Origin of the sequence: Streptomyces sp. NBC_00247, assembly GCF_036188265.1 — a bacterium.
In the GTDB taxonomy this organism is placed as follows: Bacteria; Actinomycetota; Actinomycetes; order Streptomycetales; family Streptomycetaceae; genus Streptomyces.
This window is the reverse complement of the sequence record NZ_CP108093.1, coordinates 1,149,536-1,264,878: the sequence shown is the minus strand read 5'-3', so window position 1 is coordinate 1,264,878 and position 115,343 is coordinate 1,149,536. Positions and strand designations below refer to the sequence as shown.

Below are 115,343 nucleotides of genomic sequence, written 5' to 3'. Positions count from 1 at the left end.
TCGACCTTGTCCCACGGCGGATTCCCCAGCACGCAGCTGAAGCCGCCCGCCCACCCCGTCACCGGGTCGACCCCTTCCGTCGCCGGGTCCTCCGGGACGTTGAAGACCTCCGGGAACTCCAGGTGCCAGTGGAAGAACCGGTACTCCTGGCTCAGTCGCACGATTTCGAGGTGCGTCTCTTCCAGGGCGCCGGCGCCCTCGCCCTCCTGGGTCTGGAGCGACTTGAAGACGCCCTGGGTGACCGGCACCGGGGCCGTGTCCGTCTTCTCCCACATGAACGCGGCGCACCAGGCGTCGGCGATCTGGAGGGCGTTGATGTAGGCGGGGGACTGTTCCCACCGGTGGTAGCGGTCGGCGAGCGCCCGGACCTGGCCGAGCTTGTCCGTGGGTGAGGTGTCCACGAGGGTCCGCAGTTCGGAGGCGAACGCCGCGTTGGTCACGCTCATCATGGAGGCGGCCTCGGCGTCGAGGGTGAAGACGCCCTCGTTCTGTTCCTTGTTCTCCCGCTGCCACCTGCGGGCGACCGCGGGGTCGTCGCCCTCCACCGGCTTGAACGCCGCGTCGGGGATTCCGCCCCGCAGCAGTGACGGTGTGGCGCCGATGAGCCCGTTGCCCAGCTTGACGTGCGCGTCGAGGAAGCCCAGCGCCTTGCCCGGCTCCAGGGCTTCCAACCACAAGGAGACCTTGGCCAGTTCCACGGCCATCGGGTTGAGGTCGACCCCGTACACGCACCTCGCCACGACCTCGTGCAGGGCGTGCCGCACGCTCTCCGGCGTCGGCTCCGGTGTGCTGTGGCGGACAGCAGCCACCCGCTTGGCGATGCGGCGGGCCGCGGCGACCAGGAAGTGGCCCGAGCCGCAGGCCGGATCGCAGACGGTGATCGACAGCAGCTCGGCGATCACGGTCTCCGCCGCTGCCGCGCCCGTCTGCCGGGCCTCGGCGGCCCGTCGTTCGCCGCGCTCCTGGGCTTTGTCGATCACCGGGTCGAGCGTGGAGTCGAGGAGGACGTCGACGAGGGAGCTCGGGGTGTAGTACGAGCCGGTCTTCTTACGCTCGTTGCCCGCTCTCACGACCAGCTCGAAGGAGAGGGTCCGGACGCTGTACTTCGGGACGAGCGCGAGCAGCGACTCGTAGATCGCGCCCAGTTCCTCGGCGTCCAGCGTGCGGTAGTCGACCTTCCGCCACCGATTGGCCTCCGTGTCCTTGACGACGGAGAGATGCCGTATGGCGGCGAGCAGGTGCTCGTTGGAGAGGCTCATCCCGCGCAGCGGCTTGTCCGCGTCCCTCTCGTCGAAGAGGCCGCCGAGACCCGGCAGACCCAGCTCGCTCCGTCCCCCCTCGTCGCCGAGGGCGTCGAGGACCAGGGAAAGGGCCTGGTACCGGTCCGTGTGGGAGGTGCCGTGGCGGCGGCGCGCGTGTTCACGCAGCCGGGAGGTGGAGAAGTACGCCGCGTACCGCTGCCGGGCCTCCGGGGTCGCCTCCGGCGGGTGCAGGGCGTCACGGTCCTCGGCGACGAAGACGAAGAGGAGACGGTAGACGAGCCGCAGCAGGGCCGCGTGGTAGGCATCGGCCTTGATCCCGTCCCTCAGGGCGGTGTTGGCCGGGTGCTTCAGGAAGCCCGTGCCGAGCTCCTTGAGGGCCAGGCGCACGCCCTCGCTGATGTCGTCCAGGAAGCGGGCCCCGAGACGGATCGCGGCATCCCGCCACACCTCCAGCCAGCAGTTCCACTGGGTCGGGGCGCCGTCCGGGGAGTTGAACCGGGAGGCGTGCAGCAGCCGGTACAACAGCACGAACTCGCTGAACAGCTCGCCGTCGAAGATCGCCTCCAGGTCGAACTCGACGTACGACGTGGTGGCGAGGGCGTTGGAGTCGCGCAGCAGCCGGACTCTGCGACCGTTCGTCAGCAGAGCCCAGATGTGCGGTTCCGTGCGGTTCAGCGTCTCCTGGAGGAGCGACTGCGGCGCCGGGACGCCGGCGGTGCGGCGGGTGTCGAACTTGGTGTCCCAGGCGGTGATGTGTACCAGCGTGTTGTCGCGCCGGTGGCTGATCAGAAACGTCTTGCTGTCGTCGGAGGCGACGATGCCGGCCGCCCCGACCGGGCTCAGGTGACCGAACCCCAGCGCCTCGAACAAGGGCTCCACCCAGTTGGCACGGGCGTAACCGGTGCTGTCCGGGCGTACCGACGCCTCGGGTTCGGCGGGAAGCTTCTCACGCAGCTCGCGCCAGAGCGATTTGAGGTTGTCCCAGTGGCGCTCGGCCTCGTCGCGCACGGACCGGGAGCCGGCGATGCGGTAGTCGGCGGGGGCGAATCCTCTGAGGTCCTTGGACGACTTGCCCTCGGAGATGCGGACCAGCATGTCGGCCGGCAGCAGCGCACCGACCGTGTGGACGCCGGTGAACACCTGGTTGCGGCTCGTGGCGGACATCAGGCGGACACTCCGTCGGAAGCGGCCGCGGCAGCGGCGGGAGACGCGGGCAGGTACACGTAGGTGCCGAGGATGTCGGCGGGCTTCTGGACCGTCACCGTCAGACCACGGACGATCTCGCCCGACGCGGCGCGCACCCGGCGGTGCGAGGCGTCGAGTTCGGCGGCGAGTTCGTCGCCGTGGGCGGAGACGTGGTCGATCACCTCGGGGAGCTGATCGAGGAGGCGAGCCATGGTGCGCTCACCGAAGTGCGCGTCGGTGTTCTCCGTGGCAGAGGCATCGAGGAGCTCGATGGCTTCTTGCTGCCGCAGCCATACGGCCTTCTTCGAGGAGCCCTGGAAGGCGAGCAGCCGGGAGTCCTCGGCGATGAGCTGCTTCTCGCCGCTGCGGGAGGGCAGCGTGAGGTGAAAGCGGTAGCGGACGAGGAGGAGCGTCGTCCGCGTGGTCACCGCGTCGGTGGTGACCACGCCGCAACGGCGGGCCGGCCGGGCTCCGTCGGCCTCCGGGTCCAATGCGGTGTTCAGGACGTGCGCCGCCAGGGCGCCGACCACCGGATCGGTACGGACCAGGGCCGCTTCGCCGCGTGCCACGGCCGGATCGTCGCGGAAGGGGATGGGCCGGTCCTTCTCGACCGTGTCCGCTCCGACGAGCGGCGCGAGCGCGTCCCGGAGCCCGGCGGGCGCCCCGCCCACCTGCGCGGTGAAGCCGTCGCCACTGTCGCGGAGGACCGCGTTCAACGCCTGGAGGGAGTGGCGTACGAAGGTACGGATCTCGCCCACGTCGCCCAGGGCGTCCCGGATCGCGACGACCTCGCGGGCCACCTCCTCCGGGTGGATGGAGCGCTGGGCGAACCGCGAGCGGGACGCCCGTTCCCGCTCGGCAGCCGAGTTCCAGTCGCTCTCCAGTCGTTCCGTGCTCACCTTGAACGCGTCCGCGCCGAACAGTGCGTCCTGGTCTTCCCGGCCCCGCATCAGGAGCCATTCGACGATCGCGTCGGTGACGCCCGTCGACATCTCGTCCGGGACGGAGACGGAGATGCCCAGGTCCTTCTTGATCTGGCGGTGCTTCTTGATCAGCACCTCCAGGACCTTGCCGTCGATGCCGTTGTCGGCGCCGTACAGGGTGACGACGCGGACCTCGTCGCGCCGCTGGCCGTAGCGGTCCACCCGGCCTTCGCGCTGATCGTGGCGGGTCGGGTTCCAGGCGAGGTCGTAGTGGACGACGGCGTCGAAGTGGTGCTGGAGGTTGACGCCCTCGGAGAGGCAGTCGGTGGCGATCAGGACCCGGCGGGCCGCGGGGTCGTCGCCCGCCCGCTCGGCGAGCTTCTCGATCCGCTCGATGCGCTGCTGGGGCGAGAGCGTGCCCGTGACGGCCTCGATGGTGGCCTTGACGCCGCCCTTCTCCTGGAGCTTCTCGGCCACGTACTCGGCCGTCGGGATGTAGCGGCAGAAGACGATGGGGTGGTAGCCGTCGGCGAGCAGCGCCTTGAGGTGCTTGATCAACGCCTTGAGCTTGAGATCATGTTCCGGCCCCTCCAACTCGGCTGCCCGGCGGGCGAGATCCGCCAGGCGCGCGCCGGCCTCGTCGGTCTCCGCGCCGGGGGCCACGTCCATGCCCTCCAGGCTGCCGTTGTCCACGGCGTCGCTGTTGACGGAGGAACCGAGCCGGTCGGCCTCCTCGGCGGACGCCGCCACGGCGGTGGCCGAGCGCGTGCTCAGGGTCTGCGACGCCGCACGGGGCGAGGACACCAGGGAACGCAGCAGGGCGATCGCCGACCACCAGGCGATGCGGGCCTCCCGCTTGCCCTGGGTACCCGCCGCCTCGACGCGGTCGCTCGCGTAGGCGATGGCGTCGTCCAACAGGGCCCGGTAGGCGGGGGACAGCTTGTACGTCTCGTCCTTGAAGTAGCGGTCCGAAGGGAAGGCGGTCCGCTCGGCGAGGCTGTCGTCGGCGAGCCCGTCCTCCTTGGTGAGGTACTGGCGTACGTCGGCCCGCTTGCGTGCCACGAAGTGCGGAGCGAGCAGCTTGCGGCCCGCCTCCGACTCCAGGTTCACCGCGGCCAGCTCGGGCTTCACCAGACCGAGGAGGTTGCGGAACGCGGACTGCTTACCGCTGTGCGGCGTCGCGGTCACCAGAACCAGGTGGCGGGTCTCGTCCTCGGCGATCCGGCGCAGCAGTTCGTAGCGGAGCTGGTTCTGCGTTCCCGCCGAGGTGTCGTCGGCGGCCACGCAGGTGTGGGCCTCGTCCACGATCACCAGGTCCGGGCAGTGGCGGACGAAGTCGTCGCGGTGGCGCGGGGACTTGATGAAGTCGGTCGAGACGATCACGTTCGGGTGCCGGTCGAAGAGCGACTGGCCCATGTCCAGGTCGCGTTCGAGGCGCGAGACGGTGGAGGACAGGACGAGTTCCGCGTCGATGCCGAACTTGGACCGCAGCTCCTGCTGCCACTGCTCGGCGAGCGCGGGGGAGCAGAGCACCGCCAGCCCCGTGGCCTCGCCCTGGGCGAGGAGTTCGCTCGCGATCAGACCCGCCTCGACCGTCTTGCCGATACCGACGTCGTCCGAGATCAGCATCCGGACCGTCTTGTGCCGCAGCGCCATCAGCAGTGGCACCAGCTGGTAGGCCCGGGGCTCCACCGCGATGCCGGCGAGCGAGCGGAACGGGCCCGCCCCGGAGCGGAAGCCGATGCGCAGCGCGGTACGCAGAAGTCCCGCCGCGCGCTGGTCGCCGAGGTCGTCGGCCTCGGGCGCCGCGAACTCGGCTCCCTTGACCTCCTCGAACGCCGGGAACACCGCGGCGATGTCGTCGTCGGAACCGCCCAGCGGCCGCAGCACCAGCAGATCGGGCTCGCTCTCGGGGAGCACCACCCATTCGCGGCCGCGGGCCGTCACCAGGGATCCCGCCGTGTACGTGAGTGTCATGTGGATCGTCAAGTCCTCGGATGAAAGGTCAGTGGGCGGACGGGGTGCCGAAGTAGCGGGCGTGCGGGGCGACGACCTCGTCCCAGTCCGCGTCGTGCGGGAAGCGGACGAAGTCCCAGCGGGCGTCCAGGAGCCGCTCCTCGGCGTCCTCGTCGCGCAGTGCGGTCATTTCCGTCCCGGGGCTGTCCACGAAGACCGCGAGATTCACCCCCGGGAGCCGGTACACGTAGTCCGCGAGGACGTTGGCCTCGGTGATCAGGGTTTCCTTCTCGTCCGGAAGGCGGAGTCCGCGGGCGCCCAGCCACGTCACCAGATTGTCCTGAGCGATGGCCTCCGCCACCGAGGTCTCCGCCGCGGTCGGCTCCTGCGGCGTCCGGCCGAGGAGCCGGCGGAGCTGCTCGGTGCGCGACTCGCCCCGTCCTTCCTTCGTCGACTCCGCCGACGCCAGACGGACCAGGGCCTCCCGGACCGTGTGCCGGTTGATCAGGGAGTGGTTGAGCTGGTTGCCGTACGTCAACAGGCATTCGTAGCAGCCGAGGGCACACGGCCGGTCCTCGTGCGGGCCGCCCAGATCTCGGCCGTCCCCGCTGAAGTGGCAGATGGCCAGGGCCTGCCGGGCCGCCTTCGCCAGGGCGCCCTTCTCGGCCTGGAGACGGCGCAACACGCCCGCGCCGCCCTCTGCGGCCTCCGTGAACAGGATGCGGCGCCGAGGACCGTCGTCCGGGGGCAGCAGCTCGCTGTTGAGCTCCGAGTCCTCCAGCTCGAACGCCGCCTCGATGCCCCGCTCCAGCGCGTACATGAGAGAGAGCGCGACCGGCTCGGGCAGGGCCTCTTCGAGCGTCACGACGAGGATGTTGCGACGGTCCTCGACGTACGGGATGACGCGCTTCTTGCGGCGTCGCTCGTTGCCGTCCGCGTCGATCACCGGCAGCTCGCTGGAATCGCCGGACGCGTCCGCCGCGTCGCGGTCGTTCATCCAGCGGCCGTCGGCGAGATCGAGCCAGTAGCCCGGCGGCTCGTCGCTCTTGGCGCGGACACGGCCCGTGTTGGTGATCCGGACCGTCGCGGAATCCCCGTAGGCGAGCGTGGCGATCGGAGCTCCCGACGCGTCGGTCACCGACGCGTCGAGCCGGCCCTTGCGGGCACCGCGGTCGTGGAAGCGGTACGAGGTCTCCAGCCGGTAGCCGGCGCGACGCCGTTCCTCCTCGTCGGAGGAGATCCTCTCGCGGCGGGTGGTGTACACGGTGTGCAGTTGGAGCAGGCCGTACGTACCCGCGCCGAGGAGCTCGTCGCACATCTGGCAGCGGTCGGCGCGCAGTTCCGGGTCGTGGTGGTAGCCGCAGTGCGCGCACCGGCGGGCCTCGCTGGTGGCCAGGTCGCCCGAGGAGTCCGGCGGGAGCTGGATGCGCGTCACCTGGTAGCGGGCGCCCTCGTGGTAGATCAGGGCTCCCGGCCCGAACTCGCGGATGGCGAGGAAGCGGGGGCGCTGGAGGTAATCGCCGTCGCCGCGCCGACGGCCGACGGTCGGGATGTACGCGGCGAGGGGCAGCCGTGGGAAGCTGTACCCGGGCAGGAACCCCTCGGACGCCAGGTAGCGGTACGGGTTGAAGTCGGAGAGGACCGACTTGCTGTCGGCACTCTCGTTCATCAGCAGGTTGAGCTGGGTCTCGGCCTCCCGGCGCCGGCCATTGGCCCAGATGCGCTCCTTCTCGGTCAGGCTGTAGTCGAGACGGCGCCTGTTCTGGATGTACTGGTCGTCGAGCGCTGCCGTGAAGAGCTTGCGCCAGCGGTCGAACGCCTCGTCGAAACGGTCGGCCACCGTCCGCACCCGGTCCTGGATCCACTCGTCGTACCACCAGGTCGTCTCCGCGAAGTCCCGCAGCAGCGGTCCGAGGACACGCTGCGCGGAGTCGACTGTCCGCCGCCTGGCGGACTCGTCGAGAGAGGCGGCGAGGATCTCGGGGTGGAGCCCCAGGGCAGGTGCGGGACGCTCGTTGGAGTCCGCATAGGACACGTCGAGCACCTGGGGGATGGCGCGGCCCAGCTTCAGACCGGCCTCCGCGATCCAGATCCCCTGCAGGTGCGACAGGACCAGGTCCTCGTTGGCGAGATCCAGGCGTGGCGGTGCGACCGTGCCCGCCACCATCCGCTCCGAGCGGCGGAAGTAGTACTGGTCATGACTGTTGCCGGTCGCGCAGTACGTGGTGACCAGGGCGGGCTGCCCGCTGCGGCCCGCACGGCCGGAGCGCTGCGCGTAGTTCGCCGGGGTGGGCGGCACGTTGCGCATCATCACCGCGTTGAGGGACGAGATGTCGACGCCCAGCTCCATCGTCGGTGAGCAGTACAGCAGCTTCAGCTCCGCCTTGCGGAACGCCTCCTCGCGCTCCTCCCGCTCCTGCGGCGACACCTGCGCCGTGTGCTCGCGCGCGAACAGGCCGGACAGGGAACCGGCCGCGTCCTTGTAGAGATCGCGGAAGAAGGTGTTGACGCGTGGACCGTCACCGCTCTGGTACGTCCGCGTCAGAGGGTCGTGCGTGCCCGTCTCGCCCTTGCCCGCCCGCCAGATCAGGGACTGTGCCGCGACCCGGTAGCCGGTCGGGACGGGCGCGTTCGTACGGCGGTAGCGGCCCGCCCGCTCGGGTGCGTCCGCGGATTCGTTGACGAGGCCCGCCGCGGTCAGCACCTTGAGCAGGTCCTCGATGACCAACTGGAGATCGCCGGTGTCGAGCGTCCTGAACGAAGAATCCGCCCGCGCGAGGTATTTGCCGAACTTGCCGCGCGCGGACAGGAAGAGCGCCGAGCGGTCCATGCCCGGACGGGAGGGGTGCGGGTACGCGGTCCCGACCTTGGGCCGGTCGGAGGCGGAGAGGACCCACGGGTCGACCAGACGTTCCTCGCTCGCCCGCTGCAGCGCCTCGAAATCCTCACGGAAGTACGACACGTCGATCGCGAGCGAGCGGCGCATTTCGTTGAGCAGCGCCTTCACGATCTCGGCGCGCAGCGCGGGATCGGCGTTGCGCAGCGACTCGTGGGCGTCGGCCCACCGTTCGTCCTTGGCGGCCACCCAGTCCAGGTCCTCGTAATCGATCTCCAAGAGCCCGGTCTGCTCAAGATTGGGCATGGTGATGCGCCAGCCGCGTTCCAGATCCAGGTAGAGACGGAAGGCGATCACGTCGCGCAGGGTCTTGGCGGCGTTGCGGGCGAGTGACGGTGCCAGGTCGTCCCTGCCCGTGTAGTCGACCGGGTCGAGTCCGAGCGCACTGCCCACGAGGGACGCGAGGTCCTCGTGGTGGATGCCGTCCTCGCCGGAGTCGAGCGCCGCGCGGTGGAGTGCGCCGCGCAACTGCGTGATCTGCACGAAGTCGTTGAAATGTCCGGCCTGGAGCGAGGCGTCCTGCCGGTTGTCGACGAAGGTGAGGAGCTTGCGTGCCTCCTTGTCGAGGGCGTCCTCGGGAACCGATTTCAGCGAGCGGACCACCGATGCCGAGATCAGCGACGTCGCCGAGGAACGGCCTTCCTGGTCCAGGGTCGCCAGCTTCGCGAAGTCCTTGCCCCGGGTCTGCTCGTACGCCACTCCGCAGTGCAGGCAGAAGAGGAACGGCGACGCGATGAACGCGGCACGCAGCTCGCCCTGTCCCTCCTGCCCCCGCGGGTCGACGGTGACGGCCCGCGGTACCCGGTCGCGGTACGACTTCTTGACGACCTCCTGGCCCCGGTCGTCCAGTTCGAGCCAGGACTCGGGCAGTCGGCGGTCGTCCACCGCGTACTGGACGCCGGTGGGCCAGGGGCGGTCGTGGTCGACGTACAGATAGCCGTCACCCTGCCGGCCGCCGGTCGCGGAGGTGTCCCGCCGCGCTTCGTAGCGGACCTCCCCGTCCTTCTCGGTGCGCCAGACGGTGAGGTACTCCTGGCCGCACTCCCGGCAGAACGCCAGCGGCATCAGCAACTTGCCGCCACTGTTCGGCTGTTCCAGCTGGTAGGAGCGGGTGAGGTGACGGGAGAGCTTGTTCTCCAGGGTGACGTACACGGTGTCGCCCTTGGAGAGGAACTGGTGCAGCCGGAACGCGAACAGTGGCCGCTCGGTCACCGGATGCCGTGCCTCGGAGCCTGCCTCCAGGGTGGAGCGGATCGCCTCCACGCACCTTTCGGCGTCGAGCCCGGACGCCTCCGCGAGCTCCTGCGCGGCCTCCTCGATCCTCGCGGGCTGCCGACGGACCAGCCGACCTCCGTCCACGGCCAGGCCGAAACGGGTCTCGATCCAGCGTGCCAGCGGGTCGCGTACCAGGTCGCCGTAGGCACGAGGCGCCGCCGGCGCGCGCAGCCGCTCGGCCGTCACGGATTCCGGTGCCTCGTCGGTGGCCCGGATCAGCGTCTCGACGATCACGTTGCGCGGGTAGACGGGCGTGCCGAAGAGTGTGGTGGCGGTGTCGGCCACGACCCTGCGCTGATCGTCGACGCTGCCCTCGGTGGACATGGTGGCCGACGTGCCGACGCACTGGAGGCCTTCGGCCTGGCACGCTTCCCGGACCCGGCGGATCAGCAGGGCGACATCGGCGCCCTGTCGGCCACGGTAGGTGTGCAGTTCGTCGAAGACGAGGAAGTCCAGGCCGCGGGCCATGCTGATGAGGCTGGCGCGGTCGGCCGGCCGGGTCAGCATCAGTTCCAGCATGACGTAGTTGGTGAGGAGGATGTCCGGCGGATCGTCCCGGATCTCCTTGCGGCGGGCGTCGTCCTCCTGCCCGGTGTAGCGGGCGAAGGTGACCGGCTCGTGGCCGCTGCCGTAGCCGTCCCGGAGATACTTCTCCAGCTCCTTCAACTGGCTGTTGGCGAGCGCGTTCATCGGGTACACGACGATCGCCCGTACCCGCTTGCCGGACCGGGGCCCGGCGGCCTCCCGCTCCCGCAGCACTCGGTCGACGATCGGGACGATGTAGGAGAGGGACTTGCCGGAACCGGTGCCGGTGGTCAGGACGTACGAGTCGCCGGAGGCGGCGGCGTCGATCGCCTCGCGCTGATGCTGGTGCAGGGTCAACGGGCGTCCGTCGCACACGCTGCCGTCGGGCGTTTTTCGGGACTGGAAGATCTGGGCGCACTCGCGGTGCAGCACGCCTTGGCCTGCCAGCTCGACCACCGTGCCCCCGCTCGCGAAGAAGGGGTTGAGGGACAGCCAGGGATTCGGCCACTGGGACTTGGCGTCGAGGTCCTTCTCCACGAAGGCCGCGATGCGGTCGTCCCGGATGACGGTGCCGCCCTCGGTGAAGGAGCGGTAGTCCTTGATGAGGGAGCGGTGCAGGCCGAAGACGTCCATGCCGGAGCCCGTGCCGGTGATTGCGCGGGGCCGCATTCCGACCGCCGCCAGTGGCGGGGCGACTGCTGCTGGGGTGGCGGGACGGAGCGCGCGGACTGGATCGAGGGCGCTCCAGTGGGGGAGCGCGGAGGTCTCGTCGGCGGGATCCGTGCCGTCTGCGGCGCGGGCCTCGGCGAGCAGGGGCAGCAGTGCGTCGCGGACGGCGAACGCGTCGGCTGGCCGCTCGGCGGGGTCCTTCGCCAACAACCGGTTCACGAGGCGTACGAGCCCGGCGGGGGTGGCGGGTCGTGCGAGCCGGACGGACGTAGGCACCTCCTCCACGTGCTTGCGCGCCAGCTCGTACGCCGAGCCGCTGGTGAACGGGGGCACGCCCGCCAGCATTTCGTAGAGCACGCAGCCGAGCGCGTAGAGGTCCGCGGCCTGGGTCACCTGGCGCGCTTCGAACTGCTCAGGGGCCATGTAGCGGGCGGTGCCGACGCTGACGCCGGTACTGGTGAGACGGGTCTCCTCCGGGTCGTCGGCGATCCGGCCCATGCCGAAGTCGAGGACCTTCACCGTGCCGCCCGTGACCAGCATGGTGTTCGCCGGCTTCAGATCGCGGTGGACGACGCCCGCCGTGTGCGCGGCGGCGAGGCCGGCGGCGATCTGTACGCCGATCGCCACCGTCCAGGCGATCGGAAGCTGCCGCTCCTCCGCGATCAGGTCGCGGAGGGTCTCGCCGTCCAGGTACTCCATGACGAGGTAGGGGCGTCCGCCGTCGGACTCGTCGACACCACCGTCTATGAGCCGCGTGAGATTGGGGTGGTCGAGGCGACGCATGATTCGGACCTCGCGGGCGAACCGCTGGACCGCCTTGCTCTCGGGACCCGTGTCGATCAGGCCGCCGGAGCGACGCCGGAGCATGGTCTTCACGGCAACGGTGCGTGCGGGATCGCCCTCGGGCCGGTGCAGGTCCTCGGCGCGGTGTACCTCTCCCATGTTTCCCGCCCCGATGGCCCCGTTCGTACGGAACCTGCCTCCGATCAGCCGCTCGGTCACTGCCGCCCCTCTCCTTCGCGCCGTGCTCCCACTTTCATGGTCGCAGAGGCGGGCATACTCCCGGGACGCGTCTCCGCCTGTCGGGACTGCACACGTCGGGCGACCTCGATGCGGAGAGTCGATGTGTTTACTCAGTTAATCACTAAGTGCGGGGGTGAGGAGGTGCTTCCCGTGCTCGGGCCGCTTTCAGCGGGACGGCCGTGGACGAAGTGGTTCCCACTGTGCCTTCGGCAGGGGAAACGATGATCGCGTGGGGGGGGGCATGCCGTCGCGATGACCATCCGACAGTGCGTGCTTACCCTCCGCTTCGAGGTGGCCGTACTGATCGCGGAACGATTGGAATGGGTCTTGCGGTCTGGCTGCGCTGCGGATATGCGGATCAGGCGGCGCTTTCTCGTCGGTCAGGGCGAGGATCCGCGACGCCACCGCGGCTCGCCGAGGCCACCCCCGGGCCCACCTGCGTGGCGCCGGCCTCGGGCGCCCTCGGCTACCGCGGCTCTGGACAGCGACGTGCGCGAGCCCGCGATCCTCACGGGCTTCGCCCGCCACTCGCGCCCGCAAATCACCCCCACCAGGAGGACGCCAACCGGATCCTTACCAGCGGCGGCGCAGCAGCACGCACGGCAGGATCCGTCGTCTCGGCGAGTAGGTCATGGCACCTTCCGGTGTTGGCACCTCCTCGCACTCGGCTGCGGCATGAGCCGGAGCGCGGGCATCGTCGAGGCCGTTGCTACCCTCCACCACGCGCGCTGCTACGGTCGGGCGCCATGAGCTGGCTTCCCGATGACTTCGTCCACCCCGTCCTGGTACCGCTGCCGGGCGGTGGCCATCACCTGCGGCCGATCCGGGAGGCGGACACCCCGCTCGACTATCCGGCTGTGATGGGTTCGCGCGAGCGGCTGTGGACCATCTTCGGCCCGGCGTGGGGCTGGCCCGCGGCCACCATGACCTACGAGGCCGACCAGGCAGACCTGTTGCGGCACGAGAGGGAGATCGCCGCGCACCAGTCCTTCAACTACGCGCTGTTCGACGCGGCGGAGACAGCTCTGCTCGGCTGTGTCTACATCGACCCGCCGGAGAGGGCCGGTGCGGACGGAGAGATCTCCTGGTGGGTGGTGGACGAGCTGGTGGACGGCAAGGTCGAGCAGGCCCTCGACGCGCTGGTGCCGCAGTGGATCGCCGCCGACTGGCCGTTCGAGCAGCCGCGCTTCCTCGGCCGCGAGATCTCCTGGTCGGACTGGCTCGCCCTGCCGGAGCATCCCGACGCGTAGGTGGTTGTTGCCCGTACCGATGTCGAAGGCTGTCGATCGAACGCGGGTCTCGATCGGTTGACCGCGGCTGTTTCAGCACGTGAAGGCAGGGGCTCCAGGCAGCTCGGGGGGTGCGATCCCATTCCGACTGGTTCCCGGAGGCCCTGTTGCCCTCGTAGTCCTCGTTGTGCGTGCCCGAGCATGTAGACCTCAACTCGGCTGCCGTGTCGTGCGGTTGCCCTGCGCGCGTGTACGGAGACGCACCCGGTCATCCGGACCGGGTGCGCCGGTGTCCGTCGGACACGACGGACGCGAAGGCGGGCGGCTGTCCGGTCGTTGCTGCCGGTGCCGGCTTCGTTCCAGGGTCGGGGTGTACGGCCCGAGCCGTACTGATCAGGTCGACTCGCGCACCACGAGTGCGTTCGGCATGATCACCGGCGTCGCGGGGCCGCCGTCGATCAGGCCGAGGAGCAGGTGGACGGCGGCGGTGGCCTGGTCGGCCATCGGGCTGCGTACCGAGGTCAAGGCGGGGCTGGTGTAGGCCGCGGCTTCTATGTCGTCGAAGCCGATGACCGCCACGTCGTCGGGGACACGTCGGCCCGCTCGGTGAAGGGTGCGCAGCGCGCCGATCGCCATCAGGTCGTTGGCCGCGAACACCGCGTCGAGGTCGGGGTCGTCCTCCAGGAGTTGCCGCATGGCTTCGGCGCCGGAGGTTCTGGTGAAGTCGCCCAGTGCCACGATGGAGCGCCTGCCGGTGTCACGCAGGGTCCGGCGGTAGCCGTCGAGACGTTCGCGCGCTTCGTACAGTTCGAGCGGCCCGGTGATGGTGGCGATCCGGCGTCGTCCGCGCTCCAGGAGGTGACGCACGGCCAGTGCCGCTCCGCCGGCGTTGTCCAGCGCCACGTACGGCACGTCCTGGGCGGAGGTGCGGTTGAAGGACACGACCGGCAGGCCCTGCCGCGCCAGTGCGGCCGGCAGCGGATCCGTGCCGTGCAGGGCGACCAGGAGCACACCGTCCACGTGGCCGCCGGCGATGTACTGCACGACCCTGGTCCGGCTCTGGTCCGACTCCGCGAGCATGAGCACGAGCCGTTTGCCCGCTTTCTCGAGCTCTCTGCTGACGGCCCGCACCACGGCGGAGAAGAGGGGGTCGTCGGAGACGACTCCCTGCGGCGGGTCGGAGACCACGACGGCGACGGTGTCCGTGCGGCGGGTGACGAGATTGCGTGCCGCCCCGTTGGGCACGTAGCCCAGTTCGCGGACAGCGCGCATGACGACGTCCCGGATCTGCGGGGCGACCGTCGTCTCGCCGTTGATGACGCGGGAGACGCTCGATTTGGACACGCCCGCCCGGGCGGCGACCACTTCGAGAGTGGGGCGTCTCATGCGGGTCCGTCCCCCGTGCCGCCGCCCGGGGCCCTGCGCGGGGCGGGTTTTCTCATCGGGCGACCTCCGGCTCTGCGTCATGGCGATGTGAGCAGCGTATCCGCAGGCCGGAGTGGCGAGGGCGGGGTACGGGTGCGTTCCATTTGCCGCCCTCCCGTTGTCCGACCGTATGGGGAACGGTTCCTGAGGGACCGTTCCCTCAGCTCCTTCCACGCGTGAGGAGGCTGTTTTTTCGAGGTGAGAGAGGTATTGACAGCCTTGTCATGCACATCCATCCTCCCTTCCAGGGAGCGCTCCCCGAAGCCCTTCCTCTCCCTCACCCCGCACTTGAGGAGTCGCCTTGCACACCCTGCTCCGTCGCTTCGCCTTACTTCTGGCCCTCGTGGCCTCGACTCTCGCCCTCACCGCTCTCCCCGCCCCGTCCGCCCAGGCGGCGGAGGTTCTGCTCTCACAGGGGAAGCCCACCACCGCTTCCAGCACCGAGGCCCCCTTCGTCGCTCAGAGCGCCGTCGACGGCGACCCCGGGACGCGCTGGTCCAGCGGCTTCGCGGACCCGCAGTGGATCCAGATCGACCTCGGGGCCAGTGCCGGGATCAGCCGGGTCGTCCTCAACTGGGAGGCCGCCTACGGCAAGGCGTTCAGGATCGAGGTCTCCAGCGACGCGGTGAGTTGGACCGTGGTCCACCAGTCGGCGACGGGCACGGGCGGCGTCCAGAACCTCGCCGTATCGGGCACCGGCCGCTATGTGCGCATGTACGGGACGCAGCGCGCCACGCAGTACGGCTACTCGCTGTGGGAGTTCCAGGTCTACGGGACCGCAGGCACGGGCAATCCCGGCGACGCGGGCCGACTCCTCTCCTACGGCAGGCCGGGCGCCGCTTCTTCCTCCCAGGGCGACTCGAACTGCTGGGAGTGCACGCCGGCCAGGGCCTTCGACCGGGACCCGGCCTCCCGCTGGGCCACGAGCCCCGCTACCGGATGGACCGATCCCGGCTGGATCTCCGTCGATCTCGGCGCGACGGCACAGATCGACAAGGTGGTCCTGCAATGGGATCCCGCCTACGCCAAGTCCTTCCAGATCCAGGTCTCGTCGAACGGAGCCGACTGGACGCCGATCTACTCGACGACGTCCGGCACGGGCTTCAAGCAGACGCTCGCCGTATCGGGCACCGGCCGTTACGTGCGGATGTACGGGACGCAGCGCGCCACCCCCTACGGCTACTCGCTGTGGGAGTTCCAGGTGTACGGCACGGGCGGCGCTCCGATACCGGCTCCGCCGCTGCCGAGCGACCCCGCGAACCCGCCGCGGCTCGTGTGGAGCGACGAATTCGACGGCGTGGCGGGTGTCAAGCCCGACTCGTCGAAGTGGAGGGCCGATCCGGGCGTCGGGCCCAACAACGAGCTGGAGTACTACACCGATCACCGCAACGCCGCACTGGACGGAGCGGGGCACCTGGTGATGGAGGCGCGGAAGGAGACAACCGCCGGGTCGTCGTGCCCGGCCGACCCGCTGAGCGGCAGTACCACCTGTCAGTACACCTCGGCACGGATGAACACCGGCGCGACCTTCCAGTTCACCTACGGGCGCGTCGAGGCGCGCATCAAGGTTCCCAAGGGCAACGGTCTGTGGCCCGCGTTCTGGATGATGGGCGCCGACTTCCTGACAGGCCGGCCGTGGCCGTACAACGGCGAGGTCGACATCATGGAGATCCTCGGCAAGGACGTGAAGACGGCGTACTCGACCGTCCACGCGCCCGCGTACAACGGCGGAGGCGGCATCGGCGCACCGTACACCCTGCCCGGGAACGCCGACTTCTCCGACGACTACCACACCTGGGTCGCCGACTGGAACAGCCGAGGCATCACCTACAGCCTCGACGGCCGGATCGTCTTCACCCTCGACAAGGACCAGGTGGAGCAGACACGTGGTCCGTGGATCTTCGACCACCCGCACTACATGATCCTCAACCTGGCGGTCGGAGGCGACTGGCCGGGGCCGACGGACGCCGGCACGCCGTTCCCCTCCAAGATGCTCGTCGACTACGTGCGCGTCTACCAGTAGTCCCGGTGCCTCAAGCACTCCCGTGTGCACCATGATCACGGGCCGCTCCGCCCGATGCGCGGGGCGGCCCGGGTCACCTAGGGCGTGTGTCGAAAGTGGCGCCGTCCGCCCGGAGGGCGGGTCCGGCGGCGTCCGGTGCGTGCGACCGCAAGGCGGAGGGGCGCCCCGATACTGGACGTATCGGGGCGACCCCGACAACGCGGCGAGCGTGCGTGCCGGGCGTCGCCGGACAGGCGGGACTTTCGACACACGGCCTCGATCGCGCCGGGACACGGCCGCCGTCCGGCTCTCCCTCTCTCCGCGTCACCGTGCTCCGGCACGAAGCAGGTCTTCACCCTCGGTCTTCACCCCCCAGCCCGTGAGGAAGTGACATGCGCAGATTTCCCGTTCCTCTGTACACCCTGTCGGTGAGCGCTCTGGTGGTCGTGCTGGCCGCCGCGTTGAGTCTGACCGTCTCGGCCCCTCAGGCGCAGGCCGCGACGGTCACGGTCCAGGCCGAGTCCTACGCGGCCCAGTCCGGCGTCGCCCTGGAGACGACCGCGGACACCGGCGGCGGGCAGAACGCCGCGTACCTCGCCGACGGCGACTGGATGCGCTTTGACAACGTCGACCTCGGCGGAGCCGGTCGGCTGACGGTCTCGGCCCGGGCCGCTTCCGCCGTCGGCTCGGGCACGGTGGAGCTGCGTACCGCGGCCCTGACCGGGCCGCTGCTCGCCGTCATACCGGTTTCCCCGACCGGAGGTTGGCAGAACTGGTCGACCCTGACCACCGACGTCACCTCTCATCCCACCGGTGCGCAGACGGTGTTCGCCGTGCTGCGCGGCACGACACCCGGCGACTTCGTCAACATCAACTGGTTCTCCTTCGCCGCTGAGGGAGACAGCGCGGCGGCCGGATGGGTCCCCGTCGACCAGGCCAAGTGGAACGCGCAGCTGGCGCAGTTCCGCGCGATGACACCGGCCGCGGTGCCCGCGACCACGGTCCGGGTGCCGGAGTTCAACGCCACCTGCACCTACAGTCACTCCAAGCCGGACGACCCCATCGTTCTGCCGGGACTGCCCGGTGCCTCCCACATGCACAGCTTCTTCGGCAACAAGAGCACCGACGCGTTCTCCACGTCCGAGTCGCTGCAGGCCAGCACGCCGACCAGCTGCACCCCTGCCGTCGACCTCTCGGCGTACTGGATCCCCACCCTTTACGAGGGCGACAAGGCTGTCGAACCGGAGGGCATGATCGTCTACTACGGTTCCCGCCTGACCGACCCCGCGGCGACCGTTCCCTTCCCGCAGGGGTTCCGCATGATCGCGGGCAGCGCCAAGACGCAGACACCCACCCCGGCGGGATCACCCGGACAGTTCTGGTGTGCCGGTCAGGGCGGTGAGACCGGGCGCAGCACCGACGGCAACTGGCCGGTGTGCGCGCCCACGGCCCATCTCACCCACCAACTGGTCTTCCCCGACTGCTGGGACGGCAAGAACCTCGACAGCCCCGACCACAAGTCGCACGTGGCGTTCACCTACGACGGCAAGTGCAGCGGTGCCTACCCCGTCGCCATCCCCAACCTCTCCTTCGTCACCAGTTACCCGACCAGCGGCAGCGCCGGCGGCTTCCGCCTCGCGTCGGGCATGGCGTCGTCCATCCACGGCGACTTCTTCAACGCCTGGGACAACGCCGCTCTCGGACACCGGGTGAAGGACTGCATCAACCAGAAGGCCAAGTGCAACTCCGCCGGCACGTTCTGACCCAGTGGTCCGCATGCGTCGTGGCGTTGGCGCTGCCGGCTGTCGGCTGCACCGAGCAGCCGACAGCCGGAGCGTCGGCACAGGCCTTCAACGCCACCGACAGCGCGTGGATCCTCCTGATGATCCCGATGTCCGAGCGGGCGCGGCTCCTGACCGATCTTGCGCCCTCCCGCACGGCGGACCCGGCCCTGGCAGCCCTGGCTGCGGACACCGGATCGACGCTCCGTGCGGACCTGCGCCGCTTGCGCGCGGTCCTGCGGCTCTCGGGCGTCCCCGACACCCGTCCCCACGAGGGGCACGACATGCCGGGCATGGTCAGCCTCGACATCCTTCGTCAGGCAGCCGACGCGAACGGCCAGGCGTTCGACCGGATGCTCACTGACGCGCTGGGCGCCCACTTCACGCAGTCCGGGGTGCTCTGTGCCGGCGAGCGAGCCCGAGGCCGGGCGGACCGGGCGAAGGACCTGGCGGCGGCCATCGCCAAGAACACGGCCGCAGCGGCCTCCCGGCTGGACGAACTGAGCGCGGCGCGGGCACGGTCGTGACGGCACGGCCGGGGAGGGCGCGCGACCGCGGACGCCCTCGGCGGCGGGGGACCCGGGGCCGTGAACACGGCCGGGGTTCCCCGCCCGCCGGAAGACGTCCCGTCAGTCCGCCGCGACCAAGTGGGCCGTACCGATCCGGGACAGCCTCCGGATCGGTACGGCCAGAGCCACCACCACCAGGGCGGTCGCCGCGAGCGTGGCCGGCAGCGCGGCCCCGGCGACCGTGCACAGTTGCCCGTGCACAGATGCCCGTGCGGCACGCCCCGGCCGAGCGTCAGCACCCCGGCCGGACCGGCCGCCGCGCCCGGCAGGCCGCCCAGCAGCGCCAGTCCGATGCCCTCGTGGAGAGTCAGCTTCGCCGGCTCCCGGCCGGTCCAGCCGGTCGCCCGCAGCACTGGGAGACCAGCCGCACGTTCGCCTCTTCTCGGGTACGACGAAGGCGGACTGGAGCATGCCCTTCGCGGTACGAGTCGGAGGCCGGGTGGCCGCCCGGCGGACCGGGGCCGGGTCCCCGCCGATGGCGGGCCGGCGCCGATCCGCTACGGGCCGGTGTCGCTGCTCGCGCGGTGGAGCGTGGTGGCGCCCGCCTCGGACGTGGAGGACCGCAGCAGGACGCCCGGGTTGCCTTCGCGCAGCTCGTAATCGTACGTGCCCCGCGGAGCAGGGCACTTCGGGGCGCTGGCTGACGGTTGTGCGCCGGTGGTTTCCAACGTCCCTTCCTGGTAGGCGAGAAGGGCGGCCTCCCAGCGGCAAGTAGCGTTGGCCGACGTCAGTTCACCAGTCACCGTGACCTCCCCGAGTCTTCCCTCGCCGAGGGTGATCCGCAGGCCCTCGCCGTCCTCCCAGACTCCGCGCATCGCGGCGGGCACGTGCACGGCTCCCGGATCGACGCGTTGCACATCGGTGTAACTGCTCTTGGTCTCCACCCAGCTCATGGAGTCGTCGGTCCCGCCTTCCAGACGCATGCTGCTGGGCACTCCACAGGCGTGCGCCGGGCCAGAGCCGACCGCCTGCATCGAGAACTCGGAGACCACCAGTTGCCTTTCGCTTCTGGACGTGGCGAAGGCGGTACCCCGGCAGATGACGTCACCCGTGGCCGCCACCACATCGATCCTGCTCGCGGAGGTGATACGCCGGGGTATGTCGAGTCGCACCACGAGCAGGGGACTGTCCTCGCCGTGCCCCGTCGTCCACGCTCCTGAGAAGTCGGTGCCCGGCCCGGTCGCGTCGACGGTGCGCTTCTGGGGAGATGCCGGACCGTTCCACAGGCCGTACGCGCCGGCTGCCGCTGCCAGAACGCCGACGGTCAGGGCGGCGGCCACGATTCGTCCGCGCGGGTGTTTCGGCGCGGGTGCCTCGGGGGTGTCCGTCCGCGCCGTGTCATCGGCGCGCGGCGAGAGGGCGGGCGGGGTGAAGGGGCGCGGTGTGGCCGGTCCCGGGTCGATGTCCCAGTTCGCGGACGGCTCGGACGGCTCGGACGTATGAACGGTGAGTACCGCCAGGCCGTGCCCCGCCCTCTTCTCCGCGCCGCCCTTCTCGCGTACGGCCTCGGAGGGGACCGGCTCCGCGGCGAACCGGTGCACCCGGGCCAGCAGGGACGGCGGCAGCCACGCGCCCTCGGGGGCGGTCCGTGTCCGCTCGGCGATCTCCTCCGTGGTCGGCCGTTCCGCCGGATCCTTGGCCAGGCAGTCCCTTACCAGGTCGGCCACCGATTCCGGGATGCCGGTCAGGTCCGGCTCCTCGTACGCGATGCGGAAGAGCAGGGCGTGGATCCCGGACTCCCCGTCGCCGAACGGTGTCCGTCCGGTTGCCGCGAAGGCGAGGACGGAGCCCAGGGAGAACACGTCGCCTGCCCTGGTGACGTCCTGGCCGCGCACCTGTTCGGGTGCCATGTACCGAGGGGAACCGGGACCGGTCCCGGTCGAGGAGAGCGTGTCCGCGTCGGTGCCCTCCAGGGCACGGGCAATCCCGAAGTCGATGACTCTGGGACCCGCTGCGGTGAGCAGCACGTTGGACGGCTTGAGATCGCGGTGGACGATTCCCGCACGGTGGATGGCGTCGAGGGCCAGCGCCATCCGGTGAGCGAGTACGTGGGCGGACGCCGAGGGCAGCGGTCCGAAGCCGCTGTCCACGACGGACTGCAGGGTGGGTCCGGGTATGTAGGCGGTGGCGATCCACGGTGGCGTCCCGTCCGTGTTCGCGTCGAGGACCGTCGCCGTCCATACGTCTCCGACGCGCCGGGCCGCGCGCACCTCACGGGCGAACCTGGCGCGGAAAGTGGGGTGTTCGGCGATCTCCGCTCTGATCGTCTTGACCGCGACCAGGCGTGCACCGGTTTCGTCGCGGTGTCTCGCCAGGTAGACCCTGCCCATCCCTCCCGCGCCGAGCCTGCCCAGCAGCCAGTAGGGGCCCAGGTGCGGCGGGTCCTCGTCAGTCAGTGGTCGCATGGCCAGGAATCCTCGCACGCCGCGTCCGTGTTCTGCGCCGAACTCCTCGCCAGCACGCACGTTTTGGACGAGGGTGCACCCGTGGCCACCCTGTGCCTCCGGTGTCCGCGCTGCAACCGGCATCGGCCGAATCCGTCAAGTCCATCGCCCGGCACGCCTACTGACGACGAGCCGACGCACCGTCAGGCGCCACGCCACGGCACGGCACGGCACGCACGGCACGGCGCGGCACGGCACGGCGCGGAGGGGAGACGACATGGCACTGGTCGTGTGTCGCTCTGGAGCCCGCCGCCGAGGGCGAACCGAAGTCCCCGTCCGTGTCGGCACGCCTTGCCTGGGGAGGCCCCCTCCCGCAGGCTGCGCCCACCCCGGCCTGGACGGCGGCGGTCCCCTCGTCAGGGTCCCGCGTGCACCTGGCACGCCCACAGGCTGGGCGTCCGGGGATAGGTGTCGCGCAGGGCGCGTACGGCGTGGTGCAGGGCCTCGGCCGTGCGGGCGACGTCGAGGATGCCGTCGCCCCTGTTCAGGGTGGAGTACACGCTGAGCGCGACGTCCGCGCCGATTGCGTCGTCGACGTGCCACAACGAGCCGACGACGTGGGGGAAGCCGGCGATCTGGAAAGCGCTGACGATGTGGACGGCCTCGTCGGCGAGTTCGGGGCTGGACCGCAGGGTGTCGCACGCCGACAGGTAGGCGAGCCGGACCGCCGGCAGCCGCAGTCGGGCCAGGTCCCGGACGGTCAGTGGGCGTTCGTCGTGGTCGTGCAGGACGAGCCGGCTGTCGGAGGCGTGTTCCAGGTCGCCCGAGGCGTGGCAGGCGAAGTGCGCGTAGGCGTGGTCGTGCAGCGCCGAGACGACCGCGGAGTGGGTGGCGGAGTCGTCGCGAAGCAGGGTGGCCCTGGGGATCAGGCGGGTCAGGTGTTCGGCCTCGCGGAGGGCGCCGGGGAGCGGGGCCTGCCCGGGGGCCCGCGCGACGCTGACGACGAGGGTCCCGGTGCCCGCCGGGCGGGTGGTGCGCAGACGGGCGTGGTGCAGGGCCCGCAAGGTCGGCGTGTACGAGGAGACCACCCGGTCCAGCGCCCCGGGAGCGGCGTCCGGGGGCGCCGCCGCGTGCAGCGGCAGAGTGCCGAGGAGACCCCCCGGCGACCACCACACCCGGGTGGCATCGGGGAGCCGGTCGAGGACCGGGCCGGTGACCGCCCGCCACAGCCAGGCGAGAGTGTCGCGGACGTCCTGCTGCGCGCGCCGCGACTGCTTCCGCGAGGTCCCGGGTCGGTCGATCCGGACCAGCGCGTTCTCGAAGGTGCGCCGGCGTTCGGCCGTCGTACGCGGGTCGAGGCCGGGGAGCGGCACGGCCTCGATGGTGTGCTCGGTGACGACCAGGGCGTCACTGCCGTACGGGGAGACGTTGACCAGGACCACCGGGCCCGCGGCGGCCGTGGTGCGCAGCTCGCCCTCGTCCCGGTCCCGCACCGGCCGTAGCAGCCCCAGCTCGGGGTGCTCGGCGCGGATCGTGGTGGTGAGATCCTGCCACGCGGTAGCCACATGCTGCCGCTCGTCGGCCGGGGCGTCGGCGGGACCGGACGGTTCCTCCGGCAGGAACCCGTCGCCGCCGGTCGCCCTGTCGAGGGCCGCCCGCAGTTCCTCGAAGCGGTCGGCGAGGTCCGGGGCGGACTTCCGGAGCAGGGTCAGATCGCTGTCGGCGTCGAAGGTGTGGGAGAGCATGACGCCCCTCGCCTGCTCGAGCAACCCGACCGCGAGTCCGGGCCGACCACAGCGCACCGCGCAGGCGGCGGCAGCGGAGCCCAGTCCTACGGTTCGACTCAGCAGGAACTCCTGGTCGTCGCGGACGAGATGGCGGGGTGCGACGGAGTGCAGCAGGTCGACCGCCACGACGTAGCCCTCCAGAGCGCCGGCCCAGTCACCCAGCTCCGCGCGTACCTCGCCCCAGGCTTGCGCGGCGCCCAGGCGTGGGGCAGGTGGGCACTGCTGCTCCAGAGCCGCCTCCCGGAAGTACTCGGCGGCTTCGGCCAGTGCACCGGGTCGGGGGCGCCGCCGGGGGCCCGTGAGACGCAGGGCGTTGCCCAGATTCGTCAGGCGCCGGGTACGCGTGGGGTGGCCGGGGGCAGTCGCGTCGAGGGCCCGGCGCAAGAGCGCGACCACCTCCGTCCTGGCCCTCGGCGACACAAGGGTGAGCGGGTTCAGAAGCCGGGCGTTCGCGGCCACCGTGAGGGCGCCTGCCAGGTGGGGGGAGCCCGGGGAGAATGCGGCGACCACGGCGTCCGCCAACTCGCGCGCCTCGCGCGCCTCGCGCGCCTCGGCCGCTTCGTCCCGCCGCCCGCCGTGCGAGATGCGGTGCAGCAGGGCCACGGCGAGGTTGAGGCGGCGCCGGGGCAGCATCGGGTCGCCCTCCGGTGTGAGAGCGAGCCCTTGTCTCAGGAGCCGTAGCGCCTCGTCGAGCCTGTCGGCCGGCCCGGGGAGCCGTTCGAAGCCCGACACGAGACCGAGTCCGAGCGAGCTCAACATGCTCGCCCGGTGTGCGACGTTCGTGCCGGGGAGTGCGGCGGCACGGCGCCGGCACTCCTGGACCTCCAAAAGGTCGGCGCCGTCCTCGGTCAATTGGTGTCGCAGGCTCAATGCGCCACTGAGGTTGAGCAGCCGCGGCCCCAGCGACCCGTTACCTTCGTGGGTGAGTGCCACCGACTCGCGGTGCGCTGTCACGGCCTCGTTCAACTCGGCCGGGTCTCCCGAGCGTTGATGACGGGCGATCAGCACCAGACCGAGATCGTCGAGCGCCGTGGGGCGGTCCGGGTGACCCGTCGGCATGAGGGCCTCGGCCAGCCGCAACCGGCGCGATGCCTCGTCCAGATCGGCGCTGTTCGTCCTCGGGTCACGCAGGTAGCGGTTGTAGAGGGCCATCGCGGGTGAGAGGAGCGGTACTCGTGGACCCTCCGGTCCCTCCGCCGAGGACGGGGAGCGGTCGATGAGGCCGAGCGCCGCGTCCAGATCCGCGTGGGAGCCGGTCGCGACGGACCGGGCGCGCAGGGCGTTGCTCAACGAGTCGCGCAGGGCTCCGGTCAACTCGGGACTCTCCGTCGCCCGCAGTGCCCCGGCGAACAAGGTGATCGCCTCGTCCAGATCCTCCGCACGACCGACGTGCTGTGCCCGGAGAATGAGTGCCGTGCCCAGATCGTAGTCCGCTTCGGCGGGTTGCCCCGGACGGGCGCCGACCGCCCGGCGGCACAACGCCACCGCCTCATCGCACTCCTCGGGCGTCGCGCCCTCCACACGGAGCATCAGGATCAGCCCCTTCGCCAGGGCGCCGAGACAGCTGGACAGACGCGAGCTGCCGGGCGGAAGTTGGGCCAGCACGTCCCGCGCGATGCCCACCGACTCGTGCAGGTCCTCAGGATCGTAAGAGTCCGTGTAGCGGTCCAGGAGCCGGCGGCCCAAGCCGTCGAGGGTGAGGAGCCGTTCGGGGGAGTCGGCGGGGATTCTTCCGAGGGCACTGTGGAGGAACCGGACCGGATCACCGTCCGCCAGATCTCCGAACGGCCAGGTCGCCCCCGCGACGCTGACCGCGTCGGCCGCCGCTCCGAGCCGGCCCGGGAACGCGGGGTCGTACTCCGGTGTCGCGAGGACGGCGAGGCTGCCGAGACCGATGGCGGTGGCAGCCCGGATCTCGGGCGAGGGGAGAGCCGCCGTCAGCAGGGCGGCCAACTCGTGCAGATCGCGGACTCCTTCGGAGGCTTCCGGCGGGGGACGGTGGTGCCGTCCCTCTGCCGCGATCCCGTACGCCATGGCCGAGGCCGTCCACTCGTCGGGGCCGTCGGCGTTCTCCGGGTCGGGATGGACGGCCGGATCGGTGGAGGCGTAGTTGGCCGCCAACTCGGGCGGCACCAAGCCTGGATCGCGTACCCACACCGGGAAGAGGAGGGTGCCGGCCATGCACCCGTGTACGACGCCGAGGTCCCCGGGTTCGGTGAACGCCCGGGCGGCACAGAGCCAACCGGCCGCGTGCCGGGCCTCCATGTCGGTCCTCGTGTCGCAGGTCCGCAGCAGACCCCGCAACTCGGCATCCGCGGCGGGGCCGAACACCGCATCCGTGTCCGTCCGCCCGTCCGCGGCCAGCTCCACGCGCGTGCGAACGGCCTGGAGGAACCAGTCCCGGTCGTATCTCACCTGTCGCTCCTCCGGCGCTCGCCGCGGGAAGTCGCCCGTCTTCGTCGTTCGATTCGTTCGTATCGCCACCGCTGTCCGGGCAGTCGGCAACGCGGCCCCAACTCCGCACCCATCATGCACACTTGTCCCATGACCGGATCTGCCGACCTCCCTGAAGCCGGCCGGTGGGCCGCAGCGGCGCTGTGCGTACTGCTCGGCTCGCCCGGTGACCTGGCGCAGCCGGGCGTCCGGGAACCGGCCGAGCGGGCACGGGACCTGCTGCGATCGGGAGCGGACGCCGGTGTGGGCACGGAGGCAGGCTCGGGACCGGACGGCCGTGCGGGCTCCGGCGCCGACGAACTCGCCGCTTGTTACGCCGCCCTGAACACGGCCCTGCGCCGGGCGGGAGACGCCAGGGGCCTGGTCGCCGGGGGCCGGAGCGCGAGGATCTCGGGCATCGCTCGTGACGTCAAGGTCGCCGTGTGCCCCGGGCCGGCCCACTGTTCCCGGGTCGAACGGGCGCGAGACCTCCTCCCGGCTCCGGCCTGCGCCGTCAACGGCACCCGCATGAGCAGGCGCCGCCTGGGTCCCGGCCAGTGACCCCGTCGGCATGAACCCTCTCCTCGCCACACTGGGTGGCAAACTCGCCGAGCGCTGGCTCAACATGCTGGTTCTCCCCGGTGCTCTCTTCCTCGCCACCGCAGCCGTCGGCACCACCCTGGGCCACCGCCGCTGGCACGACATCGAGCGGCTGCGCACCTCACTGGACGATCTCGCGACCCGCCCCGCCCTCGACCGCGCCGGTACCGCCGCGCTTCTGGTCGCCCTCCTCCTGCTGGCCGCGAGCGCGGCGTCACTTGCCGCGCAGTTCCTCGCCGGCGCGATCGAGCGGTACTGGCTCCGGTTCGGGCGTGACCCGCTGTCCCGTGCCCTGACCGCCCGCCGTGCCCGCACATGGCGCGAGCTGGACACGCGGTACGAGGAGGCGCACGGCGACATCTCGGTGACCGAGGGCCGGCCGTGGGCTCCGCCGGAGGTGCTGGCGCGCATCGAGAACCTCGCCGAGGCCCGCGACCGGGTCGCGCTCCACGCGCCCGCCCGCCCCACCTGGTACGGCGACCGTGTCGGGGCTGCCAGGGAACGCGTCCACACCGCCTACGGCGTGGATCTCGCCGCGGTCTGGCCACGGCTGTGGCTGATCCTTCCCGAGCAGGCTCTACGCCAGATCCACTCCGCCCGCGACTCCTTCGCGGCCGCCGCCCGCATCGGCGCCTGGGCCGTGGGCTACGCCCTGCTCGCCTGTTGGTGGTGGCCGGCCGCCCTGGTGGCCGTCTGCTGCGCGGCCGTCGCCCGCTCCCGGGCTCACGACGCCCTGGACCTGTTCGCCGAGCTCATCGAGGCCGCCGTCGACGTTCACGGCCGGGAGCTGGCCGAACGCGTCGGCCTGACCGGGACGGGCTCGGTGGCGCTGTCCGACGAGGTGGGGGAGCGGATGTCGGAGCTGTTCCGCAAGGGTGGGTGACCGGGGCCGTCCGAGCAAGGGCGGAACCTTCGGCGTATCGGCCCCGGCGGCTCTCCCGGCAGTGGCGGCCGGTGGACGGGACCGGCTCGACGCCGGCGGTCATCGGCAGCCCCGGTACCCGTCGGGAGAAGCGGTTCACCGGCGTCCGAGGTGCGTGAGCCGCTCGGTGGCCCCGTCCTCCGGGTCGATGAACCGCTCGTCCGGCCGCCGGGAGAGCCGGTACCCAGCGCTGGAGGTACGTGCCGACCCCGGGCTCGGTGAAACGGACTCCGTACCGCATGAAGACCAGCGGGCCTGTGTGCGTGCGTGCGTGCGTGCCTGCGTGCCTGCGTCCCTGCGTCCCTGGGGAACGGCATGGCGGGTGGTGGCCACCCCTCCCTGTGTGCGCAGGGTGGGGGACGGCAGGTTGGGTAACCATCGAGGACCCCGGACCCCGGACCCCGGACCCCGGCACACCGATCCGCCCGCACACCACCGCGAGGAGACCCCATGACCGTGTCCGACCGCTACCGCACCGCCTGGGAAGGCTTCTGGGAGGAGAGTTCCGGCGAACAGGGAGAGCCCTTCTGGGACGCGGATCCCGCCCTGACGGCCCGGCGCGACCTCGAACACCTCACCCCGTACGCCGATCCCTCCCTGCCGGTCGCCGACCTCGGATGCGGCAACGGCACCCAGACCCGCTTCCTCGCCACCCGCTTCACCCCCGCGGTCGGCGTCGACCTCTCCGCCGCTGCCGTCGCCCACGCGCGCCGGACCGATGCGGGCGGAGCCGCGACGTACGAGCAGCTCAACCTCGCCGACCCGAAGGAGACCGCCGCGCTGCACGAGCGCCTCGGCGACGCCAACGTCTACATGCGGGCCGTCCTGCACCAGAGCGACCCCGAGGACCGCCCCGCGGTGGCCGCCTCCGTCGCCCAGTTGGTCGGCGCGCGGGGCAGGGCCCTGGTCCTGGAGCCGACCGGCCAGGCCAAGGAGGTGATCGCCGCCGTCGCCGCTCGGCCCGGTGGCCCTTCGCTCAAACTGCGCCGTGTCAAGGAACACGACCTGCGCCCCGGCGAAGTCGCCGAGGGTGAAGTCGCCGCCCTGCTGCGGGCGGCGGGGCTCACTGTCCTGGGCGCAGGCACCACCGCCCTCGCCATGAGCGAGACCCGCTCCGACGGCTCCACGGTGGAACTCCCCGCCCGCTGGTTCGTCGCCGGCCGCCCCTGATCCGGAATCCGTGCGGCGGACCCTCGGACGTGCCGAGACCGAGTTGACGGGCGGGTGGGGGCGGCGCGGGGGGTGCGGTCGCGACCGCACCCCCACCGACGAGAACCGTTCGACCGAGCGTGCCGGCGCTCTCGTTCGGCCGGCCGGCGTCGGGGTCCGTGGTCACGTCACCGGTCCTGGGAGAGTGCGAGGAGTTCGGCGAAGGTGCCGCCGGCGTGGACGAGGTCTTCGTAGCGGCCCTGTTCGGTGATGCGGCCCTCCTCCATGACGATGATGTGGTCGGCGATCTTCGTGTTCTCCAGGCGGTGGGTGACCACGATGGTGATGCGGTCGGCTGCGATGGCCTTGATCCGCTCGAAGATCTGGTGCTCGCCGCGCGGGTCCATCTGGGAGGTGGGCTCGTCCAGGATCAGCAGTCCGGGTTGGCGGTACAGGGCCCTGGCGCAGGCCACGCGCTGCCACTGGCCGCCGGAGAGTTCGGAGCCGCCGAAGACCTCGCGGGAGAGCAGGGTGTCCAGTCCGGCGGGGAGGCCGTCGACCGCCTCACGCAGGCCGGCCGCGTCGATGGCGGACCAGACGGGGGCGTCGTCGGGGGTGCGGGGCTGGCCGAGGGTGACGTTCTCGCGGACGGGCATCGGCCACTGGGCGAAGATCTGCGGCACCAGACCGGTCTGCGCCCACACCGTTGCCGGGTCCACCTGGGCCAGGTCGGCGCCGTTCCAGGTGACCCGGCCCTTGTCCGGCAGGTAGATGCCGGTGAGGAGGCGGGTGAGCGTGGACTTTCCGGAGCCGTTCGTTCCGACGATCGCGAGGATCTGGCCGCGTTCCAGGGTGAGGGAGACACCGTCGACGGCGGGCCTGTCCTTGCCGGGGTACTGGTAGACGACTTCTTCCAGTTCGATGCGCTCGGTCGCCCCGCCGTGCCTGCCGGAGCCGCGCTCGGGCGTACGGGCCGCCGCGTCGTCGAGGAAGGTCTGCATGTCGCCCAGGTAGAGGCTGGTGTGGAAGACGGCCGCGCCGTTGGAAACGACCTGGGAGAGCGCGGCGAGCGCGGTCTGTACAGCGATGACGGCCGTGGCGGCGACCGCGAGTTCGATCCGCCCCGTGACCGCCAGCCACGCGAGGACGCTCCAGGCCGCGAGGAGGAAGGTGCCGCCGACTGCGGCGGAGGCCAGGGCGATGCGCAGGGTCTGCGGGGCGGCGGCCAGGGTGCGGCGGTCGCAGCGGTCGGACAGGGCCCGGAACCAGTGGACGAGGTAGTCGGCCATCGAGTTGGCGCGGACCTCGTCCCCGTACTTCGAGGTGGTGGCCCACCAGCGCATCATGCCGCGGACGTTGCGGTCGGCGATGTTGGCGTAGTGGATCTCGTAGTCGACCCGGGCGGTGAGGACCGCCCCCACACCGGCCGGAAGCACGGCGAGCAGGAGCAGCGGAAGCATCACCGGATTCAGCGCCGACAACACGCTGCCCGCCGTGACCATGCGGATCAGCGCGGACAGGAACCGCTGGGCGTCGGTGACCATCACCTGGGTACGCATCACCCCCATCTCGGCCGCCTCGTACCGGTCCGAGAACCCCTCCTCCGCGTACGCGGACGCTTCGACCCGGCACACCGCCTCGACCAGCGCGGTGTCCGTCTCCGTGGTCAGCCGCGGGGTGATCCTCCGTGCCGCGTACGTGGCCACGGCCGCCGCACCCCGGCCCAGCGCGGCCGCGAGCGCGACCACCACCAGGGCGGGGACGGCTCCGTGCAGCCTGTCGCCCGCCGAGCCCTCGCCCAGGACGGGCCGCATGGCGCGGGCGGTGGCCGTCAGCAGCACGGCCGCCGAGACGCCCGTGATCACCTGGCAGCCGACCAGCAGTTGTACGGCCAAGCGGTCGGTCCGCCAGGACAGCCGGGCGATCCGGCCCAGGACGGACGGGATCTGCGCGCACATCCGCCGGAAGGAGACCTCGGCGAGGGGATTGACGGAGTACTGCCCGCTGTACGTGATCTCCGCAGGTGGCGGCGGGGGAGGGGGAGAGGTGGCCTGCTGCTCGTTGGCGGTGGTCGAGGTCAACGTGGTTCCCCTTGACGGTCGTCCGGCACGGTCGAGGGGATCAACGACCTGGCGGGGATATCGAACACACGTGTTTCGGTCGGCCCCGGAAGCCCGGGATGGAGCGGGCGGCGGAGTGTGCGCGATGCATCGACCCGGTGCTCGCAACAGGTGTGCGGAGCGTGAGGGTTGGCCGAATCGCCGAGGGTCCCGCCGGGCACGGCGGGAGGGGGCATCGGCAGAGTGGGGGCGTGCGTACGGGCGCCACGGCGTGCGTACGGGCCACGGCGTGCGTACGGGCGCCACGGCGTTTCGACGGCGCGTTGCGGGGTGTGGAGTACGAACAGTTCTTCTGATCTCCGGATGTTGTCCCGGGGCCGGACGTCGCAGGCGCCGGTGCATGCCGGCGCCTGCACCGATGGAGTGGTCAGGGGAACCGCGCGGCGCGGCTCCGGGAGCGGCTCACGCGGCGGGGAGGGAGTGGACGCTGACCGCGTAGCCGCAGCCCGGCTCGTAGGGGTCGCCGCTCCAGGTGGCGTAGCGCTGCCGCAGGACCAGGCCCGCTCGGGCGCACCAGTCGTCGAACTCCGAAAGGGTCAACGGCGCCTCCGACAGGGGGAGATGTGCCGGGTCCAGGCCCATGCCGGTGACCAGCAGGCCGCCGGGGCGCAGCGCGGCAGCCAGCTGCCGGACGACGGCCGGCTCGGTGCCGGGGGCCAGCAGGGGGATGACGTTTCCGGCGGCCAGCGCCAGGTCGAAGCCCGGCTCCAGGCCGAGGGCGTCCAGACGGGCCAGGTCGCCGAGGAGCCACTTCTGCGTGGGGGCCTCGCGCCGGGCGACGGCGAGCATCGAGGAGTCGACGTCCACGCCGGTGCAGTGATGGCCCAGCTCGGCCAGCCGGATCGCGATCCGTCCGGTGCCGCACCCCGCGTCGAGGACGCGGGCGCCCGGCGTCAACAGCGCGGCGCAGAAGGTGGCCTCGCCGTGGACGTCGTGGCCGCTCTCGGCGAGCCGCGCGAAGCGCCGGGCGTACTCCTCGCCGGCTTGTCCGCCGGTCAGTTCCGCCCAGCGGTCGTCCTGCCCAGTCATGTTCGGTGCGCCTTCCGGTCGGCTCGTCCCGCAGCGGTGAGGCGGGTGTCCAACTGGCATTTTCGCAGGTCGGCTCCTGGGAGCAGGTCGTGTGCCCCCGGATGCGCGGGGCGCCTGCCGACCGAGGACTACTGACGGAACGGGTGTCGGAGAACGTCGCGGGACAGTCCTTGAGCTCGGTGGCCATGAGCCCGGAGAGGTTCGCGAGCGGCAGCGTTCTTCCGGGACGTCCGTGAAAGCGGGGTGGTCCGGAGCACGGACCGGGTCCGGGCCCGGCTCCACCGTGTGGTTCTGGACGAACTCGGTGGCCGTGGCGAGCTGGACTGGTCGCGGACGGCGATCGACTCCGTCAACGTTCGGGCGGCGCCACACGGAGGGCTTCTGACGCACCGAATCCGACCGATCGCGGCGGCCTGTTCCGCCCTGCGACGCCCGGCCGCCCGCACCCGGGCCGTGATGGCTGCTCCATGCCGGGGTAGACGGCGTTGACCAGCCCGATCTACAGGACGGAGCGGCCGGAACGTGGCCATTACTACCACTGGTGCGGTGTACGGGTGCCTGGGCTTGGGGGCGCTCCTCGCGGCGGTGCTCCCCCGTCTGCTGTCGCGGCGGCCGGTCTCCCCGCCCATGGTGTTCCTCGCGTCCGGGCTCCTTGTGTACGCGCTGCCGCTGTCCCTCCCCCTGCCGCGGGTGGACCCGACGGAACATCGGGAGTGGGCGGAGCACCTCACCGAACTCTGCGTCATCGCCTCCCTGATGGGTGCCGGCCTCGCCATAAACCGTCCGTTCGGACGGAGCTCCTGGCGCACCACCTGGCGTCTCCTCGGCGTGGCGATGCCACTCGCCATCGCTGCCACCGCGTTGGTGGCCTGGTGGCTGCTGGGCTGGCCGCCGTACGTCGCGCTCCTGCTCGCGGCGGCGCTGGCGCCCACGGACCCGGTGCTCGCCTCCGAGGTGCGGGTGGGTGAGCCGTCGGACCACGAGTACGACGAGGACGAGGTGCGCTTCGCGCTGACGAGTGAGGCCGGCCTCAACGACGGGCTGGCCTTCCCGTTCGTCCTGGGCGCCCTCGCGCTCGCCGCGGCGGGCGGCGGCCTGTCGACCGGCTGGATCGTGCACTGGGCGTGGAGCGACGTACTTCTCCGGCTCGCGGTCGGGGTGGCCGTGGGAGTGGGAACGGGCCTGCTGTTGGGCCGTGTCCTCTTCCACGCCGCTGCCAGACCGCTGAGGCTCGCGGAGCACGGCGAGGGCTTCGTCGCGCTGGCGGTGACACTCACCTCCTACGGCATCGCCGAATCACTGCACGGATACGGGTTCCTGGCCGTTTTCGCGGCGGCCTGCACCCTGCGCAGCCGGGAACGGGGCCATGAGTACCATCGGGTGCTGCACGAGTTCATGGAGCAGATGGAGCGGCTGCTGATGGCGGTACTCCTCTTCGCGACGGGCGCTTTCATCGCGACGGGCGCCCTCGCCCATCTCACCTGGCAGGGTGCGGCGACGGGTTTGCTGCTGCACTTGCTGATACGGCCGCTGACCTCCTGGGCGGCCCTGCTGCGGGGCCCGGGTTCGCGGAAGGAACGGCTGGTCACCTCGTTCCTCGGCATCCGCGGCATCGGCTCGTTCTTCTATCTCGCCTACGCCTGCGGTCGGGGGGATTTCGGCGCCTGGGAGGACGAGTTGTGGGCGGTCGTGGTCTTCACCGTGCTCGTCTCCGTCGTACTCCACGGCGCTGCGGCCACTCCGATCACCGCCCACCTGGACCGGAAAGGCGGCGAGGGAAACCGGGTGTGAGTAGTTGAGGTACAGAAAGTGCCGGTGAGATTGATCTTGCTCGGCCAGCACACCGGCCCGTGGTGCTGCTGGGCTTCGGCGATACCCGCTGGGCGGGTCTTCCCAGGTGGCTACGGTCCAGGCCGTGCCGGTGGAGTTTCTGACTGATGAGCAGGCCGAGGCGTACAAGAGGGGCCTGACCTGGCTCAATGCAGTCAATGACCAGGTCGCGGGGATTGGCGCGATGGTCGTACGCGGCACCCCGCGCGACAGCCTCTACACGCTGGACACGCTGCTGAACCTCGACGGCGGGGTGAAGCCGGAGATGGTCGCGACCGACAACGCCTCGTACTCCGACATGGCCTTCGGCCTGTACAAGATGCTCGGCTTCCGCTTCGCCCCGCGCTTCCGCGATCTCTCGGACCAGAGGTTCTGGCGGGCCGACCTGCCCGACGGTGAGGCACCGGCCGCCGGGTACGGGCCGCTGGAGGCCATCGCCTGCAACAAGGTGAACCTCAAACGGATCGCCACGCACTGGCCGGACACGCTCCGGGTCGCCGGGTCGCTCATCACGAACCAGGTCCGTGCCTATGACCTGCTGCGGATGTTCGGCCGCGAGGGCCACCCGACCCCGCTCGGCGCCGCGTTCGCCGAGTACGGGCGGATCGACAAGACCATGCACCTGCTCGCGCTGGTCGACCCGGTCGACGACACCTACCGCCGACTGATGAACCGGCAGCTGACCGTGCAGAGTCCCGCCACCGCCTGGCCCGCGCGATCTGCCACGGCGGCCGGGGCCAGATCCGCCAGGCATACCGCGAGGGCCAGGAGGACCAGCTCGCCGCCCTCGGCCTGGTCCTCAACGCCGTCGTCGTGTGGAGCACCCGCTACCTCGACGCCGCCGTCGCCCAGCTCCGCGCCGAGGGCTACGACATCAAGGACGAGGACGTCGCCCGCCTCTCCCCGCTCAAGGACCGGCACATCAACTTCCTGGGCCGCTACCTGTTCAACATCAAGGCCAGCGGACCCGGTCAGGGACTGCGCCCCTTCCGTGACCCCGACCCCGACCCCGACGCCGACGACGGGGACGGGGACGAGGACTGACGGCCGGTGTTGCTCAGTCTGTGTTCTGTCGAAACCCGTCAGGGCTGAATGTTCTCCAGGTCCTTGAGGAGGCTGGGGTGCGTCGGCTGCCACCCGAGGGCGTTGCGGGTGCGGGTGCTGGATGCAGGCTGGTCCATGGCGAAGATCGGGCCGAATGGGCCGAAGGTCTCCTCCGACACCGCCTCGACCGGCAGGCCCAGCCGTCGGCCGACGACCGTAGCGATGTCCCGCACCGCGTCGCCCTCGTCGGCCACGGCGTGCCAGGCTGTCCCGGCCGGTGCCGATTCGAGGGCCAGACGGAACAGGACCGCTGCGTCGAGCGCGTGCACGGCAGGCCAGCGCTGGGTGCCGTCGCCCGGGTAGCCGGCCACTCCGGTGCGGCGCGCTTGATCGGTCAACAGGCCGGCGAATCCGCCCTTGCCCTCGTTGTGGACCGTGCGCGGCATGCGGACAGCCGTGCTGCGCACACCACTCGAGGCCAGATCCAGCAGCGTATTGACCGAACGGCCCCGACCGCCAACCGGTCCGTCGGTCGGCAGCGGATCGGCCTCGGTGGAGGCGCGACCCGGCACCCAGGGCGTACCCGAGACCGCGACGATCGGGCGGTCGCTTCCGATGAGTTCCTGCCCTAGCGCGGCGAGAGCAGCGCTCTCCTCGGTGATGGCCTGCGCGATCGCATCCGGACTGCTGTAGTCGCGTCCGAACGCCAGACTGATCACGCCGTCGGACTGCGCAGCGCCGGACCGCAGGACGTCGACGTCCGCCAGATCTCCTCGCAGCACCTTGGCGCCGGCGCTCTCAAGGGTCTGCGCGGAGCCGTCCGAGCGAGCCAGTGCGAGAACGGTGTGGCCGTTGCTGAGCAGTTCGGCGACGACGGCGGAGCCGATGGTGCCGGTACCGCCGGTGATGAAGACGTGCATGAGCTCTCCCTGAAAGTGATGGGACCGTTGTCCCATCACTGACCCTACACGGTGACGGGACAGGTGTCCCATCACCTATTCTGGTCTCATGAGTAGATGGCAACCAGGGGCGGCCCAGCGACTCGTCGTTGCGGCCGTCGACCTGTTCACCGAGCAGGGGTACGACGCAACCACAGTGACGCAGATCGCCGAGCGCGCCGGCGTCACCAAGAGCACCTTCTTCCGGCACTTCTCCGACAAGCGAGAGCTACTGGTCGCCGGCCAGGAGACGCTCAGCAGGCTGCTCGCCGACGGCATCACCGAGGCGCCTGCGAGCGCCAGCCCGCTCCAGGCGGTGGCAGCCGGTCTCGAGCGCGCATCGAGCGCCATGGGGCCGACCAACCGCGAACTCGGCCCCCGCCTCAAAGCAGCTGTGGCAGCCAGCACCGAACTTCAGGAGCGTGACGCCCTCAAGAGCGTCGGTCTCGCGGCCGCCATGACAGCCGCGCTCATCGCACGAGGTGTCCCCGAGTCGACTGCGCACCTCGCGGGCGAGCTGGGAGTCCTCGCGTTCAAGCGGGGCTACGCCCAGTGGTCCGAAAGCGATCGCGATGACACAGAAGGGCTCGCGCCTCATGTACTGGCAGCCCTGGAGGACCTGCGCGCGGCAACTGCGTCGCTGGGCTGATCAATGCCACCCGACTGTTCGCCGACCGGGCCCTGTCGGCGCCGTGAGTGCTGCGCCCTCTGTCGCGTCACATGGCTTGAGCCAGGAAGAAGCACCCCGGCCCCTCGATATCTGATCTTCAGGTGGCCATGGCGCCGCCGCGCTGACCACTGCCTGAGGACGGGATTGACCTTTCAAAAAACCTTCGTTTCCTGAAGATCCCTCCCAGAGGTCCACTCGGACCCCTGGGGCCTTCAAAAAACCCTTCAAAAACCTGGGTCGTTCAAGAACTCCGTATCGCCGTTTTCTGACGTGATCCGTGGCCATGACGGCCACTCAGGAGCCGGCGGACGGCGCGGACGTGCTCGTCGCCGAGCGTCTCGTGCGCACCGAGATCAAAATCGGCTACGCCCGAGTGTCAACCGGTGCCGGAAGATCTTCGCGGACAAGAGATCCGGCAAGGACGCGCTCCGGCCCGAGCTGAAGGCGTGCCACGCGTTCCTCGACGCGGGCGACACGCTCGTCGTCCCCTCGCTCGATCGCTACGGCCGCAGCCCCCATGACCTCATCAACATGGTCGCCGAGCCACGCGTGCGCGGAATCGGCTTCACCTCGCTGCACGAGAACCTGGACACCACCACCCCCGGTGGCCGACTCGTCTTCCACGTCTTCGCTGCGCTCGCCGAGTTCATTCGCGAGCTCATCGTCATCGGCACCAAGGAGGGCCTGGCCGCCGCCCGCGCCCGTGGCCGAGTCGGCGGACGCCCCAGCGTCGCCACCGAAGAGATCATCCGCGCCGCCCGCGACCTGCTGCCCGACCCCGGCCGCTCGATCATCTCAATCGCCAAGCTCCTCGGGGTCTCCCCGGGCACGCTCTACAACCACATCCCGGACCTGTGCGAGCTCCGCGCCAGCACCCTGCCCCGCCAGCTCGAAGCGCCCGCGCGGTGCGAGCGGGGTGCCCCCGCAAGGCTCGTGTGGGAACCGAGGCTCTCCCACCGGAGATCACCAACGGGACGGCCCATAAGGTCGGCACCATGGACACTACGGGTGCGGATCGGCGTCGGACGGCTGAGCGGGTACGCGACACCTTGGCGCGGCTCGTCGCCGAGCGGGACGTATGGGTGTCGACGGCTCACCCCGAACACGGTCCGCACCAATTGCCTTTGTGGTTCCTGTGGGACGGGCGAGCCGTCTGGATGTGCACCGGCGCGGATTCCGTGACCGCGCGCAACCTCCGTACGGAGCCGCGCGTGCGTCTGTCGCTGCCGGACACCTTCGACGTGGTGCTCCTCCAGGGCGAGGCGGAGTGCTTTCCCGAGCAGGAGGTGCCCGGAGAGGCGGCGGATGCCTTCGCCGACAAGTTCGGGTGGGACCCGCGCACGGAGGAGGGGGCCTACCTGTACGTACGCGTGGTCCCGAGCACCGTACGCGCCTGGCGGGGCGTGCCGGAGCTGCGCGGGCGAGTCGTCATGCGCGACGGGGAGTGGGTTGCGGGGGCGTAGCCGACCGTCCCGACTCGCGGCGGGCGTGCGGGTCAGTTCTGGGCGGCGTACGAGGTGAAGTCACGCCAGGCGGCGGGGGAGAGGGTGAGTTCGGGGCTCAGCGCGTCCTTGGAGTCCCGGACGTGGATCGCGTGCGGCCCCTGAGCCACTTCGACGCAGTCGTCACCCTGCGAGCCGCTGTAACTGCTCTTGATCCAGGTCAGTTCGGACGGGCTCATAGCGTTCCTCGCAATCGCTTCAACAGGCGCAGGGAGTCCGCAGGGGGCAGAGCCTGTGACCGCAGTTTCGCATACCGCTGCTGTAGCAGGCTGATCTCCTTCGGACTGGCGATCAGTCTTCCGTTCTGCTGCCCTTCGGAGTAGGCGAACCACCGGTTGTCCGGAGTCTCGGCCAGTCGCATCGGCCCGTCCAGTCCCGCGTGTGACGGCTGACGCAGCGGCATCAGCTGAAACTCCACGTTCCAGTTCCGCTCGATCAACTCCAGCAAACCGTCGAACTGTTCGCGCGTCACGGCCTCCCCGCCGGTCCATCGCTCCAACACCGCCTGTTCCACGATGAAACTGAAGGCCGTAGGCGGCTTCCGGGTCACCGCCAGCAGTTCCTGCCGGGCGATCCGTGCCGCGATCCGCTCCTCCAACTCGTTTACATCGGGAAGCGGCGGCACGTCCATCGACACCGCTCGCGCGTACGCCTCCGTCTGCAACAGGCCCGGCAGCACCCGGCACTCGTATGTGTACAGGCTGATCGCCGTCATCTCTACACGCGCCCATTGCCGGAACCAACTGGCCAGCCCCGCCTGCCGCGACAGGTGCGGCGCGGCTTTGCGCAGTGCCCCGGTCCCTCCGAGTACCGGCTCCGCGCGTTCCACGAAGTCGCGGTCCGGCATCCGGCGCCCCTGTTCGATCGAGGCGACCGTGTGTTTGGAGAAGCCGACCTTGTCGGCGAACTCCTCGCGGGAGAGGCCGGCGTGCTCGCGCAGGGCCTGGAGGAACGCGCCGAACGTCCGCAGGCTGTCCGACACTCCTGGCTCGGCGCCCGCTCCCGATCCTCCGCCCGGGCTTCCCGATCCTCCTGCGTTCAATTCTCCCGACGTCGGTTCCGCAGCGCCGCCGTCCATGCTGTCGTAGCCCACCGATGGCCACCTTTCGCGCGTACCCGCCCCGCCGTGCCGCACCCACGCGCCGCGTCACCACCGAGTGTGCGCGTGTGACCTCACAGCGTACGGGTGGTGAGGGTGATGCGTGGTGGCGTTCGTGCGAAGCAGGCGCGGGGGAGAGTGCGGCCCGCCGCGTTCCGGGCTCGGAGCTTGGGTCTTGGGTCTCGTGGTCCGAGCTTCGGGGTTCGAGCTTCGGTGTCAGGTCTCTCACTCGTTCGAGGGATCGCTGAAGACGCGCTGCCCGACGCTTGAGCTTCGGGATTCGGGGGTCGGGATGCGAGGTCCGGGATTCGAGCGGTGTTGTTCATCCGGGAGGTAGGTAGGGGGGTTTGAGGAAACCTCCCTACCTCCCTCCCACCCGTCGCGATCGGCAAGTATGACTTATGGTGAGCAAGTTGCGGCGGAGAGTCACGCATGCTTACGGTGCCCCCAACGAATCGACCCCGACGCGGTGTTAGAGCACCAGGTCGGGGTCTCACCAAAGATCGCACCCAAAAGAAAGACGATCTCGTGGCTACCCAGCACTTTAGCTCCGCCCTGCCCGCCCTTGCAGCTTCGCGCCCGTACCGCAGGGCGCACACCGGCTACGGCAAGCAGTCCGTCTCCGGCCAAGTCGCACCCGGAACCGGGGATTTCGCGTCCCTGCCGGAGCGTGAGCGGTACGTCGCCGCCTATGTCGATCACTTGCCCGAGGGCGCCTCGATGGACATCAAGTCGCTGGCCAAGGACCTGCCCCTGTACGGCCAGATGGCCATCGGTACCGCTCTGCGCGCGTTGGGTGTGGCCGGGCATCTGCGGCGCGTACGCAGGCGGGTGGGGGGAGACGGCCCGTGCCGGTGGGTGACGCTCACCTTCTGGTCCCGCACCGCGCGGGACAACGAGTGGTGGACCTCCAGGCTCGAAGCGGAGGCCAGCGCCGCACCGGAGCAGCCCCTCGCGGACCCTGCCGAACCGCGTTCCGAACCGCGTCCCGTGCCAGTGGTTCCCCGGCAGCGCACTGCGGAGGGAGCCCCTGAACGGCCCGCGCTCCCGGACCAACCTCAGCCGGCCGATGCGCCTTCGGAAGCTGGCACCCCGGCCGAATCCGCTTCTCCGGCCGCCGATGCTCCTCCGGCTGTCGCGGGCCCCTCTCCCGCCTACATGGCCCTGGCCGAACTGGGGCGCCGAGACCCTCGCTTGACGCTCTCGGCTGCGGACTGCGAGGTGCTGGAGCCGCTCGCCGCCGCCTGGTTCGCGCGGGGCGTCAGCGCCGGGTACCTGACGTCGGCGCTCACCGCCGGGCTTCCCGAACAGGTCGGCTCACCCGTCGGGCTGGTGCGCCGCCGCCTCACCGACAAGATGCCGCCCCGTCTGTCCCCGACCCCCACCCCGCCACCGGTCCCGGCGCCGGGCACCCCCGCCGCTCCGGTACGCGGGCTCCTGGTCGAGTGCACCGACTGCGGGCGCCCCGCCCGCGCCGAAGCACTCCCGGACGGCCTCTGCGCCCCCTGCCGCACCGCCCACCAGGCACCGCAACCCGCCGACCCGGACGCCGCCCCGGCGTCGGCCCCGGCCCAGGCCGAACGCGACGTCCCGGCCCTCGTCGCCGGACTCCGCAACCTGATGCGCACCCCCTGAACGCGGCCCGGCGCCCGCACCCGGCCGACGCGGCACCACCCGGTGAGTCAGTGGTCGGCGAAGTTCCAGAACATGCCCACCTCGGTGTCCGTGACGACGACGAGGCCGTAGTCCTCCGTGTAGGCGGTCAGCGGGCTGTACCCCCAGTCCGGCGTCGTGAAGTCGAGCCTGCCGGGTATGCGTTCGGGGCCGGGCCTGGTGACGTTGGTGTGGTACGAGGCCCCGTCCCCGTAGCGCGCGAGGACCGTCCCCACCATCGCCCGTAGCTCCTCCTCGCTCTCCGTGAAACGGCGCAGGCTGGACAGACGGCAGCTGTCGTCCGTGAGGGCGAGGAGCAGGTTCTCCGCGCTGATCCGGTCGATCTCGTACAGCCGCGCCGCGACGTACTCCGGCGGATGGGCGAGGAAGGGGTACATGGGAGACGCCTGGCGCTCCGGGGCCCGGGCCTCGTCGTCGAGACCGGCCCAGCCACGGGGGTCCGGCACCCGTGCCATCAGCGCGAGGACGTCGAGGATCCAGTCGGGGTGTCGGCGCGGCCCCGTGGCGTCATACGGAAACGAGTCCTCGTAGAGGTGGCGTACCGCCGTTTCCCAGGACTTCTGGTCGACGGGTGTGCGGTCGACGGACATGGGTTCGTGGCCCTCCCGGTGCGGCGGCGTCGCGTCCCGATCAGTCGCGTACCGATCATCCGTGGCGAGCGTACGCTGGTCCTGCGTACGAGCGTCGCCGCTGGTGAGGGGTGCGACGCGCCACCATCGTGGGTGCATGACACCTTCGTCCGCATCCCCCTCCGCGACCGGTCGAGCGCTTCCTCCGGTGGACGGGTTCGTCCAGCGCTTCAGTTCCACCCCGCGCGGCGCACGCCTCGCGCGCAGGCTCGTGCTGCACCAACTCGCCGCCTGGGGAGTGTCGTACGGCAGCGCGGATTCCGACACCGCCGCCCAGATCGTCGCCGAACTCGCCGCCAACGCCGTCACGCACGGCCGGGTCCCCGGCCGCGACTTCGAGGTCACCGCCGAGATCCTCGACGGCACCCTGCACCTCGCGGTCTCCGACGCCCGGGGAGAGCTCCGGCCACCGGCACCGGGGGCACCGCGCCCCGCGACGCCGCCCCTGGCGGAGAGCGGCCGGGGGATGCTCCTGGTGGAGTCGCTCGCCGACCGGTGGGACGTCCTCGACCGCCCGCACGTCGGCAAGACCGTAGTGGCCGAACTGGACCTGCGGCCCCATCGGGCCCAACGGCCCGAACCGCCCCTGCGGGAGCGACGGCCCGCGCGGGCCTGAGCCGCCTTCCGCTGCGCTCGCCCACTCGTGGCCGGGCCCCTGAGGACCGTGTGGCAGGGGTCCGCCCCACGCCTGGCCTGAAGTGGTCGTAGACAGCCGATACCGTCCTGCGCGCGTCCTCGCGTGGCTACCATCGAGGCCCGAACTCGCACTGCGGTAGGGGGACCACCCGTGCTCGACACCAATGCCCTGCTCGGCCAGATCGTGCCGGCCTCGGAAGCCGCGGTCGTCGCCTACGGCTTGGGCGTTCTCGACAGGACCCGGAGCGAGGCCGCCGACGCGACCGTACGGCTGGGGCAACGTCTCATCAACAGGCTCCTGAGGCGTGAGCCGGAGGCGGACGCGGAAGCCGATCCCGTACGTACCGCCGTCGTACGCCTCGCGGAGACGGGCACGGATTCGGACATGCGCGCCCTGCGCCTCGCGGAGTTGAGGATCGCGCTGCGTGCGGCGCTGACGGATTCCCGCTCATTGGCCGAGGACCTCTCCGCCATGCTTTCGGAACCCACGTCCTCCTCGGTGGTGCACGCCGAGGGCGAGCGCTCCGTCGCCGTGGGCGGGAACGTCTCCGGTTACGTCTCGACCGGCGACCTGACGGCGGACGCGCCCCGACGGTGAGCGAGAACCCCCTCGCGAGTTCGGCCGGAGAGCGTTCGGTTGCCGTGGGAGGCGACGCCCACGGGACGATCGTCACCGGCGACATCGTGACGATCGTCCATGGTGCCAGTGGGCCGCGCCGCCGGAGCCGCCACCCGGTCACTCTCGACGAAACCCTCAAGATCCTCGCGCACAGGGTCCGTGCCGACCTGGAGCAGGACCAGGTGCAGCAGAGGCTGCGGAGCAGGGTCCCGTTGCCGGTCCGTTGCCGAGCGGCTCCGGAAGAGGTGACCGGCAAGGGTGAGGGCGTCCGGGGGACGTCGGCGGCAGTGGCGAACGATTGTGAGCGGGACCCGGCAGGGCCGCTGAAAGAAGTGGCTGCTGTCTACCTGCGGAACAGGCGCAGCCAACTGCTGGTGCTGGGCCGGGCAGGTTCGGGAAAGTCGGTCCTGATCCGTCGCTTCGCGCACGCCAGGCTGGAGGACCCCGAGTGGATCGGCAAGGGGCCGCTGCCGGTGATCTTCAGTGTGGGATCGTGGGACCCCGGTCTCCTGTCCCTGCCCGACTGGTTGATCGACCGCCTGGAGCGGGACCACCCCTTTCTGGCAAGGCTGGGTCCCTTCGACGGGACATGGGCCTCCACGCTGATCAAGGGCGCTCACGTTCTGGTGATCTTGGATGGATTCGACGAGATGGCGGAGGCACGCCACAAGCTCGCGCTGAGACACCTCAGGGCCACCGAACTGCCGTTGCTCCTGACGAGCCGCCCCGAACCCCTCGAAGCAGTCGAGCCGGGGAACGAGCTCTTCCCCGGGATCGAGCTGATGGCGCTCACCTTCGAGGACTGCTACGAGCGGCTCGGCGGCACGCCCGCATGGGTCTCCGTTCTCGACCGGCCGAGGACGGGCACGGGCGAACCCGCCGACGTGCTCGCCGCCGTTCTGACCTCTCCGCTGATGCTCACCATGGCCCAGGAGTTCCGAGCGGGCGGCGGCGATCCCGAGGACTTGCTGAAACTGGCGGAGTCCGGTTCCCCGGACGAGTTGGAGAAAAGCCTGCTGGACGCCTTCGTCCCGGGGAGCTACGACCACCTCCTGAATCTGCACATCGCCAAACGCCGACGCTGGAGCGCGGAACGGGCAGGCCACTGGCTCGGTTACCTCGCCACACACCTGAGGCAACAAGGAGGGAAGACCCGGAGGAGCGATGCGCCGACCTCCGACGCGCCCCCCGTCGGCTCACAGGACATCGAGTGGTGGCGGCTGGGCACGACCATGAGCCTGCCCGTACGCATGTCCGTCTCGGGGGCTCTGTGCGGGCTCGTCTCGGGGGCGGCGATCGGGATCGTCTTCGCCCTGATGAACAACCCTCCCGGGGCATTCCTGACCATGCTCCTGAACGCGCTGGGAATCGGGTCGACCTTCGGGCTCCTCCACGGATTCGGGTCCAAGATCGAGGCCGTCGGCATGTTCAGGCCGTCCCGCATGCAGATCCGGCTCGTGGGTGAGCCGAGGGGGGCCAGATGGAAGCGAACGCGCGAGAGCTTCCTGCTCAGGGTCGGCGGCGGGTTGGCCGGCGGGCTGGTCTTCGGGCTGGTATTCGGCGGCGGAGTCGCCGTCTACGCCAAGATCCTCGGAGTCCCCTGGCTCGTGCTCGCCCTGATCATGGGGAACTGGCTCGTGGCCGGTTCGCTGATCGGGCTGGGGTGCGGGATCGTCCTCGCACTGGTGGCCTGGTTCGAGACGGACAGCAAACCGGAGGAATCGGTGAGCGCGACGGACCTGTTGCGAACGAACCGCACCATCGTGCTCGTGCAAATGGCTGCGGTGGGCCTGGCCCTCGGCTTCGGATACGGAACCGTCGTCACGCGGATCAACGGGTTCGACGTCGGCCTCCCCGCCGGAATCGGAGCCGGAAGCGCGGTGGCGGTCGGGGTCGGCACGCTCACCGCGTGGGGCCGGTGGGTGGTGCTGGTCCGCTTCTGGCTTCCCCTGCGGAAACGTCTTCCCTGGAGAATGAACGCCTTCCTCGCCGACGCCCGCGCCCGTGGGGTGCTGCGTCAGGCGGGAGCGGTCCACCAGTTCCGCCACGCACGGCTGAGGGATCGCCTCGCCGAGACGTACCGGGCGGGCGAACACACGGCGAAGGGCGGGAAGCCGTGAGAGCCGTTCCGCTCGGCGGACGGGCCGGAAGGGGCCCGTGGACGGGTCGCGCGCCGCGCGGCGCCGACAGAGAACGACTCCTGCTCGGCGGATCCCGGGAGCGCACCGACCACGCGAATCTAGGATGGGGAGATGCCCAAGCAGACTCGGCGCGCGGCTGTACTGGCCGCCGAACAACGTGCCGTCGACCACGCGTACTCCTGCCTGGAACGGGCTCGGCAGGAGGCTGTGGAGTTGAGCGGCCTCGACACCGCGGCCAGCGGCAAGGACGCCATCGACTCCCGGCGGACCTGGGCGCGCGAACTGGCGTCGCTCGACGGCGGCGGCAGATCCATTGTCTTCATGCGCGCCGATGTCGATGGGGACGAGGGGCGTGAGACGTTCTACGTCGGGCGCCGGGTGGTACAGGACGAGCAACGCAATCCGGTCGTGATCTCGTGGAGTTCGAAGGCCGCCGTGGAATGGCGGCTGACCAGCGAACAGGACCCGGGACAGGTGCGGTTGCTGCGCCAAATAGTCTGCGATCAGCGGGTCGTCAGGCGCTATTTCGATCTTCACGGCTCCGAGGCCGAACAACCGGTGGAGCTGGAGGCGCGCACCACTGAGGTCGCGCAGGACACGGCCGCCGGGGACCCGTCCTGGCGCGACCCTCTTCTCGAAGAGCTTGATCGCGCCCGCGACGGCGCCATGCACGACATGGTCGAGACCATCCAGAGGGAACAACTCCGGCTCGTGGCGGACGAGCCTGCGGGCGTGCTGGTGGTCCAGGGCGGCCCTGGCACGGGCAAGACCGCCGTCGGCCTGCACCGTGTGGCCTGGCTGCTGGACAATGATCTACGGGCGGCCAAGGACATCCTCGTCATCGGCCCGAACCGCTCCTTTCTCGAGTATGTCGGCGTCGCCCTGGCCGAACTCGGCAGCGACGACGTCTCGTTGCTCGAACTGCCCGCGCTGTGGGCTGCCGCTGTCCCTCGCGACCCGCGTCCGGTGGCCGCGGTGAAGGCGCACCAGCGAATGGCCGCCGTACTGCGCGGAGCGGTCGACCACGAGACGACGAGCTCGGTCGAACGTCTGACCGCGCTGGTGGGCGGCCCGGTCTTCACCTTCGAACTGAATCGCAGAGAAGTCGTCGTCCCCGTGAAGGAGATAGCGGAGATCGCCACGGCCGCGCTGGCCGGTGACAGCGCGTATCAAGTGCGCCGGGAGCGCTGCCTGCAACGGATCACGCAGCATCTGACCGACGCGTACGTGGCGACACTGCCGGGTCCGGCGGACATCGACTACCTGGCCGAAACAGCCAGGACTCGCCCCGTCGTGAGGCTCCTCAAGCGGATCTGCCCCGTCCTCACGTCCCAGGAGGTGCTGCGGAGCCTGTACTCAGGTGGCCCCGCCCTCGCCCGAGCCGCCGAGGGCATCCTGTCGGTTGCGGAACAGGACCTGCTCACCGCGTCCAGCTCCGGTGCCGGGCCGGGCGCCCGGACGCCGCGCGCGTGGAACGGGCTGAGTCGCGAAGACCTGAGCTGTATGGATGAGTTGGACTACATTCTGGCTGGGCGCCCCTCGAAGGTGTACGGACACCTGGTTCTCGACGAGGCGCAGGACGTCACGCCGATGGAGGCGAGGGCCCTGGCGCGCCGCTGCCCCAGCGGGTCGATGACGATCCTGGGGGACCTCGCGCAGTCCACCGGTCCTCACCTCTTCCAAGACTGGGACGAGGTGGGGCAGTTGCTCGCGGGGCGGGACGGTTACCGGGTCGCCGAACTGGTGACGGGGTTTCGGGTGCCGTCAGAGGTCATGGATTTCGCCGCCCGGCTGGGCGCCTTCTGCGCGCCGCACGTGGCGGTTCCCGAATCGGTGCGCACCACGGGCACGGAAGTCACGGTGGTGGAGGGACAGGAGCCGGTCCTTCAGGCAGCCGGGGCCGTCGCGCGGCTACGCGCGAGCGCGCCCGGCGGACCACGAGCGCGATCGATCGGTGTGATCGTGCCGGAGGGCGGCGCATGGCGCGACCGCATGGCGCGAGCCCTCGGGCCGGACGCCCCCGAGAGCCCTGCCGTACTGACCCCGGCAGAGGCCAAGGGTCTGGAGTTCGACCACGTCGTGGTGGTGGAACCGGCCGAGATCGTGGGGAACGATTCCGCCGGGCTCAGACATCTCTATGTCGCGCTCACGAGGTGCACGCAATCGCTGACCGTGATCCACGCCCTGCCCCTGCCGGAGCAGTTGCGTCCTCCCGCCCGGCCGGCCGCTCCGACCGGGCGCCCCCGTGTGGATGGCGCCCGCGCGTCACGGAGACCGGCGTCGGCACCCCCGGCGTCCGGGGAGAGCGGGCCGCCGCACGGCGCGGCACCGGTGGTCGTCAGGGAGGAGCAGGAGTTGGAGCGCTACGCCGAGGTGGAGGAGGACTTGCGAAAGCCGCTGGCTTCGCGCATGTCGGCGGCGAGGACGGACCAGTTCCACGAAGCGCTCCGGCACCGCCTGCTCGCCGACCTCTACGAGAGTACGTCCGAGGTCGGAGAAGACGCTTTCGTCGACGCGTGGTGCACCAGGGCCGACGGCACCGTGCTCTTCGACGTACTCAGCGGCCAGGAGAGCGGATACAGGGCTGTGCGGGAATCCGCCCTCCACCTCATGGAGGTGTCCTATCTGCGTCCGGAGGGCCAAGCGGAGTTCCTCGTCGTCGTGCTGGGAGGCGGCCCGGTGGACCCCTGGGTGGTCGACGCGGCGGACGGTGCCTTCAGTGTGCTGCTTGCCTGGCGCGACGGCGGTGGCTCGTGGGCGGGCCCGGGGGCGCGACACATCGCACCGTGACGGGGGACCGCCCGAGGTACGGATCGGTGCGGGCCGGGCAGATAGCCGGACCCTGCAAGGATTGAGTGAAGATCTGCCAAAATATGTCGAGGGTGTGTGAATACGGAAGACGGGCAAAGTCGCATGGGGAACGAGGGCACGACCGCCGATCGGTCCGGCAGTGTGTTCGAGGTGGGGGGCCGGCCGCTCGCGGACTCGATGACACGCGCCGAGATGGTCGAGGCATGGCGAGCACGGCGCGCCGTCCGGCGCTCGGTGGCGGCGACCGGAGACGGGGACGCGGTCGACGGATTCGCCCTGCGGAAGTGGCGCCGGGCCGGGGTCTTCGGTGCCGAAGCGGTGGCGCGCGTCGAGGACGTGCTGCGGGGGCTGCTGGAGTCCACGAACGCCCAGGAGGAGTCGCTTCGCTGGGGCACCGACACCATCCGGGAGTGTCTGGACGGACGGCCGACACCTCAGCTGCTCCCGGCGGTCAAGGCGCTGCTCGAAGCCGCCGAGCCCGACCGGGCCGTCAGACAGACCGCCGAGGTGCTTCTCGTCGTTCACGAAGCCGGCCTCCCGTGGCTCACCCCCGCCGGTGAGACGCGCCTCAAAGCCGTCGTCGGCGGAGTGGAGGAGGAGGACCTCGCCGCGGGCGATCCGCCCCAAGCGGGGCCCGACCCTGACGGGGCCTTCGTCCTTCAGCAGGCCCTCACCCGGCAGAGCCTGGACGAACTGACCGCCCAGCAGGTGGGATCGGTCCTCGCGTGGGCGCCCCTCGGAGTGCTCGACGATCTCATCGAAGCCGGGGTGCTGGAGAGTGGTCAACAGCCCTGGACGCTGCGCGCCGATCCCGGCGAACAGGGATACCTGCTGGCCAGACTCGCACCGGAGGAGACCGACGCCGCGCTCGCCCGCTCGCTCGGCTGGGACGAGCCCGGCGATCGGGAAGCGTTTCTGGCGGGCGAGCCCTTCCAGCCCGAGCCCGGCAGCCTCTACGACCTGCTCCTGCGCGTCACGGACGGCGAGACGGACGTCCTCAAGGAACTCGAAACTCTGCTCCCCCGCGAACTGGTGCTGCGCCTGCGCAAGGTGCGGGAGGGCGCCGTGACCGGATCGTGGGAGCCGGAGATGACCGCCGACCGCGGACTCTGGCGACTGATGGCTTCCCTGTGGGAGCCCAAGGCTGCGATCAACCCGGCGCGCGGCCCCTTCTACGCCCTCGTCGCACTTCGCCATGCCTACGACCTCATCTGTCAGGGCGAGTACAAGAAGGCCCAGGCGCAGGTGGACAAGCTCGTCGACCAGGAGAAGTCGGCCGAGGCGCTGAACATGTTCGCCTATCTCGCGCTGCTCGCCGACGACCTCGACCGGGCGTACGCCTCGCTCGCGCGCGCGGCGCAGACCGACCGGCGGGTCGAGAACAACCTCGCTCTGCTGGAACGCCGGCGTGCGACCAGACGCAACGACCGGGAACAGCCGGCCAATCCCTACCTGGTTCTCGGGCTGCCGAACAAGAGTGAGCACTGGAAGCACCAGTGGCGAGAACGCAGGCGAGCCGACCGGGGCGACCTCGACCTCGCCGCGGAGGCCAACTGGGCGAAGCGCCGTATCGAGCAGGCCGAACGCTCCGAGGACTGGTCCGACTTCTTCGTCCTGCCGCTCGACCCCGACTCCCTGCGCATCCCGACGGTGCGAACCAGGTCCCTGGCGCCGCCCACGTCCGCCATGCCGCGCCGGACGGAGCCCGGGGCGGCGGTGGATCTCACGGCAGTCCGTGACCGGGCCGTCGCCGGCCTCCTTCCCACCCTGCTGACCGCGCCCCGGCGCCCCGATCACGACCACAGGACGATGTGATGAACAGCCAGTCTCCAGGCCGCAAAACCGATCCCAAGGCGGTCGGCAGGTCCAAGAAGCCCACGGGGCGTCTTCACCGCAAGGAGAATCGGGAGTTCGCGGCCGACATGAAGCTGCGGACGCTGAGGCCCGAAGAACTCCTCCACCCGGCGCAGCTTCTCGCCCGGTTCACCGAACGCGCCGCCGAGTTGATCGCGCAGCTTCCGCAGGACGCCCACCCCGCGCCCGCCGCCGTCAGCGCCGCACTGCGGCAGGGGGTGCTGGAAGCATTCCGGACGAGGGACGAACACGTCGCCCGGCTGGTCGAGACCGACCTGCTGGCCTGCAGCCCCGAGCAGGGGGCGAAGGCCATTCGCCGGGCCGTTCGCTCCTCGCTCGTCGACATGGGCGTCCGCGTGGTCGAGGACGCCGGTGAGCAGGAGCTCTTCGTCGTCGTCGAGGGCGAGGGCGAGAGCTTTGAACTGATCCGGCCCGCCTACGTCGACCAGGCGACGGGGAAGCTGCTCCTCGCCGGACAGCTGCGCCGTCTCCCGGGGCGCAGGGTTCCGCCGGAGCACGACCATGACGTCGCGGTGGGCAGGCCGGAAGGCGAGGCGAAGTGAGCTCGACAGGAATCGACTTCGGCACGACCAACTCGGTCGTGGCCCAGTGGCAGGGCGACGACGCCGAGGTGCTGCCGCTCGACGCCCATCACATCGACGCGGACTGGCGTCGCCCTGGCTTCGAGCAGCTGTTCCCCTCGGTCGTGGGCGTCAGTTCGCTGCGGCGCGGCCCGCTCTTCGGCTGGGAGGCCAAACTCCGCTCGGAGGAAGCGGCGGAAGCGTGCAAGCGCCTCCTCAAGAGCGACGAGTACGTGAACATCCAGGGCAGGCGTTTCGCGGCGACCACCGTCGCGGCGGGCGTCTTCACCGCGATGCGGGACGGAGCCCGCCACAACCTCACGGACATCGACCGGGCCGTCATCACCGTGCCCGCCAACGCGACGGGCGCGGCCCGCTACCGGACCAGGGCAGCCGCGCGGTTCGCCGGCATCGAAGTCCAGGCCTTGCTCAACGAGCCGACCGCCGCGGCCATCTCGTACGTCCACGACTTCAGGGAGGACTCCCAGATCCTGGTCTTCGACTGGGGCGGTGGCACCATCGACGTGACCGTGCTCGACTACTCCGACGGGTTCTTCGAGGAGCGCGCGTCCCGCGGGGTGACGGAACTCGGCGGTCTGGAAATCGACCGGCGGCTGCGGGATCTCGTCCTCGAACGCGCGCCCGCGCGCAGGCACTGGACTCCCGCGCAGGAGAGGCAGTTCCGCCTCGACGTGGAACGGAACAAGATTCTGCTCTCCTCCCAGCCGTCCGTCACGGTGATCACCCCTGACGGCGTGGGCGTCGAGATCCACCAGGGTGAGCTGGAGGAGGCGATCGGCGACCTGGTCGACCGGGCGCTCGGTCCGGTCGAGAGGTGTCTGCGCGACCTGCACATGGCTCCGCTCGACGTGGACGAGATCCTCATGATCGGTGGTACGAGCCAGATCCCCAGCGTGCGGAGCGCGGTGGCCGAGGCACTCCAGATGGAGCCCGTGCCCACTGAACTGTGCGACCCGATGACGGCGGTGGCGCGGGGCGCGTCGATCGCCGCCGCGGTGCTCGCCGGCGAGACCGAGGGGGTCGTCCAGGTCGCCACCAGCCACGCGCTCGGCACGATGGTCAAGGACTCCTCGGGACGCCGGCGGTTCAGTCAGATCATTCCCAGGAACTCCCCGCTGCCCTGGAAGGAGCGGAAGAGTTACACACCGCAGAAGGACCAGGCGCGGAAGCTGTCCGTGGAGATCTGGGAAGGCGACCCCGACAAGGAACTCGAGCACCCCGACAACGTCCAGCTCACCGAGCTCACCCTCACGTACCCCACGCCGCGGGCCCGGGACGAGTCACGCTTCGACCTGGAGTACACGTACGACTCGAACGGGCTGCTCCACGTCAAGGCGATCCTGGAACACACCGGCGAAGTCGTGGTCGACCAGGAGGTCGAAAGCTTCGGCTCCGGTGGCCCGACGCCCGAAGTCCGGGAGGAGCTGGACAGGCTGCTGAAGGCCAACCCGAGTCCGGACCCGCTCGGTTCAACTCTCCCGTCCAGCGGCGTCCGCCCCGCTCCCGTGGCCACGGCGCAGCCGTCCTCGGGCGGGGGCGGCCCGCACACGCTGGTCGTGGACGGCTCCAACCTCGCCTGGATCGGCCGCTCACCCGCCCGCCCCGGGGTCTACGGAGAGGACGACCGCCCGAGCTTTCCGCAACTCCAGGCCGCGAGGGCGGCGCTGGCCAAGAAGTATCCCGACGCCGACATCCACGTCGTGGTCGACGCCACGTTCCGGCACAGGGTCGCGGATGCCGAACGGGAAGCGGTGACGGCCGCCCTCAGCAAGGGCGACATCATCCAGCCGCCTGCCGGGACCGAGGGCAAGGGGGACGCTCTCGTGGCGGCCATCGCGGACGACTCCGGCGCGATGATCGTGACGAACGACAACTTCGCGGAGCTGCAGGCACGTTACCCGTGGCTGCGGGAGAAGGGACGAGTCCTGGGCGCCACCGCCTCCAAGGGGGGATGGTTCTTCACCGAACGCATCTGCGTGGCCCCGCGCCCGCGAGGCTGAGGGCCACGGGGGAAGAACGTCACCCGGCAGGCCAGGTGCGAACACGTGCGTGGTAGGCGTCCGCGAACACGACGGCGCCCACCGTCGACCCCCTGCGCCGCGCAAGGCCGGCCCCGCGGGCCGGGGGTGTTCTGCGCAGCTTGTCGAAGCCGACGGGACCAGGGGGCCTGCGTCCACCTCCTGCCGGACGAAGCCCGTCGCTCACCCGATGGCGGCCCCGCGATCCAAGGCGGGGCCGCCACCGGCTTCTCCGCGTCCGGTCGGCGCGGCGAAGGACTCCCGGCAGTGCCTGAGCAGTTCACGCAGTGCCGGGCTCTTGGTGGGCGCGGAGACCAGGGCGAGTACGGCGGCGGTGTCCGCGTCGTTGAGGGGTACGGCCACCAGCCCCGGCCGCCGGGCAAGCATGGACGCGGAGAGCACCGCCACCCCGAGCCCGCGCTCCGCGAGTTGCATCACCGCGGCCGGAGCGGCCGCCTGAAGGGCCACGGTGGGCGCGAGCCCCCGGGCGGCCGAGACCTGGTCCAGTACGGCCCGGATGCCGGTGCCCGGGGGCAGGCAGATGAGGGGATGGGCGCTCAGCTCGGCGAGGGTGACCCCGTCGGCCGCGTGGGCGGCGAGCGGATGCCCAGGAGGTACGGCGGCGACGATGGCCTCGCTGATCACCTGCCGCCCGTCCAGGTCCGCCGGAGCCCGGCCCGCCGCGCCGATCAGCGCCAAGTCGACGGCGCCCTCGCGGACACGCTCGACCAGCCGGGCCGAATCGTCCTCGACGAGGCTGATCTCCACGCCCGGGTAGGCCAGATGAAAGCTCGACAGCGCCTCGAAGAGCGGGGTCACGGTGCACGCCGTCACCATGCCGACGACCAGCCGCCCCCGGACCAGGCCGTTCATCTCGTCCACCGCCTGCCGCAGCGCCTCCACCGCGTCGAGCACTGCGCGCGCGTGGCCGAGGGTCACCTCGCCCACCGCCGTCAACCCCGCGCCGCGGCCGGTGCGGTCGATCAGGGTCGCGCCGAGATCGTGTTCCAGTTGGCGGATCTGGGCGCTGATGCCGGGCTGGCTGATGTGTACGCGTTCGGCCGCCCGGGTGAAGTTGGATTCCTCGGCCACCGCGAGGAAGTACTTCAGCTGCCTGAGTTCCATAACCTCTGATTATAAAGGTAGTTGGTGCGATTGATTGGACTTCTCCCTCGTCCGCCAAGGACCATGGGCGGGTCGTCGCATCCCGCAGGGAAAGGAACGCTGTGTCCGAGAACGAGAAGGCCCTGAAGCCGGAGGACCTCACCCGCCTGTTCGTGGAGCGCGCCAACGCGGGTGACGCCGCGGGTCTCGCTGCGCTGTACGAGGAGGACGCGGTGATGGCCTATCCGCCCGGCGGAACCACGGTCGGCCGGGAGGCCATCCGGAAGCTGTGGGAGCAAGTGCTCGCCCATGCGCCGAAGTTCGAGCAGGAGGAGCCGCTCCCGACGCTCGTCGTCGGCGACATCGCGCTGACCTCCACGCCCCCGAAGGACGGCTCCGGCGCCCGCGCCCAGGTGGTCCGGCGCCAGGCGGACGGGAGTTGGCTGCGGCTCATCGACCAGCCGGAGTTCCGTCCGCCCACCGGCTGAGGGCAGCCCGGACACCCGGGAATCCGGAAATCCGGGGCGAGCGACGTCATCCGGTGGTCGGTTCGACTCCGGAGCCCGGGGCCGGCCGTGGGCCGGTGCCACGGACGGCCGGGGACTCGTCGCGCCGGGCGGCGGCCCGGCGCACCGCCGGGCCCATGGCCGTACCGGCCGCGAGGAAGAGCCCGCCGAGCACCAGCCAGCCGGAGAATCCCCACGACAGGATCAACGCGGTGAGCAGCAAGGGCCCCACCAGTCGCGCCACGGCCGTCCCCGCACCGTAGAAGCCCTGGTACTGGCCCTGCCTGTCGGGCGGCGCGAGCGCGAAGCCGATCTCCCACGAGCCCGAGCCGAGGAGCATCTCCCCGAGCACCTGGATCACGGCCGCCGCCAGCAGCAGCACGGCCGCCGCCCACGCCGACGCGCCCAGGGACGAGCACGCGAAGACGAGGCAGGCCAGCAGCAGGACGTACCCGGCGTGCCGTACCGACCGGGACGCCGAGTCCAGGCCCGACACCCGGGACGCGATCCGCACCTGGAAGAGGACCACGCTCACGGTGTTGACCACCAACAGTGCGGAGACGGTCCACCCGGGCGCCTCGGTGCGTCGCACGATCCAGAGCGGCAGAGCCACGCTCAGCAGCGGCATGTAGAGCAGCATGACCGTGTTGAGCAGAGCCACCACGGCGTACGGCCGGTCCCGCAGAACCGTCAACCGTCCCACGCCCGGCGGACGTTCTCCGGCGGGCGTCCCCTCGGGGGCCGGCAGCCGGTAGAGCATTCCCGCCGCGACCACGAAGCTGAGCGCGTCCACCGCCAGGGCCGCCAAGTACGCGGCCTCGGTGTCGAGTTGCAGGGCGACTCCGCCGAGCGCCGCGCCGAGGGCGAGGCCCGCGTTCACGGTCGACTGCAGATGGGCGCGGGTCTCGGTACGCCGTGCGGGCTCGACCAGGCCCGCCAGCAGGGCCTGCCGGGCCGCCGCGAGACCGCACTGGGCGCAGGCGTACACGCACACCGCCACCAGAAAGGCCGGGTAGGCGCGCACGAAGAGGAACGAGGCGACGGCGGCCCCGGTCACCAGGGACATCAGGATCGCGATCCCGCGAGGCCCACGCCGGTCGGCGAGATGCCCCAACGGCACCCCCGCCACCGCCCCGAGCGCCCAGCCCAGCGTGAGCGCCGCGCCGATCGCGGTGGGCGACAGCCCGACGACACGGCTGAAGTAGAGCGCCGAGCACACGTAATAGGCGCCGTCGCCGACCGAGTTGGCCAACTGCGCCAGGGCCAGCCTCCTCGGCGCTCCCCCGGGGGGAATGATCCGGCTCACCGGCATGGGGCTCCTCTTTCGTTCTCGTCCTCACGGGCCGCCCGTGAGTCTGCGCCGTGTCGCGGCGGAGCGACAGCGAATTCCCCACGCACACCCGCTCATTCGAAGCGGAGCTCGCCGGACCGGGTCCGCTTCAGTTCGAAGAAGTCCGGGAACGCGGCGAGCGTCCTCGTGGCGTCGAAGAGACGGGTGGCCTCCTCGCCGCGGGGGATCGACTGGAGGACAGGCCCGAAGAAGGCGACACCGTCGATGCGGACGGTGGGCGTCCCCACGTCGTCGCCGACCGCGTCGGCACCACGGTGGTGGCTCGCCCGCAGCCACACGTCGTGCGCCTCGGTGTCGGCGGCCGCCAGCAACCCGATCGGAAGATCCAGCGCACGCAGCGCCTGCCGAGCGACGGACCGGTAGTCCTTGTCGCCGCCGTTGTGGATGCGCTCGCCCAACTCCGTGTAGAGGGGCGCGAGCATCTCCTCGCCGTGCACCTGGGCGGCCGCGGCACAGATCCGGTTCAAGGCCAGCGAGTCGTCCACCAGAGTGCGGTACCAGGGGGGAAGCTCGCGCTTCTCGTTGAGTACGTACAGGCTCATCAGGCGGAACCGCAGGTCCAGCCGACGGTGGAGCGCGACCTCCACCATCCAGCGGGAGGTGATCCACGCGAAGGGGCAGGCCGGATCGAACCAGAAGTCGACCCTGGCGGTGTCGGCCGGATCGTACGTGCTCGGGTGCGTGCGGGTGAAAGCGGTGGTGCTGGTCATGCGTGGAACTCCTCGGTGCGGTGGTGGGATCGGGGCGGCCCCGCCGCGGGTTCCTTCGGTTGCTGCGCGGCCCGGAAGTCCGCCGCGCGGATCAGCAGCAGGGACGCCACCCCGCCCACCAGCGCGAGGCCGGCCGAGAGGGCGAGGAGGGTGTTCAGCCCGTCGACGTACCCCTCGACGGCGAGTCGTTCGACGGTCCCGCGCCGCGCCTCGGGCACCAGGGCCGCGGCCCGGTCGATCTCGCCTCCGCGGACCAGGGCGACGAGTCGGCCGGTACGGTCGCCCGCGCCCGGCACGCCTGCCAGCCCGTCGCGAAGCCGGTCGCCGATGACGACGGCGAAGGTGGAGCCGAGCACCGCGACCCCGGCGCTCACCCCGAGCTGCCGGAACGTGCCGCTGACGCCGGAGGCCATCCCGGAGCGGGAGAAGTCCACGACGCCCACGGCGGTCGAGGCGAGCGGCGGGTTCACCAGACCGGCTCCCAGCCCGCCCAGCACGAGACCGGGGAGGAAGTGCTCCCAGCCGGACCGCGCGTCCACTCCGCCCATCAGCAGAAGGGCGGCCCCGACCAGGAGCAGACCGCCGCCGATCAGGAAGCGGGGCTGGACCTTGGTGCTGACACGTCCCGCCACCAGCGAGGCGACGAGCATCGCGAGCGAGGAGGCCAGCAGGCGCACCCCGGTCTCCAACGACGAGTACTGGAGCACCTCCTGGAAGTGGATGGCCAGGAAGAGGAACATCGCGAAGAGTGAACCGTTCATCGCGAACGCCGCCACGGACCCGCCGACGAAGGTCGGGATGCGGAACAGCCCCAGGTCGAACATCGGCTGCGCCACCCGTGCCTCGACGACGAGGAAGGCGGCCAGCAGCACACCGCCCACGACCAGGGAGGTGAGCGCGCCGTTCTCGCTCCAGCCCTTCTCGCCGGCCCGGATCAGGCCGTGGACGAGCGTGGCGAGGCCCGCGGTGAGCAGGACGAAGCCGGGAAGGTCCAGCTTGCGCGGGAACGGTGACTTGGCCTCGTCCACCCGCAGCGCGACGATCAGCGCGACGAGGACGCCGATCGGGACGTTGACCAGGAAGATCCCCCGCCAGCTGATGCCGCTGGAGATCAGGCCGCCGGCCACCGGGCCGATCGCGGAGGCGAGACCGGTGACCATGCCCCACACCCCGAACGCCGTGCCGCGCTCCTTGCCCTGGAAGCTGCCCGCGAGCAGCGCGAGGCCGGTCGCGAACATCACGGAGCCGCCCACGCCCTGGAAGATCCGGGCCAGGATCAGCATCGCCGGGGACTGCGCCAGGCCGCACAGCAGGGAGGCGCACGTGAAGAGGACGACGCCCACGGTGTAGAGGCGCCTGCGGCCGAACCGGTCGGCGAGGGTCCCGCTCGTCAGCAACAGCGCGGCGAGCGCCAGCGCGTAGCCGTCGATCACCCACTGGAGGTCCGCGAACCCGGCGTTCAGGTCGGCCTGCACGTCGGGCATGACGACGTAGACGATGGTGGTGTCCAGCAGGAGCATGAACGTCCCGCCGCACACCCCCAGCAGCGTCCACCACTTCTTCCGCATGTCTGTTCGGCCCCCTGCCCGTCCTGCGGACGGCCGCGCGCCGCCGGAAGGGTTTCCGGCGGCGCGTCCGTCCTGCGGTTCATGCTGGCGAGCGGGGAGCCAGAAGTCCAAGACCTGGTTTTTCGGGATGACCAAACCTGAGGTTATGGCCCGGGGTCGTCGGTGATCCGGCACCGCACTCCCGCGAGTACCGTCAGCCGAAACGGCCGTTGACGTAGTCGGCCGTGCGTACGTCCCGGGGCGAGGCGAACATGGCCTGGGTGTCGCCGTGTTCGACGATGAGGCCGGGCGTCCCCTGCGAGGCGAGGAAGAACGCGCAGGTGTCCGAGACGCGGGCGGCCTGCTGCATGTTGTGGGTGACGATCACGATGGTCACCTCGGACTTCAGCTCGGCGATGGTCTCCTCGATGCGGCGGGTGGAGGTCGGGTCGAGGGCCGAGCACGGCTCGTCCATCAGGAGCACGCGGGGGCGCACCGCGAGCGAGCGGGCGATGCACAGGCGCTGCTGCTGACCGCCGGAGAGCGCCCCGCCGGGCTGGCGCAGCCGGTCCTTGACCTCCCGCCACAACCCCGCCTTGGTGAGGCACTCCTCCACCAGGTCGTCGCGGGCGTCGCGGCCGGCCTTGATGGCGTTGAGCTTGAGGCCCGCCAGGACGTTGTCGTACAGCGACATCGCGGGGAACGGGTTGGGCTTCTGGAACACCATGCCGATGTTGCGGCGGGCGTGCGTGATCCGGCGCCCCCGGTCGTAGACGTCGTCGCCGTCCAGCAGCACCCGGCCGGCCAGTGAGGCCGAACCGATCAGCTCGTGCATCCGGTTGAGGATGCGCAGGAACGTCGACTTGCCGCAGCCGGACGGGCCGATGAGGGCGGTGACCCGGCGGGCGGGCATGGTCAGCGAGACCCGGTCCAGGACCTTGTGGTCCCCGAACCACGCGGAGATCTCGTCGGCCTCCAGGGTGGCGGGCCCCTGACCGCGGATCACGCGCGGCTGCACGAGGGTGTCGGTGAACTCGTCGCGGTCGGCGGGTGCGCCGGTCGTGTCGGTGGTGGTCATGGTGACTCCAGAAGGGACGGCGAGATGGTCTGCGTGAACGAGAACGTGAACGCAGCCGTGGTCAGAGGAGGTTGGGCAGCAGGGCGGTCAACGCTCCCGCGTCCGCGATGCCGAGGGCGGCGAGCAGCGGTGCTCCGCAGGCCCAGGTCTGCCAGCGGCCCCAGACCCGGTGGGCGGCCACGGTGAGCAGGGCCGCGACGAGCAGGGCCTGCGTCCACAGGAACACCTGGAGCCACGAGTCGCCCTCACCCTTCAGCGCCTGCTCGGACTCGGCGATCCAGCCGGTACGCAGCACCCGCGGCGGGCTCGGCTGGACGGGCGTGACGAGCTTCGCGTCGACCCGCAGGACGCCGGAGGGCGTGTACGGACCACCGGTCGCGGTGATCAGCGTCAGGCGGCCCTCACCGGAGGCGAGTGGGGCGGGGACCGGGTCACCCGCCCGACGGACTCCGGTCACCTCGTAGGTGACCTTCGCCTGGCCGGTGGTGATGTCGATCCGGGTGCCGGCCGGCAGGTTGCGCAGGCCGCCGAAGGGCCCGCCGTACCCCCACTGCCGGCCCATGACGATGGAGGTGCCCGCCTGGCCGGGCAGCGGGGTGTCGCGGCGGTGACCGGGGCCCGACATCAGCACGGAGGAGGTGGTGCCCTCGGCGACGACCTCCTCCAGGTCGAGCACGGGGATGCGCAGCAGGGCGACCGGGGCGCCGGGTTCGAGCGCCTTGCCGTCGAAGGTCTGCTGGCCCACCGGGGCCGTACCCAGGGCGAGTTGTTCCCGCAGGTCGTCGTGGGCGACCTGTTGGTCCCGGGCGTGCTGGAGGTGGCCGACGATCGTGAGGTTCGCGGCGAACCCGAACAGCACGGCGGCGAGCACGCACAGAACGGCGCCGGTCAGGGCGAGACCGGGCCGGGAAGCTGCCGCGCCGGGCGCCGCGGCCGGGCGGGGCGGCTTCTGGTCGGGCGGTGCGGCCGGGGGCGGCGGTGCGAGCACGGACACGATGGGTGCACTCCTGGTCGACGGTACGGAGAGGGACGGGGTGGTCGGCGCGACGGCCTTGGCCCGGAACACGGGGACCCGCTCCGCGCCGCCGGGCCCGGGCCGCCACACGAGGAGGCGGCCACGGGCCCGCGGCGGACGGGTCGGTCAGGGGACGGGTCAGTGACGCGGGACGCCGAAGCGGAGCATGCCCTTGCGGCGTACGTGGACGACGAGTGCGGCGCCGGCGGCGATCAGCGCGAGGCCACCGAGTGCGGCCGTGCCGAGCTGCGCGCCGGTGGAGGCGAGTGCGCCGCCGGAGCCGGAGCCGGAGTCGGTGCCCAGGCCGCCGTCCGATCCGCCCGAGCCGGAGCCCCCGGTGTCGGAGCCGCCGGTGGAGGCGTCGGGACCCGTGGTGTCGCTGGGGTCGGCGGTGGGGCCGTCGGTCGGGTCGTCGGTCGCCTCGGCACCCGTGGTGAAGGCGAACCCGACGCTCTGCCCGCCGGACGCGTCCTCCGCGAGCGTGAGGGTGTGGTCGCCGTCCTCGATGTCGTCGGGCACGGTGAAGGCGTACTCGTCGACCGTGCCCTCCGCGTCCGCGGTCGCGTCGGCGAGGGCGGTGCCGCCGTCGAGGTCGGCCTTGACGGTGGCCGACGCGGTGAATCCGTGCGCGGTGATCTTCACGGTGTCACCGGGCTCCAGCGCGGGGTCGGCTTCGAGGATGTTGCCTTCGGAGTCGGTGACCACCAGGTCCTCGGACCCACCGGGGGCGGGAGTCGTGGGGGGCGGGGTGGTGGGGGTGTTCGCCTCCAGGAAGCTGAGGTAGCCGTCCGACTCGGACGGCGCGTACGACTGGGTGTCGGTGGGCGCGAACGCCAGATGGAAGTAGGACGAACCGCTCGTCGCCGGCGCGGTGAGGGCGAACTCTGCCTTGCCGTCGACCACATCGGCTTCCCCGACCGTCACCGGTTCCGCGGTCTCGGTGGACTTCGACCCGAGCGTCACCCGCCCGGCCGCGCCTTCCGGCGCCACGTTGGCGACCAGGGTGTACGCCGTGCCCGGCTCGGGCTGGGCGGGAACGCTGGACAGCGTGATGCCGGTGGTCTTCTGCTCCAGGACCGACCAGGAGTCCCCCTCGACCTTGATGAGGACGGTGAAGGCGGGCGCGTCGGCGGCGTTCAGGCCGCAGTTGAGACCGATGGTGTAGACGCCGTCGAGCGACGCGTCGGGGACGGCGTTGAGGAGACGCTGCTTCAGCGTGGGATACGGAAAGCCCACGTTGTCCGCCAGGGTGCCGGAGAAGGCCTCCGTCGTGCTCGGTGCGGACTCCAACTTGGCCAGGTTCCCGGCGAAATCGGTGCCGGGAATGTCCACGGCCAGTGTGGAGGTGACGGTGTCCGCCGGGCAGGGGCCGTCCGTCTCGACGCGCGTGACCAGGAGAGGGGTGTCGATGCTGCCGCTCGACGGGGTCAGCCTGAGCGAACCGATGGTGGTGAACGCGTGTGCTTGCGTCGCCGACGCGAGGACGGCTGCCAGTGCCGCCAACAGCAGGGCACAACTCATCAACAGTGCCACAGGGGATCTCAGTGGTGCTGGACGGTTCATGGGCGATTCCCCCAGGGTCTCGGTGGATGGTTGGAAGGTCGTTCGGGGCAGGTCGTCGACACGCCGTCGTTCGGCCGGAGACCGGGCCGGGCGGCGCCCGGCCCGGCACCTCGCGGCGTTGTCGGACCGCCCGAGTACATGCGTACTCGGGCGGTCCTCCGCCTTGCGGTGCACGCCCGAAGGGTTGTCCCGCAAGGCGTCGCGCACCCGCCAGGAATTGCGGGACAGCCTTTAGTTGAGGCCCGTGATCGCGGTCGCGCCGCAGGCGGTGCCGAGGGTGCCGAAGCCGTAGGCGGTGATGGTGGAGGTGGCGGCGCAGACCTTCGAGGTCGATCCGACGAAGGTGGACGCGACGGTGGCGTCGCTGAGCTTTGCCGTGGGGACGACGTTGTAGACGTCACGGGTGTAGGTGAAGCCGGAGTTGAGGGCGCCTCCGCTGATGGGCGAAGTGCCGTTGACCTTGATCAGGGCGGTGGAGCCGTGGATGTCGCTGACCGTGCCGGTGGCCTGGGCGATGTACTGGGCCACCGAGTACGGGGCGATGTCACCGGCGGTGTTCAGGGCGACGCCGTTGTTCTCCTGGACCGTCTGGTCGACGCAGGAACCGACCTGCGCGTCCGTCAGGCCGAGCTTCTCCAGGAAGAAGGAGCGGGTGCCCGAACCGGTCTGGGGGAGCAGCGGGGTGAGGGTCACGCCGTTCAGCGTGGTCGTGGTGCACTGGTAGACGGCCTTCAGCTGCGCCGTGGTGAGGTCCTGGGCGCCGGCGGCGTAGAGCGCGCTGTCGGTGCGGACCGCGACGGAGACCGCGTCCTTGGCGAAGGGGATCCAGGTCAGGGTGGTGCCCGCCGTCTTGATGCCACGCGAGGAGCGGGCGAAGTCGATGCAGTCGACGGTGGTGTCGGCGACGTCGGCGGCGAGGGCGGTGATACCGGCGGAGGAGCCGTTGGGCCGGTTGACCACACAGGCGGTGGCGTGGGTCTTGACCGTCGCCGTGCCGGTGGCGTCGTAGGAGGCGATGATCTTGCTGCCCGAGGAGTTCAGGACCGTGTTGCCGAGGGCGTTCACGACGTCCTGGGTCGTGTCCGAACCGACACCGGCCAGGGTGCGGTACTCGGCGGCCGGCGGGTCGGCGATGGCGGCCGGGGCGGCGAAGGCGCCGAGGGCGAGAGCGACAGCACCGACGACGGCACCGGCACGCACACGAGACGTGACGTTCACTGTTTTCTCCTCCGTGGAAACGGATTCCATGTGTACGGATGACGAGGAAGGGAGCAGTGGAGCAATCCGGATTTCCTTGCTTCCGGCCCGTCGGCCGGCGGTGCCTACACTTCCCGATCGGGACGCGGGCGGCCACAAATCCGAGGGGCGGATCAGATGAATGGATTGTTTCCTGCGCCACCCTTGGAGGTTCCGGGTGTGCTGCCGGGAATTCGCGCCTTCTCGGAGAGGCATTGATCCGAGAAGGCGCGAATGGCCGCACCGCTCTCAGCGGACTCCGGCTGCCTCCGTCCCGCCCCGGCGCGTGGAGAGACGCAGCAGGAGAGGTCCCGACAGTGAGGCCGCGCCTCCCAGGACGAGCACGCCGAGCAGCACCCAGCGGACCGCGCCGAGCAGTTCGGAGGGGGTGGTGCCGGACCCGGCCGTGGCCGTGGTGGCCCCAACCGCGGCGGCGGTGCCGCCCGCCGCCGCGGCCCCGGACGCCCCGGACGCCGCGGATGCTCCGGACGTTCCGGTGGACCCGGACGCCCCCGTCGCGCCGCCCGTCGAGCCGGACGAGGCTGGTTTTGTACCGCCCGTGCCGTAGCCGCCGCCCGAGGTGGTGCCGCCGTCGCCCTCGCCCGAGGAGCCACCGTCCGCCGAGGTCCCGCCTTCGGCGACCACACCCTTCTCCAGCGCGGTCGCCGCCGTGAGCGCCTGGGTGCGCAACCCCTGCGGCAGCGGGGCGTACCCCGCCGGCAGTTCACCGGGTGCGGTGCCGGGCGTCTGCCCGTCACCCGCGGCGTACCGGATGACCCTGGCGTAGTCGGTGCGGGCGTCGGCCGACTGGTCCGTCGAGGCGGCCGCGTAGACGACCGAGGTGAGCGGGTAGGCGCTGCCGCGTGCCTTGGCGGGATCGGGCGCCTTCACTCCCGGGACGGCGGAGTCCGGCATCTGCGTGACCGCCTTGAGCATGGTGGCGGTCGTCGGCTTCACGAAGGTGCCGTCGGCGTTGGGCAGGGCCGCCACGTCCAGGAGGTACCGCTCGGCGGAAGCGGTGTCCGCGATACCGATCTCATGCGCGTTGTTCAGCTCGGGACGCGTACCCGACAGCGCGAACTGCGTCGTCGCGTTGCAGATGAACGCCAGCCCCGAGTAGCCCCGCCGGATCTTCAGCGCGGCACTGTGCATGTCATTGGCGTACGGCACGAGATCCTGGCTGCCGTAGTTGACGCCCTCGCACTGGGTGGGCGTCGCGGTGGCGTCGCTCTTCGGGTAGTAGTCGAAAGGCTCCTCGGTCAGATCCAATTCCTCGTAGCTGGTGTTGAGGTGCATTCCCCAGGGGTCGGGCTTCCCTTCGAGGAATGCGCGGGCGTCGTCGTTCTGAATGATGTAGCGCCATAGGAGACGCGCGGTGTCGGAATTCTCCAGACCCACGACAAGCCCGTTCGGCGCCTCTCGCCCGGCGGTGATCTCAGGATTCAGCCGGAGGAATTCCGGGTCCGCCGCGATCCGGACGGGGTTGCCGGCGACGGTATCGGGTTCGGGTTGACCGAAGATGCTCATGCGTACGTTCTCCACGTACGACTCCGTCAACAGCTTCGCCAGAAGCCGCTGGTTGAGCCGGAGCCGGCTCACGTGGTGGGAGTCCGTGCCGCTCTCGTAGTTCCAGAGGAAGCCGATCGTGAGGCCGCTCACCGCGACCGGAGCGTGCACCACGGGTGCGCCGTCGCCGTCGGATTCGACCGGGTCCACCGTGAAGGCGAGGCCGGGCGAGGTGTCCGTGGGCGCGGTGATCGCCGAGCGGGCACTCTCCTCGCCGGCCTGGGTGAAGGTGAACCGATGGGTCCCGCCGACGCACAGCTTGCTCTGCCACGAGGTCATCGCATCGGTGACCAACTCGGATCCGATGGTGCGCCGCTCGGGCATGTCGGCGGCGCAGTTGTCACCCACGGGCAGGAAGTCGAGCCGGAACACCAGGCGCTGGTCCCAGATCGTCCGGCTCAGCGGGCTGGCCGCCTGCGGGTCCGCCGAGGACTGCGCCGCTCTTCCGTCCGGGTTGTGTTCGCCGCGCGGCACCGCGACGAGCCAGCACGGCTGGACCGCGCCCGCGGCGTCGCGGCGCGCGCCGCAGCCCAGGTGCGGGGACTCCACGGAGGTCCGCACCTCGAAGGAGGCTTCGCCCGATCCCTCGGAGTCGTTCGGCAGCCAGGCGAGAGTGTTGGTGTCTCCGCCGGTGAAGTAGGTGTAGTCGTAGGCGTCGGTCGTCGCCGCGCCGCTCACCGGCCGGAAGGGCACGAACTTGCCCGAGGACATCGGCTCGTCGGGGAGGCCCTCGTAATCGCCCTCCGCGGGATCGTTGTCCGTCGTCGGCTGGAGCATCCGGGTGGAACCGGGCGTATAGGTCACCGTCGCCCCGAACTCGCACTGCTCGCGCGAGGGCCCCGCGTCCGGATCGTCACCCCAGCACTGCATGAGCTGCATGAAGTTCTGGGCCTTCTCCGTGGTGGCCGGGGTGGCGCCCGTCCATGACACCTTGACCGCCTGGCCCCGGAGGTCTTTGGTCTGACTGACCGTCACCTTCAGTTGCGAGAAGTCGTCGTACGCGCCCTTCTTGCCGGTCTTCGTCACCGCGGAGCTCTGCTGCTCGGCCGCGCTCGCGGGAGTGTCGCCTCCCGGCGGGATCGGAAGGACGGCAAGGACGAGGGCGGCCGTCAGCGCGCCCACGCCCGCCATCACCCGGCGCCCGGCCGGTGCGGTCGGTCCAGGCATCCGTACCCGTGCGCCACGCATGAACGGCTTCTTCTCCTTCGGGCGCCTGGCGCGCGGGTCCGTGGTCGTGGCGCTCATGCCGTGTCCCCTCTGCGCCGTGCGCGGGCGGCCATGGTCCGTGCGGTCAGCGGGGGTACGACGACCAGCGCGACGAGCAGCAGTGCGGAGAGAGCCATCAGCGCGCCGCGCAGCCCGAAGCCGCTGCCCGAGGCGAGGGTGACGGGATTGGCGACGACCGAACTGTCCCCGACGGCCGCCGAGTCGGTGATCACCTCGCCGGTGTCGGGATCGACCGCGGTGCCCGCGGTGCCCGTGGTTCCGTCCGCACCACCCGTACCGCCTGCGGTCGCGTCGGGCTGTCCGTCCCCGTCCGTGTCCGTGGCCGCGCCGCCCGTGCCCGCGGTCCCCGAACCCTGGCCGCCGGTGGAACCACCGGCCGTCGAGGCGCCGCTCGTCGAGGTCGTGGTGCCGGTCGTGCCGCCCGCGGAGGAGCCGCCGGCGCCGGAGGCGCTGGGCTTGACCGGGGTGGTGCGGGTGTCACCGGCGGTGCCGGTGGTGCACTGCGTGGGGCCCTGCTTGTCGCACGCCTTCGGCTGGGGCGCCTTCTCGGCCAGGGTGTTGGTGCCGTCGCTGGAGAAGGTGGGATTGCGGCACTTGTTGATGTCGATCGCGGAGGTGGGGGCTCCGGGCACCTTGCGCAGCTGGGCGAAGCCGGCCTGCACGAGGTTCTTCGGGAGCGGCGAGTAGCCGAGCTCCTCCGCCTGCTGCTGGCCGTCGCAGAGGAAGTAACGGCCAAACGCACCGAGGGAGTTGCCCTTGCTCTTGGTGAAGCCCGCCTCCTCCTTCGTCGGCAGGATCATGTAGCTGTAACTGGAGAGCGGGTAGGTGCGGTCGTCGTTGTTGCGGTAGACGCCGTCGAGGATCTGGGTGAGGTAGGAAGGGCTGCTCCTGTCGGTGTTGATCTTCGCGCCGAGCAGGCCGACGGCCACGCTGGCGGCGGTCGGTTCGACGTAGAAGCCGGACTTGTTGAGCATCTTGGCGACCGGGAAGCCCGTCTTGAGGGCGTAGGAGTACTCGACGTAGGTGATCGCCCCCTCGCCGGACGCCTGCCGCACATGGCCGGCGACACCGTTGGAGCCCGACTTGGCGATCATCGAACTCCCGCCGAGAAGCGGGTAGTTCGAGGTCATGCCACAGCCGCTGCCGCGACCGGTCTTGGCGCAGTAGGCGTTCCAGACGGACGTCTGCTCCTTCGCCAGCCAGGTGGTGAACTGGGCGGTCGTTCCGGAACCGTCGGAGCGGACGACGGGGATGATCTGGCGGGCGGGCAGGGTCAGACCGGGGTTGTCCGCCTTGATCGCGGCGTCGTTCCAGCGGGTGATCTGCCCGGTGAAGATCTTCGCGATGACCGGGCCGGAGAGCCGCAGGTTGGTGACCCGCTTGCCGTTGATCTTGAGGTTGTACATGAACGACGTACCGCCGGCGACGATCGGCATGTAGGCGTAGCCGCGCTGCGGGGGCGAGTCGCGGACGCCCTGCTCCGTCAGCCCGTACGGGATCTCGGAGACGGCGAAGTCCACCACGTTGTTGCGGAACTGCTCGCGTCCCTGGGAGGAGCCGTTGTCGGTGAAGTTGACCGTCATGCCGAAGTTGGCCTTGACGTTGCGGACCCACTGGGTGACCGCGTTGGCGCTCCAGGTGGAGCCGGAACCGGTGATCTTCGCGTACGAGGCGGCGTCGGCGGAGGGTGCCCGGACGGCCGAGAGCGCGCCGAACACCAGCAGCAGGGCCAGCAGCATCACCCCCGAACGGCTGGGTGCGTTGACGGGTCTCACGATGTTCTCCTTGGCGGCGTGCGGGTGCGCGGCACGCAGGTTCGGGGGGTGCGGTGCGGGGTGGGGCGGGACGTTCGGGTGCGGCGCGCGGCCGTCGTCGCGGCGCGTCACGGTGTCGTGGGGTGCGGGTGCGGGTGCGGGTGCGGATGCGGGTGCGGTGCCGGGCCGGTGGCCGGCCCGGCGGGGCGTACGGAACTCCGCGCCGCGAACCGGGCCGCGTCCCGGCGGGAGGCGGTGACGCGGCGGTGTTCCTGGCCGCGCGAGAGCTGCCCCGGTCCGCGTCCGCCCAGTACCCGGGCGACGACGAACAGCAGCAGCACCAGGGCCATGAGCAGCGCGGCGGTACCGAATCCGCGCGAGATCATGTTCGGCTCGGGCGAGCGGACGAAGGTGAAGGTGGCCAGCGGCAGCGACACCATCGGCCCGGAGAAAGGGTCCCAGTTCATCTCGGCGGTGAAGCCCGCCGTGAGGAGCACCGGCGAGGTCTCGCCGATGCCCCGGGCGGTACCGAGGATGACCGAGGTCGTCAGCCCGGAGCGGCAGGTGGGCAGGACGACGTGCCAGACCGTCCGCCAGCGGGAGGTGCCCAGGGCGTAGCCGGCCTCGCGCAGGGTGCCGGGGACCAGCCTGATGACGACGTCGGCGGCGCGGATCACGATCGGCAGCATCATCACGGAAAGCGAGAGCGCCGCCGCGAACCCGGAGCGGTCCATGCCGACGGCGAGGATCACGGTGGCGTAGACGAAGAGACCGGCGACGATCGACGGCAGCGCGGTCATCGCCTCCACCACCGTGCGCACGAAGCGGGCGAAGGCTCCGGGCACCTCGTTGAGGAAGACCGCGCACACCAGCCCGACCGGCACGGTGACCAGCAGCGCGATGGTGATCATGATGAGCGTGCCCACCGCCGCGTGCAGCGCGCCACCCACCGACAACGGCTCCAGCGGACCGGCGAACCGCATGTCCTCGGTGAAGAAGTTGAGGTGCACCAGCGCCTTGCGGCCCTCGAAGAGCGCGTAGACGACGACGTAGACGAGGATCGCCACGAGCAGCAGGCCCAGCGAGCGGATCACGGCCGCGGCCACCCGGTCCACGACCGCCGGGCCGTCCTCGTCCAGCGAGACCACCAGCGCGTACAGCCCGAGGAAGAGGAGGTACGCCACGACGACGAAGCCGACCCCGCCGTTGAACGGTGTGAGGCGGGCGAAGACCAGCCAGGTCAGCGAGAGCGATCCGGCGGCGGCACCGAACAGGGCGTACAGGTCGGAGGCGCGGAGCGGGGACAGGGCCCGCCGGCGCTCCGTGGCGGGATCGTTGGTACGGGCGGGCCCGGGCAGGACGGTACGGGGCGCGGCGCCGGGGGCCGCCGGGTCCGCGCCACCGGTCGCGCGGGGCGCTTCAGGGGCCAGAGTCATGGTCGTGACGCTCATTTCTGGGGCAAGGAACCGGGCAGAACCGGGCGCGTACCGCGCGGAGTGCGGGAGGTGCGGGAGGTGCGCTCAGGCGTCGCTGGAGGCGCCGGAGCGGCTGCGGGCGACGATGGACGACGCCGCGAAGTTGACGATCAGGGTCATGACGAAAAGGGCGAATCCGGCCGCCATCAGCGCCGACATCCCGAACTCGCCCGCCTCGCCGTACCGCAGGGCGATGAGCGAGGAGACGGAGCTGGTGCCGGCCTGGAGCACGTGCCACTGGACGTCGAAGGTCAGCGAGATGACCATGAAGACACCGATGGTCTCGCCCAGCGCGCGGCCGAGCCCGAGCATCGTGCCGCCGATGATGCCGCCCTTGGCGAAGGGCAGGACGACACTGCGGATCATGCCCCAGCGGGTCGCCCCGAGGGCGTAGGCCCCCTCCCGCTCGCCGGCCGGAGTCTGCGAGAACACCTCGCGCATGATCGAGCAGATGATCGGCGCGATCATCATCGCGACGACCAGCCCCGCGAGCATGGACGACGAGGTGTAGACGCTCGGCGGCGAGAGCGGGTCGTCCGGGTCGGCGCCCTCGACGCCGAACACCGGTATCCAGCCGAGGTAGGTGGCGATCCACCGGGCGGTGGGCACCACCTTGTCCTGGAGGAAGAAGAAGCCGAACAGGCCGTAGACGACGGACGGCACGGCGGCCATCAGATCGACCACGCTGATGAGGGTGCGGCGCAGCCTCGGTGAGGCGTACTCGGAGATGTAGAGCGCGGAACCCAGCGCCAGCGGGAACGCGAAGACGATCGCGATCAGTGCGATGAGGACCGTCCCGACGAGCACGGCGGCGATACCGAAGTTCCCCGCGTCGGGGGCCCATTGGGAGGTCGTGAGGAAGGACCAGCCGGCGTCCGCCAGAGCGAGGCGGGCCCGGGCGAAGAGGAACCCCCCGACCAGAAGCATCACCAGCAGGACCAGTGTTCCGCCGGAGCGGGCGACCGTGCGGAAGACCTTGTCCGGCAGGCCGGGGTCCGCGTACAGCCGCCGCGGAGCGTCGCCGCCCGCCGCCGCCGCCGCCGCGGCGGCGGCGGCGAGCGGACCGGTGGCGAAACCGGCGGCCGGAGCGTCGGCGGGCTTCCCGGAGGAGACGCCGTCGTCGTCAAGGCGTCTGGATCTTTTCAGCGAAGGCACGCCCCGACGCTCGACCGATCCGGTGGACGGACACGTCCTGAGAGGTGAACGAGAGAGGCCCTGGGGGCAACATCGACATTCTTCGCATCGTCGCGTTCAAGAGATACCCCAGAACGCCTCCTCTTCCACCTTCAATCCCGGCAGCATCGCGCGGAATCGGTCGTAGGCGGAGCGACAGGTCGCGTGCCTCTCGTACGTCCTCGGCGAGACGGCCACGACGGTGCCGGTCTTGTCCCGCAGCGCCCAGATCCAGCCACCGCCGCCCTTGCGATGCTGAATCCCTCCGGAGTGGTCCGCGTGCTCCGCGCACAGAGCCACGAACGCCGCCCTGCACTGCCCGGGCGAGCCGAACGAGACCGCTGCCACCGCCATGGCCCGCCCGTTCGACGCGACCAGCCGCCAGCCGTACCCCCCGTGTGCGTCGATGTCCGTCTGACATCGCGTGCCCGTCGTACCGGCGGCCGATCCCGCCGGCCCCTTCGACTGCTCCATTGCCCACCCCCCGCCGCCCCTTCACGGAAAAGACCGCAGGGTACGCACCTGCGTGGGCGGCACCGGCAATCTACTGAGACGAGGGGAACCATGGAGAGGCAAAGGAGACCCCAAAGGTCACGATTCATGACCCGGCAACCGTGCGTCCATGCTGGGGAAATCGCCCGAGACCGCCTGTTCCGCCCCGGCGTGCGCCGGGCGTGGGAGATCGGCTGCGGAACAGGGGCTTCCGGACTGTTCTCGTGCCACGGAGCCCCCGTTCGCCCCGTGCCCGGGGGCCCGGGCAACCGGTGCGGGTGGCGCCTCGGAGCCGTACGAAAAGGCCCGGAGCCGTACGGGAAAGGGGGGCGCGGCGGATGGTCGCCGTGCCCCCCTCGCGCCGCCTCGGCGGCCCCGCCCCCGGTCTCCGGGGGGCCTGGCTCAGCCGTGCGGGCGTACCGGAAGCTTCCGCACGCTGTTCCCCACGAAGGAGGCGTGGCGCGGCAGTTCGGGCTCGGGGACGGCGAGATCGAGATCGGGGAAGCGGGTGAACAGCTGCTCCAGTGCCGCCGTGCCCTCCATCCGGGCCAGCGGGGCGCCCATGCAGAAGTGGGCGCCGTGGCCGAGGGAGAGGTGGCGGGCCTTGCTGTCGCGGGTGATGTCGAAGCGCGCGGCGTCGGGACCGTGGGCGTTCGTGTCCCGGCCCGCCGCCGAGTAACCGGCCAGCACCGGTGTCCCCTTGGGGATCACCGTGCCATCGAGTTCGAGGTCGCGCGTCGGGTAGCGGAACGGGAAATAGCTCACCGGGCTGTCCCAGCGCAGCGTCTCCTCCACCACGTCCTCCCAACTCGCCTCGCCCGCGAGCACCAGGGCGAGCTGATCGCGGTGGGTGCAGAGCGCCCGGACCGCGTTGGTGATCAGGTTGAGGGTCGTCTCGTGCCCGGCGATGATCGTGAGCATCAGGGTGCCGATCAGCTCCTGCGGGCCCAGCCGGTCACCGTCCTCCTCGCGAGCCGCGATCAACGCGCTGGTGAGATCGTCCCCCGGCTCCTGGGTACGGGCGGCGGCGACCGCGCTCAGCACCTCCACCATCTCCCGGTTGGCGGCCATCGCCTCCTCCGGCCCGATGTCCGTGGCGACGATCTGGTTGGACAACCGGTGCAGCCGGTCGTGGTGTTCGGCCTCCACGCCCAGCAGTTCGCAGATCACCCCCATCGGCAGCGGCAGCGCGAAGTGCGTCCGCAGATCGGCGACCCCGTCCCCGGCCGTGGCGGCGGCCTCCAGGCCGTCCAGCAGCGAGGCGGTCAACGCCTCGATGCGCGGCCTCAGTTCCTCCACCCGGCGCGGGGTGAAGGCCTTACTCATCAGGGACCGCAGCCGCCGGTGGTCGGCGCCGTCCGCGGTCGTCATCCCCTGCACGGTGGCGAACGTCTTCAGCGGCCAGCCGTCCGGGATCTCACCGGCCTGCAGCGCGGCGAAGTGCGCGGCGTTCTTCGCGACGTCGGGGTGCTGGAGGAACTCCTTGAGCGCGTCGTGGCCCAGCACCGCCATGCCCTCCACCTCGCCGGGCAGGATCACCGCGGCGACCGCGGAACGCTCCAGCAGCCGGGCGTTGGCCGCGTGCGGGCAACCGCCCGCCGGGTCGAGACGGTGCGGCCCGTCGGCCGCCGAGTTCACCGGTGACGTGTTCAACAGAGCTCTCCAGGGTCGGGATGAGTGGCCGCGGAGCGCTGCTCGGTGCTCGGTGCACGGCGCTCGGTGCTCCGCGAGGGGCGGGGGCCTCGGCGGGGTGTCAGTACGGCACGGTCGAGGAAGGCCGGGGCGCCGAGGTGCTCCAGGGCGCCGTCCGCGCCGGGACGAGGTCCCCCGCCGACTGCGCGGGCACCGCCCCCTGCGGCAGCTGCGGCGTGCCGAACCGCACCGGGAGCGCGCCCAGGCCCTTGCTCCAGGGCGACTTGATCCACTCCAACTCGGACTCGGGCACGGCGAGTTCCAGGTCCGGCAGCCGGTGCCGGATGGTGTCCACCGCGGTCCGGGTGATCAGCCGCGCCGGGTCCTGCGCCGGGCAGGTGTGCGGTCCCGCGCCGAACGCCAGATGCGAGCGGTTGCCGACCACCGGAGCGCCGTCGGCCGGCAGGATCTCCGGGTCCGCGTTGGCCGCCGCCAGGCCCAGGATCAGCATGTCGCCGGTGCGGACGTCCTGTCCGCCGAACCGCATGTCCCGGGTGGCGTAGCGGGCCGGGAAGTTCTGGGTGGGCGGGAAGCGCCACAGCACCAGGTCGAGTGCGTCGTCCACGCTCATGTGACCGCCGGCCAGCGAGGAGCGGAACGCCGGATCGCACAGCAGGATGCGCAGCGTGGTGGCGATCCAGTTCACCGTGGTCTGGTTGCCCGCGACGAACATCACCACCAGGTTGTGCAGCACCTCCTCGTCGGTGAGTTCCGCGGGGTGGTTCAGCAGCGTGGAGGTGATGTCCTCGCCCGGCTCGCGCCGCTTCTCCTTGATCAGCCCGTAGAGGATCGCGCCCATCCGGCGGTTGGCCTCCGCCGAGCCGCTGGTGGCGGCGACGGTGCCCGCCACGGCCTCCACCAGATCCCGTCCGGTCCGGTCGTCCAGCCCGAGCAGTCCGGTGACCACCCGCATCGGCAGCGTACGGGCGTAGTCCGCGACCAGGTCGGCCTCGCCCCGCCCGGCGAACGACGCGATCAGCCCCTCGGCGGCGGTCCGCACGCTCCGGCGCAGCTCGTGGCCGTTGATCTTGGCGAGGGCGTCCGAGACGGCCGCCCGCATCCTGCGGTGCTGCTGCCCGTCCGCGAAGAGCAGCGCCGGACGCCAGCCGACCATCGGGAGGATCGGCGAGTCGGCGGGCACCCGGCCCTCCCGCAGCAGACTCCAGTGGCGCGGGTCGTGCGAGAAGTCCCCCTCGTCACGGGTGAGCCGGAGGAGTTCGCGATGGCCCAGCACGAGCCAGGCGTCGATGCCCGGAGCCATGGACACCGGGGCCACCGGTCCGTGCTCGGCGCGCATCTCCTCGTACAGCAGGGTCATCCGGTCGCCGTCGAGGTCCGGCCCGTACAACGGGGTCGCCGAGGACCCGGTGGCAGGGGCGGCGGGCCAGGGACACCGGGCGGCGGACCCGGCCGGGGGGTGCGGGGTGCTCATGAGGGCTCCGTGGCGACGTGGATGAGGTGGCTGACGAGGGCGATCAGCGCCCGGATCGACGACTCCTGGTCGCGCGCGTCGCACAGGACCACCGGCGTCCCGGGAAGCAGATCGAGAGCCGCGCGCAGATCGGCCGTGTCGTGCAGCGGACTGCCGGGGAAAACGTTCACGGCGACCGCGAACGGCAGGTCGAGATCCTCCAGGTTGCCGAGGGCGTCGAACGACGCGGTCAGGTCCCGGGTGTCCACCAGGGCGAGCGCCCCCAGCGCGCCCTTGGCGAGATCCCGCCAGGCCGGCAGGAACCGCTGCTGCCCGGGCGTACCGAACAGATAGAGCACCAGATCGCCGTCGATGGTGAGCCGCCCGAAGTCCAGGGCGACCGTGGTGGTCGTCTTGCCGCTGTCCACGACGGCGTCGACCCTGGCACCCGCCTGGGTCATCGCGGCCTCCGTGAAGAGCGGTTCGATCTCCGAGACGGTGCCGATCAGCGTGGTCTTGCCCACCCCCAGCGGGCCGACGACCAGGATCTTCGCCGCCCCCGCCACGCTGGACGCGACGTACTTCCCGGAGGAGCCGGCGGGCGTCCTCCCGCTCGGGGCGGGGGTCGGAGCGGCCTCGACGAAGGCTTCAGATACGGCTTTCGAGACCATCGAGGACCTTTCTGAGCATGGTCAAGTCGGCACGTTCGGCCGCGGGAATGGGAGGACGGGTCACGATCAGCCCCCACTGGACGAGATCGGCGAGCAGCACCTGTACGACCGACGGCGGCTGACGCAGGTGCGCGGCCACTTCCGCGACCGAGATGAGCCCCTCGCAGTGCGTCAGGATCGCGAGGTGCTCCGGCTGGAGGGAGGCGGGGAACGCCGCCTCCGTCGCCATCACCAACGACTCCCAGGACAGCGGCTCACCGCCGGACTCCGCACGGCCGCGGGTGATGACGTACGGGCGTACCGCCGAGGCTCTCGGCTCCTCGGACCGGTCCGTCATGACGACGCGATGGCCTGATCCCGCGGCAGACTGCTCAGGTGCGCGCCGATCTTCGCCACCAGCAGCTGCATTTGCTGGGCGACGAGGCCGACGTCCGCCTCCAGGTCCGTGGCGACACCCAGGTGCGCGCCCACCCCGGCATGGGTGAACAGGACGAACCCGTGGTCGGACTCCAGCATCAACTGGCGCAGCCCGACACCCGAGCCGAACAGCAGCGTCGTCGTCGAGCGGCCCGTCATGGTCATCGCCGCGCAGGCCGCCGAGAGCGACTCCGCCTCCGCGACACTGAGCCCGGACACCGGGCCCTTGAGGTTCTTGGCGGACGCGTGGCCGAGACGCAGTCCGTCCTCCGAGACGACCACGGCGTGCCGGACGCCGGGGATCTCGGTGAGCGGGCGGAGCATCCAGCCCAAGTCGGGAAGTCGAGTGATGGTTCCGGTCACGACCGGCCTCCGTGCTGCTGGTTCGGGCTACTGGGCAGGGGCGGTACGCCGGGCGGCGCCGCTTCGGGCGGATCGGTGGCCGGTCGGGGCCGCGCCTCGTCCGCGCCGAGGGCGGCGCGTCCGCGCAGGGTGCCGGACACCACGCTGGAGACCGACGCGCGGGCCGCTTCCGGCGTCCACGGCGCGGGCTCGGGGGCGGGCGGCGTCCGGGGAGCCGAGTGCCGGGCCGCCCGGAGCGACGCGGCCTCCGGCGCGTCCGGAGGGCCGGCGGGGCTCCGCCGGTTGCGGCGGCGGGGAAGTCCCGCGGTCCGCGGGGCGGAGTCCGGGGACGTTCCGGCCGGGACGGGGCCGTCGTCCTCCTGGTCCTCCGGGCGGGTGTGCTCGGCGGACGCGGCGTCCCCGTCGCTTCGCCGACGGTCCCGTGCCGGGGACTCGGGGGACTCCGGGGCGTCCGCGGGCCAGACCTCCGGGCGCCGGTGCGCCGGGACCCGTGCCGCGGGCTCGGTGAGCAGCCGGAACGGTACGAACATCACGGCCCGGGTTCCGCCGTACGCGGATGTCCCGCTCAGCTCCACGTTGAAGCCGAGCTCGCGGCTCCACCGGCCGACACAGGCCAGACCGAGCCGGGGCACCGCACCGAGCCGGGTCAGGTCCAGATCGTCGTGCAGCTGGCCCCGGGCCTGTTCCAGCACGTCCGGCGGCATACCGAGCCCGGCGTCGTCGATCTCGACCACGGCCCCGGCCCCCACCTCCCGGACGCTGACGATGACCTGGGACCGGGAAGGCGAGAAGACCGTGGCGTTCTCCAGGAGTTCGGCGATGGCGTGCATGAGCCCCTCCGCCGCCGGGGGCGCCGCGTACAGGGTCTGCCCGCCGTGCACCTCGATGCGCCCGAACTCCACGATCCGCGACTGCGCGCCGCGTACGCAGTCGTAGAGCGAGACGGGCCGGGTCTCCCGGCGCGCGGGCCAGATGCCGCACATCACCAGGAGGGTCTGCGCCTTGCGGGTCATCTGGGAGGCCGCGTGGTCGGCCTTCATCACCTCGGCCATCAGCCGGGGATCGTCCAGCGAGCGTTCGACCTGGTCCAGCACCTGCTGCTGCACCGTGGCCATCACGTGCATGGTGCGCGCGACCGACTCGAAGGCGGCCATCACCGAGTCGCGCAGGACGCGTTCACGGTGCACCGCCTCGTCCGAGCCGAGGACGCCCACCACCGTCTCCAGCGACCGCGCGAACTCCTCGCCGGTCTCACGCGTTTCGCGCAGCGGGCCCGGCGCCCCGTCCACCCGCTGCCCGGTGCGCAGCAGTTCGGCGATGGCGGGTACCCGCACCCGCGCGAGGTGCGCCACCTCGGCGTCCCGCGCGAGAGCGAGCGCCGCCATCTCGGTGCGGCGCGTGCGCTCGGCGCCGAGGTTCCGGGCGAGCAGCACCAGGGGGGCGAGCAGCAGGACGGCGACCGCGACACCGCCGGCCGCCGCGAAGCGCGGCGCGTCGCCGGTGAGGGTCAGGGACGCCACGGAGCACCCGGCCGCGAGTACGGCGGCGGCCGGCCAGATCACGGCGGGGCGGAGCACCGCCCGCCTCCCCGGCCGGGCGGTCCGCTCCGCGCGGCGGTTCACTCCGTCGTCCGGCGGTCTCACCACGACGGCCACGTCCTGACGGCCTTGCAGAACACAGCGCCAGCCACGAGGAATGGACCCTTCCAGGACACGTCGAACTCCCTTGCGAGATCAAAGGCATGCAGAGCCTAGACCAATCGCTGTCCGTTCCAGGCGGAGAGCCGAAGAATGATCGTCAAGGTAGCGACAGAAATGGCGACTTGTCGCACTCGTACTTCCGGTATTCGACATCCGCCCCGTCGGCCGGCCGTTTCGCCGGCCTGCGCCGCCGACTCGCCCCGGGCGCCGGGGTGCCGCGGAATTCGGCACGTGCAGACGTCTTGTCACTGAGTGACACGCAGTCTTACTCTCCATTCTGACTGGTCAGTAACAAGCCCTTCCCCAGGGCCTTTCGGGGTTCTTCGGGGGGCTGTCCCGAGCACCCGGTCCGGTACACGCGGTCCGCAGCGCACACCGGCAGCACCGTCGTTTCGCCGGCAGTCACCCGGCCCGCTCCCGTGCCGGGCTCGCACCTCACCGCACACCCCCGTACCCCCGTCCCCTCATCCCCCCTCCCGACATCCCTTCGTCCCTTCGTCCCTTCGTCCCGGTACGGAATCAGGGTTCCGGGTGCCCTCCCGGCACGCACTCCCCGCGACGCGGCGCCTCAACACGCGCGCACCGCACGGGCGGACACCGCCGGAAGCGCACCGACACCGGGAGCCGAGCGACATCTCGCCCTTCCCCCGAACCAAGGAGTGAGCCGCGTGGAGCAACCGAGCAGAACCCGTTTCCTCCGTCCGTCCCTCCGGACGCCGAGCGGCGCCCGTACCGCCCGTACCGCCCGGCGTGGAACCGCGGGGGTGGTCACCGGACGGCTGCTGGCCGCCGGGATCGCCGCGGCGGCCTGCCTGGGCGCCCAGACGCTTCCCGCGTCGGCCGCCACGACCCCGGTGGTCTCCCGCGGCGTGGAGATCCCTGCCTTCTACACCCCGCCCCAGACCCTGCCCGCGGCGGACGGCACCCTCGTCCGTACCGAGTCGCTCCCCCTGGCGCTGAGCCTGCCCAGCCTGGGCGGCCCGCTCCCGGGCAAGGCGACCCGGCTCATGTACAAGTCCACCGACTCCAACGGCCTTCCGGTGGCCGTGACCGGTGCCTACATCGAGCCGGCCGCCGCCTGGAAGGGAAGCGGACCGCGTCCGCTCGTAGCCCTGGCGCCCGGCACCATGGGGCAGGGTGACCAGTGCGCGGCCTCGCTGGGCCTCCAGAACCCGATCACCCTCAACGGCGAGACGGTGTCGGTCGGTTACGAGGACCTCTCCATCTACCGGCTGCTGGCCGCCGGCACCGCCGTGGTCGTCACCGACTACGCGGGCCTCGGCGCCACCGACCGGCTGCACACCTACGTCAGCCGGGTCGACGGCGGTCACGCGCTCCTCGACGCCGCCCGCGCGGCGCGCGGGGTGAGTGGGGCGTCCGTCACCGCGGCCTCGCCCGTGGGGCTCTACGGCTACAGCCAGGGCGGCGGCGCGAGCGCTTCGGCCGCCGAACTCCAGCCCACCTACGCGCCGGACGTCAAGCTGGCCGGAGCCTACGTCGGCGCACCCCCGGCCGATCTGACCGCCACCATCAAGGGGATCGACGGCAGCGCGCTGGCCGGAGCCCTCGGGTGGTCGCTGAACGGCTTCCTCCAGACCGACCCGTCCCTCCAGCCCGTCGCGGACGCCCAGATCAACGCGGCCGGCAAGGCGGCTCTCGCCGACCTCTCGACGATGTGCATCGGCGACGCGCTCTTCGGATACGGCTTCAAGAAGAGCAGCTCCTGGACGACCAGCGGCAAGTCCCTGAGCCAGCTCGTCGACACGATCCCGCAGCTCAAGTCCACGCTCGACGCGCAGCGCATCGGCAACCTCAAGCCCACCACCCCGGTGCGGGTGGCCACCGGCATCCACGACGACATCGTGCCGCACGCCCAAGCGCGCCAACTCGCCGTCGACTGGTGCAAGAAGGGTGCGAACGTCACCTACGACGCGATCATTCTCCCCAACCTCGGGGACAAGATCGTCACGAACCACCTGGTCCCCCTCCTCACCGACCAGGGCGACGCCATCTCGTGGCTGACCGACCGGCTGGCGGGCAAGTCCGCGAGCTCCAACTGCTGGACCATGCCCATCCAGCCCTGACCCCGCACGAAAGCGCCGAGGGTCCCCCCGTCCGTGCGGAGGGACCCTCGGCGCGCCGATGCCACGGCAGGGTGGTGCCGGGAGCGTCAGGGCTTACGGGCGACCAGACCCCACTGGTCGACGCCGGGGCCCTCGGGCTCGCCCTCCGGGCGCCAGTACGTGATGGAGAGGAACCCCGGGTCGACCAGCTCCAGCCCCTCGGCGCAGCCGGTGATCTCCTCGGGCTCCCGCACCAGGTAGGGCGGGTTGTCGCCCGAGTCGTACGCCTCCTGGGCCGCGAGGGTCTCCGGCGTCTTGATGGTGTCGCAGATGACCAGGTAACTGCCGGACGGCATGCGGGACATGTACGACTGGACCACCTTGATCCCGTCGTCGGGGAGCAGGTGCCCCAGCGTCGAAAGCAGCAGCACCGCCACCGGCTGGGAGAGATCCAGGGTCTTCGCCGCCTCGTCCACCACGGCGTCCGTGTGGGTGAGGTCCTCGTCCACGAAGGCCGTCGCACCCTCGGGCGAGCTGGTCAGCAGTGCGGCGGCGTGCACCAGCACGATGGGGTCGTTGTCCACGTACACGATCCGGGAGGACGGATCGATGGCCTGCGCGACCTGGTGGGTGCTGTTCTCCACCGGCAGCCCGGTGCCGACGTCCAGGAACTGACGGACGCCCAGGCCGCCGAGGTGGCGGATCGCCCTGGCCTGGAAGGCCCGTGACGCCTTCGCGATGGCGGCCGTGGCCGGGTAGGCGGCGGTGACCGCGTCCGCCAGCTCCCGGTCGACGGGGTAGTTGTCCTTTCCGCCCAGCCACGCGTTCCACACCCGCGCGGAGTGGGGTATGTCGGCACGGATCTGCTTGCGGAACTCAATGTCGTCAGGGGCCATCGGAATCTCCTACTCGCGCTTCAACGGGTGCAGTTGGCCGGGAGGAGACCGGCTGCCCGCACGGCATGACCGTACCTCTCCAGGGACGTGCGCGCTGCCGAGGTCAGACACCACATGGCCACCGGAGGGCGGTTTCGCCGGAGCCTCAGAACCAGCGGGACGGAGACCCGGCCCGGAAGTGGTGATCCGGACGGATTTGCCGCTCGTGGGCGACACGAGCCGCAGGGGCGGTCCGCTGTCTCAGCGATCGACGACCCCATGGACGCCGGCGGGCCAGGATCCCGTGCTCACGATGTGCTCCACCAGCCTGAGCGCCTCGCCGATGGGCACGGTGTCTCGGTCCGGGTACGCGTCGTGCTGCCCGGTGGACAGGACGAACCCCGTGCTCGTCCCTTCCGCTCCCGGGTCCGCGGCGTGCTCACCGGGATCGCCGTCCTCGCCCAGGAGCATCACCATCGCCCGCTCGGTGTTCGTCACGAAGGCCAACGACCGTCCTGCCGAACTGGTCAGCCACGTTTCGAGCAGACCTCTCCCGACCCGCGCCCGGAGAGACTTCAGCACCGCCTCCGAGGACGCGTGCGCGGCGCCGCCGTCCTCGACCACCCAGGACTCGGCCATACCCACGACGATCCCACGAACCCGGCCGCTCCGGCACCGCCGGCCGAACCCTCGCCGTTCGATTCGGCCAAGCCGACCGGTTCGGCACCCTTTCGCGTCCTCCGGGCCCCGAGGACCCTTCCCCCAGGAGAACCGTGCCGACGGCGCCGCGGAGCGTTCCCCCGAGGGAGAGCGGCCCCGCGCGGGCCGTGCCGCCGGAACCGACGCAAGGGATCTCAGGACCGCCCCCGGGGGGAGCCGCCATGCCGAGACTTCTGTACGTTCCCGTACTCCCGGTACGCCGCCACGCGGCCGAGGCCTACCGCGATCTGCGCCCGGCGATCCAGGACGGCGTCACACCCCTGTGGAGCCTGCCGCCCCACCCGGAAGCGCGCGGCGCCGGGCTGGCCGCCGCCGTCCGCCGGGAGATCGCCGACGTGAGCCGGGTCCAGTCCCGGGGCCCGGCGTGGCTCGACGCCCCCTTCGCCGACGGGGCGCAGGCCGCCGTGCTCGCCGAAGTGCTGGCCGAGTACATGGAGTTCGGGGCGTTCCGGCCGGTGACGGGGCCGCTGCGGCCCGCCGTGCAGCAGGACGCGGCACTGGCGACGGCGGTCGGGAGCGGGCGGCCGCTCGGTATCCGGGTGCGGGTCCCCGGCGAGTGGGACCACGAGCTCACCGAGGCGGTCGGCCGGCTGGTGGCGCGGGTCCGCCGGGTCGCGGAGGCCGAGCTGCTGATCGACCTCGGAGCGGTCCTCGCCGACCGGCCCGGCGCCCACAAGGAGGCCCTTCGCGCGCTCGACGCCCTGGTTCCGCTGGCCGACTGGCGCTCCGTCGTCACCATCGGCGGAGGCTTTCCGCAGGTGACGGCCGAGATGCTGGACCGGGGCGTACGAGAGGAGCCGCGCCGGGACTGGGAGGTCTGGCACGAGATACGGCGGAACCTCGCCGGCCGGCTCCCCGCCCTCGGGTACGGGGACTACGGAGTCCAGCGGGCCGCCGTCCTCGCGCGTCCCCACCTGCCGGACCAAGGGGGAGGGCCGGACTGGGGAGTCCTGCGCTACACCACGGACCGCGCCTTCGCGCTGGTGAAGGTGGTGCGCGGCGGCCCGGACCGGGCGCGGACCAACCGCGAGGCCGCACGCGAACTCCTCCGGCTGCCCGACTACCGGGGCGCGCTGGCCAGTTCGGGGGAGCGCTGGCTGCGCGACTGCGCCCGTTCGCTGACCCATTCCGCCGTGCGTACCGGCTCGGACGGTCCGGGTACCGGCAACGCCGCCACCTGGCTGCGGGTCGGCAACGTCCAGCACATGACCCATGTGGTCCGGAGCCTGGCCCACCAGGCGTGAGGCGCCCGGTCCGTCCGCCGCGCCTTCAGCTCCGGCCGTCCCCGCGCGGGTCCTCCAGCGCGGCGAGCCATGCGGTCAGATCCCCTTCCAGCGCCTCGGCCCGCGCCGGGGACAGCGCGGCGAGGAGGCGCTGTTCGTTGCGCATGTGGTCCGTGAAGGCCCGGTCGATGAGTTCGCGCCCCGGCACGGTGAGGCCGACGACCCGGCCCCGGCCGTCCCCGTCCCCCCGGCGCCGGGTCACCAGACCCGACCGCTCCAGCCGGTCGATCCGCTTGGTCATCGCTCCGGTGGTCACCATGGTGTGCGCGGCCAGCTCCCCGGGGGCCCGCTCGTAAGGCGCACCGGCCCTGCGCAGCGCCGCGAGGACGTCGAACTCGCCCTCGCTCAGGCCGTACCGCTGGTACACCACGCACAACTCCCGGGTGAGCAGGGCGGCGAGACGGTGCAGCCGGCCGATGACGGCCTGCGGGCCGACGTCGAGGTCGGGGCGCTCGCGACGCCAGGCGGCCTGGATGCGGGCCACGTGGTCGGGTGGCGGGTCCTGGTGCTCGTGGGGCTGCTGCATGACCCCAGCCTAGTCATTAGCTTCCGAGGAAGCTAATATGTCTTCCATGGAAGCCAATATGCGGTGGGCGGCCACCGCCGCGGTAGCACCGGTGGCCTGGGGCACCACCTACTACGTCACCCGTCACTACCTCCCCGCCGGGAACCCGCTCTGGGGAGCCGCGCTGCGTGCCCTGCCCGCCGGATGCCTGCTGATGCTCCTCGCCCGGACCCGCCCCCGGGGCGCCTGGTGGTGGCGGTCCGCCGTGCTGGGGCTGCTCAACACCAGCGCCTTCTTCGTGCTCGTCTACATCGCCGCACAGCGGCTGGCCACCAGCACCGCGTCGATGGTGATGGCACTCTCCCCGCTGGTCATGACCGTGGCCGCCTGGGCCCTGCTCGCCCAGCGCCCCCGCGCCGCCCATCTGGCGGCGGGCGCGACCGGGCTCGCCGGGGTGGTGCTGATGATGTGGGGCCGTACGGGCGGCAGTGGGACCGGCGGCCTGATCGCGTCCGTCGCCGCCATGCTGGTCTCCTCCCTCGGATACGTCCTCACCCAGCGCTGGGACTCCGCCGCCGGTGTCCTCGCCACCACCGCCTGGCAGCTCTGCTTCGGCGGGGTGCTCCTGCTGGTGGCGGCGCTCGTGTACGAGGGGGCGCCGCCACCGGTGGACGCGGGCGCGCTGCTGGCGTTCGGGTACGTCACCGTCGTCGCCACGGCGCTCGCCTTCCTCGCCTGGTTCGCGGCCCTGCGCAGGCTGCCCGCCGCCACGGTCGGCCTCGTCGGCCTCCTCAACCCGGTCACCGGCGTCCTGCTCGGCACGGTCCTGGCGGCGGAGAGCCTCACCGGCCGCCGGCTCGCCGGGATGGCGCTGATCCTTGCGGGCGTCCTGCTCGCCAGGCCGCGCGGGACGCCCGACGCGGAAGGCGCGCCCGCCCGCCCGGGAGACCCGACCGGGCGCGCGAGCCGCGGAGCGTGCCGGTGCCGTTCCGGGGTGAGGACGGATCGGTGACGGCCGTCGAGCGGTCGAGAACCGAAACTTCCCTCGTCCGGGAACCCGTCGAAGCCGCGACATGCCACCTCGTCGTCGACGTCTTCCTCAGGCAGATCCAGGTTGTTCCGCAGCAGCCACACCCGCAGATCCTGAGAGAGGGAGATCCCCATCCGTTCCTCGGCGGCGGCGAGCATCCGCTCCGTGGTGGGCCCCGGCGGATCCGCGTGACCGGCCGGGGCGTGCTGCCGGAGAAGACCCATCACGCGGGACCAACTCTCGGCCACACGCATGGCGTTCTGCCCTCTCTGCCTCGGCGCACGGGGCCGACCGTGCCACGACGAAGGCGCAGAAGCGCCGACCGGAGAACCTGGCAGGGGTGCTACAGACCGAGCCGCGCCCCTACGCGTGCGACTCCTCTCGGGCTCTCCGAGCCGGCCCGCCGGAGCCCTCTCACCCCCACCCCATGGGCCGGTAGTCAGTGCCGCCCTCGCCCTGAAGCGGCGAAGCCGACAGGCGGTGGCGGTGGCGGTGCCGGAGGCGACAGGCGGTGGCGGTGGCGGGGCGGTCGCCCATACCCGTGCCGCAGGCAAAGGAGCCCCGTCCCGCCACGGACGACGTCACCGAGGACCGCACAGGACTCTGCGCACCCGCGAGGTCGCCCAGGCCTGCCTGTGGCTCGCCTCCGACCAGGCTTCGTACGTCACCGGCTCGGTGGTCCACGTGGACGCCGGCTACCCCAGTCGCCGACCGGTGCGGGCAGGTGCGGCTTCCGGTACGGCCGGGCCCGGAATGCCCCGGAGCCGCACCGCGGACTCGGCGAGTGATGCCGCGTGCGCGTCCAACTCCGCACCCGTCGCGACGGATTCATCCGATGACCTCTTGCCTCACCTCTTCTCCGTGATGCCGTGCGCCGCTACCATCGGGCTGCGTTTGGGAGCGCTCCCACCCCCGCATCGGCCCACTGCCACCCGTGTGGCGGTCCAGCTCGGAGAGGACTTTTCCGTGCGTTTGAGAGCCAGACCCTTTGCCGCCCTGCTGGCGGCGTTCGCCTTGGCAGCAGGTTTGTCGGGCATTGCCACCCCGTCCGTGGCGCAGCCCAGCAGCGGCGCCACCACGGCGGAAGCATCCGATCTGTCGTCGGCCACCACCCTGGCAGCGGACTCCTACACCTGGAAGAACGCCCGTGTCGACGGCGGCGGTTTCGTTCCGGGCATCGTCTTCAACCGGAGCGAGAAGAACCTCGCCTACGCGCGCACCGACATCGGCGGCGCCTACCGCTGGGACCAGTCGGGCAAGCAGTGGAAGCCGCTGCTCGACTCGGTGGACTGGGACCACTGGGGCTACACCGGCGTGGTGAGCCTCGCCTCCGACCCCGTGCAGCCGAACAACGTGTACGTCGCCGCCGGGACCTACACCAACAGCTGGGACCCCAACAACGGCGCGGTGCTGCGCTCCACGGACCGGGGCGCCACCTGGACGCCGTCGGTGCTCCCCTTCAAGCTCGGCGGCAACATGCCGGGGCGCGGGATGGGTGAGCGGCTCGCCGTCGACCCGCGCAAGAACTCGGTGCTCTACCTCGGCGCCCCGAGCGGCAACGGCCTCTGGCGGTCCACCGATTCGGGCGTGACCTGGTCGAAGGTCACCGCCTTCCCCAACGTCGGGAACTACTCCCAGGACCCGTCCGACACCAGCGGCTACGGCAACGACAACCAGGGCGTCACCTGGGTGACCTTCGACGGTCGCGGCGGCAGTGCCGGCACCGCCACGAAGAACATCTACGTCGGGGTGGCCGACAAGGACAACACCGTCTACCGCTCCACCGACGCCGGCGCCACCTGGTCGCGGATCGCCGGACAGCCGACCGGCTACCTTGCGCACAAGGGCGTACTGGACGAGGGCACCGGCTACCTCTACCTCTCGCTGAGTGACACCGGCGGCCCGTACGACGGCGGGAAGGGCAAGATCGCCCGCTACGACACCGCCACCGGCACCTGGCTGGACGTCAGCCCCGTCGCCGAGGCCGACACGTACTACGGCTTCAGCGGGCTCACCGTGGACCGGCAGAAGCCCGGCACGCTGATGGCGACCGCCTACAGCTCCTGGTGGCCGGACACCCAGATCTTCCGGTCCACCGACAGCGGCGCGACCTGGACGACCGCCTGGGAGTACACGAGTTACCCCAACCGCTCCACCCGCTACACCCAGGACGTCTCCTCGGTGCCGTGGCTCACCTGGGGCGCCAACCCCTCGCCGCCCGAGACCAGTCCGAAGCTCGGCTGGATGACGGAGTCGCTGGAGATCGACCCGTTCGACTCCAACCGCATGATGTACGGCACCGGAGCGACCCTCTACGGCACCGAGAACCTCAAGAACTGGGACACCGGCGCCCAGTTCAAGATCACGCCGATGGTGAAGGGGATCGAGGAGACCTCGGTCAACGACCTGGCGAGCCCGCCCTCCGGCGCCCCGCTGCTCAGCGCGATGCTCGACGTCGGCGGCTTCCGGCACACAAATCTCGACGCCGTGCCGGCGATGATGTACACCTCGCCCAACTTCACCTCCTCCACCAGCCTCGACTTCGCCGAGGCGTCCCCCAACACCGTGGTGCGCGTGGGTGACGCGGACGCGGCCCCGCACGTCGCGTTCTCCACCGACAACGGCGCCAACTGGTTCGGGGGCACCGATCCTTCGGGCGTCACCGGCGGCGGCACCGTCGCGGCGGCGGCGGACGGCAGCTCGTTCGTCTGGAGCCCGGCGGGCACCGGGGTCTACCGCACCACCGGATTCGGCTCCTCGTGGACCGCGTCCACCGGCATCCCGGCCGGTGCCACCGTGGAGTCGGACCGCAAGAACCCGAAGAAGTTCTACGGCTACAAGTCCGGTGTCTTCTACGTCTCCACCGACTCCGGCGCCACCTTCACGGCGAAGTCCTCCACCGGCCTCCCCGCCGAGGGCAACGTCCGCTTCAAGGCCGTCCCCGGCATCGAGGGCGACGTCTGGCTGGCCGGCGGCGCGACCACGGGTGCGTACGGGCTGTGGCACTCCACCGACTCCGGCGCCACCTTCACCAAGCTCTCCAACGTGGCGCAGGCGGACTCCATCGGGTTCGGCAAGGCGGCCCAGGGCGCCTCGTACCAGACCCTGTTCACCAGCGCGAAGATCGGCGGGGTGCGCGGCATCTTCCGGTCCACCGACGCGGGCGCGAGCTGGACCCGGATCAACGACGACGCCCACCAGTGGGGCTGGACCGGTGGCGCGATCACCGGCGACCCGCGGATCTTCGGCCGGGTGTACGTCTCCACCAACGGGCGCGGCATCCTGTACGGCGACTCCGCGTCCGGTGACACCGGCACCACCGACCCCGGTACGGACCCCGGCACCGACCCCGGTACGGACCCGGGCACCGACCCCGGAACCGATCCGGGTACCGACCCCGGCACCCCGGCAGCCGCCTGCAAGGTGACGTACAAGATCACCAACCAGTGGTCCGGCGGCTTCCAGGGCGACGTCACCCTCACCAACACCGGTGGCACGGCGATCGACGGCTGGAAGCTCGCCTGGAGTTTCGCCGGCGGCCAGCAGATCTCCCAGGCGTGGAACGCGACGGTCCAGCAGACCGGCACCGCGGTGACGGCCACCGACGCCGGCTGGAACGGCAAGCTCGCGGCCGGATCGTCGGCGTCCTTCGGCTTCACGGGCAGCTGGTCCGGGAGCAACGCCGCGCCGAGCGCCTTCACTCTGGGAGGCAAGAGCTGCACCCTCGGCAGCTGAGGTGAGCGTCGCTTCCGCGTGTACCTCTGCGCGGAAGCGACGCTTCCCTTTACATCACGCAGTGCGGCGGCCGCGCGGGTACCCCCATCGAACATGAGCAATTCATTAGGTTAGGTTTACCTAACGTTTTGCATCACTCGTCCACGATCATGGGGAACAGAACATGTTCGGCTCCATTCGCGCGCGCCGTCACGCGCTCGCCGCCTCCGCCACCGTCGCCGCACTCGCGCTCTCCCTGGGCGCTTGCTCCTCGGACGGGGACGACAAGGAACCGGCCAAGTCCGCGGCATCGAGCGACGCGGCGTTCCCCGTCTCTATCAAGAGCTCCCTCGGCACCGCCACCATCGACGAGAAGCCCGAACGCGTCGTCACCCTCGGCCAGGGCTCGGCCGAGACCGCCATCGCGCTCGGCACCACCCCGGTGGGCATCGAGAGCTACGAGTGGGGCAGCGACTCCTCCGGCTACCTGCCGTGGATCGACGAGGCCGTGAAGAAGAACGGCGACAAGCTCCCCACCCAGTTCACCGGTGGCGAGGAGATCGACTTCGAGGCCATCACCGAACTGGAACCCGACGTCATCCTCGCCCCCTGGTCGGGCATCACGCAGAAGCAGTACGACGTCCTCAAGGACATCGCCCCCACGGTCGCCTACCCGGACCAGGCCTGGAGCACGGACTGGGACCAGCAGATCGACATCATCGGCAAGGCACTCGGGCAGACCGAGGACGCCGACGGCCTGAAGACGACTATCGAGAAGGAACTCGCGGACGCCGCCGCGAGCCGACCCCAGTACAAGGACGTGAAGTTCTCGTACATCTACACCTCGGGCCCCGGCACCCTCGGCATCTTCAAGCCCAGCGAGCAGCGCGTGGCCATGGTCTCCAAGCTCGGCCTGACCGTCGACCCCGTCGTCGACACCTTCAAGGAGACCGAGGGCACCGACTCCGCCCTCATCGGCCTGGAGAACGCCGAGAAACTGAACGGCAGCGACCTGCTCTTCACCTTCTACACCGACGACAAGACCCGTAAGGAGATCGAGGCGCAGAAGCTGTACGCCGCGATGCCCGCCGTCGAGAAGGGCGCCGTCGTCGCCTCGAACGACAACTCCTTCGTCACGGCCTCCTCGATCATCAACCCGCTGACCGTGCCGTGGGTGATCGACCGCTACCTGCCGCTCATCGACAAGGCCGTCGCCGCCGCGGCCAAGTAACCCGCGGGAGCGTCCCCCCTTCCATGGCAACCACCACGGTCGCGCCGCCGAGCGGTGCCGGTACCTCGCGTACCGGCACCGCCCGTTCGGCGTTCCTCCTGCTCCTGGTGCTCGTAGCCCTCGGAGCCGCCCTCTCGGCGAGCGTCATGTTCGGCAGCCGCGGCACCTCCCTCGGTGAGGTCGCGGACGTCCTCACCGGCCACGCCGACCCCAACGTCACCGCCATCGTCGAGAGCCGCTACCCCCGCACGCTCCTCGGCGTGCTGGCAGGAGCCGGCCTCGCCGTCGCGGGCACCCTGATGCAGGGCGTCTCCCGCAACCCCCTGGCCGAACCCGGTCTGCTCGGCATCAACGCGGGCGCCTCCGCCACCATCGTCACCGCCACCGCCTGGTTCGGCGCCTCCGGAGCCACCGCCACCATGTGGTGGGCGCTGCCCGGAGCGCTGCTCGCCGGAGTGCTCGTACACATCGTCGGCACCGCGGGCGGGGGTTCCGGCACGGTGCGCCTGGTACTGGCGGGCGCGGTGCTCTCCGCGGTCCTGACGGCGTACATCCAGGCCGTGACGCTCAGCAAACCGAAGGTCTTCGACAGCTACCGGTACTGGGTGGTGGGCGCGCTCGGCGGGCGGGACTTCGACGTGCTGTGGGCCGTACTGCCGTTCGCCGCGGTCGGCCTGGTGATCGCCCTCCTCCTCGGGCCAGGCCTCGACACCCTCGCGCTCGGCGACGCCACCGCGGTCGCGCTCGGCTCGCGACCCGCACGCACCCGCACCGCCGGCCTGATCGCCGCCGTCCTGCTGAGCGCGGCGGCCACCGCGGCGGTCGGCCCCATCGCCTTCGTCGGCCTCGCCGTGCCCCACGTGGTCCGCGCGCTCGTCGGGGTCGGCTTCCGGAAACAGATCGTGTTCTCCGCGCTCCTGGGCCCCACTCTGCTGCTCCTCGCGGACGTGGTGGGACGGGTCGTCATGCGGCCCACCGAACTGATGGTCGGTGTGGTGACCGCCTTCCTCGGCGCACCCGCGCTGCTCGTCGCCGTACGCAGGATGAAGGGGACGGCATGACCACCACGCGGCGCGCGCGACCGGCCCCCGGGCGGGCCCGGGGGTACCTGCGCATCGGTACGACGGTGGCGATACCCATGCGCCGGGCGTCCGTCCTCGTGGCCGTCGCCCTGCTGGTCCTGCTGCTCGCCGCCGCCGTCGCGACCCTCACCCTCGGGCGGCTCGGCGTCGGCCTGGCCGACCTGCCGAACGCGCTGACCGGCGGAGCCCAGGGCAAGGACCGCTTCGTCCTGGAACGCCTGCGCGGCCCACGCCTGGTGACCGCCCTCGGTACCGGTGCCGCGCTGGGCCTGTCCGGCGCCCTCTTCCAGTCCGTCACCCGCAACCCGCTCGGCAGCCCCGACGTCATCGGCCTCTCCTCAGGAGCGGGCGCGGGCGCGGCGGTCGTCGCCCTGTTCTTCCCGGGCGACGTCCCCGTGCCGGTCGGCGCCCTCGTCGGAGCCGTCGTCGCCATGGCCACCGTGTACGTCTCCACCGGCACCGGTTTCCGCAACCCCGCCCGGCTGGTGATCGCGGGCATCGGTGTCGCCGCGATCGGCAGTGCGATCACCCAGTACGTCGTCTACGCCGTCGAGCGGGACAAGGCGTCCGCGCTCACGTCCTACGTCAACGGCAGCCTGACCGCCCGGTCCTGGACGGACGCGGCCACCATAGGGGTGGTGCTCGCGCTGGCCGCCCCGGTCACCGCGCTGCTCGCCCGGCGGCTGGTCGTGGGCGAGATGGGCGACGACATCGCCGAAGGGCTCGGCTCCGAACCGAAGAAGACCAAGAGCGTCGCGATCGTCCTCGCCATCGTCCTCTCGGCCGGTGCGGTCGCGGTGGCCGGCCCCATCGCCTTCGTCGCGCTGACCGCGCCGCAGATCGCCAGACGTCTCACCCGCCTCTCCGGCCCGCACCTGCTGCTGTCGGCGGTGACGGGTGCCCTGCTGCTGGTGGTGGCCGATCTCTGCGCACAGCAGGTGCCGCTCCTCGAAGACCTGCCGGTGGGCATCTGCACCATGGCGATCGGGGGCCTGTACCTCGGCCGGCTGCTGATGCGGGAGTGGCGCAAAGGGGTGCTCTGAGCCGGACGGGAGGGTGTGACTGGTTCTCTTACAGGTTCGTGGACCATACTGCCCGCCGTGGAGCAGAGCATAGATTCAAACAAGAAGCCCGAGTTCGCCGCGGGAACAGACCCGGCGTACATTCCCGGCCTCACGGCCCCCGTTCCGGCGCGGACGGAGGACGACGAGGAAGCCGGCACGGCGGACGGCGCCCCCCGGGTCGCCGACGAAGCCGACATCCAGGACGCCGTCCCGGTGGAGACCTCCGAGCCGTCCGGTTCCGCGAAGCCCTCCGACGTCCAGGAGACCGCGGCCGGGACGGCGGACGCGGACGCGGAGGACACGGTCGGCGAGAAGTCCGGTGACGAGCCCGACGACAGTGACGAATCCGCTGATGATGACGATTCCGGTGCGCCGGTCTTCGAGATCAGCGACCGGCGCGGGTCCATCCGCGTGGACAAGGCGGGAATCCGGTTCACCCTCGACGACCAGCAGGCCGACTTCGACTGGTCCGAGGTCTCCGCGGTCGAGGTGAAGACGGCCCGTACGGCCCGCAGGTTCACCCTGACCGTCCACGTCTCCTCGCGCCGCTGGTTCAACGGCGAGGTGGTCGCGGAGAGCCGGAAGCGTCTCAAGGAGTGGCCGGAGGAGCTCGACGTGGTCCTGGACGCCTACTTCGAGGAGTCCTGACACGGCACGGCGAGCGGGAACGCCTGATTCCACCACCAGGAGGGCCGGGGAGGCACGCACGCCACCCGGCCCTCCGTCACGCGGGGGTGTGGATTCCCCCGTGAGCGCACCCGGAGTGTCCGAAGGGCGCGGCACAATCGGACCATGCCGATCACGGGTGGGGACATCGTCGACCTGGGCCAGGGACTGTACGTCTGGCTGCCGCCGCACAGGGGCTGGGGGCTGGCCAACTGCGGCCTGCTCGCCACACCCGAAGGGGCGCTGTGGATCGACACCCCCTACGACCGGGCGCTGGCCGGGCAGTTCCTGGCGGCGAGCCAGCAGCGCCTGCCCGAAGGCGTGTCGGTCGACCGGGTGATCGTCACCCACGCCAACGGAGACCACTTCTGGGGCGCCGGGGTCGTACCGGACGCCGAGATCATCGTCACGCGCGGTGCCCGCGAGCACATCCACTTCGAGCCCACACCGCAGCAACAGCACGCGCTGATCGCCTCCGGCGACCCGGACACGCCCCTCGGCGCCTACCTGTCCCGGCACTTCGGCCCGTTCGACTGGTCGGAGACCGAACCCGTCGTGCCGACCACGTACTTCACCGGAGAGCTCGAACTGACACTGGACGGCCACCCGGTACGGATCGCGGCGCTGCCGCCCGCCCACACCACCGGCGACCTGATCGTCCATCTGCCGGACCACGGCACCGTGTTCACCGGAGACGTGATCTTCGGATCCACGCCCGAACGGCCCGGCGACCACCCGTGTCACTGGGCCGGTCCGCTCTCCCAGGTGATCGAGGCGTGCGAAGCCGTCCTGGCGACCGGGGCGGAGACCGTCGTGCCGGGCCACGGGCCGCTGCTCGGCCCGTCCGGGGTCCGCGACCACATCGACTACCTCGGCCATGTCCGCGAGCGGGCCCACACCTTCCACGCGGCCGGAATCCCGGTGCCCGAAGCGGCCCTGCGGATCGTCGCCGAGAACCGTCACCCCGATCTGGGCCTGCCCGAGCGACTGGCGGTGACGGTCGGCACCGAGTACCGGCATCTGAACGGCGCCGCGCAGACGGGCGTGTTCGAGGTGATGTCCGAGGTCGCCGCGCTGGCGCGGGACATCGAGCAAGGGCTGGTTCCCGACTTCGCACCGGTGCGCCCGCACCGGTCCGTAGGGGAGTCCGCACCGGTGCGGGCGGCCGGTCCGTAGGGGAGCCTCCCGGCCATCCGCTCGTCCCGCGCGGAGCGGGACGTGCGAGGTGACCAGCCGTCCGACGCACACCCGGGGCCGCGCGGGCAGGGCGACTGGATCGGCCGCGTCCTCCCGGGCTACGTTGATGCAGCGTCCAGAGCCGACCCGGTACATGGCGGGGCAGACCCGGAGGATCGCATTCCCGTCCGTGTCGCTGGTGGGCCGAACGGGTGAGGGACGAGAGGATTGCCCGATGAACAGCGAGCGCAGCCGGCGCACCGTCGACCGGCACACGGACGAGGTGACCCTGTGAGCAGGTACGACAGGTACGACGCCACTGACGCACAGTGGGAGGGCCTGGCCCAGGTGGTACCGCTGCGGGGCCGCAACGAGTGGCCGTCCCGGGTCGACCACGGCACGGTCGGGCAGGACAGCGCCGAGGAGCAGCGCCGACTGGTGGTGCTGCGGGTCCAGGTCTTCTCCGACGCCCGCGAGGTGGCCGAGTACCTCGTCGCACAGGTCCCGGTGCTGCTCGACCTGACGGCGGCCGAGACGGACGTCGCCAAGCGCGTTCTCGACTTCAGCAGCGGGGTCGTCTTCGGGCTCGGCAGCGGCATGCACCGGGTGGACCGGAACGTCTTCCTGCTCGCGCCGGTCGGCATGGAGGTCGAAGGGGTGACCCCGGCGGGCATCCCTCAATCGTAGGAAGCTTGCCCGGGCAAAACGGTTCGCCCGCCGGAGCCGTGCGTACGGTCCGCTCATGACCACTACAGCCTCACCCCCGGGTACGACCCGCGTCTGTCCGCCCCGCACCGCACCCGGCGCACCGGCCCGCCCCGTCCGCCCCGTCGTCACCGAGCTGCGGCTGGCCGCCTTCGCCTCGCACTGGCGCAGAGCCCTGCCGCTGGGGCCGCTGACCCTGCTCACCGGTCCCAGCGGCAGTGGTGCGTCCACCGCCCTCGGGGCCTACGAGGCGCTGGCCCGGCTCGGCGCGGGCGACGCGCTGGAGGAGGTGTTCCCCGATCCCGTCTCCTGCGTGCCCGAGCGCGCGGTGGCGGACGCCGAGGGCAGGCGCGGGTTCCGTATCGGCTGCACCGTGGACGGGCCGGCCGGGCCGGTCCGCCTCGACGTGGCCGTCCAGGCCGAACCCTCGCTGCGCATCGTGGGCGAGCGGCTCACGGCGGGCGGTCAGGCCTTGCTCACCACCGCGCTGCGCGATCCGGGCCGCCCCACGGTGCAGGCCGCCTGGCACACGGCCGGCCAGGTACCCGTGACCCGGGCTCCCCTCCCGGACGGCCGGCTGGCCACGGCACTGCTGCCGCTGCGGGTCGCCGGGGTCACCGAGGGGCAGTTACGCGTACTCGCCGCCGCCGAGCAGGTGGTGGTGGGCCTCCACTCCGCCTTCCCCTGCGATCCGCTGCCCCGGGGGATGCGCGGACCGGTCCGCGCGGGGGAGGGACGGCTGCGCCCCGGCTGCGACAACCTCGCCGCGGTGCTCGCACGGACCCGTACGCAGTGTGCGCAGCGGCACGCCCGGCTGGTGGCCACGGCGGCGGCGGGGTGCGCGGGACCGGTGACCGCCCTGACCACGCGGGACCTTCTCGACGGCACGGTGGAGGCCCTGGTGGGGCGCGGAGCCGGGCGCAGCACCCCGATCGGACGTCTCGGCGACGGCGAGCTGCGTTACCTCGCGCTCGCGCTGGTACTGCTGACGGGCCCTCACGTGCTGGAGGTGAACACCCCGGACGAGATCCCCTGGGCCATGCGCGCCCTCACCGTTCTGGCGGACGGGTTCGACCGGGGCCTCGACGGGCGTCAGTCGGGGGAGTTGCTCCGGCTCGCCGCCGGGATCTGCTCCGACGGGCACCTGCGGATGATCGGCACGGTGGGCGAGGCGGGCGCGGCCCTGGCCGGCCGGACCGAGGGCGCCACAGTGGTAGACCTGTCCGGATGAACGAACTCGATGTGCCACAACTCCAGCGACGCCTGGTCGCGTTCGCCGAGTCCAGGCAGTGGGGTCAGTACCACACCCCCAAGAACCTGGCCGCGGCGCTGAGCGTGGAAGCCTCCGAACTGCTGGAGATCTTCCAGTGGATGACCCCGGAGCAGGCGGCGGCCGTGATGTCGGACCCGGAGACGGCGCACCGGGTCCAGGACGAGGTGGCCGACGTCCTCGCCTATCTGCTCCAGTTCTGCGCGGTGCTCGGAGTGGATGCGCTGGCGGCGCTGGCGGCGAAGATCGACCGGAACGAGACCCGTTTTCCGGTTCCCGAGCGGCCCGAGGCCCCTGAGCATCACTCTTCGGAGTGATCGGCTTTTCCACAATCGTCTGTGTATCCACAGATTTCCGAATTCCTCTGTCCTTTCGGTACCGCCTACCTCACTGTGGGTAATGGACTAGGTGACCGGGTTTTCGTAGTGACGGGGGACCGAATGGAAGCGGAACGACTGGTCGAGATCGGACGGCGCGCGCTGGCGGAGAGCCGGGGCGCGGCGGACATCATGACCGAGGTGTGGCAGGCCCAGGCGTTGGCACGGGCCATCGGGGACCGGCTGGCCGTCGCCGGGCCCGCCGAGTTACGGGGAGACGCGCGAGGGCTCGGTGAGATCGGTGGAGGGGACTGGTCCGCGCCGGATTCGCCGGTGTTCCTGACCGGGCAGACACGCGCGGCCCGCCTCACGGAGGTGGCCGACGTGTCGCGCACCCTGGCGGGGCTGGCGCTGCTCCTCGGCGAGGCGGGCATGGCTCTCGTCGGGGTCGCCTGCGAGACCGGCGAGGACGCCCTCTACTGGCAGTGCATCGAGGCGATAGACGCCGCCGACGAATCGATGGACCGGGTGCGGGGCATGCTCGGCCGCCTCGCCGAACAGGCACGGGAGAGGGCGAGGGAGCGGGACGGCCCGTACGGCGCGGTCCGGGGCAGGGGGTAGCGTCCCGGGGCGCCCAAGGCAGTCCAGGGCGCCCGAGAGGTTCAGGGCGCCCGCGTGCCGGGCGACCGGTGGCGCCGCGCCGGGCGGGATGTCCCGGGTGGGTTCCGGCCCGTGCGGAGGGAGGCGGGGCCCGTGCGGAGGGAGGCGGACCGGAAGAGGCAGGATGGAACCATGGATCTGCGCATCTTCACCGAGCCCCAGCAAGGGGCGAGCTACGACACCCTGCTGACCGTCGCCAAGGCCACCGAGGACCTGGGATTCGACGCTTTCTACCGCTCCGACCATTACCTGCGCATGGGGTCCGGCGACGGACTGCCGGGCCCGACCGACGCCTGGATCACACTGGCCGGTCTGGCCCGCGAGACCAAGCGCATCCGTCTGGGCACGCTCATGACGGCAGGCACCTTCCGTCTCCCCGGCGTGCTCGCCATCCAGGTCGCCCAGGTCGACCAGATGTCCGGCGGACGGGTCGAGCTGGGTCTGGGCGCGGGCTGGTTCGAGGCGGAGCACAAGGCGTACGGCATCCCCTTCCCGAAGGAGAAGTTCGGGCGTCTGGAGGAGCAGCTCGCCATCGTCACCGGTCTGTGGGCCACCGAGACCGGCAAGACCTTCAGCTACGACGGCACTTACTACCAGCTCACCGACTCGCCCGCGCTGCCGAAGCCGGCCCAGTCCAAGGTGCCGGTCCTGATCGGCGGGCACGGTGCGGTCCGTACCCCGCGGCTGGCCGCGCGGTACGCGGACGAGTTCAACATCCCGTTCGCCTCGCTGGAGGACACGGAGAAGCAGTTCGGCCGGGTGCGGGAGGCGGCGAAGGCGGCGGGGCGCGCGCCCGACGACCTGGTGTACTCCAACGCCCTCGTGGTCTGTGTCGGCAAGGACGACGCGGAGGTGGCCCGCCGGGCCGCCGCCATCGGCCGGGACGTGGAGGAGCTGAAGGCCAACGGCCTCGCCGGTTCGCCGGCCGAGGTGGTCGACAGGATCGGACAGTTCGCGGCGGTCGGGTCCTCGCGGATCTACCTCCAGATCCTCGACCTCGACGACCTGGACCACCTGGAGCTGATCTCCTCGCAGGTCCAGTCCCAGCTGGCGTGAGCCAGTGAGCTGACGCGAAGGAGTACCTGTGCGCCCCGTCCGGAGGTCCCTCGCCGACGCCCTCGCCGAGGGACCGGTGCTGCTCGACGGAGGACTCTCCAACCAGTTGGAGGCCCAGGGGTGCGAGCTGTCGGACGCGCTGTGGTCGGCGGGACTGCTGGCGGACGCGCCCGAGCAGATCGAGGCCGCGCACACGGCGTACGCGCGGGCGGGCGCACAGGTGCTCATCACGGCCGGCTACCAGGCGACGTTCGAAGGGTTCGCCCGCCGGGGAATCGGACACCGCCGGGCGGCGGAACTGCTGGCGCTGAGCGTGGCGCTGGCCCGCCGCGCGGGCGACCGCTCCGGACGCGAGACCTGGGTCGCCGCCTCGGTCGGGCCGTACGGGGCGATGCTCGCGGACGGCAGCGAGTACCGGGGCGGCTACGGCCTCTCCGTCGCGGAGCTGGAGCGGTTCCACCGCCGCCGGGTGGAGGTGCTGGCCGCGGCCGGGCCGGACGTACTGGCGCTGGAGACGGTGCCGGACACGGACGAGGCGCGGGCACTGCTCCGGGCGGTCGCGGGGACCGGAATCCCGGTCTGGCTCTCGTACACCGTCGCGGGTGGGCTGACCCGGGCCGGGCAGCCGCTGCGGGCGGCCTTCGCGGAGGCCGCCGGGAACGACCAGGTGATCGCGGTCGGGATCAACTGCTGCGACCCGGCGGACGCCGGGGCCGCCGTCCGGTGCGCGGCGGAGGTCACCGGCAAACCGGTCGTCGTCTACCCGAACAGCGGGGAGCGGTGGGACGCGCGGGGGCGCCGGTGGACGGGGGCGAGCACCTTCGGCGGCCCGGAGCGGGTGCGCGCCTGGACACGGGACGGCGCACGGCTGGTCGGCGGATGCTGCAGGGTCGGCCCTTCGCGGATCGCGGCGCTCGGCCGTGCGCTGGAGGCGGCCGGAGAGGCGGGCACGGAGCCAAGCACGGACGCGGACACGCATGAGGGTCACGCGGGTGCCGGCGCACCCGCGGAGACGGCCGGTGACGACGAAAATGCCTGGTGACGAGGGAGCACCCCGCCCATACTCGGTCAGGTGTTCATGACGATCAGTACGACCGGAACCCCGGAACGCCCCGCGACCGATCTCGGCTTCCTGCTGCACAAGCATCCCGACAAGGCGCAGACGTTCTCCACCTCGCACGGCACGGCGCACGTCTTCTACCCCGAGGCGTCCCCCGAGCGGTGCACGGCCGCGCTCCTGCTGGAGGTCGATCCGGTGGCGCTGGTCCGGCGCGGCAAGGGCAAGGGGCGGGGTGGAGCGCCCGACGCGGCGCTCGCGAGTTACGTCAACGACCGCCCGTACGCCGCCTCCTCACTGATGTCGGTGGCCATCACGGCCGTCTTCAACTCCGCGCTGCGCGGCGACTGCCGGGCGATGCCCGAGCGGGCCGCCGCACCGCTGCCGCTGCGGATCGAGGTGCCCGCCCTGCCCGCGCGGGGCGGCGCCGAACTGGTGCGGAAGCTGTTCATGCCGCTCGGCTGGGCGCGTGTCGACGCGGAGCCCGTGCCACTGGACGAGCGGTTCCCCGAGTGGGGCGACTCCCGCTACGTGCGGCTGGTGCTGGAAGGGGAGCTGCGGCTCTGCGACGCACTGCGTCAGCTGTACGTCCTGCTGCCGGTGCTCGACGACGCCAAGCACTACTGGGTGGCGCCCGACGAGGTGGACAAGCTGCTGCGGGCCGGTGAGGGCTGGCTCGCCACGCACCCGGAGCACCGGCTGATCACGAGCCGTTACCTCTCCCGCCGCTGGGGGCTGACCCGGCAGGCCGAGCAGGCGCTCGAACTCGTACGCCTGGCCGAGTCGGACGACCTCGACGTCGAGAGCGTGGACAACGCGGTGGACGAGGCCACGGACACCCCGGAGCGCCCGGTGCCGCTCGCGCAGCAGCGGCGTGAGGCGATCCTGTCGGCGCTGCACGACGCCGGGGCGGCCCGGGTGCTCGACCTCGGCTGCGGACAGGGGCAGTTGGTCCAGGCGCTGCTCAAGGACGCCCGGTTCACCGAGATCGTCGGTGTCGACGTGTCGATGCGCGCGCTCACCGTCGCCGCGCGCCGGCTCAAGCTGGACCGGATGGGCGAACGCCAGTCCCGTCGGGTCACGTTGCGGCAAGGCGCGCTCACGTACACGGACAAAGGGCTGCGCGGGTACGACGCGGCCGTGCTCAGCGAGGTCGTGGAACACCTGGACCTGCCGAGGCTGCCCGCCCTGGAGTACGCGGTGTTCGGCGCGGCGAGGCCCCGGACGGTGCTCGTCACCACCCCGAACGTCGAGTACAACGTGCGCTGGGAGACCCTGCCGGCCGGACACGTCCGCCACGGCGACCACCGGTTCGAGTGGACCCGGGCCGAGTTCCGCGCCTGGGCGGGCGAGGTGGCCGACCGCCACGGCTACACGGTCGCGTTCACCCCCGTGGGGCCGGACGACCCCGAGGTCGGACCGCCCACCCAGATGGCGGTCTTCACCCGCGCCGAGAGCGACAGCACGACCGGTGGCAAGAGCACCGACGAGAGGGAGAAGGAGGCGAAGGCGGCATGAACACCCACAGCACCGACAGCACCACCGGCGAGGGCACCCCGAGCACCACCGGCACCACCGGCGACGACACCCCGAGCACCACCGGCACCGACACGGGTACCACCCCCAGCACCACCGGCACGAGCACCAACCCCAGCAACCCCACCGACCCCAGCGCCACCGGCCGGCCGGCCGTCCGGCCCCGGACCCTGCCCGTGCCCGACCTCTCCCTCGTCGTGCTGATCGGGGCCACCGGCTCCGGCAAGTCGACGTTCGCGCACCGCCACTTCAAGCCCACCGAAGTCGTCTCCTCCGACTTCTGCCGGGGCCTGGTCGCCGACGACGAGAACGACCAGAGCGCGAGCCGCGACGCCTTCGACGTTCTGCACTACATCGTCGGCAAGCGCCTCGAAGCGGGCCGGCTGACCGTGGTGGACGCCACCAACGTGCAGTCCGAGTCCCGGCGCCGGCTCGTCCAGCTGGCCCGGGAGTACGACGTGCTGCCGGTCGCGATCGTGCTCGACCTGCCCGAGGAGGTCTGCCTGGCGCGCAACGCGGAGCGGCCCGACCGTGCGGACATGCCGCGCCACGTCGTCCAGCGCCACCGGCGCGAGCTGCGCCGTTCGCTGCGCGGCCTGGAGCGCGAGGGCTTCCGCAAGGTGCACGTGCTGCACTCCGAGGAGGAGACCGACCGGGCGACCGTCGAGCGCGAGCGCCGGTACAACGACCTGCGCCACCTCACCGGCCCCTTCGACATCGTCGGTGACGTCCACGGCTGCCACGGCGAGCTGGAGTCCCTGCTCGCCAGACTCGGCTACGAGGACGGCACGCACCCCGAGGGGCGTACCGCGGTCTTCGTGGGCGACCTGGTCGACCGGGGACCGGACAGCCCCGGCGTGCTGCGCCGCGTGATGTCCATGGTCGCCTCGGGCGACGCGCTCTGCGTGCCCGGCAACCACGAGAACAAGCTCGGCCGCTATCTCAAGGGCAGCAAGGTCCAGCACAGCCACGGTCTGGCCGAGACCATCGAGCAGCTGGAACGGGAGGACGAGACCGACCCCGCGTTCCGCGAGCAGGTGGCGGAGTTCGTCGCGGGCCTGGTCAGCCACTACGTCCTGGACGGGGGCGACCTGGTGGTGTGCCACGCCGGGCTCCCGGAGAAGTACCACGGCCGCACCTCCGGCCGGGTCCGTTCGCACGCCCTGTACGGCGACACCACCGGCGAGACCGACGAGTTCGGCCTGCCCGTGCGCTATCCGTGGGCCGAGGAGTACCGGGGCCGTGCGGCCGTCGTCTACGGCCACACCCCGGTCCCCACGGCCTCCTGGGTCAACAACACCCTCTGCCTGGACACCGGGGCGGTCTTCGGCGGCAAGCTGACCGCGCTGCGCTGGCCGGAGCGCGAGATCGTCGACGTACCCGCCGAAAAGGTCTGGTACGAGCCGGTCAAGCCGCTGGCCTCCGAGGCGCCGGGAGGCAGGGAGGGCCGTCCGCTCGACCTCGGTGACGTCCACGGCCGGCGAATCGTGGAGACCCGTCACATGGGCCGGGTCTCGGTGCGCGAGGAGAACGCCGCCGCCGCGCTCGAAGTCATGAGCCGGTTCGCGGTCGACCCCCGGCTGCTGCCGTACCTCCCGCCGACCATGGCGCCCACCGCCACCTCCCGCGAGGACGGGTACCTGGAGCACCCGGCCGAGGCGTTCGCCCAGTACCGGGCGGACGGTGTCACCACGGTCGTGTGCGAGGAGAAGCACATGGGTTCGCGCGCCGTCGCCCTGGTCTGCCGGGACGCCGGTGCCGCCCGTGAGCGCTTCGGCACCAACGGGCCGACCGGCGCCCTCTACACCCGTACCGGGCGCCCGTTCCTGGACGACGTCGAGCTCACCGAGACGCTCCTCGGCCGGATCAGGGCCGCCGTCACCGCCGCGGGGCTCTGGGAGGAGTGGGACACCGACTGGGTCCTGCTCGACGCGGAGCTCCTGCCGTGGTCGCTGAAGGCGGGCGGGCTGCTGCGCTCGCAGTACGCCGCCGTGGGCGCCGCCGCCGGTGCCGCCCTCCCGCCGGCCATCGCCGCGCTGGAGGCGGCCGCGGGCCGGGGCGTCGAGGTGGCAGCTCTCGCCGGACGCCAGCGGGAGCGCGCCGGGGACACGGCCGCGTTCACCGAGGCGTACCGGCGCTACTGCTGGAGCACCGAGGGGCTGGACGGGGTGCGGCTCGCGCCGTTCCAGGTCCTCGCCGTGCGCGGGCGCTCGCTCGCGGCCGAACCGCACGACGTTCAGCTGGGGTGGCTGGACCGGCTGGTCGAGCACGACCCGACCGGCCTGCTCCGGGTCACCCGCCGGCTCGTCGTCGACACCGGCGACGAGGCGTCCGTCCGCGCGGGCGTCGACTGGTGGCTGGAGATGACCGGCAGCGGCGGCGAGGGCATGGTCGTCAAGCCGCTCGGCGCTCTCGTACGGGACGCGAAGGACCGGCTCGTCCAGCCGGGCGTCAAGGTGCGAGGCCGGGAGTACCTCCGGATCATCTACGGCCCCGAGTACACCCGCCCGGACAATCTGGAGCGGCTGCGTTCCCGGTTCCTCGGCCACAAGCGGTCGCTGGCGCTGCGGGAGTACGCGCTCGGCCTTGAGGCGCTCGACCGGCTGGCCGGGGGTGAGCCGCTCTGGCGGGTCCACGAGGCGGTCTTCGCGGTCCTCGCCCTGGAGTCGGAGCCGGTCGACCCCCGGCTGTGACGCACCGCCGGGGTGGCGCGTCACGGACGACCACGTACCGCTGTGACGTACGCCCCGCGATCGGCGGCAGGTTCGCGGGGTGAAGCGGGTGCCGTCCGGTGAGGATGAGGACATGGGATTCCATGTCGACTCCGAGGCCGGGCGGCTGCGCCGCGTCATCCTGCACCGCCCCGATCTGGAACTGAAGCGGCTCACCCCGAGCAACAAGGACGCTCTCCTCTTCGACGACGTGCTCTGGGTGCGCCGCGCCCGGCAGGAGCACGACGGCTTCGCGGACCTGCTGCGCGACCGGGGCGTCGAGGTCCACCTCTTCGGGGATCTGCTCCGGGAGGCCCTAGGTGTCCCGGTGGCCCGCCGGCTGGTGCTGGACCGGGTCTTCGACGAGAAGGAGTACGGGCCGCTGGCCACCGAGCACCTGCGGGCGGCCTTCGAGGAAATGACCCCGGCGGAGCTTGCGGAGGCGCTGGTCGGCGGGATGACCAAGCGGGAGTTCCTGGAGCGTCACGCCGAGCCGGTCTCGGTCCGCTTCCACGTCATGGAACCGGACGACTTCCTGCTCGGCCCGCTGCCCAACCACCTCTTCACCCGGGACACCTCGGCCTGGATCTACGACGGGGTGTCGATCAACGCGATGCGCTGGCCCGCCCGGCAGCGCGAGACCGTCCACTTCGAGGCGATCTACCGCCACCACCCGCTGTTCACCGGTCCGGAGGCGGGCGCCTTCCACCACTGGTCGCAGGGGCAGCACGACTACCCCTCGACCATCGAGGGCGGGGACGTGCTGGTGATCGGGCGGGGCGCGGTCCTTGTCGGGATGAGCGAACGCACCACTCCGCAGGCGGTCGAGATGCTGGCGCGCGGGCTCTTCGACGCCGGGTCCGCACACACGATCGTGGCGCTGGACATGCCGAAGCGGCGGGCGTTCATGCACCTGGACACCGTGATGACGATGATCGACGGCGACACCTTCACCCAGTACGCCGGGCTCGGCATGCTCCGGTCGTACACCATCGAGCCGGGCGACGGGCCCCGCGAACTCAAGGTCACCGACCATCCGCCCGAGCACATGCACCGGGCCGTCGCCGCGGCCCTGGGCCTCGACGCGATCCGCGTCCTCACCGCCACCCAGGACGTCCACGCCGCCGAGCGCGAACAGTGGGACGACGGCTGCAACGTCCTGGCCATCGAGCCCGGGGTGGTCGTCGCCTACGAGCGCAACGCCACCACCAACACCCATCTGCGCAAGCAGGGCATCGAGGTGCTGGAGATCCCGGGCAGCGAGCTGGGGCGAGGCCGGGGCGGTCCCCGCTGCATGAGCTGCCCAGTGGTACGCGATCCGGTGTAGTACCGCAGCGCGGCCTCCCGCGCGGCCTCCCGCGCGGCCTCCCGCACGGCCTCCCGCACGGCGGCCGGGGCCCCGCACGGCTCTGTATAGCGATGCATTGCCTCGTATACACTTCCAGAGTTACGGTACGCCGACGATCCCCGTCCGACCCAGGAGCAAGAACCATGGCCATAGACCTCGCAGGCCGTCACTTCCTCAAGGAGCTCGACTTCACCGCCGAGGAGTTCCTCGGGCTGGTCGAGCTGGCCGCGGAGCTGAAGGCGGCCAAGAAGTCGGGGAGCGAGGTCCAGCGGCTGCGCGGCAAGAACATCGCCCTGATCTTCGAGAAGACGTCGACCCGTACCCGCTGCGCGTTCGAGGTGGCCGCCGCCGACCAGGGTGCCTCCACCACCTACCTGGACCCCTCCGGTTCGCAGATCGGGCACAAGGAGTCCGTCCGGGACACGGCCCGGGTGCTCGGCCGGATGTACGACGGGATCGAGTACCGGGGCGACAGCCAGCACGCGGTCGAGGAGCTCGCCGCCAACGCGGGCGTACCGGTCTTCAACGGCCTCACCGACGCCTGGCACCCCACCCAGATGCTGGCCGACGTCCTCACCATGGTCGAGCACTGCGCCAAGGACATCCGTGAGGACGGCTTGGCCTTCGCCTACCTCGGCGACGCCCGCTTCAACATGGGCAACTCCTACCTGATCACCGGCGCACTCCTCGGCCTGGACGTGCGGATCGTGGCCCCCGAGTCGTACTGGCCGAACGCGGACATCGTGGCGCGGGCCCGGGAGCTGGCCGCCGGCAGCGGAGCGAAGATCACCCTCACCGAGGACGTCGCCGAGGGCGTGGCCGGCACCGACTTCGTCGCCACCGACGTCTGGGTCTCCATGGGTGAGCCCAAGGAGGTCTGGACCGAGCGGATCGCCTCCCTCGCCCCGTACTCCGTGACCATGGACGTGCTGCGCGCCACCGGAAACCCCGGGGTGAAGTTCCTGCACTGCCTGCCCGCGTTCCACGACCTCGGCACCGCGGTCGGCCGCGACATCCACGCCGTGCACGGCCTGACCGAGCTGGAGGTCACCGACGAGGTCTTCGAGTCCGCCCACTCGGTGGTCTTCGACGAGGCCGAGAACCGGATGCACACCATCAAGGCGGTTCTCGTCGCGACGCTCGCGGGCGCTTGAGCGGTACGTCCGCGGGCGCCCGAGCGGTACGTCCGCGGGTGCCCGAGTCGTACGTCCGGGACGGCGGACGCGGACGGTTTCCGGGTCCTCGTCCCCTCTGTATGACGATGCGCCCAATGGGGTGAACATGCGCGTCGGCGGCTACCATGGTCCGTCTCGTTGGGGTCCGAGCTTGCAGGCTCGGGCCCCATTGCCATGTACGGCACCCGCCCCCCACGGCGAGCCGCGCCCGGCCGCGATCCGCCGGGCACCACCCGGTCCCCCCACCGCACCACCAGAGAAGAGAAAAGCCGCATGAGCGCGCCGCGCACGATCCGGCCGGGCCCACCCAGCTCCGGCCCGCGCCGCAAGAGCCCAGAACAGCTGGTCGCCGAGTCCGGCGCGGACCTGGAGGGGCACGGCCTCAAGCGCACCATGGGTCTGTTCCAGCTCGTCTGCTTCGGTGTCGGCGCGGTCGTCGGCACCGGCATCTTCGTCGGGCTGTCGGACAGTGTCTCCGAGGCCGGTCCTGCGGTGGTGATCTCCTTCGTGCTGGCGGCGATCACCTGCATCTTCACCGCCTTCTCCTTCGCCGAGCTGGGCGGTGCGATCCCCGTCTCCGGCAGCTCGTACTCGTTCGCCTACGCCACCTTCGGCGAGCGCACCGCGTTCCTCGTCGGGGGCTGTCTGCTGCTGGAGTACGGCGTCTCGGTCTCCGCGGTCGCGGTGGGCTGGAGCCAGTACGTCAACGAACTGCTGCACAGCCTCTTCGGGGTGCAGCTGCCCGAAGCGCTCTCCGGCGGCCCCGCCGACGGCGGTGTCGTCAACCTGCCGGCCGTGCTGGTCATCGCCATGGCCGCCGCGCTGCTGGTGCGCGGAGTCCGGGAGAGCGCGAGCGCCACCGCCGCGATGGTGGTGCTCAAGATCGGCATCCTGGTCGCGTTCTGCGCCATCGCCTTCACCGCGTACCGCCACGACAACCTGACGCCGTTCGCGGGCAGCGGCATCTCCGGAATCACCTCCGGGGCCTCGCTGGCCTTCTTCTCGTACATCGGCTTCGACGCGATCACCACCGCCGGCGAAGAGGTCAGGAACCCCCGGCGCAACATCCCCGTCGCGATCATGATCTGCCTCGGCCTGGTCACGCTCCTCTACTGCGCGGTCGCCGTCGCCGCCATCGGCGCGCTCGGCCCGGACAAGGTCGCGGACACGCCCGCCGCGCTCTCGGCCGTGGTCAACCAGGTCACCGACTCCACCGTGGGCGGCGGCATCGTCGCGTTCGGCGCGGTGGTCGCCATCGCCTCCGTGGTGCTGGCCGTGATGTACGGCCAGACCCGCATCCTCATGTCGATGGCCCGGGACGGACTGGTGCCGAGGATCTTCGAGCGGGTCTCGCCGAAGACCCACACCCCGGTCGCCAACACCTGGATCGTCGCCGCCGTCTTCGCCGTCCCGGCCGCCTTCTCCTCGCTCGACGCGGTGGTGAACCTGACCACCATCGGGACCCTGGGCGCGATGGCCGTCGTCAACCTCGCCGTCATGCGGCTGCGCCGCGACAACCCCGGGCTGAAGCGCTCCTTCCGGGTGCCGCTCTACCCGCTCAGCCCCGTCCTGGGCGTCGCGTTCTGCCTGTACCTGATGTACGGGACGGGCTGGCAGGCGTGGGCCGAGTTCGCGGCCTTCCTGGCCGCGGGCTCCCTGCTGTACTCCTTCTACGGCCGCAGCCGCTCCCGCCTGGTCAGCTCCGAGGAGTCGGACCCGCCTGGGCAGGCACCACCGGCAGCGTGAACCAGACCGCCTTGCCGTGCTCCGTGGTGCGGTGACCGCAGGCGGAGCTGAGGGTGCGGATCAGCAGCAGCCCGCGCCCGTACTCCTGCCAGGGGTCCGGCATGGTGTCCGGGCCGGGGGCGGTCAGTCCGCCCGGCGGCTCGGGGTCGCGGTCGTGGACCTCGACCTGGCAGCCGGTCGGCAGCAGCTCCACGACCAGCTCGATGGGCTCATTGCTGTCGGTGTGCTCGACGGCGTTCGTGACCAGTTCGGCGGTGAGCAGCTCGGCGGTGTCACTGTCCGTGGGCGCCTCGATGTCGGTGAGTGCCGAACGGACGAGGGCGCGGGCGATCGGTACGGCCGCCGTCGTGTGCGGCAGCTCGATGCGCCAGGAGGCGGGTGCGGGATCGACGGGCGGCAAGACGGATTCCGTTCGGGTCGCGGTATTCCTTGCGCGGAAGCCGTCCGTGCGACAGCGGGGCCGTCGTGCTGCGGACGTCCACGCCGGGATGCTTCCGTGTTCCAACCTATGGATCGGGACGTCTGCGCACAGGGGTCGCCCGACCGGTATGAAAAGGACTTTCGGGCCACACTCTCACGAACCGCCCGACCTGTGGCTGTGAGGACAGTCACTCTACGCGGCACCGGGCGGTGCCCGTACCCACCCCGCGCGGCCCGGACGCGGGACGGGGCCCGGACGTCCGCGCGGACGTCCGGGCCCCGTCGGGGCGGTACCGGGTGGTGCGGGCCGGTCAGTACGGCTTGACGAGCACGTGGGCGGCGCCCGGGATGCCGATCTTCAGGAGCTCGTCCTCCTCGGGCGTCGTCGGGTTGCCGGTCTCCTGCTTGAGAACCGCTCGCGACAGGCTCTGCACGAACATCGCGCGGGGCCGGCGCCGGGCCTCCCACGAGGCGAGCGCCGCGGCGACGTCCACCTCGGCGTCGAGCGACTGGGCCAGCACCAGGGCGTCCTCCACGGCCATCGCCGCGCCCTGCGCCAGCTGCGGTGCGGAGGCGTGCGCGGCGTCACCGGCGAGCACGACCCGGCCGACGTGCCAGGGCTCCTCGACGGTCACCTGGGAGATCCGGGAGTACACCACGGCCGCCGGGTCGGTGACGTGCTTCAGCGCTTCGGCCACCGGTCCGCCGAAGGCGGTGAGCCGCTCCGCCAGCTGCTCGTGCACCCGCTCCGGGTCCGGCCGGAAGTCCGGCTCCTCGCCGAAGACGGCGCCCAGGTACATCAGCTCGTCGGTGATCGGGGTGAGCAGCGCCTTGGCGGCCTCGTTGCCCGCGCTCATCACGACACCCTGGACCTCGGGCTGACGCGGCACGGTGACCCGCCAGTTGGCGAAGCCGGTGTACTCGGGGGTGTAGGTGTCGCCGTACAGACGGCCGCGCAGCGGCGAGCCGATGCCGTCGAAGCCGACGACCAGGTCCCAGCGGGCGGACGAACCGTCCGACAGGCTCACGTCGACCCCGGCGCCGTCGTCGGACAGCTCGGTGATCGTCGTGCCGTAGGACACCTCCGCGCCGGCGGCCGACGCTGCCTCGGCGAGAATCCGGGCCAGCTCGGGCCGGGGTATGCCGTTGTTCGAGGGGGCGTCGTCCATGCGCGGCTGCGGGATCTTGGCCAGCGGGGCGCCGGTCGGGTCGCAGATGGTGAGGATCTCCCACTCGAAGCCCGCTTCGAGGCAGGCGTCCAGGGTCCCGATCTCCCGCATGACGTGGAGGGCGTTGGACGGCTGGATGATGCCGACGCCGAGAGCCTCGACGCCGTCGCGCAGTTCGGCGACCCGGACGGTGTGACCGCGCCGGGCGAGCGCGGTGGCCAGGGTGAGGCCGCCGATCCCGCCGCCGTGGATCAGTACGCGCAGGGGTGTTGCCATGTCTGTTCTCTTTCCGGGGAGGTTGAGGAGTGCGGGGAGGGCACGGGCGGCCCGACGGTCATCCGACCGCGGCCGGCAGGGCCATCAGATGGTCGACCAGTGCCAGCAGCACGTCGCGGCCGAAGGACCGCTCGCGCACGTCGCCGACGAGGAGCGGGACGTGCGGGTCCAGGTCGAGCGCCGCGCGGATCTCCTCGGGGCTGCGGGTGTTGTGCCCGTGGAAGCAGTTGATGGCCACCACGAACGGGATGTCCCGGCTCTCGAAGAAGTCGATCGAGGCGAAACTGGTGTCCAGTCGGCGGGTGTCGGCGATGACGACACCGCCGAGCGCCCCGTTGACCAGGTCGTTCCACATGAACCAGAAGCGTTCCTGGCCGGGCGTGCCGAACAGGTAGACCACCAGCTCCGGGCTGACCGTGATGCGGCCGAAGTCCAGCGCGACCGTCGTGGTGCTCTTGCGGCCGACACCGGCCAGGTCGTCGACGCCGATGCTGGCCTTGGTCAGGAACTCCTCGGTGCGCAGCGGGGCGACCTCGCTGACCGCGCCCACCAGGGTGGTCTTTCCGACGCCGAAGCCACCGGCGATGAGTATCTTGACGGCGCTGGGCGCCGTTTGAGGGGTTGTCATCTTGCTCAGAGTCTCCGGAGTCCGTCACGTACGGCGGCCAGCATGCCCATGTCGGCCCCGCCGGAAGCCCGTGCCACCGACAGCGGGGCGCGGGCCAGCAGCAGGCCCTGGGAGACCAAGTCCGCCAGCAGGATCTTGGTCACCGAGATCGGCAGGTCGAGATCGGCGGACACCTCGGCGACCGCTGCCGGGTGGGTGCAGCGGTCGAGGATCATGCGGTGTTCCGGCTGGAGCCGGCCCGGCCGCAGCGGTGTGCCGTGCTCGTCGCGCATCTCGTGCACGGTCGTCAGCACGGTGATGAGAGTGAAGTCGTCCCGCTCGGGAGCGGTCCGGCCCCGGGTGATCGTGTACGGGCGCACCATGGTGCCCGCACCGTCGTCCTCATCGGCGTCGATCTCGTCGTCGTCCCAGTAGGGCGTCACACCCGCTGCCCGTCCCCGGTGCCGAAGGCGTCGAACTCGCCGCGCACGGGCGCGGTGAGCTTCTGGCCGACCTGCTGGACCAGGTTGTGCATGGCCAGGGACATCACCTCGGCGTCCACCTCCTGGGAGGCGACGACGGCGAGGTGGGTGCCCTGACCTGCGGTGATGATGAAGAGCCAGAGGTCGGCCAGCTCCACGATGACCTGGTGGACCGTACCGCCCCGGAACAGCTGGCCGACGCCCCGGGCGAGGCTCTGCTGCCCGGTGCAGATCGCGGCGAGCCGTTCGGCGTCGGACCGGTCGATGGTCCGGGAGTGACTCACGACCAGTCCGTCGTCGGACAGCAGCACGGCGTTGACGGTCTCGGCCACCGAGTCCACCAAGCCGTCGAGCAACCAGTCGAGATCCTGGAGCGTGGCCGTTGTGCGTGTCATGACCGTTCTTCTCTCGGGTTGAGGGGCGATGGGGGAGGGGTCGCCCGCGCGGGCGCCCCGTCGGCCGAGCGCGCCTCGCGCGACCGCCGCTGGAACGCTCCGATGGCAGCACCGGCACGCCGGGGAGCGGGCCTGAGCAGGGGGTTCTCGTCCCAGCTCGGGGTCCTGGGGGCGGTGGCCTGACGGCCGGCCGCGGGATCGACCCGGAGCTCGTCGACCAGGCTGGCCTGGCGGACCCGGCGAGGGAGCGGGGGCTCCGAACCGGGGGCCGGGGCGTCCTGGCCGGGCGGGAGCGCGGGATGGCCGGAGACCTCGGGCTGGCGCTCGCCGCCGTGCGCGTGGTTCCCGTAGGGCGAGGTGTCCGCGTCGGGGCCAGGGAAACCGCCGGGGTACGGCTGTTCCCGGTAGGGCTCCTGGTACGCCGGTTCCCGGTACGACGGCTCCTGGTAGGGCTCCGGGTAGGCGGGCTCCGGCACCGGGTACCCACCGGCCTGCCCGTCCTGGCCCGGGAAGCCGTGATCCGGCACCGGGTACTGCCCGGCCGCCGTCATGTACGGCCCCTCCTGGGAGGCGTAGCCCTGGTCGCCGGGCGCGTAGGGGTCCGAAGGGGGCCCGTAGGACGGCTCGGCGGTGCCGAACGACTCCTGCGCGGGGGCGTAGGAGGTCTCGGCGTACACCTCGTCCCCGTACGGCTCCGCGGGGGCGGGGTACGGGTTCTCCGGGACCGTGTACGTACCGGAGACGACCGGCCGGTCCGTGTCCGCGGCGGCGGGGGGCCGCTCCTCGGACGGCTCGGGCCGCGCGGAACGCTGGGAGCGGGCGGCGTGGTCGACCAGTGCGGTGACCCCGGCCATCGCCCGGCCCTGGACCCGGGACGGCAGCGCGCCGGTGGAGGCGGGGGCCTCCTCGCGCACCGGCCCCGGCGCGGGAACCGCCGCGGCGGGTACGGCGGCCACCGGGCGCCCGGTCGGGTGCGCGACCGTGAGCTCGTCGGGCACGAGGACGACGACACGGGTGCCGCCGAACGCCGACGAACGGAACTCCACCCGCAGGTCGTGCTGGTGGGCCAGACGGGAGATCACATGGAGGCCGAGCCGGATGTCCTCGGAGTGGGCGAGCACGTCCATCCGGGGCGGCCGGCTCATCAGCTCGTTGGCTTCCGCCAGTTGGTGCTCCTCCATGCCGAGGCCGCGGTCCTCGACCTCGATGGCCAGACCGCGGCTCACCTTGGCGGCGCGGACCTCCACGGGGCTCGGCGGCCGGGAGAACGTCAGCGCGTTCTCGATCAGTTCGGCCAGTACGTGCGAGACGGGGCCGACGGCCCGCTCGGACAGCCAGGGCGTCCCGTCGAGGTCGAGCACCACCCGCTGGTAGTCCTGCACCTCGCCCTGGGCGGAACGCATGACGTCCAGCAGCGGGACGGGCTTGCGCCAGCGCCGGTGCGGGGCGCCGCCGGCCAGGATGACCAGGTTCTCCTCGTACCGGCGCAGACGCGCGGTGAGGTGGTCCAGGTCGAAGAGGCCGTCGAGCACCTCGGGGTCCTCGTGCTTGCGCTCCAGCTGGTCCAGCTTCTTGAGCTGCTGGCCGATGAGCTGCTGGGTGCGGCGGGCGATGCGGAGGAGGAGGCGTTCGAACCCGCGGTGCTGGTCGGCCTGCTTGACGGCGGCGGCGAGCGCGCTGGTGCGGGCGAGGTTGAGCGCGGCGCCGAGCTGGGTGAGCTCGTCGCCGGACTTGTCCTTGCGATCGGACTCGATGGCGCGGGCCTCGGCCTCGACATCGATCTTCTCGCCCTGGCCGAGCCGTTCGACGACGTCCGGAAGGGTGCGTTCCAGCTCTTCCGCGTGGTCCTGGAGGCGCTTGATGCGGCGGCGCAGGTTACGTGTGAGGCGCCAGGTGGTGAGGATGACCGCGACCACGGCGAGCAGGCCGACCACCGTGGTGATCACCATCTTGACCAGCAGGGACACGATGCTGTCCTTGCCGATCGAGACCACCAGTTCGGTGCGGTGCTGGAGCAGGGCCACCAGCTGGGGCGTGACCTCGTCCATCGTCGAACGCCAGGACTTCTGTGAGGCGACGATCCTGACGTACCCCTTGGAGTCGGCGTCGCGGGGCGCGAGGATCTGCGCCTCCAGCTTCGTCTTCGTCTTCCAGGCCTCGCCCTCGGCCATCTTGTTCCACATCGCCCGCTCTTCGGCGGGGAGGTTGGGGAGCACCTTCGTGGAGTACTCGAAGGACTGCCCCGTGATCTCCTCGCGCAGCTGCGCGAGGTCCGCGGTGCTGAGCTTGCCGTCGGGCCAGCCGCGGGCCAGCAGCGCGTCCGAGCGGGACGCCATCTCCTTGACCCAGAAGAGGTCGACCAGCGGTGCGGACGCGGTGGTCACCTCGCCGTTGTCCACCTGGCTGAGGGCGGCGAAGAGCTGGAGGTCGACGTCGATGAGGTCGGTGTAGTAGTCGTAGACCACCGCCTGCTGCTCGTCGTCGCCCTGGTCGACCAACGTCCGTTGTGCGGGCAGCTGGTTGATCGACTCGCGGGCCTTGCCGACGGCCTCGCGCACCTTGGCGGGGGCGCTGTCGGCGGAGATGTCGGAGACCGACTGGAAGGTCTCGATCGCCTTGTCGGTGAGCTTGCGCTGGCGCTTGAGGGCCTCCTTCGAAGCATCGGGATCGGCCAGCGCTTCCGCGCTGAGCCGCCGTTCCTCCTGCAGGTTGAAGTACACGATGTTGGACGGCTGGCCGGCCTTCTGGGCCAACTGCCCCTGGGCTGCCTGTCGCTGGAAGTCGAGCAGGGTCTGACCGCTGGTGACCGCCCAGAGGGCCGCGAGGGCGACGCCGGGAACGATGGCCAGGATGAGCAGGGCTGTCCGCAGCGACATGGGAGTCGAGTCGGTGCGCCGAGACGCGCGCGTGCGCAGGGCATGCTCCTTGACGTGGTGACGGTCTCACTAACCGTCAATTCCGTTGAGAACTTCGACACATAGATACTAGGCACAGTGAAAAAATGAAGAGAAAGTGGGCTCACATGAACAACACCGGTCCCACGTATTCCCCACACCTCTAGACGCCCCAGGGTCGCGTACGGGGACCGCCCGGGTGGTGATGAGGGGCCGCCGCGTCCCGTCCGGCGTGCCGGACGGGTGAACGCCGCCGGGGGATATATCTGTACTCAGTGCCATATTTCCCGGACGCCCCGCTGTGATCGCGCTCATCGCCTGCCACTTCGCGCTGGCGGCCTGCGCCGGTCCCCTGGTGCACCGGCTGGGCAGTCGCGCGTTCGTCGTGCTCGCGCTCCCCCCGGCCGCCACCACGGTGTGGGCCTTCACGATGTGGACGAGCGCCGCCGACGGACGGCCCGACGGGTGGTCCTGGGACTGGATTCCGGTGTACGACGTCTCCGTCGATCTGCGCCTGGACGCCCTCGGCGAACTGATGGTGCTGCTCGCCGCGGGAGTCGGCACCCTCGTGCTGCTGTACTGCGCCTCGTACTTCGCCGACGACACGCCCCAACTGGCCCGGTTCGCAGGGAACCTGCTGGCCTTCGCCGGTGCGATGCTCGCTCTCGTCCTCGCCGACGACCTGATCACGCTCTACGTCTTCTGGGAACTGACCACGGTCTTCTCCTACCTGCTGATCGGGCACACCAGCGAGAAGAAGCAGAACCGCAGATCGGCTCTCCAGGCCCTCACGGTCACCACCTTCGGCGGACTCGCCATGCTGGTCGGGTTCCTGATCATCGGTCACGCGGCCGGTACGTACCGGATCTCGGAGATCGTCGACCACCCTCCCACCGCCTCCGTCGCCGTCCAGGTCGCCGTCGCGCTGGTCCTGGCGGGCGCGCTGTCCAAGTCGGCGATCTGGCCGTTCTCCCTCTGGCTGCCCAACGCCATGGCCGCCCCGTCCCCGGTCAGCGCCTACCTGCACGCCGCCGCGATGGTGAAGGCAGGCGTCTACCTGGTGGCCCGGCTCGCCCCCGCCTTCGCCGACGTACCGCTGTGGCGCCCGGTGATCCTCGTGCTCGGCGCCGCCACCATGCTGCTCGGCGGCTGGCGCGCCCTGCGCCTGCACGACCTCAAACTCGTCCTGGCCTACGGCACGGTGAGCCAGCTCGGCTTCCTCGCCCTGCTGGCCGGGGACGGCAACCGGGACGCCGCGCTCGCCGCCGTCGCGATGATCCTGGCGCACGCCCTGTTCAAAGCCCCGCTCTTCCTCGTCATCGGCGTCGTCGACCACGCCACCGGCACCCGCGACCTGCGCCGGCTCTCCGGCGTCGGCCGCTCCCTGCCGTACGTGTGCGCCGTCGGCGTCCTCGCCGCCGCCTCCATGGCCGCACTGCCCCCGCTGCTCGGATTCGCCGCCAAGGAAGCCGCGTTCGAGGCGCTCCTGCACGGAGACACCGCCGACCTCTGGACCCTCGCGGCCACCGTGGCGGGCTCCGCGCTCACCACCGCCTACACCCTCCGGTTCGTCTGGGGCGCCTTCCTCCGCAAGCCCGGCGTCGCCGACACCCCCGTCCACCGGGTCTCCGCCGCCTTTCTCGCCCCGCCCGCCGTGCTCGCCGTCGCCGGGCTCGTGCTCGGACCGGGGATCGGCTGGACGGAACACCTGTTCAGCCGGTACGCCGACGAGTTCCCCGCCACCGCGTACCCGTACCACCTCGCGCTCTGGCACGGATTCGGCACCGCGCTGCTGCTCTCCGCCGTCGCCTGGGCGGGCGGCGCCCTCCTCTTCGCCGCCCGCACCCCCGTCCGCGCCCTCTCCCGGCGCGTCGCCTGGCCCACCGCCGACAGCGTCTTCGGTCACCTCCTGCTCGGCCTGGAACGCCTCGCCCTCCAGATCACCGGCCTGGTGCAACGCGGTTCGCTCTCCGTCTACCTCGCCACCACCCTGCTCGTCCTGATCGCCGGACAACTCGCGGTCCTCGTCACCGACCGCCCCTGGGACGACGCGGTCGCCCCACGGCTCTGGGACTCCCCCCTCCAGGGCGCGCTGGCCGTGCTCACCAGCGCCGCGGCCCTGCTCTGCCTCACCGTGAGCCGCCGGATGAAGGCCGTCGTACTGGCCGGCCTCACCGGATACGGCACCGCGCTGCTCTTCGTCGTCCAGGGCGCCCCGGACCTCGCGCTGACCCAGTTCTGCGTCGAGACCGTTTCGATGATCGTGTTCGTGCTGGTGCTGCGCCGGATGCCGGTGCACTTCCAGGAGACCGTCAGCTCCTGGCGGAGGGCCGTGCGCATCCCGGTCGCCCTCGCGGCGGCCGCCACCTTCGGGGTCGCCGTCTGGGTCTCCGCCGCCGCCCGCACCGCCGAACCGGCCGGCGCGGCGATGGTGGAGGAGGCCGCGAGCCACGGCCTCAAGGACGTCGTCGCCACCATCCTGGTGGACCTGCGGGCGTGGGACACCATGGGCGAGTCGGCGGTGCTCGCCGCCGCCGCGGTGGGCGTCACCAGCCTGATCTACCTGCACCGCAGGAGCGAGCAGCCACCCGCCTCCGGCGAGGAGCCCCCCGGCCGGACAGCGCCCGCCGCAGTCGTACCGGTCGGTGTCCCGACGCTCAAGGCATCCCCGGCACCCGGCACCGCCTGGTCGCTCTCCCGCGACCATGAGGGCCTCAGCGGGCTCCCGCAGGGCGACGAGGGCGCCCCCGAACGCGACTGGCTCGCCGCGAGCTCCACCCTCGCCCCCGAACACCGCTCGCTCGTCTTCGAGGTGGTCGCCCGGCTGCTGTTCCACCCCGTCCTGGTGCTCTCCGTGTACCTGCTCTTCTGCGCGGAGAACATGCCGGGCGGCGGATTCGTCGCCGGGATGGTCGGCTCCGTCGCCCTCATCACCCGCTACCTGGCGGGCGGCCGGTTCGAACTCGCGGAGGCGGCGCCGCTGCCCCCCGGACTCATCACAGGACTGGGGCTGTTCCTCTCCACCGGCATCGCCCTGCTCGGCCTGCTCGACGGCACGGTGCTGCACGCCTGGACCTACCACGGCCACCTGCCGGTCTTCGGCGACTACCACCTCGGCACGTCGGTCCTCTTCGACTGCGGGGTCTACCTGCTGGTCCTCGGCGTCGTCCTCGACCTCGTCCGCGCGCTGGGCGCGAAGATCGACCGGCAGATCGAACGCGCCGCCGCGCTGCGGCACCAGGGCCCGGCCGAGACGGCAGGCGGCGCCCGGTGACCGTCAGCGCCGCCCTGCTCGCCACGGCCGTCGTCCTCTGCGCGGTCGGCGGAATCCTCATGCTCACCCGGCCGCTCACCCGCATCCTGCTGGGCGCGGTGATCGTCGGCAACGGCATCAACCTCCTCGTGCTGGCCGGCACCGGCTCGGCGGGCGCCGCGCCCCTGCTCTACGGCGTACCGCTGCGCGAGGTCACCGACCCGCTGCCCCAGGCCATCGCCCTCACCGCGATCGTCATCACTCTCGCCACCACCGCGTTCCTGCTCGCCATGGCCTACCGCAGCCACCAGCTGACCGGCACCGACGAGGTCCACGACGACCTGGAGGACCGGCGCATCGCACTGCGCGCCGAGGTACGGGGCGAACGCGCCCAGCTCATCGAGGAGTACCGGACGGGCGACGCCCCCACCAGCGAGGAGCGCGCCCGCTACCTGGACGAACGCCGCCGCCTGCGCCACCGGCTGCGCGCCGACCGCGCCCTCCAGGCCCGGGGGCGGGACGCCACCGGCGACCTCTGGCACGACGTGCTCGGCGCCGACCCGGAGGACTACGCGGAAGCCGCCGGCGCCGGCACCTCCCCGGACGACGCCGCGCACCGCCCCCGCCCGGGAGACGACCACCCGGGAGACGACCACCCAGGAGACGCCGGATGAACGCGCTCGTCCCGCTGCCGGTGCTGCTGCCGCTCTGCGCCACCGGGCTCAGCCTCGCCTTCGGCACCCGCCTCAAGCGCTTCCAGCGCTTCATCAGCGTCGCCGTGCTCACGCTCGTCCTCGGGCTCTCCGCCGGACTCATGGCCGCCACCCAGTCGAAGGGCCCGCTCTCCGTCCACCTCGGGGACTTCCCCCCGCCGCTCGGCATCACCCTGGTCGCCGACCGGCTCTCCGCCCTGATGCTGACGGTCTCCTCGGCCGTCACCCTCTGCGTGCTCGTCTACTCCCTCGGGCAGGGCATGGCCGACCGGGACGAGGAGACCCCCGTCGCCGTCTTCCACCCCGCCTACCTCATCCTCGTCGCCGGGGTCTCCTGCACCTTCCTCGCCGGAGACCTCGTCAACCTCTACGTCGGCTTCGAGATCATGCTCGTCGCCAGCTTCGTGCTGCTCACCCTCGGCGGTACCGGACCCCGCATCCGGGCCGGCTCCACCTACGTGATCATCTCGCTCTTCTCCTCGATGCTCTTCCTCACCGCCATCGCCATGACCTACGCGGCGGCCGGCACCGCCAACTTCGCCCAGCTCGCCCAACGGCTGCCGGAACTCCCGCTCGGGGTGCAGACGTTGATCCAGGCCATGCTGCTGACGGTCTTCGCCGTCAAGGCCGCCGTCTTCCCACTCGGCGCCTGGCTCCCCGACTCCTACCCCACCGCACCCGCGCCCGTCACCGCCGTCTTCGCCGGCCTGCTCACCAAGGTCGGCGTCTACAGCATGCTGCGCACCGAGACGCTGCTCTTCCCCGGCAACAGGGTCGGCGACCTGCTGATGGCCCTCGCCCTCGCCTCGATGATCGTCGGCATCCTCGGCGCCGTCGCCCAGACCGACCTCAAGCGGCTGTTCTCCTTCACCCTGATCAGCC

84 protein-coding genes and 3 pseudogenes (2 of these 87 running past the window's edge) are annotated in these 115,343 nt (G+C 71.4%); 46 read left to right on the top strand and 41 right to left on the bottom strand.

Going from position 1 to position 115,343, the window contains the following annotated elements:
• The 3 genes in view from OHT52_RS05015 to OHT52_RS05005 are tightly spaced (at most 28 nt apart) and all read right to left on the bottom strand, a layout consistent with a single transcriptional unit that may run on beyond the window.
• A protein-coding gene (locus tag OHT52_RS05015) for an Eco57I restriction-modification methylase domain-containing protein (RefSeq protein ID WP_328718918.1) crosses the window boundary here: on the bottom strand, positions 1-2,426 show its 5' portion. The gene continues 1,735 nt to the left of window position 1, outside the view; 2,426 of the gene's 4,161 nt are visible here — the first part of the coding sequence; its start codon is at positions 2,424-2,426; its stop codon lies beyond the left edge, outside the window.
• Positions 2,426-5,347, bottom strand: coding sequence for a DEAD/DEAH box helicase (locus OHT52_RS05010; RefSeq protein WP_328718917.1), 2,922 nt, complete (start codon positions 5,345-5,347; stop codon positions 2,426-2,428). The genes OHT52_RS05015 and OHT52_RS05010 overlap by 1 nt, the downstream gene beginning before the upstream one ends.
• A 28-nt stretch (positions 5,348-5,375) precedes the next feature.
• The gene (locus tag OHT52_RS05005) at positions 5,376-11,693 is read right to left on the bottom strand and encodes a protein kinase domain-containing protein (protein ID WP_328718915.1); all 6,318 of its coding nucleotides are present in this window, start codon (positions 11,691-11,693) and stop codon (positions 5,376-5,378) included.
• A gap of 767 nt (positions 11,694-12,460) precedes the next feature.
• Between OHT52_RS05005 and OHT52_RS05000 the strand changes: the two genes are divergently transcribed.
• On the top strand, positions 12,461-12,964 hold the full coding sequence (locus OHT52_RS05000; protein WP_328718914.1) for a GNAT family N-acetyltransferase: 504 nt from the start codon (positions 12,461-12,463) through the stop codon (positions 12,962-12,964).
• Between the two features lie 372 nt (positions 12,965-13,336).
• On the opposite strand, the gene OHT52_RS04995 is transcribed toward OHT52_RS05000, so the two are convergent.
• The gene (locus tag OHT52_RS04995; protein WP_328718913.1) at positions 13,337-14,329 is read right to left on the bottom strand and encodes a LacI family DNA-binding transcriptional regulator; all 993 of its coding nucleotides are present in this window, start codon (positions 14,327-14,329) and stop codon (positions 13,337-13,339) included.
• A gap of 340 nt (positions 14,330-14,669) precedes the next feature.
• On the opposite strand from OHT52_RS04995, the gene OHT52_RS04990 reads away from it, so the two are divergent.
• The 3 genes from OHT52_RS04990 to OHT52_RS04980 all read left to right on the top strand — a co-directional run bounded on the left by OHT52_RS04990 (position 14,670) and on the right by OHT52_RS04980 (position 18,678).
• Positions 14,670-16,391, top strand: coding sequence for a discoidin domain-containing protein (locus OHT52_RS04990; protein WP_328718912.1), 1,722 nt, complete (start codon positions 14,670-14,672; stop codon positions 16,389-16,391).
• Positions 16,392-16,762: 371 nt separating this feature from the next.
• Positions 16,763-18,133 (top strand): DUF1996 domain-containing protein, encoded by a 1,371-nt coding sequence (locus tag OHT52_RS04985; protein WP_328718911.1) that lies wholly within the window; start codon positions 16,763-16,765, stop codon positions 18,131-18,133.
• Positions 18,109-18,678, top strand: a complete 570-nt coding sequence (locus tag OHT52_RS04980) for a DUF305 domain-containing protein (protein ID WP_328718910.1) — start codon at positions 18,109-18,111, stop codon at positions 18,676-18,678. Before OHT52_RS04985 ends, OHT52_RS04980 begins: the two co-directional genes overlap by 25 nt.
• Positions 18,679-18,780: 102 nt before the next feature.
• Here OHT52_RS04980 and OHT52_RS04975 read toward each other — a convergent pair whose 3' ends face one another.
• The 3 genes from OHT52_RS04975 to OHT52_RS04965 form a co-directional block, all read right to left on the bottom strand.
• On the bottom strand, positions 18,781-18,921 hold the full coding sequence (locus OHT52_RS04975) for a hypothetical protein (protein ID WP_328718909.1): 141 nt from the start codon (positions 18,919-18,921) through the stop codon (positions 18,781-18,783).
• A gap of 296 nt (positions 18,922-19,217) precedes the next feature.
• Complete coding sequence (locus OHT52_RS04970; RefSeq protein ID WP_328718908.1) at positions 19,218-21,125, bottom strand: serine/threonine-protein kinase; 1,908 nt, start codon at positions 21,123-21,125, stop codon at positions 19,218-19,220.
• Between the two features lie 395 nt (positions 21,126-21,520).
• On the bottom strand, positions 21,521-25,306 hold the full coding sequence (locus tag OHT52_RS04965) for a CHAT domain-containing protein (protein ID WP_328718907.1): 3,786 nt from the start codon (positions 25,304-25,306) through the stop codon (positions 21,521-21,523).
• A gap of 129 nt (positions 25,307-25,435) precedes the next feature.
• On the opposite strand from OHT52_RS04965, the gene OHT52_RS04960 reads away from it, so the two are divergent.
• The 3 genes from OHT52_RS04960 (at position 25,436) to OHT52_RS04950 (ending at position 28,016) form a co-directional block, all read left to right on the top strand.
• On the top strand, positions 25,436-25,885 hold the full coding sequence (locus OHT52_RS04960) for a hypothetical protein (protein ID WP_328718906.1): 450 nt from the start codon (positions 25,436-25,438) through the stop codon (positions 25,883-25,885).
• A 10-nt stretch (positions 25,886-25,895) separates the two neighbouring features.
• On the top strand, positions 25,896-26,807 hold the full coding sequence (locus OHT52_RS04955; RefSeq protein WP_328718905.1) for a hypothetical protein: 912 nt from the start codon (positions 25,896-25,898) through the stop codon (positions 26,805-26,807).
• 489 nt (positions 26,808-27,296) lie between these two features.
• Positions 27,297-28,016 (top strand): class I SAM-dependent methyltransferase, encoded by a 720-nt coding sequence (locus OHT52_RS04950; RefSeq protein WP_328718904.1) that lies wholly within the window; start codon positions 27,297-27,299, stop codon positions 28,014-28,016.
• Positions 28,017-28,183: 167 nt separating this feature from the next.
• Here the strand turns inward: OHT52_RS04950 and OHT52_RS04945 are convergent, their stop codons facing one another.
• A complete protein-coding gene (locus OHT52_RS04945; protein WP_328718903.1) occupies positions 28,184-30,076 on the bottom strand; it encodes an ABC transporter ATP-binding protein in 1,893 nt (630 codons plus the stop codon).
• Between the two features lie 441 nt (positions 30,077-30,517).
• Positions 30,518-31,144, bottom strand: a complete 627-nt coding sequence (locus OHT52_RS04940; RefSeq protein ID WP_328718902.1) for a class I SAM-dependent methyltransferase — start codon at positions 31,142-31,144, stop codon at positions 30,518-30,520.
• A 252-nt stretch (positions 31,145-31,396) separates the two neighbouring features.
• Between OHT52_RS04940 and OHT52_RS04935 the strand changes: the two are divergent.
• From OHT52_RS04935 to OHT52_RS04925, 3 genes and pseudogenes are all read left to right on the top strand, one after another.
• Positions 31,397-31,554: pseudogene (locus tag OHT52_RS04935) on the top strand (IS5/IS1182 family transposase); the annotation flags it as partial.
• Positions 31,555-31,666: 112 nt separating this feature from the next.
• The gene (locus OHT52_RS04930) at positions 31,667-32,935 is read left to right on the top strand and encodes a cation:proton antiporter (RefSeq protein WP_328718901.1); all 1,269 of its coding nucleotides are present in this window, start codon (positions 31,667-31,669) and stop codon (positions 32,933-32,935) included.
• Positions 32,936-33,104: 169 nt separating this feature from the next.
• Positions 33,105-34,018: pseudogene (locus tag OHT52_RS04925) on the top strand (Tn3 family transposase); the annotation flags it as partial.
• Between the two features lie 38 nt (positions 34,019-34,056).
• Here the strand turns inward: OHT52_RS04925 and OHT52_RS04920 are convergent.
• Positions 34,057-34,938, bottom strand: coding sequence for an SDR family oxidoreductase (locus tag OHT52_RS04920; RefSeq protein WP_328718900.1), 882 nt, complete (start codon positions 34,936-34,938; stop codon positions 34,057-34,059).
• 88 nt (positions 34,939-35,026) lie between these two features.
• Between OHT52_RS04920 and OHT52_RS04915 the strand changes: the two genes are divergently transcribed.
• From OHT52_RS04915 to OHT52_RS04905, 3 genes are all read left to right on the top strand, one after another.
• Entirely contained in the window at positions 35,027-35,605 is a 579-nt protein-coding gene (locus OHT52_RS04915) for a TetR/AcrR family transcriptional regulator (protein WP_328718899.1), read from the top strand.
• Positions 35,606-35,896: 291 nt separating this feature from the next.
• Entirely contained in the window at positions 35,897-36,808 is a 912-nt protein-coding gene (locus OHT52_RS04910) for a recombinase family protein (protein WP_328718898.1), read from the top strand.
• Positions 36,709-37,089, top strand: coding sequence for a pyridoxamine 5'-phosphate oxidase family protein (locus tag OHT52_RS04905; protein WP_328718897.1), 381 nt, complete (start codon positions 36,709-36,711; stop codon positions 37,087-37,089). The genes OHT52_RS04910 and OHT52_RS04905 overlap by 100 nt, the downstream gene beginning before the upstream one ends.
• Before the next feature lie 32 nt (positions 37,090-37,121).
• Here the strand turns inward: OHT52_RS04905 and OHT52_RS04900 are convergent, their stop codons facing one another.
• Together OHT52_RS04900 and OHT52_RS04895 are read right to left on the bottom strand one after the other, a co-directional pair.
• On the bottom strand, positions 37,122-37,307 hold the full coding sequence (locus tag OHT52_RS04900) for a DUF397 domain-containing protein (protein WP_328718896.1): 186 nt from the start codon (positions 37,305-37,307) through the stop codon (positions 37,122-37,124).
• Positions 37,304-38,110, bottom strand: coding sequence for a helix-turn-helix domain-containing protein (locus OHT52_RS04895; protein ID WP_328723618.1), 807 nt, complete (start codon positions 38,108-38,110; stop codon positions 37,304-37,306). Before OHT52_RS04895 ends, OHT52_RS04900 begins: the two co-directional genes overlap by 4 nt.
• Before the next feature lie 645 nt (positions 38,111-38,755).
• On the opposite strand from OHT52_RS04895, the gene OHT52_RS04890 reads away from it, so the two are divergent.
• Positions 38,756-39,862, top strand: coding sequence for a MarR family transcriptional regulator (locus tag OHT52_RS04890; RefSeq protein WP_328718895.1), 1,107 nt, complete (start codon positions 38,756-38,758; stop codon positions 39,860-39,862).
• Positions 39,863-39,909: 47 nt separating this feature from the next.
• Here the strand turns inward: OHT52_RS04890 and OHT52_RS04885 are convergent, their stop codons facing one another.
• Positions 39,910-40,491, bottom strand: coding sequence for a hypothetical protein (locus OHT52_RS04885; RefSeq protein WP_328718894.1), 582 nt, complete (start codon positions 40,489-40,491; stop codon positions 39,910-39,912).
• A gap of 136 nt (positions 40,492-40,627) precedes the next feature.
• Here OHT52_RS04885 and OHT52_RS04880 point away from each other — a divergent pair, with 136 nt between their 5' ends.
• The 7 genes from OHT52_RS04880 to OHT52_RS04850 all read left to right on the top strand — a co-directional run bounded on the left by OHT52_RS04880 (position 40,628) and on the right by OHT52_RS04850 (position 51,193).
• Positions 40,628-41,146: an ATP-binding protein gene (locus tag OHT52_RS04880; protein WP_328718893.1), complete on the top strand. Its 519-nt coding sequence runs from the start codon at positions 40,628-40,630 to the stop codon at positions 41,144-41,146.
• Between the two features lie 171 nt (positions 41,147-41,317).
• Positions 41,318-41,764 (top strand): hypothetical protein, encoded by a 447-nt coding sequence (locus tag OHT52_RS04875; RefSeq protein ID WP_328718892.1) that lies wholly within the window; start codon positions 41,318-41,320, stop codon positions 41,762-41,764.
• Positions 41,761-43,905, top strand: coding sequence for an NACHT domain-containing protein (locus OHT52_RS04870; RefSeq protein ID WP_328718891.1), 2,145 nt, complete (start codon positions 41,761-41,763; stop codon positions 43,903-43,905). The genes OHT52_RS04875 and OHT52_RS04870 overlap by 4 nt, the downstream gene beginning before the upstream one ends.
• Before the next feature lie 132 nt (positions 43,906-44,037).
• Entirely contained in the window at positions 44,038-46,716 is a 2,679-nt protein-coding gene (locus OHT52_RS04865; RefSeq protein ID WP_328718890.1) for a HelD family protein, read from the top strand.
• A 123-nt stretch (positions 46,717-46,839) separates the two neighbouring features.
• Entirely contained in the window at positions 46,840-48,552 is a 1,713-nt protein-coding gene (locus OHT52_RS04860) for a hypothetical protein (protein ID WP_328718889.1), read from the top strand.
• Positions 48,552-49,154 carry a hypothetical protein gene (locus OHT52_RS04855; RefSeq protein WP_328718888.1) on the top strand — a complete coding sequence of 201 codons (603 nt, stop codon included), beginning with the start codon at positions 48,552-48,554 and terminating at the stop codon, positions 49,152-49,154. The genes OHT52_RS04860 and OHT52_RS04855 overlap by 1 nt, the downstream gene beginning before the upstream one ends.
• Positions 49,151-51,193: an Hsp70 family protein gene (locus OHT52_RS04850; protein ID WP_328718887.1), complete on the top strand. Its 2,043-nt coding sequence runs from the start codon at positions 49,151-49,153 to the stop codon at positions 51,191-51,193. The genes OHT52_RS04855 and OHT52_RS04850 overlap by 4 nt, the downstream gene beginning before the upstream one ends.
• Positions 51,194-51,394: 201 nt before the next feature.
• Here OHT52_RS04850 and OHT52_RS04845 read toward each other — a convergent pair whose 3' ends face one another.
• On the bottom strand, positions 51,395-52,336 hold the full coding sequence (locus OHT52_RS04845) for a LysR family transcriptional regulator (RefSeq protein ID WP_328718885.1): 942 nt from the start codon (positions 52,334-52,336) through the stop codon (positions 51,395-51,397).
• A gap of 101 nt (positions 52,337-52,437) precedes the next feature.
• Here OHT52_RS04845 and OHT52_RS04840 point away from each other — a divergent pair, with 101 nt between their 5' ends.
• Positions 52,438-52,803, top strand: a complete 366-nt coding sequence (locus OHT52_RS04840; protein ID WP_328718884.1) for a YybH family protein — start codon at positions 52,438-52,440, stop codon at positions 52,801-52,803.
• A 46-nt stretch (positions 52,804-52,849) separates the two neighbouring features.
• Here the strand turns inward: OHT52_RS04840 and OHT52_RS04835 are convergent, their stop codons facing one another.
• From OHT52_RS04835 to OHT52_RS04750, 18 genes are all read right to left on the bottom strand, one after another.
• Positions 52,850-54,133 (bottom strand): MFS transporter, encoded by a 1,284-nt coding sequence (locus tag OHT52_RS04835; RefSeq protein ID WP_328718883.1) that lies wholly within the window; start codon positions 54,131-54,133, stop codon positions 52,850-52,852.
• A gap of 92 nt (positions 54,134-54,225) precedes the next feature.
• The gene (locus OHT52_RS04830; RefSeq protein ID WP_328718882.1) at positions 54,226-54,882 is read right to left on the bottom strand and encodes a mycothiol-dependent nitroreductase Rv2466c family protein; all 657 of its coding nucleotides are present in this window, start codon (positions 54,880-54,882) and stop codon (positions 54,226-54,228) included.
• On the bottom strand, positions 54,879-56,450 hold the full coding sequence (locus tag OHT52_RS04825; RefSeq protein ID WP_328718881.1) for an MFS transporter: 1,572 nt from the start codon (positions 56,448-56,450) through the stop codon (positions 54,879-54,881). The genes OHT52_RS04830 and OHT52_RS04825 overlap by 4 nt, the downstream gene beginning before the upstream one ends.
• Positions 56,451-56,643: 193 nt before the next feature.
• Positions 56,644-57,507 (bottom strand): phosphate ABC transporter ATP-binding protein, encoded by an 864-nt coding sequence (locus OHT52_RS04820; RefSeq protein WP_328718880.1) that lies wholly within the window; start codon positions 57,505-57,507, stop codon positions 56,644-56,646.
• 61 nt (positions 57,508-57,568) lie between these two features.
• On the bottom strand, positions 57,569-58,501 hold the full coding sequence (locus tag OHT52_RS04815; protein WP_328718879.1) for a sortase: 933 nt from the start codon (positions 58,499-58,501) through the stop codon (positions 57,569-57,571).
• Between the two features lie 159 nt (positions 58,502-58,660).
• Entirely contained in the window at positions 58,661-60,055 is a 1,395-nt protein-coding gene (locus tag OHT52_RS04810) for a hypothetical protein (protein ID WP_328718878.1), read from the bottom strand.
• A gap of 261 nt (positions 60,056-60,316) precedes the next feature.
• Entirely contained in the window at positions 60,317-61,303 is a 987-nt protein-coding gene (locus OHT52_RS04805; protein ID WP_328718877.1) for a hypothetical protein, read from the bottom strand.
• Between the two features lie 267 nt (positions 61,304-61,570).
• The gene (locus OHT52_RS04800; protein ID WP_328718876.1) at positions 61,571-64,132 is read right to left on the bottom strand and encodes a hypothetical protein; all 2,562 of its coding nucleotides are present in this window, start codon (positions 64,130-64,132) and stop codon (positions 61,571-61,573) included.
• On the bottom strand, positions 64,129-65,889 hold the full coding sequence (gene pstS, locus OHT52_RS04795; RefSeq protein WP_328718875.1) for a phosphate ABC transporter substrate-binding protein PstS: 1,761 nt from the start codon (positions 65,887-65,889) through the stop codon (positions 64,129-64,131). The genes OHT52_RS04800 and pstS overlap by 4 nt, the downstream gene beginning before the upstream one ends.
• Before the next feature lie 107 nt (positions 65,890-65,996).
• Entirely contained in the window at positions 65,997-67,304 is a 1,308-nt protein-coding gene (gene pstA, locus OHT52_RS04790) for a phosphate ABC transporter permease PstA (protein WP_328718874.1), read from the bottom strand.
• An 84-nt stretch (positions 67,305-67,388) separates the two neighbouring features.
• The gene (pstC, locus tag OHT52_RS04785) at positions 67,389-68,498 is read right to left on the bottom strand and encodes a phosphate ABC transporter permease subunit PstC (RefSeq protein WP_328718873.1); all 1,110 of its coding nucleotides are present in this window, start codon (positions 68,496-68,498) and stop codon (positions 67,389-67,391) included.
• Between the two features lie 96 nt (positions 68,499-68,594).
• Positions 68,595-68,990, bottom strand: coding sequence for a hypothetical protein (locus OHT52_RS04780; protein ID WP_328718872.1), 396 nt, complete (start codon positions 68,988-68,990; stop codon positions 68,595-68,597).
• Positions 68,991-69,410: 420 nt separating this feature from the next.
• Positions 69,411-70,661 carry a cytochrome P450 family protein gene (locus OHT52_RS04775; protein ID WP_328718871.1) on the bottom strand — a complete coding sequence of 417 codons (1,251 nt, stop codon included), beginning with the start codon at positions 70,659-70,661 and terminating at the stop codon, positions 69,411-69,413.
• Between the two features lie 100 nt (positions 70,662-70,761).
• Positions 70,762-72,132, bottom strand: a complete 1,371-nt coding sequence (locus OHT52_RS04770) for a cytochrome P450 (RefSeq protein WP_328718870.1) — start codon at positions 72,130-72,132, stop codon at positions 70,762-70,764.
• Positions 72,129-72,677 carry a GTP-binding protein gene (locus OHT52_RS04765; RefSeq protein WP_328723617.1) on the bottom strand — a complete coding sequence of 183 codons (549 nt, stop codon included), beginning with the start codon at positions 72,675-72,677 and terminating at the stop codon, positions 72,129-72,131. The genes OHT52_RS04770 and OHT52_RS04765 overlap by 4 nt, the downstream gene beginning before the upstream one ends.
• A gap of 82 nt (positions 72,678-72,759) precedes the next feature.
• Positions 72,760-73,119 (bottom strand): DUF742 domain-containing protein, encoded by a 360-nt coding sequence (locus OHT52_RS04760; protein ID WP_328718869.1) that lies wholly within the window; start codon positions 73,117-73,119, stop codon positions 72,760-72,762.
• Positions 73,116-73,562 carry a roadblock/LC7 domain-containing protein gene (locus tag OHT52_RS04755; protein ID WP_327178488.1) on the bottom strand — a complete coding sequence of 149 codons (447 nt, stop codon included), beginning with the start codon at positions 73,560-73,562 and terminating at the stop codon, positions 73,116-73,118. The genes OHT52_RS04760 and OHT52_RS04755 overlap by 4 nt, the downstream gene beginning before the upstream one ends.
• Positions 73,559-75,139: an ATP-binding protein gene (locus tag OHT52_RS04750; RefSeq protein WP_328718868.1), complete on the bottom strand. Its 1,581-nt coding sequence runs from the start codon at positions 75,137-75,139 to the stop codon at positions 73,559-73,561. The genes OHT52_RS04755 and OHT52_RS04750 overlap by 4 nt, the downstream gene beginning before the upstream one ends.
• 887 nt (positions 75,140-76,026) lie before the next feature.
• Between OHT52_RS04750 and OHT52_RS04745 the strand changes: the two genes are divergently transcribed.
• Positions 76,027-77,346, top strand: a complete 1,320-nt coding sequence (locus tag OHT52_RS04745) for an alpha/beta fold hydrolase (RefSeq protein ID WP_328723616.1) — start codon at positions 76,027-76,029, stop codon at positions 77,344-77,346.
• A gap of 86 nt (positions 77,347-77,432) precedes the next feature.
• Here OHT52_RS04745 and OHT52_RS04740 read toward each other — a convergent pair whose 3' ends face one another.
• Both OHT52_RS04740 and OHT52_RS04735 read right to left on the bottom strand, forming a co-directional pair.
• Positions 77,433-78,221 carry an SAM-dependent methyltransferase gene (locus OHT52_RS04740; RefSeq protein ID WP_328718866.1) on the bottom strand — a complete coding sequence of 263 codons (789 nt, stop codon included), beginning with the start codon at positions 78,219-78,221 and terminating at the stop codon, positions 77,433-77,435.
• A gap of 240 nt (positions 78,222-78,461) precedes the next feature.
• Positions 78,462-78,839, bottom strand: a complete 378-nt coding sequence (locus OHT52_RS04735) for a hypothetical protein (RefSeq protein ID WP_328718865.1) — start codon at positions 78,837-78,839, stop codon at positions 78,462-78,464.
• A 242-nt stretch (positions 78,840-79,081) separates the two neighbouring features.
• Here OHT52_RS04735 and OHT52_RS04730 point away from each other — a divergent pair, with 242 nt between their 5' ends.
• On the top strand, positions 79,082-80,164 hold the full coding sequence (locus OHT52_RS04730; protein WP_328718864.1) for a beta family protein: 1,083 nt from the start codon (positions 79,082-79,084) through the stop codon (positions 80,162-80,164).
• A 25-nt stretch (positions 80,165-80,189) separates the two neighbouring features.
• Here OHT52_RS04730 and OHT52_RS04725 read toward each other — a convergent pair whose 3' ends face one another.
• Complete coding sequence (locus OHT52_RS04725; protein WP_328718863.1) at positions 80,190-80,729, bottom strand: MarR family winged helix-turn-helix transcriptional regulator; 540 nt, start codon at positions 80,727-80,729, stop codon at positions 80,190-80,192.
• Between the two features lie 46 nt (positions 80,730-80,775).
• Here OHT52_RS04725 and OHT52_RS04720 point away from each other — a divergent pair, with 46 nt between their 5' ends.
• From OHT52_RS04720 to OHT52_RS04635, 19 genes and pseudogenes are all read left to right on the top strand, one after another.
• Complete coding sequence (locus OHT52_RS04720) at positions 80,776-81,720, top strand: DMT family transporter (RefSeq protein ID WP_328723615.1); 945 nt, start codon at positions 80,776-80,778, stop codon at positions 81,718-81,720.
• Positions 81,721-81,990: 270 nt separating this feature from the next.
• Positions 81,991-82,425, top strand: a pseudogene (locus OHT52_RS31430) (SDR family oxidoreductase); the annotation flags it as partial.
• A gap of 279 nt (positions 82,426-82,704) precedes the next feature.
• Positions 82,705-85,473 (top strand): cellulose binding domain-containing protein, encoded by a 2,769-nt coding sequence (locus OHT52_RS04715; protein ID WP_443046764.1) that lies wholly within the window; start codon positions 82,705-82,707, stop codon positions 85,471-85,473.
• Positions 85,474-85,636: 163 nt separating this feature from the next.
• The gene (locus OHT52_RS04710; protein WP_328718862.1) at positions 85,637-86,683 is read left to right on the top strand and encodes an iron-siderophore ABC transporter substrate-binding protein; all 1,047 of its coding nucleotides are present in this window, start codon (positions 85,637-85,639) and stop codon (positions 86,681-86,683) included.
• Positions 86,684-86,706: 23 nt separating this feature from the next.
• Complete coding sequence (locus OHT52_RS04705) at positions 86,707-87,744, top strand: FecCD family ABC transporter permease (protein ID WP_328718861.1); 1,038 nt, start codon at positions 86,707-86,709, stop codon at positions 87,742-87,744.
• Positions 87,741-88,808 carry a FecCD family ABC transporter permease gene (locus OHT52_RS04700; RefSeq protein WP_328718860.1) on the top strand — a complete coding sequence of 356 codons (1,068 nt, stop codon included), beginning with the start codon at positions 87,741-87,743 and terminating at the stop codon, positions 88,806-88,808. Before OHT52_RS04705 ends, OHT52_RS04700 begins: the two co-directional genes overlap by 4 nt.
• A 57-nt stretch (positions 88,809-88,865) precedes the next feature.
• Positions 88,866-89,477, top strand: a complete 612-nt coding sequence (locus OHT52_RS04695) for a hypothetical protein (RefSeq protein ID WP_328718859.1) — start codon at positions 88,866-88,868, stop codon at positions 89,475-89,477.
• A 144-nt stretch (positions 89,478-89,621) separates the two neighbouring features.
• Positions 89,622-90,671 (top strand): MBL fold metallo-hydrolase, encoded by a 1,050-nt coding sequence (locus OHT52_RS04690; RefSeq protein ID WP_328718857.1) that lies wholly within the window; start codon positions 89,622-89,624, stop codon positions 90,669-90,671.
• Between the two features lie 291 nt (positions 90,672-90,962).
• The gene (locus OHT52_RS04685) at positions 90,963-91,358 is read left to right on the top strand and encodes a cell division protein SepF (protein ID WP_328718856.1); all 396 of its coding nucleotides are present in this window, start codon (positions 90,963-90,965) and stop codon (positions 91,356-91,358) included.
• Between the two features lie 55 nt (positions 91,359-91,413).
• Entirely contained in the window at positions 91,414-92,607 is a 1,194-nt protein-coding gene (locus OHT52_RS04680; RefSeq protein ID WP_328718855.1) for an ATP-binding protein, read from the top strand.
• The gene (locus OHT52_RS04675; RefSeq protein ID WP_328718854.1) at positions 92,604-92,963 is read left to right on the top strand and encodes a nucleotide pyrophosphohydrolase; all 360 of its coding nucleotides are present in this window, start codon (positions 92,604-92,606) and stop codon (positions 92,961-92,963) included. Before OHT52_RS04680 ends, OHT52_RS04675 begins: the two co-directional genes overlap by 4 nt.
• A 123-nt stretch (positions 92,964-93,086) precedes the next feature.
• Positions 93,087-93,584: a DUF6099 family protein gene (locus OHT52_RS04670; RefSeq protein WP_328718853.1), complete on the top strand. Its 498-nt coding sequence runs from the start codon at positions 93,087-93,089 to the stop codon at positions 93,582-93,584.
• Positions 93,585-93,755: 171 nt separating this feature from the next.
• Complete coding sequence (locus OHT52_RS04665; protein WP_328718851.1) at positions 93,756-94,679, top strand: LLM class F420-dependent oxidoreductase; 924 nt, start codon at positions 93,756-93,758, stop codon at positions 94,677-94,679.
• Between the two features lie 28 nt (positions 94,680-94,707).
• A complete protein-coding gene (gene mmuM / locus OHT52_RS04660; RefSeq protein ID WP_328718850.1) occupies positions 94,708-95,721 on the top strand; it encodes a homocysteine S-methyltransferase in 1,014 nt (337 codons plus the stop codon).
• 30 nt (positions 95,722-95,751) lie between these two features.
• On the top strand, positions 95,752-97,254 hold the full coding sequence (locus OHT52_RS04655; RefSeq protein WP_328718849.1) for a 3' terminal RNA ribose 2'-O-methyltransferase Hen1: 1,503 nt from the start codon (positions 95,752-95,754) through the stop codon (positions 97,252-97,254).
• Entirely contained in the window at positions 97,251-99,965 is a 2,715-nt protein-coding gene (locus tag OHT52_RS04650) for a polynucleotide kinase-phosphatase (protein WP_328718848.1), read from the top strand. Before OHT52_RS04655 ends, OHT52_RS04650 begins: the two co-directional genes overlap by 4 nt.
• A 112-nt stretch (positions 99,966-100,077) precedes the next feature.
• Positions 100,078-101,310 (top strand): arginine deiminase, encoded by a 1,233-nt coding sequence (locus tag OHT52_RS04645; protein WP_328718847.1) that lies wholly within the window; start codon positions 100,078-100,080, stop codon positions 101,308-101,310.
• Between the two features lie 164 nt (positions 101,311-101,474).
• Positions 101,475-102,485 (top strand): ornithine carbamoyltransferase, encoded by a 1,011-nt coding sequence (gene argF / locus OHT52_RS04640; RefSeq protein WP_328718846.1) that lies wholly within the window; start codon positions 101,475-101,477, stop codon positions 102,483-102,485.
• A gap of 294 nt (positions 102,486-102,779) precedes the next feature.
• Entirely contained in the window at positions 102,780-104,252 is a 1,473-nt protein-coding gene (locus OHT52_RS04635) for an APC family permease (protein ID WP_328718845.1), read from the top strand.
• Here OHT52_RS04635 and OHT52_RS04630 read toward each other — a convergent pair.
• The 6 genes from OHT52_RS04630 to OHT52_RS04605 all read right to left on the bottom strand — a co-directional run bounded on the left by OHT52_RS04630 (position 104,203) and on the right by OHT52_RS04605 (position 110,477).
• On the bottom strand, positions 104,203-104,652 hold the full coding sequence (locus tag OHT52_RS04630) for an ATP-binding protein (protein WP_328718844.1): 450 nt from the start codon (positions 104,650-104,652) through the stop codon (positions 104,203-104,205). The genes OHT52_RS04635 and OHT52_RS04630 overlap by 50 nt on opposite strands.
• Positions 104,653-104,983: 331 nt before the next feature.
• Positions 104,984-106,117, bottom strand: coding sequence for an FAD-dependent monooxygenase (locus OHT52_RS04625; RefSeq protein WP_328718843.1), 1,134 nt, complete (start codon positions 106,115-106,117; stop codon positions 104,984-104,986).
• Positions 106,118-106,175: 58 nt separating this feature from the next.
• Positions 106,176-106,745: a GTP-binding protein gene (locus OHT52_RS04620; RefSeq protein ID WP_328718842.1), complete on the bottom strand. Its 570-nt coding sequence runs from the start codon at positions 106,743-106,745 to the stop codon at positions 106,176-106,178.
• Between the two features lie 5 nt (positions 106,746-106,750).
• Complete coding sequence (locus OHT52_RS04615) at positions 106,751-107,167, bottom strand: DUF742 domain-containing protein (RefSeq protein ID WP_443046496.1); 417 nt, start codon at positions 107,165-107,167, stop codon at positions 106,751-106,753.
• Positions 107,164-107,601: a roadblock/LC7 domain-containing protein gene (locus tag OHT52_RS04610; protein WP_266710071.1), complete on the bottom strand. Its 438-nt coding sequence runs from the start codon at positions 107,599-107,601 to the stop codon at positions 107,164-107,166. The genes OHT52_RS04615 and OHT52_RS04610 overlap by 4 nt, the downstream gene beginning before the upstream one ends.
• A complete protein-coding gene (locus OHT52_RS04605; protein ID WP_328718841.1) occupies positions 107,598-110,477 on the bottom strand; it encodes a nitrate- and nitrite sensing domain-containing protein in 2,880 nt (959 codons plus the stop codon). The genes OHT52_RS04610 and OHT52_RS04605 overlap by 4 nt, the downstream gene beginning before the upstream one ends.
• 319 nt (positions 110,478-110,796) lie before the next feature.
• On the opposite strand from OHT52_RS04605, the gene OHT52_RS04600 reads away from it, so the two are divergent.
• The 3 genes in view from OHT52_RS04600 to OHT52_RS04590 are tightly spaced (each overlapping or abutting the next) and all read left to right on the top strand, a layout consistent with a single transcriptional unit that may run on beyond the window.
• The gene (locus tag OHT52_RS04600; protein ID WP_328718840.1) at positions 110,797-113,769 is read left to right on the top strand and encodes a Na+/H+ antiporter subunit A; all 2,973 of its coding nucleotides are present in this window, start codon (positions 110,797-110,799) and stop codon (positions 113,767-113,769) included.
• Positions 113,766-114,422, top strand: coding sequence for a Na(+)/H(+) antiporter subunit C (locus tag OHT52_RS04595; protein WP_328718838.1), 657 nt, complete (start codon positions 113,766-113,768; stop codon positions 114,420-114,422). The genes OHT52_RS04600 and OHT52_RS04595 overlap by 4 nt, the downstream gene beginning before the upstream one ends.
• Positions 114,419-115,343, top strand: partial view of a Na+/H+ antiporter subunit D gene (locus tag OHT52_RS04590; protein ID WP_328718837.1) — the 5' portion only. 728 nt of this gene lie beyond the right edge of the window; the window shows 925 of its 1,653 coding nt (coding positions 1-925); the start codon lies at positions 114,419-114,421; its stop codon lies off the right edge, out of view. The genes OHT52_RS04595 and OHT52_RS04590 overlap by 4 nt, the downstream gene beginning before the upstream one ends.

Excerpts from the sequence above, each read along its gene's own strand:
- OHT52_RS04865 (WP_328718890.1), top strand. The coding sequence starts at position 44,038 with ATGCCCAAGCAGACTCGGCGCGCGGCTGTACTGGCCGCCGAACAACGT.
- OHT52_RS04680 (WP_328718855.1), top strand. The coding sequence starts at position 91,414 with ATGACCACTACAGCCTCACCCCCGGGTACGACCCGCGTCTGTCCGCCC.
- OHT52_RS04620 (WP_328718842.1), bottom strand. The coding sequence starts at position 106,745 with ATGACAACCCCTCAAACGGCGCCCAGCGCCGTCAAGATACTCATCGCC.
- OHT52_RS05010 (WP_328718917.1), bottom strand. The coding sequence starts at position 5,347 with ATGACACTCACGTACACGGCGGGATCCCTGGTGACGGCCCGCGGCCGC.
- OHT52_RS04955 (WP_328718905.1), top strand. The coding sequence starts at position 25,896 with ATGAACCCTCTCCTCGCCACACTGGGTGGCAAACTCGCCGAGCGCTGG.
- OHT52_RS04725 (WP_328718863.1), bottom strand. The coding sequence starts at position 80,729 with ATGCAGCAGCCCCACGAGCACCAGGACCCGCCACCCGACCACGTGGCC.
- OHT52_RS04830 (WP_328718882.1), bottom strand. The coding sequence starts at position 54,882 with ATGACCAGCACCACCGCTTTCACCCGCACGCACCCGAGCACGTACGAT.
- argF (WP_328718846.1), top strand. The coding sequence starts at position 101,475 with ATGGCCATAGACCTCGCAGGCCGTCACTTCCTCAAGGAGCTCGACTTC.
- OHT52_RS04800 (WP_328718876.1), bottom strand. The coding sequence starts at position 64,132 with ATGAGCGCCACGACCACGGACCCGCGCGCCAGGCGCCCGAAGGAGAAG.
- OHT52_RS04915 (WP_328718899.1), top strand. The coding sequence starts at position 35,027 with ATGAGTAGATGGCAACCAGGGGCGGCCCAGCGACTCGTCGTTGCGGCC.
- OHT52_RS04675 (WP_328718854.1), top strand. The coding sequence starts at position 92,604 with ATGAACGAACTCGATGTGCCACAACTCCAGCGACGCCTGGTCGCGTTC.
- OHT52_RS04820 (WP_328718880.1), bottom strand. The coding sequence starts at position 57,507 with ATGACCACCACCGACACGACCGGCGCACCCGCCGACCGCGACGAGTTC.
- OHT52_RS04835 (WP_328718883.1), bottom strand. The coding sequence starts at position 54,133 with ATGCCGGTGAGCCGGATCATTCCCCCCGGGGGAGCGCCGAGGAGGCTG.
- OHT52_RS04690 (WP_328718857.1), top strand. The coding sequence starts at position 89,622 with ATGCCGATCACGGGTGGGGACATCGTCGACCTGGGCCAGGGACTGTAC.
- OHT52_RS04900 (WP_328718896.1), bottom strand. The coding sequence starts at position 37,307 with ATGAGCCCGTCCGAACTGACCTGGATCAAGAGCAGTTACAGCGGCTCG.
- OHT52_RS04920 (WP_328718900.1), bottom strand. The coding sequence starts at position 34,938 with ATGCACGTCTTCATCACCGGCGGTACCGGCACCATCGGCTCCGCCGTC.
- OHT52_RS04960 (WP_328718906.1), top strand. The coding sequence starts at position 25,436 with ATGACCGGATCTGCCGACCTCCCTGAAGCCGGCCGGTGGGCCGCAGCG.
- OHT52_RS04825 (WP_328718881.1), bottom strand. The coding sequence starts at position 56,450 with ATGCGGAAGAAGTGGTGGACGCTGCTGGGGGTGTGCGGCGGGACGTTC.
- OHT52_RS04845 (WP_328718885.1), bottom strand. The coding sequence starts at position 52,336 with ATGGAACTCAGGCAGCTGAAGTACTTCCTCGCGGTGGCCGAGGAATCC.
- OHT52_RS04735 (WP_328718865.1), bottom strand. The coding sequence starts at position 78,839 with ATGGCCGAGTCCTGGGTGGTCGAGGACGGCGGCGCCGCGCACGCGTCC.
- OHT52_RS04670 (WP_328718853.1), top strand. The coding sequence starts at position 93,087 with ATGGAAGCGGAACGACTGGTCGAGATCGGACGGCGCGCGCTGGCGGAG.
- OHT52_RS05000 (WP_328718914.1), top strand. The coding sequence starts at position 12,461 with ATGAGCTGGCTTCCCGATGACTTCGTCCACCCCGTCCTGGTACCGCTG.
- OHT52_RS04995 (WP_328718913.1), bottom strand. The coding sequence starts at position 14,329 with ATGAGACGCCCCACTCTCGAAGTGGTCGCCGCCCGGGCGGGCGTGTCC.
- OHT52_RS04970 (WP_328718908.1), bottom strand. The coding sequence starts at position 21,125 with ATGCGACCACTGACTGACGAGGACCCGCCGCACCTGGGCCCCTACTGG.
- OHT52_RS04635 (WP_328718845.1), top strand. The coding sequence starts at position 102,780 with ATGAGCGCGCCGCGCACGATCCGGCCGGGCCCACCCAGCTCCGGCCCG.
- OHT52_RS04855 (WP_328718888.1), top strand. The coding sequence starts at position 48,552 with ATGAACAGCCAGTCTCCAGGCCGCAAAACCGATCCCAAGGCGGTCGGC.
- OHT52_RS04605 (WP_328718841.1), bottom strand. The coding sequence starts at position 110,477 with ATGTCGCTGCGGACAGCCCTGCTCATCCTGGCCATCGTTCCCGGCGTC.
- OHT52_RS04760 (WP_328718869.1), bottom strand. The coding sequence starts at position 73,119 with ATGACGGACCGGTCCGAGGAGCCGAGAGCCTCGGCGGTACGCCCGTAC.
- pstA (WP_328718874.1), bottom strand. The coding sequence starts at position 67,304 with ATGACTCTGGCCCCTGAAGCGCCCCGCGCGACCGGTGGCGCGGACCCG.
- OHT52_RS04740 (WP_328718866.1), bottom strand. The coding sequence starts at position 78,221 with ATGGCCCCTGACGACATTGAGTTCCGCAAGCAGATCCGTGCCGACATA.
- OHT52_RS04940 (WP_328718902.1), bottom strand. The coding sequence starts at position 31,144 with ATGACTGGGCAGGACGACCGCTGGGCGGAACTGACCGGCGGACAAGCC.
- OHT52_RS04770 (WP_328718870.1), bottom strand. The coding sequence starts at position 72,132 with ATGAGCACCCCGCACCCCCCGGCCGGGTCCGCCGCCCGGTGTCCCTGG.
- OHT52_RS04860 (WP_328718889.1), top strand. The coding sequence starts at position 46,840 with ATGGGGAACGAGGGCACGACCGCCGATCGGTCCGGCAGTGTGTTCGAG.
- OHT52_RS04950 (WP_328718904.1), top strand. The coding sequence starts at position 27,297 with ATGACCGTGTCCGACCGCTACCGCACCGCCTGGGAAGGCTTCTGGGAG.
- OHT52_RS04880 (WP_328718893.1), top strand. The coding sequence starts at position 40,628 with ATGACACCTTCGTCCGCATCCCCCTCCGCGACCGGTCGAGCGCTTCCT.
- OHT52_RS04985 (WP_328718911.1), top strand. The coding sequence starts at position 16,763 with ATGCGCAGATTTCCCGTTCCTCTGTACACCCTGTCGGTGAGCGCTCTG.
- OHT52_RS04705 (WP_328718861.1), top strand. The coding sequence starts at position 86,707 with ATGGCAACCACCACGGTCGCGCCGCCGAGCGGTGCCGGTACCTCGCGT.
- OHT52_RS04650 (WP_328718848.1), top strand. The coding sequence starts at position 97,251 with ATGAACACCCACAGCACCGACAGCACCACCGGCGAGGGCACCCCGAGC.
- OHT52_RS04665 (WP_328718851.1), top strand. The coding sequence starts at position 93,756 with ATGGATCTGCGCATCTTCACCGAGCCCCAGCAAGGGGCGAGCTACGAC.
- OHT52_RS04645 (WP_328718847.1), top strand. The coding sequence starts at position 100,078 with ATGGGATTCCATGTCGACTCCGAGGCCGGGCGGCTGCGCCGCGTCATC.
- OHT52_RS04700 (WP_328718860.1), top strand. The coding sequence starts at position 87,741 with ATGACCACCACGCGGCGCGCGCGACCGGCCCCCGGGCGGGCCCGGGGG.
- OHT52_RS04780 (WP_328718872.1), bottom strand. The coding sequence starts at position 68,990 with ATGGAGCAGTCGAAGGGGCCGGCGGGATCGGCCGCCGGTACGACGGGC.
- OHT52_RS04710 (WP_328718862.1), top strand. The coding sequence starts at position 85,637 with ATGTTCGGCTCCATTCGCGCGCGCCGTCACGCGCTCGCCGCCTCCGCC.
- OHT52_RS04610 (WP_266710071.1), bottom strand. The coding sequence starts at position 107,601 with ATGACACGCACAACGGCCACGCTCCAGGATCTCGACTGGTTGCTCGAC.
- OHT52_RS04625 (WP_328718843.1), bottom strand. The coding sequence starts at position 106,117 with ATGGCAACACCCCTGCGCGTACTGATCCACGGCGGCGGGATCGGCGGC.
- OHT52_RS04720 (WP_328723615.1), top strand. The coding sequence starts at position 80,776 with ATGGAAGCCAATATGCGGTGGGCGGCCACCGCCGCGGTAGCACCGGTG.
- OHT52_RS04730 (WP_328718864.1), top strand. The coding sequence starts at position 79,082 with ATGCCGAGACTTCTGTACGTTCCCGTACTCCCGGTACGCCGCCACGCG.
- OHT52_RS04885 (WP_328718894.1), bottom strand. The coding sequence starts at position 40,491 with ATGTCCGTCGACCGCACACCCGTCGACCAGAAGTCCTGGGAAACGGCG.